This window comes from Mycobacterium intracellulare ATCC 13950 (assembly GCF_000277125.1).
In the GTDB taxonomy this organism is placed as follows: domain Bacteria; phylum Actinomycetota; class Actinomycetes; order Mycobacteriales; family Mycobacteriaceae; genus Mycobacterium; species Mycobacterium intracellulare.
The window spans coordinates 2,340,318-2,455,179 of the sequence record NC_016946.1 but is presented as its reverse complement, the minus strand read 5'-3'; the positions used below and the strand labels follow the sequence as shown (position 1 = coordinate 2,455,179).

The window sequence follows — 114,862 nt, the reverse complement described above, 5'->3', positions numbered from 1 at the left end:
AGGGTGTGGGTTCCGTCGGCGACCAACTGGATCAGACCACGACGCTCGAGGTTTGCCATCGCGTCGGCATCGCAGATGTCGCGCAGGATCTCCCACTCCAACACCTCGGCGGTGGCCAAGACCTCGACCACCTCCAACTCCTCTGGAGTCAGCGACTGCAACCGGAACTCCAAAGCGTCGCGCAGTTCGCGATCCGCCCGCAGCGGGCCTTGTAGTTGCCAGCCATGCTCGGCGTGAACCAAGGTCCCGCTTTCGCGGCCGGCCGTCAGAAAGCCCCGCAGTAGCAACGGGTTGCCGGCGCTGCGCTCGAACAACTCGTCGACCAGTCGCGGGTCGACCGGACCACCCAGAACCGTGCCGGCCAATAGCTCGGTCTGCTCGCGCGTAAACGGGTCGATGTGAACGGTCAACAACAGGCGCTCTTTCAGCAACACCGTCAACGCGTCCAGCACCGGCTCACCGGACCGGATCGTCACGATCAACCGCGCGCCGCCGCCGGCCGCAAGCTGATTGACCAAGGTGGCCGACAGCGGATCGAGCAGCTGCGCGTCGTCGACCACCACCACCAGGTTCTTGTCCTGGCTCAGGGTGTTATGGGCGGCGGCCAGCATGATTGCCGGTTCATGCCCCACCCCGAGGCTCACCGCGCGCGAAAAGGCGCCCAGCGGCACGGCCCAGCCCGTTTGGGTGCCCAGTGCAAATCGCACCGTGCGCCCGGCCGACTCCACCGTCTTCGCGAGCATGCGCGCCAAGGTCGACTTGCCCACGCCACTGTCGCCGATCAGCGCCACACCGTGGAAGTCCCCGTTGTTCAGCGCGGCCAGCGACCGGCGCAACTCCGCATCGCGTCCGACGATGGGCCACGTCGACCCATTTGCCCTCTGTGTCAAACGATGTATCTCCCCGCTCCCCCAAGCCGGCGACGTCGCGGCCAGACTGCTGCTGGTCCGTGACGGGCGCGAGCCAGTGCCGTTGTCGTCCACCGGACGACGCCCTGGGCCGCCGCTACACAAACCCGGACCGCGCGCCCGCCAGATAAAGCCTGAAGGCGTCCAACGAAGTCGAGGCCGGCGCCAACGGCTCCGATGCGCGTCGGTCCTCGACTATCGGCGACTCCCACGGCGAGGCCGTCTCTGCGGGTACGGACGGGCCGACATCGTGATTAACGATCGCGACCGCGCGCTTGCGACTGCCACTCATGTGCCGGAGGGTATGGTCCCTCGAGCAGGCATCGCCGGAATCCGGACACAAGTCGAGTGGTGCGCGCCTGGAGATCGAGTGGCGGCCCGTCGAATCGATCGGTTGCCGACGAAGACTCAGCCGGTCCGCGGGTGATCGTGGCGCTCGTAACGCAGCGACTCGTCGCCGCGACGTGACAACTCGCTTCGCATGGACGGCTCCCTGCGCATCAGGCAGATGAGCTGCTCGCGAGTGTTGATCCCGAGTTTGGCGAAAAGCCGATACAGGTGTCCCTCCACCGTGCGCACCGAGATGACCAACTGGTCGGCGATCTGCCGGTTGGACAAACCGGCCGCGACCAGCATGACGATCTGGCGCTCACGGCCGCTGAAGGGAAGTGGGCGTGCCGCGCTCTCGACCGCCGGTGTGTGCAACTCGCAATGGCTCGCCAAAGCGTGCGCCCGGGTCGACGACTCAAATTTCTTGCCGCGATCGCCTCGGCGGCCATGCTCGCCCGCCGCCTGCGCCCACGCGTCCGCGGCAAGCGCCAATGCGCCGAGATCAGCGAACCGACCCGCAGCGGCATCGAGCAGGGCACCGTCGTGTTTCGCCAGAGCGCAGGCATGGTCGGCGACCGCCGCGGCCAACGGGGTGTTCAGGATACGAGCGAGTTTCTCCAGCGGCGTGGCCTGCGAGGGATCGCCGAAGCGCACGGCCGTGTGGCGTGCCCGCATCTCCACCGCATGCATCTTGGCCGCTCGCGCGATCTGCGCCGCTTGCGTCGCGTGCGCTTGGGCGGCCGACGTGTCACCGGCAGCTGCCCGTTCCCAGGCCCGGGCGAGCTCGAGTTCGGGCAGGAACACCGCGACATGCGGTCCGTAGTTTTTCTCCGCTCGCCGCAGCGCCGCGGCGGCCGCCGCACTGTCGCCCCGCGCCCCCTCGGCCTGGGCATGGAGGGCGGCCACCACGATCAGCCACGGCGACGGAAACCCCTGGGCGAATACCGCAGTGGCATTGGTGAATACAGCGCACGCTGACGCCAGCTCACCGCGGGCTACCTGCACCAGCCCGAGCATCGCGTCGACCATGGCCTCCGCGGCAAGAAGGCCGGCGGCCATCGCGGCGTAACGCTCGTAGATCTGCTCCGCCGCCCGATAGTCGCCGGCGGCCGTCGCCGCCATGACCTCGGCCATGCCGATGTTGAATCGATGCGGTCCCAATCCGCACAGCTCGGCCGCGCGCGCCCCGATGGCCGCCAAGCGGGGAACCTCGGAAAACCGCCCGGCTCCCGCCAACGCACAACATGTCGGGAAAACCGCCCACACGGTCGCCATCGGCAGTGCATCGGGTTGGCATAGGCCCGGCCCGAGTTCGATCGTCGTCTCTACGTCGCCACGGAAGTACGCCATGGAGACCTCCAGCCCGTTGATGAGGCGGAGGCACAACTCGGACGAGACAAGCTTTTTCACGTCATCGAGTACCTGGGTGGCGGATTCGACGTCCCCGCAACCCCAGTACAAGTTGGCAGCGCGCAGGCAGCCCCACCGCGCGATCAGCCACTCGTCGCCGCCGTCGGGCTCGGCGTCGACGAGCACGGCGTCGGCCTCCTCGCCGCGCCCCTGCCAGCTCACCGCCTCGGCGAGCACCAGAGCGGCCGGCAGACCGCCGCCGCGATCGACCGCGAACCTCGCCAACTCCTCGCCCAACCCCACATTCGACATCGCCAGCGCGTCCATCCCCGCCTTGATGACCATCTCCAGGTCGGGCTGTAGGTCGCTTCGCATCATGAACTGGGCCAGCCGAATTCGTCCCTGTGGGCCGGGCAACCCCGGCAGCCGGCTCCCTGCCCGCTGCTGCTTTTGAAGGGCTCGCGCCAATTCGCCGTTGAGTTCCCGGATGCGCACCATCCCGGCGTGGCGGGTCGCCGCTTCACCAAGCATCGGGTTGTTCAACTGCGCCAGAGCGTGGGATCCGTCGGCGACCAACTGGATCAGACCACGACGCTCCAGGTTCGCCATCGCGTCGGCATCGCAGATCTCCCGCAGGACCTCCCACCCCAGCACCTCGCCGGTGGCCAAGATCTCCACGACCTCCAGCTCCGCTGGGGTCAGCGAGCGCAGCTGAAACTCCAGAACGTCGTAAAGTTCGCGATCTGCGCGCAGCGGGCCTTGGAGTTGCCAGCCGTGTTCGCCCTGAACCAGGGCCCCATTTTCGCGGCCGGCGGTCAGAAATCCGCGTAGGAGCAACAGGTTTCCCGCACTGCGCTCCGACAACTCGTCGACCAAGCGTGGGTCGACCGGACCACCCAGAACCGCACAGGCCAATAGCTCGGTTTGCTCGCGCGTGAACGGATCGATGTGAACGGTCAGCAACAGGCGCTCTTTCAACAATGCGGTCACCGCGTCCAAGACCGAATCGCCGGACCGGATGGTCACGATCAACTTCGCGCTGCGGCCGGCCGCAAGCTGATTGACGAAGGTGGCCGACAGCGGATCGAGCAGCTGCGCGTCGTCGACCACCACCACCAGGTTCTTGTCCTGGCTCAAGGTGTGATGCGCGGCGGCCAGCATGATCGCCGGCTCGTGTGCCACCCCAAGGCTCACCGCGCGAGAAAACGCACCCAACGGCACAGCACGACCCGTTTGAGTGCCCAGCGCAAATCGCACCGTGCGCCCCGCCGACTCCACCGTCTTGGCCAGCATCCGCGCCAGCGTCGACTTGCCCACGCCACTGTCGCCGACCAACGCGACGCCTTGGAACTCGCCGTTACTGAGCGCCCCCAGCGATCGTCGCAACTCGACATCGCGCCCAACTACAGGCCACGCTGACCCCTTACCCCCGTGCATCTGAAGCCCTACTTAATTCAAGGGCGCAGTGCGCGTATTTCGTGCATACATATCAGGCAGCTTCCGTGGGTTCGGTCGTAACTCTCCATCGGGGCCGGCACGGCCCAGCGGTAGCCGCCACACGTTGTTTGTGCCGCCGACTACGATCGCGACTTGCCGGTCAGCCTCGCCGTCTGCCCGATATCCACCGAGCTGACCCGCTCCTCGTACGCGCGGGACCTCACCCCTCTAGAACCAGTATTACTTGAAATATACTCGGGTAGGCCGCGGACAGCAAATTATTTTCTACCCCTCAATTCACACATATGTAAATTAAATATGCTGATTGTACAGCTGTTTCATAAGTTTCCCGGGGCACCGGCCGAGGCCCCCTTAGCAAACTCATAGGAACGGCTTGAATCGGCTCAGGCGCCGTCCGCAGATGCATGACTTTCGCGTCGACTCCGCTAGAGGTTGCAGAACGTGCGAGCGGTTTTCCTCGCGATAGGTTTACCGCGACTACAGGGCCACGCCCAGGAGCGCATCGACCGCGGTCGCCACCAAGCGGGGCGCCTCGGCGTCGTGGCCACCGTACTCGAGCGCATCGGTTGACCAACCATCAAGCGCCGCAAGCGCTTTGGGCGTGTCGAGGTCGTCGGCCAGATATTGGCGCACCCGCGCGATCACGTCGGCGGCGTCGGGGCCGGTCGGGAGCGCGGTCGCGGTGCGCCAGCGCTGCAGCCGGGCGACGGCCTCGTCGAGCACCTGCTGGCTCCAGTACCGGTCGCCGCGGTAGTGGCCGGCCAGCAGGCCCAGCCGGATGGCCGCCGCCTCGACGCCTTGGGCGCGCAGCGTCGACACCAGCACCAGGTTGCCTCGGCTCTTGGACATCTTGTGCCCGTCCCAGCCGATCATCCCGGCGTGCACGTAGTGGCGCGCGAATCGCCTTTCGCCGCGGACACATTCGGCGTGCGCGGCGGTGAATTCGTGGTGCGGAAAGATCAGGTCGCTGCCCCCGCCCTGAATGTCCAGGCCGCTGCCGATGCGGCTGAGGGCGATCGCCGCGCACTCGACGTGCCAGCCGGGCCGTCCGTCGCCGAACGGCGAGGGCCAGCTGGGCTCCCCGGGCCGCGCCGCCCGCCATAGCAGGGCGTCGAGCTGATCGGTCTTGCCGGGCCGCTGCGGGTCGCCGCCGCGCTCGGAGAACAAGCGCAGCATGGTTTCTCGGTCATAGCCCGACTCGTAGCCGAACTGGGGCGTGGCGTCGGCGCGGTAGTAGATGTCGGGGTATTCGCCCTCGACGACGTAGGCCGCCCCGGACGCCAGCATCTTCTCGACCAGCTCGACGACCTCGGCGATCGCCTCGGTCGCCCCGACGTACTCGCGGGGTGCCAGCATGCGCAGCGCGGTCATGTCCTCACGGAACAGCGACACCTCGCGCTGCGCCAGCTCCCGCCAGTCGATGCCGTCGCGCTCGGCGCGCTCCAGCAGAGGGTCGTCGACGTCGGTGACGTTCTGGACGTAGTGGACGTCGTGGCCGAGATCCAGCCATTGGCGGTAGATGAGATCGAACGCCAGATAGGTTGCGGCGTGGCCCAGGTGGGTCGCGTCGTACGGGGTGATGCCGCAGACGTACATCGTGGCGGTCGACCCGGACGCCACGGGGCGCACCTGCCGGTCAGAGGTGTCATACAGCCGAAGCTCCGGGCCGCGCCCCGCCAATACGGGGACCTGTGGGGAAGACCACGACTGCATGGCAATCAGCCTAAGCGCGCCGACGAAGCGGCCCGCGCAGTGGGCCGCGGAGGAGCCGCGCAATCGGCCCCAGCGCGCCGACGAAGCGGCCCGCGCAGTGGGCCGCGGAGGAGGCGCGCAATCAGCACAGCGCGCCGACGAAGCGGCCCGCGCAGTGGGCCGCGGAGGAGGCGCGCAATCAGCACAGCGCGCCGACGAAGCGGCCCGCGCAGTGGGCCGCGGAGGAGCCGCGCAATCGGCCCCAGCGCGCCGACGAAGCTGCCCGGAATCGCCCACCCTTAGCGCCAGGCGTCGCGGATGGCTCCCAGCAGGATCGGCGCCAGCTCGGCGCGGCACATGACGAAGTCGGGCAGGTACGGGTCGAGCTGGTTGTAGCGCATCGGCGATCCGTCGAGCCGCGAGGCGTGCATCCCGGCGGCCATCACCACCCCGGCCGGGGCGGCCGAGTCCCACTCCCACTGGCCGCCGGCGTGCACGTAGGCGTCGACGTCGCCGTCGATGATGGCCATCGCCTTGGCGCCCGCCGAGCCGATCGCGACCGGCTGGATGGGCAGCGTCTGCCGCATCCGGTGCAGGACCGCCGGGGGCCGGGTGGCGCTGACGGCGATGCGGATGGTGTCGGTGACGCCGGCGCGGGCGGCGCCGGCCGACACGGTGTCGCTGCGGTAGACGATGTTGCCGCGCGCGGGCAATGACACCGCCGCGTCGGTGATCTCGCGTTGGCCATCGCTGGGTCGCTGCCACAGCGCGATGTGGACCGCCCAGTCGTCGCGGCCCGGCGTGGAGAACTCGCGGGTGCCGTCCAGCGGGTCGATGATCCACACCCGGTCGTGCTGCAGCCGGGACAGGTCGTCGTAGGCCTCCTCGCTGAGCACCGCGTCGCCGGGCCGCTCGACGCGCAGCCGCCGCAGGATCAGGTCGTTCGCCAGGCTGTCACCCGCGTCGCCCAGCGCCCAGGGATACCCGAACCCGACCTCGTCGCGGACCTTCAGCAACAACTCCCCCGCTTCGGCGGCGAGATCGGCGGCCAGCGCGGCATCGGTCATCTCGTCCGACTCGTCGTCGGGGGCATGGCTCACCGGTTCAGTATCGCCGACGCCGTGCCGCGCTTGCGATCACCGCTAGAAAGCCGGCCACGGGATCGGGCGATGCCGGTTGGGTCCCGGCATCACCGGATTGTCCAGCAGCGCGTGCGCGCGCATGCGCAGCGCGGCGATCTCCGCGGACGTGATGTGCTCGGCCAGTTCGTCGCCGAACGAGCCGGTGAGGGCCTCGGCGAGGCCGGCGACGGCCTTGCACGTCTGACTGTCGATCGGCTTGCCGGCCCACCCCCACAGCACGGTCCTCAGCTTGTCCTCCACGTGCAGGCACACACCGTGGTCGACCCCGAAGATGTGGCCGTCGAGGTCGCGCAGGACGTGGCCGCCCTTGCGGTCGGCGTTGTTGACCAGCACGTCGAACACCGCCATCCGCCATAGGCGAATGTCGTCGGCGTGCATCAACACGACCTCGTCGCCGGCGTAGTCGTAGGCGCGCAGCACCGGCAGGTAGCCGGGCTGGGCCCTGCCCGCGGGAAACAGGTCGACCAGATCCGGGCCCGGCCGCGGCTCGGTGTCCACCGTGTCGCCGGGTTGCTGCACCCACTGCTGCAACATGCCCGGGCCCGCCGGCCCGTGGCGAATGATCGTGTAGGGCACGATGTTCCAGCCCAACTGCGCCGACACCAGGTATGCGGCCCGCTCGCGGCCGGCCAGCGTTCCGTCGGGAAAGTCCCATAGCGGCGCCTCGCCGGCGACCGGCTTGTAGACGCAGTGCACCGCGCGCTCGTCGAGCGTAGATTCGCACAGGAAGGTGGCGTTGCTGGCCGAGCGGATCCGTCCGATGACCGTCAGCTCGCCGTTGCGCAACACCTCATGGTCGTCACACCTCGGGGTCATCGTCAGACCCGAGAAGCGCATTGCGCCGATAGCCGTTGGCGCGCGCGCAGATATGTCCCTCCGGGTCCAACGGTTCGTCGCACAGCGGGCACGGCGGACGCCCGGCCGAGATCACCCGGTTGGAGCGGCTGGCGAACTGCCGCGCCGACTCCGGCGTCAGGAACACCCGCACCGCGTCGGGACCCTCCTCGGTGTCGTCGAGCACCACCGACGCATCGAACTCGGCGTCGGTGACTGCGAGCAGCTCGACCACCACGGTCTGGGCCTCCGAATCCCAGCCCAGACCCATGGTCCCGACCCGGAATTCGGCGTCCACGGGCGTGATCAACGGCTTGAGGTCCTCGACCTCGGCGGGCTCGGGCGGAACCGGCGTGCCGAACCGGCGATTCACCTCGAGCAACAGCGCGCCGATGCGTTCGGCCAGTACGGCAACCTGCTGCTTTTCCAGGATCACCGACACCACGCGCGCGTCGTGCACCGCCTGGATGTAGAACGTGCGATTTCCGGGCTGGCCAACGGTCCCGGCCACGAAGCGGTCGGGGGTGCGGAAGACGTGAATTGCGCGGGACATGGCACCTCCAAAATACCGGCTGTTGCCGTCGCCGTGCGATCCGATAGTGGTGGCAGTCGAATTAATCCGTCGAACCGCCGACCACGGCGTCGCTGGACGGGACTCCGGCGGCCGGTGGTGCCTGCGCCTCGCCGTTGGGCTGCCCGTCGGTTTCCGCCTTTGCCTCTTCCTTCGGCTGCGGTCCGGCCCGCAGTGCGGCGGACAGCCGCGCGCCGGTGTGGTTGACGTGCAACACAAACGGGCGCAGTTCGGTGTACCGGATCACACTGACCGACGCCGGGTCGGCGGTGACGCGCTGGAACCCGTCCAGGTGTATGCCGTACGCGTCGGCGATCACCGCCTTGATGACATCACCGTGGGTGCAAGCGACCCACAGCGCGTCGCCACCGTGCTCCGAGGCCAGCCGGCGGTCGTGCTCGCGGACGGCGGCGACCGCCCGGGCCTGCACCTGCGCCAGGCCCTCGCCGCCGGGAAAGACCGCCGCGCTGGGATGGGCCTGCACGACCTTCCACAACCGCTCGCTCACCAGCTCGGCGATCTTGCGGCCCGTCCATTCCCCGTAGTCCACTTCGGCGAGCCGGTCTTCGACGAGCGGCGCGAGACACAGCGCGTCGGCCAGTGGTTCGAGGGTGCGACGGCAGCGCAACAGCGGCGAGGTGATCAACTCGCGGATCGGCAGATCACCGATCCGGTCGATCAGCGCGGCGGCTTGCTCGCGGCCCTTGTCGTCGAGGTCGACGCCCGCCGAACGTCCGGCGAGGATGCCGGCGGTGTTCGAACTGGATCGGCCGTGTCGCAGCAGAATGACGGTCATGTCGACCACGACGCTACCCGGTAGGAGGCCCCGAGACCGCAGCTGAGTGGCCCGACGCCGGCGACGCGCGCGGCCTAGCGGGAAACCGGCTCCGCGTGCGCCACGGAGTCGCGCACCGCCGCGCTCAGGCTGCGCTCGTCGGTGAGGTCGATATCGACCAGGCTGCGGACTGCGGTGGCGACCACCTCGTCGGCCTGCGGAACGGGCCCGGCCAGGCGTGGCCGGTAAACTTCCACGACAAGTGATCGGTTCTCGATGTGGAACGAGAAACTTCGCCCATCACCGACTTGTCCGTATCCGCTAGCGAAAATACCTGTCGACATGTCTTCGACAGCAAACTCTTCCTGCGTCCTATGACGGTCAGCGGTGACGGCCATGAGCCGACGATACCTCGCCGGTCCGGCCAGACGCGGGCAGCATGGCCCTGTGGGACCGACCTCGTTCCTTAGAATTTGTGTTCCACCGCCGCACCACGAGGGAAAGCACTTGCTGTCACAACCATGGCGCCACAAGCTGGCAGCTCAAGGCGGTGTGTTGAGCCTCGCGGTTTTGCTCGGTGCGGCGGTCGGTTGCTCGTCGAATCCGCTGGCCGGCGCGCCGCGGACCATCGAACCCGCGGCGGCGGCCGTGTCGCCGCCGCCGTCGCAGTCGCCGGCCGGCGCGGTGCGGCCGCTGCCCGCCCATGCGGCCGCGGCGGTGTTCGATGCCGGCACCCGCCGGCTGGCGGTCCTGGCGCCGGGCAGCGACCCGGCAGCGCCGGGCAGCATCACCGTTTTCGGTGAGGCGCAGGCCCCGCCGCGCGTCGTCGACCTGCCGGGGCCGGCCAGCGCGTTGACCGACGACGGCCAGGGCACCGCCTATCTGGCCGCGCGCGGCGGCTACTTCGCGGTCGACCTGTCCACCGGCCACACGGCGCAGGTGAGCGTGAGCGACGCGACCCAGACCGAGTTCACCGCGGTGGCGCGACGCGCCGACGGCCGGCTCGTGTTGGGCAGCGCCGACGGCGCCGTCTACACCCTCGCCTCCCCCAAGCCGGGCGCGGTGAGCGCCGCGAGCGTCGCCAGTCGCAACAAGGTCTTCGCGCGCGTCGATTGTCTTGTCACACAAGGCGATACGACGGTGGTGCTGGATCGCGGGCAGACGTCGGTGACGACGATCGACGCCGACGGCCACGTCCAGCAGGCCCTGCGTGCCGGCCGGGGCGCCACCACCATGGCCGCCGACGCGCTGGGCCGCGTTCTGGTCGCCGACACCCGCGGCGGTCAGCTGCTGGTCTACGGCGTGGACCCGCTGATCCTGCGGCAGGCCTACCCGGTGTCGCAGGCGCCCTACGGCCTGGCGGGTTCCCGCGCGTTAGCCTGGGTTTCGCAGACCGTTTCCAATATCGTCATTGGTTACGACCTGTCCACCGGAATCCCCGTCGAAAAGGTGCGCTACCCGACCGTGCAGCAACCCAACTCACTGGCCTTCGACGAAGCGTCGGACACCTTGTACGTGGTGTCGGGATCCGGTGCGGGAGTTCAGGTCATCGATCACGCGGCGGGTAGGCGTTGACCGCGGCGCGGCACAGCCGCCTGCCCGCGGGCTGGGACACCGAGATGTCCGACGAATACGAATGGGTGCCGCTGCGCCTACCCCCGGAAGTGACCCGGGTCAGCGCGTCGACCCGATTGTCCATCGAGGCCGAATACCGCGGCTGGGAGTTGACCAGGGTGCGGCTCTACAACGACGGCAGCAGACGAGTGTTGTTGCGCCGCAAGAAGTCTCGCCTGGACGGTACCGGCTACGAGGGGCGGCGGCCCGACCAGCCGCAACTGTGACACCCCACCGGCCACGCGCGGGCGGCCACCGGCTGTACGGCCTGCTGCGGCAGCTGTTTTTCGTGATCCCGCCCGAGCGCATTCACACGCTGGTCTTCGGCTTCCTGCGCGGCGTCACGGCCGTCGCCTGGGCACGCCGGGCCTTGCGCCGGTTGCTGGCCCCGACCGATCCGGCGCTGGCCAGCACCGTGTTCGGGGTGTGTTTCCCGGGTCCGCTGGGCCTGGCGGCCGGCTTCGACAAGGACGGACTGGGCGTACTCACCTGGGGCGCGCTGGGTTTCGGGCATGCCGAGGTCGGAACCGTCACCGCCCACCCGCAGGCCGGCAACCCGGCCCCCCGCATGTTCCGGCTGCCCGCCGACCGGGCCCTGCTCAACCGGATGGGCTTCAACAACCTCGGCGCCGGCGCGCTCGCGATGCGGCTCGCGCGCCAGCGGCCGGAGGTGCCGATCGGGGTCAACATCGGCAAGACGAAGGCAACGCCGGCCGATCAGGCAGTCGACGACTACCGGGCGAGCGCGCGGCTGGTGGGTCCGCTGGCCTCCTACCTGGTGGTCAACGTCAGCTCGCCGAACACCCCGGGGCTGCGCGACCTGCAGGCGGTCGAGTCGCTGCGGCCCATCCTGTCGGCCGTGCTCGCCGAGACGACCACACCGGTGCTGGTGAAGATCGCGCCGGACCTCTCCGATGCCGATGTGGACGCCATCGCGGACCTGGCGGTCGAGCTGGGCCTGGCCGGCATCGTCGCCACCAACACCACGATCTCGCGGCAGGGTTTGCGGACGCCCGGCGTCGACAAGCTGGGCGCTGGCGGCATCTCCGGGCCGCCGGTGGCGCGCCGCGCGGTCGAGGTCCTGCGCCGGCTCTACGGCCGGGTCGGCGACCGCCTGGTGTTGATCAGCGTCGGCGGCATCGAAAACGCCGACGACGCCTGGGAGCGGATCACCGCGGGCGCCTCGCTGCTGCAGGGCTACACCGGCTTCATCTACGGAGGAGGCTTGTGGGCCAAGCAGATTCACGACGGCGTCGCCCGGCGGCTGCACGACGGGGGGTTCGCCTCGCTTAGTGAGGCGGTCGGCGCGGCGGCTCGGGGCTGAGCCTACTTCTGTTCGTAGGTGGCGTGGATGACCGCGCGGGCGATGGCGTGCTGGAACAGGTTGAACCCGAGGAAGGCCGGGCTGGCGTCCTCGGGCAGATCCAGCTTGTCGGTGTCCACGGCGTGCACGGCGATGTAGTAGCGATGCGGGCCGTGCCCGGCCGGCGGCGCGGCGCCGAGGTAGCGGCGCAGCCCGGCGTCGTTGACCAGCGTGAGCGCGTCACCGGGCAGGTTGCTGCCGTCGCCGGCGCCCTCGGCCAGCTCGGTGACGTCGGCGGGCAGGTTCGCGACCGCCCAGTGCCAGAACCCGGAGGCCGTCGGCGCGTCGGGGTCATAGACGGTGACGGCGAAACTGCGGGTCCCTTCCGGGAATCCCGACCAGCTCAGCTGGGGGCTGACGTCCTCACCACCGGCGCCCATGATGCCGCTGACCTGGGGCTTGGCCAGGGGCTGACCGTCGGTGACCGATTGCGAGGTCAACGTGAACGTCGGCAGCTTGGGCAGCGATGCGTATGGGTCGGGCGCAGTGCTCATGGCGGTCCTCTCGGGTGATCGGCTTGCGTTCGTCAACTAGCAGTGGGTCAGGAAGTGGGTCAGCACGTCGGTGCCGAACCGCAACGCGTCGATGGGTACCCGTTCATCGACGCCGTGGAACAGCGCGGTGAAATCCAGGTCCGGCGGCAACCGCAGCGGGCTGAAGCCGAAACAGCGAATACCCAAGCGCGCGAAGGATTTCGCGTCGGTACCACCGGAGAGCATATACGGCACGGTGCGGGCGTCCGGGTCGAGCGCCAGCACGGCGGCGTTCATCGCGTCGACGAGGTCACCGTCGAAGCTGGTCTCATAGGACGAGAAGTCCTTGATCCATTCGCGGGTCACGTCCGGGCCGAGCAGCTCGTCGATCTCGGCCTCGAACGCCTCCTTGCGACCGGGCAGGATCCGGCAGTCCACCACCGCCTCGGCGATCGCCGGGACGACGTTGGCCTTGTACCCGGCCTTGAGCATCGTGGGGTTGGCGGTGTCGTGCAGCACGGCCTTGAGCATGCGGGCCATCGGACCCAGCTTCTCGACCGCTCCCCGCAGGTCGCCCGACTCGGTGTCGAAGGTCAGCCCGGTTTCCTCGCTGACGGCCGCGAGGAACTGCGCGACGGTGTCGGTCAGCACCAGCGGAAACTGGTGCCGGCCCAGCCGGGCGACGGCCTCGGCGACGGCCGTGACGGCGTTCTGGTCGTGCACCATCGACCCGTGACCGGCGGGGCCGCGGGCGGTGAGCCGCATCCACGACAGCCCCTTTTCGGCCGTCTCGATCAGGTAGAGCCGACGTTCTCCCCCGTCGCGGCGCGGCACGGTCAGCGAGAACCCGCCCACCTCGCCGATCGCCTCGGTGACCCCGTTGAACAGATCCGGCCGGTTGTCGACCAGCCACTGCGCCCCGAAGGTGCCGCCGTGCTCTTCGTCGGCGATGAACGCGAAGACCAGATCACGCGGGGGGACGATGCCGGCCCGCTTCAACTGCCGGGCCACCACGATCATCATCCCGACCATGTCCTTCATGTCGATCGCCCCGCGGCCCCAGACAAAGCCGTCTTTGACCGCGCCGGAGAACGGGTGCACGCTCCACTCCGTGGGCTCGGCCGGCACCACGTCGAGGTGCCCGTGGATGAGCAGGCCACCGCGTGAGGGGTCGGCGCCGGGCAGGCGGACGAAGACGTTGCCGCGGCCGGGGGCGCCGGATTCGACATATTGCGGGGCGTAGCCGACCTCGGCGAGCTGCTCGGCGACCCATTGGGCGCACTCGGCCTCGCCCTTGGTGGTCTCGGGTTCGCCGGTGTTGGTGGTGTCGAACCGGATCAGCTTGCTGACCACCTCGACGACGTCGTCACTCGGGTTGGTCGGCTCCTCGGTCGCCCCGCTCTGAATGGTCACAACCCCCTTTCCTACCATTGCCGCGGCCGGACGGCCCGATGCCGAGCATCGCGGCGTCCCGAGGAGTCGGATTGGGTTCGCGGCAGGCAATCCGATAGCCTTAGCTGCCAACCCATGCTGGTTTGGCCTTGTCCGAGTGGCGGAATGGCAGACGCGCTAGCTTGAGGTGCTAGTGCCCTACTAATGGGCGTGGGGGTTCAAGTCCCCCCTCGGACACAGCCGGCGACACGACTCAAATCGGCCGTCGCCTTAACTTGTCGCAGATGCGGATCGTAATCAAGGCGGAGCCCAAGGGTCGCGTACACCTCGGCGCGTTCCGCCCCGGTCGCCGCACCGAGCACAGCTGACAGCCCGCCCAGTTCCTCGACCAATTCGCTGATCTGTGCGGCAGACATGAGACGGGGCCGCTCCGCTTGCTCAAGACGGGCCTTCAGCTCGTCGCGCTCGGCGGTGCGGCGACGCAATGCGGCGGTCAAGTCCTCCACGGCCACGCCAGACTCCACGGCGGTAACCAAAGCAGCAACCTTGGCATTCGCCTCGCGAAGCTGGCGCTGTAGGGCGGCGTAGCCAGTACCGCCTGCCGGGTCCACGTCCTGCCCGCGTGCAAGGTCTTCCGGATCGGCCAGGGTGGCGATCCATTCGTCAAGTCGCGCAGTCACCTCGTCTTCACGGAGATAGACGGTGCGCGGATGATCACTCAGGTCAACAGGTACAGAACGCGACTTGCCCAGCTCACAACGGTAGAGGATGCGGGTCGTTCGTTTCCCGACGCGAGCGGCGCCCTGCATCCGCCGTCCACACGCGGCACAGAACAGGAGCCCGCGCAGCGCATACGGCACGGTCGATTCTCTGCTGCACACGAGACCGGGACCACGCCGTGCCTGCGTCCGAAGACGAACAGCCTGCACCAGTTCATCGGGAATCAGCGCTTCATGCGTGCGGCGGTCTGGTGCGATCCAGTCGGCCTGATCACGCCACCGCATACGAGTCTCGTACCCCGCCGCGACATCGTCGGGGCTGACCAGGACCTCGTATTTCTCCTGCTTGCCCCAAACACGGATACCGCGGTACGCCGGGTTGTCGAGTATCGCGCGGATCGCAGAATGGGACCAGCCTCGCGGGTCACGATGACGATTCCGCGCCGGGTCGTACTGGCTCGGTGACGGCACGCCATCGTCGGTGAGCTGTTGCGCAATGTAGCGCAGGCCCGCTCCGTCGGCGTACATGCGGTAGATTCGCTCGATGACCGGCGACGTCGCGGGGTCAGGTTCGAGGCGGTGAAGCCGCTGCCCAAGATTTGCCTTGGCAGGGTTTGGGTGCGGGCCGGCGTCGACGAGCCGGTAACCGTAGGGTGGTCGACCACCGAGGTATCTCGACGTGTCCTGCGCGAGTGCTGACATCGCCGTACGGACCCGCATCTGGATTCGTGCGCGCTCTCCCTTGCTCATGCCGCCGAACAGAGTCATCACCAGGTCGTGTGCCTCAGAACCGGGATCGACTGCTCCGCCGACCTCGGGTACCCACAGGCCGACGCCGTAGTGCGTGAGGATAGGGAAGGTGAGCGCGAACTGCGGCCCGTAGAACGCACGGGCGGGTTCCCCGATCACTACGGCATCAAAGTTACGGTCCCGACAAGCGACATCACCAAGGAGACGTGATGCCTCCGGCCTGCGCTTCCACGGCAGCGAACGGCTCTGTCCCACATCGAAGTAGTCAGCGGCGAGGACTCCGCCGTGCGGAGCGATCAGGTCTATGGCACGCCGCTTCTGCCAGCTGCGGCTCGCCTCCGGGTCTTGAGCGTCCTCCGTGCTCACTCGGCCATAGAAGGCGAACCTCAGGCTCACGCCACTCCCCTCCCTGATCCCAGCATCCGGTCCCGCACAGCCATTATCACGTCTACCAGCGCGCTGTTCGCCTCGCGCGGAAGTCGATAGTGGTCGGGCACGACAATTTCAACACGCCTCTCTGACATCGTCGGCGCATCGATTCGAGCGTCACGCTCATACCGGGCATGTGCTGTTCGGGATCCGTCAGCCATCGCTGCCCCCTTGCGAATCCCATCGTTGGTTGCGGGCTAGGCCACGGACTTCCATCAGTCCGATCCGGCGGATTTCCATGCGTCGGAGGGCCGCGGAGTTCACGAGGGTGCGGTCGCCGAGACTGGTGAGGCCGGCACGGTCAAACTCCCACACCACTAGATCATCGCCATCGGTGGAGTTGAAGCCGAAACCATGTTGGTGTCCAGTGCTTTTCAGACGTTGTTCACGTGTCCAGGTGGCGCGACGTTCGCGTAGCGCGGTCATCGTGGTGGAGTAGCGGCGGGATTTGCTGGTGATGTGGCCCCGGTAGCCCAGGGTGTGCAGCCACCGGCCGACACCGGCCAATCCCCTATCGGCGAGTTGGCTGATGGTGGTCAGGATCGCCCGGACGTGATCGGACACATCCAGGTCGGCGATGGCCTCGGTGGAGATGCGTCGTGCGCTGATCCCGACGTCAGCTAAGGATTTGGTGACGTATTTCGCGAGGTAGCGAGCTACGCGGTGGCCTGGCAGCACCCGGCCGTGTGATGAATCCTCCTGCACAGCAGGGCTGTCCGTGCCAGCGTGCCGGTTCTCGATGGGTTGGGTGTCGACTTGTGTGCCGAACCTGATCACCCGTGTCGCGGTATCTGAGGATGGGTCGGTGACCGTCACGGCTACGGTTCGAGCGGCCTGTTGGATGATGGTGGCCAGTTCAGTGGCTGTGAGGGGCGCTTGCCACTCCGGACCACCGCAGTTGTCGCTGTCGCGCGGGTCGAGACGGATCAGGGCATGAATATGTGGGACGAGCCGGGCTTGCAGCTCGACGACTTTGATGAAGCTGACCCGCACCGCATCCGGGTCGGCGCCCGAGGCGCGTAGCTCGCGGCGCAGCGCGCGTCGCAGGGTGATGGTGAAGCGTCGCCACAGTTCTGGCATATGCCAGGTGAACAGCACATGCCCGGTGTAGTCATAGCAGTCCGCGCAGATCGGCTGTCCCACATGGATGTCACCTTCTCCGTGGGTTGTGCTGCACCACAGTGGTTTTCCATGCGGGCAACGGCGGTAGCCGCCAGGCCCGTGGTGGTCGCGGCACACCCGGAGGCGCTTGTCGCCCGCACGTGCGGTGGTGTGGACCGGCCCGTAGCTGGGTGCGGTCAGCGTGACGAACACCTGCGGGCGGTCCGCCACGGCTTCGGGGATATCGTGGTGGCCGCCGGCGGTGCCAGCGTGCACGAGTTGCCACGTGTCGCGAGCGTAAAGGTCCGAGCACGACGGGCAGATCTGGGCGCGGCGGTTATTGCACCGTGTCCACACCACCCGATCGCGGCCGAACTCGTCGATACCCGTGAGTTGAATGGGGTTGGCGCAGAAGCCAACGGATTCCGCTCGCCGCCACCACGATTCGAACCCCATCGAGGACGCGCGGCGCACCATCTGATCCACCGCCGTGTTGGTGTCGATTGTGGCGGCTATGCCGGGCAACACCAGCGTGGGGGCCGTCGTTGCAATAGTCACCGCTGACCCCGATCGGTGTCAGTGCGCTCGCCGTTAGCCTGGTCGGGGCGGGTCGCGGCACGGGGCGCCCGGAATCGTGCTGCCAGGGTGGTGATGTCGTGGTCGGTGACGTGAAATGCCCGTACCCGCACCGGGCGGGCGGTGCCATCGATCATCATGTACCCGACACCCGGCGTCGCATCAGCGATCCGGTCGCACTCCGCACCGGCATCCCTTGCTCCCTGGCCGAGAACCATGGCGGTTTGAGTGGCTTCGGTCAACCGCAGCCCGATCCGCACGGTGAACAGCTGCCGCACTGACAGGGTGTCTTTGGCCGGGTCTTGTACCGCAGCCACCAGCGAAATGCCGACGGCGCGGCCTTGGGAGAGCAGCAGACCCAGCAGTTGTTCCATTTCGCTGCGCACCCTGCGATCGGTGACATAGGCGGTCAGAGCGGCGATCTCATCAATAACCACGACAAAAAGCGGTTCGGATGAGGTGGGGGTGTGCAGGCGCGTCTTGCCGCGTAACCGATTGGCGCGGGCGTGCATCACCTCCACCAGTTGCCGCAGCAGGTGCAAGGTCGAGTCGGTCGCGTCGTGGGTGAACACCGTGAACATCGGTCTTCCAGCGCCCAGTTCCATGCCGCCCTTGGGGTCGATGACGCAGAGCCGTACCTGCCCGGTTTTCACTGCGGGGGCGATGCCGGCGATCAGTGACCACAACACCGAGCCTTTGCCCGCGCCGGTCGCGCCAGCCACCAGCAGGTGGTTGCCGAGCAGAGGTAGGTGCCACCAGCGGCGGGTTTCGGTGATGCCGACCCGGACCGACCCCACATCCACCGCAGTCGTCGTCGTGGGCATGGGCAGAGCAATCGGGTCGGCCAGCGCGTCGCCTCGCATCAAGGTGATGCGTAGCTCTCCGGGCGCGGTCGCGCGGATGGTGATCCGGTCGGCACGCCAGGCGGCGGCCAGCGCCTCCGATTGCTTGTGCCAATCGGTCAGGGATTGGCCGGTCACCACGCGCAGCGCCAGGACGTCGGTCGTCTTGCCGATGCGCACCGACTGCAAGGTCGGCACCAAAGTGCGTTCGCCAAGTGTGGCGGTCAGCCCGTGCAGGGTGCACAGCGATTCCCAGGTGCGCGTGTAGCGCAACCAGGCTAACCAGCGCCGCCGCACCGGCTCGGTGACCCATCCGCGAAACGATCGCGGCTCCAGCCACGCCCATACCCCATACGCAGCAACGAGAGCAGTACCGACGATCAGCCCCGAGCGTGGGCCATGGGTGATGGCTATCCCCACGCTGGCGATGATCGGGATGCTGACGGCCGGGAAGAGCACCGCCCACCACAGCAGATATCCGAGCGCCTTGAACAGTGCGAGGATGAGGTCGGTGATCCAGTCGTCATCGTTGGATTGAGAGTTGTTGCCGTTCTTGTTGTTCGATGCCATGACAGGCGTCCCTCCGTGAGTGAATGGCCGATAGCAGCTCCGGTGCGGGGGCGCGACACCCACGAGCGCCGCGCCCCAGCAATCTCGTTACTTCTGCGCGCGGGACGCCTGGTCACTCTGCACAGCGGCGGGGTTCGTGGGGCCGATGGCATCGGCGCGGAACGCCACACCGCTGCGATCGCCTTGAGCCCACGGGATGGCCACCAGTCCCGACACCGACACTGGCTGTGTCACTGTTACTTTCGGATCCCCAGCGACGGTGACATTGAGCACCTCACCGCCGCTGTCATCGAGCGCCAGCAGCTGCGCGGCGTAGAGCGGTACGCCGGTAGCGGTGTCGACTTTGGGGCTGCCGGTATCGAAGTTCAGCCGTGGTTCGGCCGCCCGCGTGACGATGAACCGGGTTCCTGACGTGTCGATTCTCAAACGCATTGTCCTGCTGTTCCTTTCGTGATCTGTCTGCGCCAGGTGGGGCGCTGGACTCAGTTCACATGGACACCGCGGACGTTGCGAGGACGTTTGCAGGCATTGCCGACACGACCCAGACATTTCCGACACGAGAGGGACATGACGCCGGACATCTGCGGGACATCACCGACCCAGTTTGAGACCGGCGCGTGGCAAACTAGGAACCACGGGCTGGGGACGGACAGGGACGACACGGGAAGATGTGCGCTGAGACGACAGACAATCAGGACGGCGATGCTGGCACCGCAGCAATCCCGAACGATCGCCTAGCACAACGGCTACGGACCAAGGGGCTGTCCCATCGGCGGTTTGCCACGGAGGCGGGTGTGGATGTCAAAACGGTCCGTCGCTGGTTGGCCAACGCCACCTACAAGGTCCGCGACGATAACGCCCACCGTGCCGCCGAGGTACTCGGCTGTACCCCGCACGACCTGTGGCCCAATCAATTCCAACCCTCCACCGCACGCGCGCTGGCGACAAACCTGGGTGGGCCGTTCACTGCGACGCTGTACGCCAGCCGCACCCAGTTACCGATCACTGCGTGGCAGCAGCATTTCGCCGACGCCGCCACAGGTATCGACATACTCGTCTTGGCGGCCACGTTCCTGTTCGACACGCTCGACGGATTTCTCGACACCCTGCTCGCCGCCGCCGCCCGTGGTGTTCAGGTGCGATTCCTCATTGGTGACCCCGACACCGCCGCCACGATCCTGCGCGGTGAGGAAGAAGGCATCGGCGAAGCCGTCATCGCACGCTGCCGCACCTCCGTCGAACTGCTCGCTCCGCACGCCGGCACACCGGGGCTGCACATCCGTACCCACGACACCACGCTGTACACGTCAACCTTCCGGGTCGACGACACCATGATCGTCAACTTCCACATCTACGGCTCACCGGGACGCAACAACCCTGTGCTCGTGCTCTCCCGCCACCACGAACCCCGACTGTGGGCCACCCTCGAACAAGCATTTGCCCATATCTGGGACAGTGCCAACCCACTGATCAGGAAAGGCTGATTCTGGAATGCGGACCGATTACTACAACGACCCCGACGCCCCCCAGCCCAACAGCGTGGTCCCGTCCGCCTCGGCCATCGTCACCGACGAACAAGGCCGCATTCTGTTGGTCAAACGCCGCGACAACACCCTGTGGGCGCTACCCGGCGGCGGGCACGACATCGGCGAAACGATCGCAGGCACCGCCGTGCGCGAAGTCAAAGAAGAAACCGGTCTCGACGTCGAAGTCACCGCCCTGGTCGGCGTCTACACCAACCCGCACCACGTCGTGGCGTTCACCGACGGTGAAGTCCGCCAACAATTCTCCCTGTGCTTCACCACAACCCTAATCGGCGGTGAGCTAGCCATAGACCACGAAAGCACCGACATCGCCTGGGCCCATCCCGACGACATCCCCACCCTGGATATGCACCCGTCGATGCGACTGCGCATCGACCACTACCTCCAACACCGCGACAAACCCTATCTCGGCTGAGCCACCGCGGTTAGAGCCAGTCGCGCACTCGCTGGACCGCGGCTAACAGCTCCTCGCGGCCCGCATCGACCGCGCGATGCACCGGATCCTCGGGCGCGTAACGAGTCAATACGTCGCTTAATCGATCATCGGCTGACACCGGCGACCCGTCCGGCCCGGTCGTCAAATCACAAAACGTCAACGCATCCAGAACGTCGCTGGGCGGATCACCGAACTCTGACAACCCCTGTAGACCGCGCTCGGATGCCTCCACATGCGCTCCGGTATGAAACGCGACCAGAGACGCAACCAGCTTCCCAAATCCGGCCGATCGAACAAACTCCGCCCCATCGAGCGGATGAAACCCCGTCCGGCGCACCGACGGCGCGTAGCCGATATCGTGCAGCCACGCCGCCGCCACCAAACAATCGGCAGTCTCTGCGTCGAAATGCCGACCAAGCTGCTGCGCTGCCGCCACCACACCCCGCACATGCGCCAACCGCCCAGGCTGCCCCACCAACCGGGCCTCGGCCTCCCGCCGCGCACGCTGCGCCAGAACCCCGCTCACACCACCAGCCTACGAGTCTCATCGCCGCCGCGCAGACCCACAGCTGATGCTCAGCGCAGCCGTGACCGCACAGGCCCCGCAGGAATCTGGCGGCTACCTGCGGGCTTCGCTCCGCTCCCTTTGCTCCCGTCCGCTGGCGCTGCCGTCCGCGCCGGTCGCTACGCTTCGCCCTCCGTCCGCCGCCCCACCAGCTGTCTACGACCAGTCAGCGCCCACACCTCAAAGGCCTCAGCACCCCGGGTCTCACGACAACCCAGACCTGTCCTCGCTCCTCGCCGCGCCGAGCTGCCGTGGCAGCAGGCGCGCAAACGCTCATACACCGCCTCCGACCTACGGTGTGAGAACTTTCTCTACTGATATCGAGGTATCCGAAACAGATTCCAGGGCAGCGTTGCTCACAGCCGCCACAGTCATGGCGGGGGATCAGTGTTCATGCTCGTCGACACCGGTGACCGCAGGCGCCGGCGCCTCCTTACCGATGCGTTCACGCGCCTCGGCCATCACGTCGGCGAGCTTGAGCCGGGCCGACTCGGCAGCCCTTTCGGCCTGCCGAGTCCCGCGCAGACCCAACTCCGTCGCCGCCACACGGGCTTGATGAATCGGCGCCTTGCCCACCACCTTGCATAGCAGCTCGTAGGCGCCCACCCCGACAACCCCGGCGAGTACCATCGTGCCCGACTTCCCGAAGGACTCCTGGATCTCCACCGCCATTTTTTCTGCTGGTTGGCACCCGTTCACGCTATCCTGCGAAGACTATGTCGGTTGCCGCGCCGACCGACCTGTCGCGACGATCCTCGTCTCACCGTGAGTCGTAATACTCTCGGGTGTCTTGCCCTGAGCTGTAAGTGGTTTGGTGCGTCCGGCGCGCACACCGTTGACGATGACGATGACCTCGGTGAGCTCGTGCACCAGCACCACCGCGGTCAGGCCGAGGAACCCGAACAACGCCAGCGGCATCAGCACGGTGATGATTCCCAGCGACAGTCCGACGTTTTGCCGCATGATCCGCCGCGAGCGGCGCGCGTGCTGCAGCGCTTGGGGCAGGTGGCGCAGGTCTTGGCCCATCAACGCGACATCGGCGGTTTCGATGGCGACGTCGGTTCCCATCGCCCCCATCGCAATTCCCACATCCGCGGCGGCCAGGGCCGGAGCGTCGTTGACGCCGTCGCCGACCATCGCGATCGGTCGCCGGGCACGCAGCTGTCTGACCTGTTGCGCCTTGTCCTCAGGGCGCAGTTCGGCATGCACATGTTTGATTCCGGCTTGGGCCGCCAGAGCGGCAGCGGTGGCGTGGTTGTCGCCGGTGAGCATCGCCACCTCGTAGCGGGCGGCGCGTAGGGCGGCGATGACCTCGCCGGCTTCGGGGCGTAGTTCGTCACGCACGGCGATGGCCCCGAGCAGCAGCGTGTCGCGTTCGACGAGGACCACTGTGGCCCCGGCTTGTTGCATGCGCGCCACATCATCGGCGAGGTCGGCGGGCTCGAGCCAGCCCGGGCGCCCCAGCCGCACAGCATGCCCGTCGAGTTGGCCGGTCAGCCCGGCCCCCGGGACGGCTTGCACGTCGCCGGCGGCCGTCGGGGCTGGGGCGGCGGCGAGGACGGCCGCGGCCAGGGGGTGCTCACTGCGGGCCTCCAACGCGGCGGCCACCGCCAGCACCTCCTCGCGAGTGGCGCCGTTGGTGGTGGCGATGTCGATGACAGCAGGCCGGTTGGCCGTCAACGTTCCAGTTTTGTCCAGGGCGATCCCGCCGATGGTGCCCAGCGCTTCCAGCGCGGCGCCGCCCTTGATCAGCACGCCGAGTTTGGAGGCGGCGCCAATGGCGGCCACCACAGATACCGGCACGGCGATGGCCAGCGCACACGGGGAAGCCGCGACCAACACCACCAGAGCACGTTCGACCCAGATCAACGGGCTACCGACGACAATGCCCGTCGCGGCGATCAACGCCCCGGCGATCATGATGCCGGGCACCAGCGGTCGCGCGATGCGATCGGCCAGCCGCTGGCTGGCGCCTTTGCGGGCCTGTTCGGCTTCCACGATGTGCACGATGCGCGCCAGCGAGTTGTCCTCTGCGGTCGCGGTGACCTGCACCTGCAGCACTCCCGAGCCGTTGATCGAGGCGGCGAACACGTCGTCACCGGGTCCGGCCTCGACCGGCACCGATTCGCCAGTGATCGCTGAGACGTCCAGGGTTGTGCGCCCGGCACGAATGATGCCGTCGGTAGCCAGGCGTTCCCCCGGTTTGACGATCATCTGATCACCGACACGCAGGTCGGCGGCGGCGACCACGGTTTCGATGCCCTCGCGCAATACGGTGGCCTGATCCGGCACCAGCGACAGCAGGGCACGCAGGCCACGGCGGGTGCGCGCCACCGCGTATTCCTCCAAGCCCTCGCTGATCGAGAACAAAAACGCCAACATGGCGGCCTCGCCGACCTGACCCAGTGCGACAGCGCCCGCCGCGGCGATGGTCATCAAGGTGCCCACGCCTATACGGCCCTCGGTCAGTCGTCGCAGACTGGAGGGCACAAACGTCGAGGCCCCCACCGCCAACGCGAAGACCTTCAGTCCCAGCGCGATCGGCCCAACTGGGGTGACCCATGCGGTAACCACCGAGGCGCCCAGCAGCACCCCGGACAGCGCGGCTCGTCGCAACTTGGAGACTTGCCAGAGCCGTTCCGGCTCGCACTCAATGTCATCGTGGTCGCAGCCGCAGGCATCGCTCACCACCCGCGGTCGCTGCCCGGCGACGACAGCCGCCGGACGGCCCGATAGCGTTCGCGCGGTCCAGTCGATGACGCTGTGCACTACACCGCGGATGTCAGCCGAGTGCGGGGCATACGCGGGCACCGACGCCGCGGGGATGTGCTGGGCATCGGCGATCGCCGACAGCACGGCAGCACTGTCGCAGCGCCCCGGCGAATACCAGATCACCACCGATGCCGTTCGCGGATAGGCATATACGGCCCGCACACCGGTCACCTTGCCGACCGTGTCCTCGATCGCGGCGGCCCGCACTGCGTCGAACCGAAACCCACTGGTATGCACCCGCATCCGGCCCGCCGCGTCGGATACGACGGTCAGCTTGGCGCCGGCATCAGGGCGAACGTCAGTGGTCAGCATCATCAGCCTCCGTGGTGGTGGTCGTCGCCGGATTTTGCCGCCGCCTGCGGTGGCCGCTTGCCCGCTTTGCCGGGACGCTTGCGAGGCTCAAGTTCCGCCGCCGCCTGCGGTGGCCGCTTGCCCGCTTTGCCGGGACGCTTGCGAGGCTCAAGTTCCGCCGCCGCCTGCGGTGGCCGCTTGGCCGCTTTGCCGGGACGCTTGCGGGGCGCAGGTTCAGCCACCGCCGGCGGTGCAACTTCCTCCTCGACTTCCTCACCGACGCGCTCTCGCGCCTCGGCGACCACGTCGACGACCGCGAGTCGAGCCCGCTTGACGCTTTTCTGGGCCTCACGGGCAACGCGCAAACCACAGGCGCTAGCGGAAACCGTCGCCTCCCGCCAGGGAACCTTCGCCCATGCCCTGCCTACGGCCTCAAACGCCGCAGCCCCCACAAAACCCGCCGTGGGTGCCGCCTTCGCCGAAAGTCCGTGCTTCACCATCCCGACCGCTCCCTTCCAAACGTTGCGCCATCACAGCGCTGCGGGCAGTCACAGCCCCCGCCGCCACCTTCTACTTCTGACCCCGGCCAACTCTCGGTGGCTGGCATCACGCCTCAATCACCTGCCGCACGTGCCTGAACGAATGACTGCTACCGACAAATGTCGTGTTCGTCATGCCCTGCTCCCAGCCGTCACAGGCCCGTCATCGGTCGGCGTGGCGATGCCCACCTCAATCGGCTCGTCCAACGAGACCCCCGTTCCAGCTCCGTCAGGGCGGGCGTTGGCCTTGGTGCCGTAGGTGGGGCACAGTGCCACCGCGTTGCCTGTCACCGCCAAGACGGCTTCCGCGGCGGCGAATAAGTCCAGCAGTTCGGGCACGGCCAGCGCGTAAAACACCTGCCGCCCCTCGGGTCGGCCGACGATAAGTCCACAGTCACGCAGGCACGCCAGGTGTGAAGACACCGTCGATTGCGGCAACCCCAGCATGCGGGTGAGGTCGACCACCCGCGCTTCCCCATGGGCGAGGTGGCGGACGATCGCTAGCCGGGTCCGATCCGACAGGCCATGAAACAACGCGACCGCGTCCGCCAAATCCTTACGCGGTGACGCGGCGGGCGGGACAGCATCGAGACTTTTCATCGACATAACCCGATGATAGCGGCCCAGCTAATTGATTACAAGCCTTCGGTGTCAACCGTCGCACATGGTGGCGGCTTTGACGTGACGCGATCACAACACCGAACTGGCCACGATGACCGACCGATTCACACTTGCACAACCGCTGACAGAGTCGGCGAATCGCGTGCGGCCCTCGCGTCCCTTCAGCAGGAGCAATCCTTGCCGCGTCAGGAGCGGATGCCCTGCCAATCGCGACGGCGGCGACCGCCAGCCCGATCGCGGGGTCGAACCACCAACCGCCGGACCAGCTGGCGATGATCGCCAGACCGACCAGAGCCGCGGCGGCCGCCGAGCCCAGCCCGCCGCCAGTATGTGGTTCGCCCGACCCACGAGCGGCATCACCACCAAGGCGACGCCCGTCAACTCGCTCACTCGCTCGGTTTGGTGCTGTGTTGATGCAGGTTGGGCACGCCGTCCCGGATGCCCTGCATTATTTGCTGAGCAGGGGGACGGTGTGGTCCTGACACCGGGTGATCGCAGGAGCAAGAGAGGCTGCCAAAGGGACTGGGATCGGCGGTGGCTCGGGCCGCCACGCTCAACGCGATACCGGCACAAGCGAGGAGAGCCATGAAGAGCCTGAAGCACTTCGCTGTGGCGTTCGTTGTTCTGAGGAGGAACTTCCCCGGCCCTGGTCCGGGCTGGGCATCCGATTCGCTCCGTTGATGCGCATAGCTCCTGCCTCGTTCTCGGATCACGGGCGGTGCACTGGCCCGTGTGGTCCGGCGCAGTGCTCGCCGCCGTTGTCGCCATCGGCGACAGTGTGGTCGACTTGCAAGGTGGTGTGCTCGAGACCGAACTCGTCGTGCAGCACCGTTTCGATGTGGGAGCGAACCATGCGGGAGTCGGCATCGTCAGCGACGAGTACGTGCGCTGAGAGTGAAGGTTGGCCTGACGTGATCTGCCAGACGTGCAGGTCGTGCACTTCGATCACCTGCGGTACTGCGACGACCCTGGCGCCGATCTCGGCCGGATCCAGGTTCGCTGGGGCGGCCTCTAAAAAGATCCTGCCAGATTCGCGGAGCAGCCCCCAGCCGGCGCGCGCCATCAATGCAGCCACAAGCAAGGCGGCAATGGCATCGGCGCGGGCAAAGCCAGTCACCCACACCACCAGACCGGCAACCGCGGTGCCGATGAACGCGTATAGGTCGTTGAGGATGTGCTGAAAAGCGCCTTCTACGTTCAAACTGGTGCGGTTCGCGCGGCTGATCGACCAGGTAGCGCCAATGTTCACCACGATCCCGGCCAGCGCGGTGAACAGCACCAGCGGGCCCGCAACTTCTGGCGGGGCGATAAGCCGACGCACCCCCTCATAGAGGAACCACGCCGTCAGCAACAGCAGTGTGATCCCGTTGGCCTGTGCCGACAGGATCTCCACCCGCTTGAAACCGTAGGTGTAGCGGCCCCGCGCCGGACGGTCAGCCAGCCGGATCGCGATCAGCGCCAACATGATTGACGCCGCGTCGGTAAGCATGTGGCCGGCGTCGGAGATCAACGCCAGCGAGTTCGCTACAACGCCGATAACCACCTCGACGCCCATGAAAGCGACGATCAAACCGAGCGCGGTTGCTAGCCATTTGCGGTCCGCGTCCGCGGACACCCCATGGCCGTGGTCGTGAGCTTGGCCGTGTGCGTTGGCCCGCTCCACCGGGGGGCGGGGCGCTTGGCACCTGGGATCAGTGGTGTCCACCGCGATAACCTCCGTGGCGGCCACCGTAATAACCCTCGCCGAACAACCCGCCTAGAAAGCCTCTCGGGCGGGCGCCCTCGACATACACCGGCTGCGCCGGGTACTGCTGCTGCGGCGGATAGGGGCTCGGAGGGGATTGGGGTTGCTGCTGGGCGGAATAGAATTTGGCTTCGGCCTCGGCGAGCTGCTCAAGCTCGCCGCGGTCCAGGAATATGCCCCCGCAGCCGGTGCATTGATCGATCGTCACCCCGAACCGCTGCACCGGCAACATCTGCGATACACACCGCGGACACTGCAGGGGCGACTCCCTGGTCTCGGCTGATCCGCGCTCATCGTTCACTTGACCTCCCGGTGCTGATCGCAGCAACGTCCACAGGCTAACAAATAATAGAATCATTCGCATGTATGAATGAAAGTCGCGCGTAAGGTCGTCCTGGGCTGACCTGGCTGACGCCGGTCAGTGGGAGGATGCGGGCGCGGGCTCGGGCGTGAATATCGCGCGAGCCGCCACACTGTCACGTCGACGGGCATGCAGCAGACTGGCAGCCGCCACCGTGAGGCAGGCGGTCGCCGGCAATATCAGGGCGTGGTCGCCGATTCGGCCGCCGATCACCGCCCCGGCGGCGCCGCCGCCAAGGAACAACACCACCGTGGTGACCAGAACCGTGGCCTTCCACGTGTCGAGCCCGTGACGACGGCTGCGGCCCAGCATGAAGCCGAGGTCGGTCATGGTGCCGGTGAAATGCGTGGTACGGATCGTCATCCCGCGAAAATTCGACGTCATGCCGTTTTGCAGCCCACACGCGGCGGCGGCCAGCAACACCTTGATTCCCGCAAGTCCCCCGGCGGTCGCCGCGAGCAGCAGCGCGGCTTCGCCGACCAGGACTGCAGCGTGGCGCGGGCCTGTGTTGGTCCGCGTGCCACCCAACATAGCGCCGGCGCCCGCGGCGCCACACAGGAACCCGAACACGATGAGCACGATCATGCAGCTCTCATACAGCAGCGGATTGGCTGAATCCATGCCCAACTTGGTGGTCAAGGCGGTCAGGTTGCCCACTGGGAACGCCAATACCAGCAACGCCACCGAATTGACGAACCCGGCGACTGCGGCCAACAGCCCTCCGTAGCCGAGAACGAGTAACCGAGTCGGCCAGTCTTTAGACGTGAGCTTTTGCGGCATCGTCTCTTTCATCTCCAGTGATCGGCGCGACGCTAACGCGAGCGCCTCAGCAGCGACACCACCATAGCCGCCAAACGAAAATCCTCGCCGAAGCGAGCGACGGTGCTCCCTGAATGCGGCCCATGCGCTGACCCAGCGGCTCGTGTGGTTGGCGCTCTTGCATGCGCAAATTACTATATGTTGCTATGGGGTTCAACCGGTCCTCTTCGCGGTCTGCTCGTTGTCGTGTTAGCGGTGCCCGGGCTGGGATGGCACCGCTGACGTCGCGATGCGAAAATCCCGAGGGGATTGACGAGCTGCTGGTTGTTCGCATTGGGCTGCAAGGCCCGTCGGTGTCGCAGTTGACCGCGATCCGGCGGTGGGCATCCGAGAACCGAACACGGGAAACCACTTCGCGGGTTCGGCGGCAGGAAATCCTCAACCTTGTCGGCCGATCAATGAGCAACCACCACCGGGGTGACCTGTAATGCGCAGGCACACGTTCGCCACTGGCGGGACGCGAGGACCGGAATGAACCCGTTCTCGGCGAAGCGGTCGATGATCACTGCTGTTGTGTTGTCGGCCGCCGGGCTGCTCTGCGCGCCGCCAGCATGGGCGGATCAAACAGATGACGCGTTCCTCGCGACGCTTGAAAGACACGCGGTCGTCGTGACCGACGCCAACACCTCGATCGCAATGGGACACGCCGTGTGCGCGGGACTGGACAAAGGCCAAACGCCTATCTTCGTGGATCTGTCGCTGGTGAAGGACACGAATCTGTCGGCACATGAAGCCGGGTACTTCATCGGCGCCTCGGTAACGTCCTACTGCCCGCAACATAAGAGCGAGCTCGACGGTTCGGCGTTCTAGCCCGATGCCCGCGTGAAATTAGGTTAGGCGCGGCCCATTGCGTCCGGTGCGCCGGCCACTGTCTGTGCCACAACTCGCGCTGTTGGGGCCGGCGTCCGGGTGCGCGGTCTGATCCGCGATGTGGGCTATTCATCCGATCTGACCGCCCGGATCTCTGAGGCGAAGACTTCACCGGCAATGTATGTCGATATTGCAATGCGTCTATGTTAACGTCGGTTGGTGACGCGGTGAACGTCTGCCCATCAGGGGCAGACCCGGGAAGGAAGGAACGAAGAGTAATGCTGCACGGGTTATTGGGTAAGGCGGGCGCGGCGGTGTTTACCGGCTTGGTCGGCGTGAGCGCCTACGAAGTGGTGAAAAAGGCGGTGGGTAAGGCGCCGTTCCGCCGAGCTGCGGTCGCAACGACGGAGCTGGGTTTGCGCGGGACACGGCGCGCTGAGGTCGCGGCGGAGTCGGCGCGCCTGAAGGTGTCGGACGTGGTCGCCGAGGCCCGTGAGCGCATTGGCGAAGAGGTGCCGCCTCCCGCCGCTGCCGACGTCCACGACCACGACCACTGATCGCTCGATATGACCGTTGTCGATGACGCCGTGTTGCCGGTCGTGTCGGATGCCGGTGGGCGGATGCGGGTGGTGGTCCCGTGGGTGCGGGCGAATTCGCGTCGCGCTGTGGCGGTGGAAGAGTCAGTAGGACGGCAACACGGCGTGCGGGCGGTGCACGCCTATCCGCACACTGGTTCGGTGGTGGTGTGGTATTCGCCGAGACGTTGCGACCGTTCCGCAGTGCTTCGGGCAATCACCGAGGCCGCCCATATCGCCGAAAATCTGATTCCGGCGCGCTCACCCCGATCAGCCGATGTGCGTAACACCGAGGTGCTGCGCATGGTGATCGGGGGGGCGGCGCTGGCCCTACTGGGCGTGCGCCGCTACGGGTTCAAACGGCCACCGCTGCTGAGTCCGACCGGTCAGCTGGTGGCAACCGGCGTGACCATCTTCACCGGGTATCCGTTCCTGCGCGGCGCCTTGCGTTCGCTGCGGTCAGGCCGCGCGGGCACCGACGCGTTGGTCGCGGCGGCCACCGTGGCCAGCTTGGTGCTACGCGAGAACGTGGTGGCGCTTACCGTCTTGTGGCTGCTCAACATTGGTGAATATCTGCAGGATCTGACCGTGCGGCGGACTCGGCGGGCCATCTCCGAGCTGCTGCGCGGCACCGCCGACACCGCCTGGATTCGCCTGAATGACGGCAGCGAGGTTCAAGTCTCGATCGACACCGTGGAGATCGGCGATCAAGTGGTGGTGCACGATCACGTGGCCATCCCGGTCGACGGTGAGGTGATCGACGGGGAGGCGATTGTCGACCAGTCCGCGATCACCGGGGAAAACCTGCCGGTCAGTATCACAGCGGGATCGCCGGTGCACGCCGGTTCGGTGGTGGTGCGTGGACGGTTGGTGGTGCGCGCCAGTGCGGTGGGCAGTCAAACCGTGATCGGACGCATCATCACCCGTGTCGAAGAGGCGCAACTCGATCGGGCACCGATTCAGACTGTCGGCGAAAACTTCTCGCGCCGATTCGTTCCCGCCTCGTTCATCCTGTCTGCGCTCACCTTAGTGCTGACCGGGGACGTGCGGCGCGCGATGACCATGCTGTTGATCGCCTGCCCGTGCGCGGTGGGACTGTCCACGCCGACAGCGATCAGCGCCGCAATCGGCAACGGCGCCCGCCGCGGCATCCTGATCAAGGGCGGCTCCCATTTGGAGCGGGCCGGCCGGGTGGACGCGATGGTGTTCGACAAGACCGGCACACTCACCGTTGGGCGCCCAGTGGTCACGAATATCATTGCGTTGCACAAGGATTGGGAACCAGAACAGGTCTTGGCCTATGCGGCCAGCTCCGAGATCCACTCGCGTCATCCGCTGGCCGAAGCGGTAATCCGCTCGACCGAGGAACGCCGCATCACCATTCCCCCACATGAGGAATGCGAGGTGCTGGTGGGACTGGGCATGCGCACCTGGGCCGACGGTAGGATCCTGTTGCTGGGCAGCCCGTCACTGCTGCGTGATGAACGTGTCCGCATCTCCAAGAAAGCCACCGAGTGGGTCGACACGCTGCGCCGCCAGGCCGAAACCCCGCTGTTGCTCGCGGTGGACGGCAAGCTGGTCGGGTTGATCAGTCTGCGTGACGAGGTCCGGCCCGAGGCGGCCGAGGTGCTGAAGAGGTTGCGGGCCACCGGGATACGCCGGATTGTCATGCTCACTGGCGATCATCCCGAGACCGCTGCAGCGGTCGCCAACGAACTCGGTATCGAGGAGTGGCGCGCCGAGGTACTGCCCGACGACAAGCTCGAAGTGGTGAAAGCCTTGCAGGACGAGGGTTACGTCGTGGGGATGGTGGGCGACGGCGTCAACGACGCCCCAGCCTTGGCGACCGCCGACATCGGGATCGCCATGGGATTGGCTGGCACCGATGTGGCCGTCGAGACCGCCGACGTCGCTCTGGCCAACGACAATCTGCAACGTCTGCTCGACGTCCCGGACCTGGGTGCGCGTGCGGTCGAAGTCATCCGGCAGAACTACGGCATGTCGATCGCCGTCAACGCCGCTGGCCTGCTGATCGGCGCCGGCGGCGCACTATCGCCGGTGCTCGCCGCGATTCTGCACAACGCGTCCTCAGTCGCAGTCGCCACCAACAGCTCCCGGCTGATCCGCTACCGCCTCAGCGATACCGCCTTGGGTAATGCCGGGGACCGCGACACTAATACCGAGGGTAGTCTGCCGTTGCCAGGCGGCTCGGTGCGTCCGCTGGTGGCCCAAGAATCATCCCGTTGACGGCGTCACGTCGGATTCACACCCTTGGGCTCGCCCCTCGTCCTGCGAGCCCAAGGTCGTGAGTTCGCAAGCAATGCTCGTCGAGGAACGAGCTGCGACCGCCAGTTTATGACGGTCTGCTACCCGGCCCCGCGGTAGCACCAAGCGTCCAGTCGCGTCCAAGATGGATCCAGGCGCTGAACGTTGAAATCCTGCACCGGCATACTTGGTTGGATCAGCGAGTGTGGCGGTCGTGGATGCCTTTCGCCCGCGCCCGTAAAATAGCCAAATGCAGCCAGTAAGGTACTTTGTGACAAATTCCGGTCCGGCCAATGGTCCCGGCAAGTTGCTTGACGATGCGTGCTGCGCAGCGTCCGCGCAGAATGCGCCGGCAGTGTTGGCCGCAGATGCGGGGTGGCTGCGTGCGGCCGGCGCGGCCCGCGCTCTAGCGTGGGTGAGCCTCGTCTTTCTGGCCATTGAGGCCGCCGTGGGGCTGTGGCAAGGCTTGGCTGCTGGGTCAGTCGCCCTGACCGGCTGGGCGCTGGGTAGTGTGGCCGAGGGCCTGGCCGGCGTGGTGGTGATCTGGCGGTTCACCGGATCGCGGATGCTGTCGGCGACGGCTGAGCGCAGCGCCCAACGCGGTGTGGCGGTGTCGTTTTGGATGACGGCCCCCTACATCGCCGCCGAATCGGTGCACCACCTGTTCGGTGAGCGCCACCCCGACACCAGCGTGATCGGCATCGTGCTGACCGCCTTCGCGGTGCTGCAAATGCCGCTCCTAGGCCGCGCCCAACGAATCCTCGGCGCGCGATTGGACTCGGCGGCCACCGTGGCCGAAGGCACCCAGAATTATTTGTGCGCTGTCCAGGCTGCCGCGGTGCTCATTGGCCTGGCGACGACCGCAAACTGGTCCAGCGGTTGGTGGCTCGATCCGGTGATCGGGCTGGGCGTTGCCGTCGTCGCGGTCTGGCAAGGCTTTCGATCCTGGCGAGGCGAGGACTGCGGCTGCTAACCATCGATGCAACGCCAGCAACCCACGGCCGTCGCGGGTGAGACCGCAAGCTGAATCGATGCACGTGCATTGCGCAAGCCCGCCGATGCCGACCTCCCTTCCTCCTGCGGCTCGGGCGGTTTCGGCGAGCCCGAGCAAACAGCCGTCACCGATGTTTACCCGTTGGTGGTGCTATCGACGGCATCAGGGTCATACGATCTGGCGGCCGCGCCCGTACAGCCGTAGTTTGATACGTCTGCGAACCTGGCCCTGGATTGGGCACCACGGGTCGCCAATATGGGCCCTAAGTGCAGACCGCTGGCGGCTCTATCGCATTTGAGGAGGATGTAATGAATGCATCACAGGCTGCGGTCGAGCACGACGCGGCGCGGCCGGTGATCCATTTGTCGGAGTTGCTACGTTCGCCGGTTTTAGCCCGCTCCGGAGAGGCTGTGGGCCGCGTGGAGGACGTGATCGTGCGACTGCGAGGCGCCGACGATCATCCGCTGGTGACTGGGATCGTGGCCGGGGTCGGTCGGCGGCGGGTGTTTATCGGCAGCCCTTCCATCAACGAGTACGCCGCGCAGCGAGTTGTGTTGGCCAAGAACAAAATCGACCTCCGCAGCTTCGAGCGCCGCGACGGTGAGGTGTTGTTGCGCACCGATGTGCTCGGGCACCGGTTGATCGATGTGGCGGCTGTGGAATTGGTGCGCGCCTACGACGTGGAGCTCGAAGATACTGGCGGTGGGTGGGTCCTAGCACGGTTGGACACCCGGCGCCCGGCAAGGTTTTTCGGGCTGATCAAGAGCTCGGGTGGGCATGCGGCCCGCGATTGGAAGGCATTCGAACCGCTGATCGGGCACAGCCGTTCCGATGCGATGCGCCGTCAATCGGGCCGGTTCGGCCGGTTCAAACCCGCTGACATCGCTGATCTTCTCGAAGACGCCGACAAAGCAGAAGGCGGCGAGATCCTCGACCGGGTCCGCAGCGACCCCGAATTGGAAGCCGACGTGTTCGAGGAACTCGACCCCGACAAGGCCAGCCGATTGCTCAATGACATGCCCGACGACGAGGTGGCTGCGCTGCTGGGCCGGATGCGCGCCGACGATGCCGCCGACGCGATCGCAGATCTGCGCCAATCGCGACGCCGGCGGGTACTGGACTTAATGCCCGCCCCGCAGCGCACCAAGGTGATCACGTTGATGGGGTTCAACCCCGAAAGCGCCGGGGGGCTGATGAACGTCGACTTCGTCATGTGCGCCGCAGGCGCAACCGCGGGCACGGCGCTGGCGCTGATCGCCGCCGCACGTAGCGTGCAGCCCGAGGCGTTGGTCAAGATGCATGTTCTTGATGAGGACAAACGCCTGATCGGTGTTGTGTCAGTTATTGCGCTATTGCAGGCCGAACCCGACGAAAGCGTGCGGGCCCTGATGGAATCCGACCCGGTGCGAGTCAGCGCCGACGCCGACTTGACCGACATCGCACTGCTCATGGCCGACTACAACCTCTACGCCATCCCGGTCGTCGACGGACAGGATCGCATGCTGGGGATTGTCACCGTCGACGACGTGCTGGAAGCCACCATCCCCGAGGACTGGAGGCGCCGAGAACCCGCTCCCCGGCCCGTCCACGAAATCACCGACAACGACCGCAACATGCCGACGTCAGGGGGTGAAGGGCAGTGAGTTCAGCCGAGCGAAACGACGCCACCGGCCCCCCAACAGCGGCCCACCGTGCCGAGCCACCGCCAGCGACACGCACCGCGGTACTCGACTCGGCACATTTGGGTGACATCGAGGGCGCCTTCGGGCGCATCAGCGTCGGCGAGACCGAGAATGCGCGCACCTGGAAGACCCGACTGCTGACACTTCTAGCCATCGTCGGCCCCGGGATCATCGTGATGGTCGGTGATAACGATGCCGGCGGGGTGGCCACCTACACCCAGGCCGGCCAAAACTATGGGTATTCCCTGCTGTGGGTACTACTGCTGCTGATTCCGGTGCTCATCGTTAACCAGGAAATGGTGGTGCGACTGGGCGCGGTGACCGGGGTGGGGCATGCCCGGTTGATCAACGAGCGTTTTGGCCGCGGCTGGGGCTGGTTTTCCGTCGGCGACCTGTTTCTGCTCAACTTCTTGACGATCGTCACCGAGTTCATCGGCATCAGCCTTGCCGCCGGCTACATCGGCGTCTCCAAATACGTTGTGGTGCCTATCTCGGCAGTGGCCTTGATCGCGATCATGGCAACCGGGAGTTTCCGGCGCTGGGAACGGGCGATGTTCGTCTTCATTGCCGTTACCCTGTTGCAGATCCCGATGCTGTTGATGGCGCGGCCGCAGTGGGCACACGCGGCGAAGTCCTTTGTAGTGCCGACCATTTCGGGGGGCGTGACCTCGGATGCGGTGCTGCTCATCATCGCCATCGTCGGCACCACCGTGGCACCCTGGCAGCTGTTTTTTCAGCAGTCTAACGTCGTCGACAAACGCATCACCCCCCGGTTCATGGGCTACGAACGCGCCGACACGGTACTCGGAGCCCTCGTCGTGGTGATCGGCGCCGCGGCGCTGGTGATGACCGGTGATTGGGCGGCACGCTCCACCAACACCGCCGGTGGTTTCACCGACGCCGGTGCCATCGCGGGCTTGCTCGGTCGAGACAGTCCGGCAATCGGTTGGTTGTTTGCGGTCGTCCTGATGGACGCCTCGATTTTGGGCGCGGCCGCAGTGACCTTGGCCACCAGCTACGCCTTCGGCGACGTATTCGGCCTGAAGCACTCGTTGCACCGCGGGTTCGCCGACGCCAAACAGTTCTACCTGTCCTACACCGCGATGGTGGCGTTGGCCGCAGCGATCGTGCTGATCCCCGGCGCCCCACTCGGATTGATCACCACCGCGGTGCAGGCGCTCGCCGGCTTGTTATTGCCCAGCGCCAGCGTATTTCTCCTACTGCTATGTAATGACCGGCAAGTATTGGGGCCGTGGGTCAATCGCCCCTGGCTTAACTGGGTCGCCGGGCTGATCGTGGGCACCCTGCTGTTGCTGTCGGGAATCCTCATGGCCACCACATTGTTTCCCGACCTCAACGTCGTCGCGGTCGCCGGCTACCTGGCCCTGGCTTTAGTGGTACTCGCCGCTGCGGCGGCCCCAACGTTGCGCTGGATGGGCCGCCGCCAACCCGCGTCGCCGGCCGCACCAACCAAGTTAAGCGCAATGGACCGCAACACTTGGCGAATGCCACCCCTAACGTTGCTAGAGCCGATCACCTGGTCACCTGGCACTCGTCTAGGCATGATCGCGCTGCGTGGCTATCTCGTCATCGGCGTCGTCCTGCTGATCGTCAAAGCCGTCCAACTCGGCGGCCGATAAGCATGCGCCCACACCGGCGTCGACGGCCATCGCCATGAGCACACCACTGCGTCTATGGTTGGCCGCAGAACCTGGTTACCTACCCCATTACAGCCACGCCCAGCAAATCATCGGCACAACAATCCTCGCCACGATCGCCACAATCACGGTGCTGACATTCATCATCATCCGCATCATCCAACGTCGACGAGACCGAGAACGATCGAACCGGCGCCGACGATAGCGCGTGCCGCCCGGTTACTGTCTGCTGAGAAATGCACGACGGTCATCGGTAGGCCGTTTGCAATCAACTGTGATTGCCGAGTTCGTTGGCCGAGCTTGGTACTGCTTGCTGAGGTTCCCGAGCCCGAGCAGCTGCGGCAGTAACCGTGGGGCACAATCGTATACACCCCGGCAGCGCGCTACAGATGACACCGCGCTGCCTCCTTAGCCCCGATCGAGGCCAAGGTTCACGCAAAACACCCGAGGCTGAGGCCAAGGACCGGAGGAAACTCAGTGATCCGGTGCGGAAGGATCGTCGGCACCACGCGTCGCACCCAGGCGGTGCTTGGCAGAACCGATGCTCCGCCGTGCATCAGTGCCTGTTTCCCCAGCGGTTTCACACGAAGAGCGCACGTTTGGAATACGTGCACTCCACCAGCAGAGCGCCCGAACAGCACCTGCTTGATCGTGCTGTTGAGATTGTCGGCGTCTCCGTAGTAACGGAACGAATCTGGTTGTTTTTCTGATCTTCGTCCGGCAACGGCTTACGAGTGGCCTTTGCGCCAGAGCGCTTCGGGGTCGGCGAGTCAACGACCACGGCTACACCGATCCCGGGCCATCGCAGGAATGGGTTAACTACCAGCGACTGACTGTGACGAGGTGAACGCCACGGCAGCACGTAGGGCCAAAACCGGCGCCCAACGCCTGCAACACACCACGCAGGGGCCTGCAGCATCGTTGGTGCGCCGAGCTGCGGCGGGTCATACCTCCAGCATCACGCCGAACATGATGGCCATGCCGGAGGCCATGAATGCCTGGCATAGCGTTCCCCAGTCCCCGAGGCGCGTGGTGTGCTGCGCAGGGTTCGCTTTCCGCTGGGCGAAATAGTGATACAGCCAATACACTGCGGCACTTGCGAATCCGACCGCCGCGATCCAGTTGAGGCTAGTGATCCACCAGGGTTCGGCTGTGTGGGGTACCGATATGTCCATACCCGGCATCTTCATTCCGGGCGAGCTGGGCATTGTGTGGTCGGGTGAGTAATCGCGCCCGCCCAGCGGGCCGCCGCGCATTACCGCGTACAGCCAAGCTACCGCCGCCATCATGTTGGCGTGGTAGCCGTTGGTCAGTCGGCCATCGTCGCCGGAGAACACGTGGGCAGCCACCAGCACGAACCAGACGGCCGCCGCGAGGAAGAAGGCCATCGGCCCGAGTGTGGGGAGTTCCATTCCGACCGGCCAGGCCATCGCAACCATTCCCGCGCACATCACTATGTGCAGCAGGCGTTCGACTGTGCATATCCATCGTTCACGTTGCGCGACAAGGCCGTACAGGTGTCCCGCAAAGCTGGCGCCGAAGAGGACGCTAACCGTCCACCGCAGCGCGAGGTCGCCAATCAAGTTCCGCTACATCGCATGCTCGGGACTCCTCTCCGCTGCACCGGCACCGTTGGTCGTCTCCTTTGGCTGGATTCACGATTAAGGGGTGTCATGGCCGCTGAGCTACTCGCAGTCTGCAGACCACATGTCAAGCGTCGCGGCCAAAGCGGCGAAGTCGCAGCGAGTTGGTCACCACGCTGACCGAGGAAAATCCCATCGCCGCGCCTGCGACGATCGGGTTTAGCACGCCGAGCGCGGCGAGGGGAATTGCGGCGGTGTTGTAGCCGAACGCCCAGCCGAGGTTTTGATAAATCGTGCGCAGCGTCAGCCTCGAGAGCTCGATCGAATGGACGACGCCGTCGAGCCGGCCGGACATCAGCGTGATATCGGATGCCTCGATGGCCACGTCGGTGCCGGTGCCGATCGCAATGCCCAGATCGGCCTGCACCAGGGCGGGCGCGTCGTTGACGCCGTCGCCGACCATCGCGACCACGCGGCCCTCGTCTTGGAGCCGGCGCACCTCGGTGACCTTGTCGTGCGGCAACACCTCAGCCAGCACCTGCTCGATGCCGACCTGCTTGGCGATCGCGGCCGCCGTGCGGGTGTTGTCGCCGGTGATCAATGCGACATGCAGCCCCATGGCGTGCAGTTGATGGACCACGTCGGCGGCGTCGTCTTTGACGGTGTCGGCCACGGCGAGCACACCCACAACTTCGCCGTCGCGGCCGACGAAAACCGCGGTGCGGCCTTGTTCTTCGAACTCCGTCGCCGCTGCGGCAAGGTGTTCAGGCAACTTCACGTCGTGCACATCGAGGAGCTTGCGCCGCCCGACCACCACGGGTCGGCCCTCGACCTCGGCGCGCACTCCGTGCCCCGCGAGGTTGGTGAACGCCGTAGCGGCCGGGATCTCCACCCCCCGTTCGTGTGCCCCGGCGACGATCGCCGCGCCGATGGGGTGTTCGGAGCCCGATTCGACCGCGGCGGCAATTCGCAGCACCAGATTGGGCTGACGGCGCTTGTCGGCAATCACGTCGGTGAGTCGCATCTGGGCTTGGGTGAGGGTGCCGGTCTTGTCGAACACCACGGTGTCGATCTTCTTCGAGGCTTCCAGCACCTCACCGCCCTTGACCAGGATCCCCATGTCGGCGCCGCGGCCAGTGCCGACCATGATCGCCGTGGGGGTGGCCAGGCCCAGCGCACACGGGCACGCGATGATCAGCACCGCGACCGCCGCCGTCATGCCGGCGACCGGGTTGGCGGCGAACAGCCTCCAGCCCGCAAACGTCGCCACGGCCACGCCGAGGACAGCTGGCACGAACACCGCCGAGACCCGATCGGCCAAGCGCTGCACCGGGGCCTTGCCGCCCTGGGCCTGTTCGACCAGTCGCACGATCTGCGCCAGCGCGGTGTCGGTCCCTACGGTGGTAGCGCGGATGGTCAGCAGCCCGTCGGTGTTGACGGTGGCCCCGGCAACATGGTCGCCCACCGTTTTTTCGACCGGGACGGACTCGCCGGTCAGCATCGACTCATCAACGCCGGCACGCCCGTCGACGACCTCGCCGTCGACCGGGATCTTCTCCCCCGGCCGCACCCGCAGCAGGTCTCCTACTTGCACCTGATCGATCAGCACAAGGAGCTCCTGGCCGTCGACCAGCAGCCGGGCTTCTTTGGCGCCCATCTCCAACAGCTTGCTGATGGCCTCGCGCGTCTTGCCGTGGGCTTTGGCTTCGAAATAGCGGCCCAGCACCACGAACGCGATGATCAGCGCCGAGGTGTCGAAGAACAGCGGCCCGCCAACGAGGAGCTGATAGGTGGAGTAGATGAACGCGGTCAACGTGCCGAGTGTGATCAGCGTGTCCATGTTCGCGGTTTTCTCCCGCGCCCGTTGGGCCGCCCCCAACAGGAACGGCCACCCGGCTATGAATTGGACGGGCAGCGTCGCGGCGAAGGCCAACCACCCCGCCCACGGGGACGCGGCGAAGAACATCGTCAAGCCAGACGCCAGCAGCCCCAGCGGCCAGGCCAACCAGACCCGCCGCAACCAGGCCCGAATCCCACGCTGGGCCTCCTCGCGCGGCGAGGGCTGACCCTCGGTAACCGGCGCGAGGTGATAGCCGATACCTTTCAGCGCCTCTCGTAGCCTCTCGATCTCCGGCGGAGCTTCTGACTCGTCACTGTGCAGGCCCAGCAGCATCCGCCCGATCCCGCCGACGACCTTCCCCACGATGCCGCCATTGCCGATATCAGCCGACCGCGAAACAGGCGCCGGCTCCGAAGCGGCAGGGCTGCGCTCCACCTCGGTGATCGCCGACAAGACGGCGCCGGTGTCGCATCGCTCGGGCCAATATCGGATCACAACGGATGCCGTGCGCGGATACACACGCACGGTGCGTACACCAGATAGGTTGCCGACCGTCTCCTCGATTGCGACGGCCCGGCCTTCGTCCATACGAAAGCCGTTGGTGTGTATACGCATCCGTCCTGCCGCGTCGGACGCAACGGTCGGGCCCACATCTCGCTGAGCATCAATTGTCAGCATCAGTGGTCCTAGTCTTCCGAGTCCGCCGCGGCTGGGGCGCAACTTCCTCGTCCGCCACCGCTGACAGCGGAGCTTTCTCCCCGCTGCGCTCTATCGCCTCGGCGAACATGTCGGCGGCCGTCAATCGAGCCCGCTCGGCCTTCTCCTCAGCCGTGCGCACGCCGCGAACACCACAGGCCATTGCGGAAACCGTTGCCTCCCGCCACGGAGCCTTCGCCACCACTCGGTGTAGCGCCTCATACGCGGCGAAGGTCAACACGTGGGGCGCCGCCTTCACCAAAAACCCATGCAATGCCATCTCGCACGCTCCCTTCGCAATCGTTGCCCCGGCATGGCTCACGCCTCGGCGGCGCGGGTCGCGTCAGCTGACGGGCAACCCCAAGGTAAGGGTTGTCCCTAGGGCAAGGTCAAGGGTAAGGACGCCCCGGCGCCGAGGCTGGATTTATCAAGCTCACGCGGGTCCTAGCTGGACCCCTCGCTCGTGCGCGTGCGCCGTACCGAAAGACGTTGACACACAAACTCGTACGCAATTGCAGTGCGGTTGAACGAAAGCCGACGGCCCGCAACGCGGGCGGGCGGGCGGGCGGGCGGGCGGGCGGGCGGCAAAGAATTACGGCACTGCGCCTTGACCTTGCCCTTGAGGCAATCCCTACCGTTGGAGTCACCGGCGGTGATGCCTCCACCGTAGTCACGCGAAGGAGGCGAACATAAGCTGAGCGACAACGTAATTAGGCCTCGTGGCCCCCTAGGCCACTGATGCGGCGCAGCCACCAACGCCGTAAGCAGATTCATCGATTCGCTACATAGTCCATCACTTCACACCGATCCTTCGAGCACCAGCGCCGTAGCGAAACATTCTGCGACGCAACGGCTCACGTCACAAGACCGACCACGGTATCGCCCGCCCGCGACGCCGTGGGAACCCTAGCAGAATGGAAACCCCTACCATGTTCACCGGCACCACTAGCCACGCCGGTGCCCTGGTCACCGCCATCGTGGTGCTAACCGGCGCCGCTATTCTGAGCGGCGGCGCAGCAGCGGCCGACCCAAACCAGGACGACCAGTTTCTGGCGCTGCTCGATAAAGCAGAAATCCCCGCCCTCAAGAACGTTCCGAGCCTCATCGCCACAGCCCACAAAGTCTGTCGCAAACTCGATGGCGGCATGCCGGTGGATGCCTTAGTCGACGAGATGGTGAACAACGCGTATCGCATCGACCCGCCCGAGCGCCTATACGCTCCCGGCCGCCTCGCGCGCACCGAGGCCCGATTCATTACCGCAGCAGTGGAGATCTACTGCCCGTACCACCGGGGCAAGATAGCTTCCATCATGGCTAATCGCGCGCAGGGATCGAGGCAACCGACGCACCGGGTCGCCGCGTACGCGCATAACACAGTCACCTCAGGAAGCGATCTGCGGGACACGCCGCCGGGGTTGGACATGACCAATATGCCGGCGGGCCGCACAATGCTCGCCTCACTGATCGGAGCGGTTCCCGCGGGGGATCCCCTCCTACCGAACCCGCCGCAGATTCCGGCGCCACCGCCCCCGACGGCGCATATCCTGGCACCGCCCCCGCCGATAGCCGCACCGCCGCCACCAAAACAATCGCCGCCGCAACCGCAGCAGCCGCCGCAACCGCAAGAGGTGGAGCCCCCTGCTGATGCTCCTCCGGGGGGCCCTGCCGGCGGCGGTGGCAACGGCGGTGGCGGCATCGGCGGCGGAGGCAGTGGTGGCAACGCCGGTGGCGGTCCGGTGGAGCCGTCGCCGGCGCGACCCATGCCTCCGGGCTTTGTCAGGCTCGCACCGTGAGAGGCTGCCGCGGCGTACCCTTGACCTTGCCCCTGGGGCAAGCCCTACCGTTGGAGTCACCGTCGACGTTGCCCTTCGCGGCGGAGCGCGGCGTCGCCGGACCACTCTTGCAATTCAGCTGGAATAGGAGGAAGGGGAAACGGACTCGTCGGCACCGCGCCCCTAACGACCAATGAGTGAGGCACCTGCATCCGGGACTCGCACGGCTACGCTTGAACCTCGCAGCTGGGAAGGGTCATCGATAGCCGCCGCCGTCCGTGAACGGACCCTAGTGACGCACACCATCGGTGACGCCGCCAAGGCCATTGGCGTGTCGGCCAAGGCCATCCGGATCTGGGAAGCCAAGGGCCTGCTGCCGCCTGCTGAGCGCACCCAAGCCGGCTACCGGCTGTTCAGCGACCACGACATCGCGATCCTGCGGTTCATTCTTCGGGCCCGGACCCTCGGCCTGACGTTGTCGGAGATCAAAGACGTCCTCGACCTGCATCGCCACGGCACGGCGCCCTGTGAGCAGGTCACCGCCCTCCTCGACAAGCACATTCGCGACATCGACCGCGCCATCGCCAACCTACGCGCCCTACGCACCACGCTGACCACTGCGCTACAAACCGCCCGCAGCGATCAACGCCGCGGACGCGCTGCCACCGTCTGCCGCATCATTGAATCCCCAACGGCATAACGGGTCACCGTCTCACTCCTATCCCGCGCGACACGTGACCGACAAGCATCCACTGAAGATACCGTTCGGTGTTCGGTATATACCGAACACCGAAAACGCGTGCGAGCCAAACCCCGCCGCGACACCTCGTGCCTCGTAGGTCGAACGTCGAGTTCGACACGCGAGGCTTTTTTGTGCCCAAAATCTGCCGGTGGTACCCAAGGATCGGCAGTTGCCTCCAACATCCTCGGCGTCTCGGGACGCGCCATGCTGGAGTCGTTGATCGTCGGGAACAACGACCCCGCACACTGGCCGATCTGGCCAAACGCCGGCTGCGCTCCTAGATCCCGGCATTGACCGAAGCGTTGACCGGTCGGTTCACCGAACATCATGGGTTCTCGGCCCGGGTCACCTGGATTTGGTCGACCAGCACACGGCAGCGATTAACGAGATCACCATCCGGATCGAGAAGGGCGACGAATCATTCTGTCCGCTACACAGCATTCGCTGGCCCGCGGACCCGTACGCGAGGTCTATCCAGTCGGCTCGGCCAGACGTTTCAGGAACTCATGGACCGCTTCAGGATCCTCAGCCGCACGCAACAGGCGATGACCGGCGGGAAGGTCACGCAACACACGTCGGACTGCGCGGCGGTCATCGGGGCGCGCCTGGCTAATCACCGCTCGCGGATCAAACAGCGCCAATCCGGCCAGCGCAATCAGGTCCTGCGCGTGTCGTTCGGGATCGCGACTATCCACCATCCGCGCGTGGGCTTTCGCGACCAGGGCGCCCAGCAAAGTTGGACGGCGGACATGGCCGACCCGCCCACCGATGTTCACCGGCAACCGTTCGGCCCGTGTGAGCGCCTGGTTGCCGCCGTCGGCCGACAGACCGGGGCGTCCTGATGCCGTTGTCGGGTAACGGTCTTGGCGATCGAGGCCCTCAGGCAGCATCACGTCGATAGCAGTCTTGCCACGGGTGAACCGATACCCGTAGCCGTCGCCAGTCTTTGCTTCATCGAATCCTTTGCCCGTCAGGTAGAGCGCTGTCGTGCGCAAGGCATCACGGAAGGTCCATACCCCGACGATGACATCCCCGTCGTCGGTGGGCCGGTGCACGGTAATGCCATGTTCGGCCAGGTGCAGCGCTGTCATCTGGCCGCCCACAAGGACCCACGGTGGCGGATCGGTCTCCTCAAAATCCAGCAGTGTCGACCACATCGCCGCCTGGTGCAAGGGCATGTCGGGCAGCAGCACCTGTTCACGGTCAACGGTCGGAATTCTCTCCGGGACGCCACGCAGGATCGCGTCCCAAGCTTGCAGATCGCCGTAGCTAAGAGCCGCCACATCGTCGGCGGCCAGCCCGCGCAGCGCACCGATATGCCGGTCTCGCTCAGCCTTGTCCAAGGCGGGCGCCAACCCAACACGAGTGCAGAGCCGGTTCACCGCACGGTCGATGTCCCCACGGCCGGCCACGGTATGGTCGGGCGCGGATTCGACAATCCCGCAAAACATTTCGGTAGCACCGTCCACCGTTTGGCCTGTGATAGCAGCCAAGGCCGCCACCGCAGTCGCGTTGCATATGCCGATCGTGTTCCCCACCAAATTCACCCTTTACGTGGCGCGTGCACGGCGCGCAGTGCGTGGCTCACGAGGGCACAGCCGGCCGCCCGGGTGCGCGTGTCGGTGTCTTCTGCGAGATCGACGCCGGCGATTAGCCGCGGCGCCACCTTGTTCTCAAACACCGCATCGGACAACCGGGAACCCGTAGTCCGCAACGTGAGATTGCCTCGCACACTGTCGATCAGAATGAAATCCTTCACGAGCTTGCGATGAACACGCTCATCCACATACGCGTCGGCGAAACCGCCGCTACCCAGCCCGAGATCGTAGGCCTCGACGGCGCTGATCCCGGTGGCCAAGACACCATCAGCGCCGAGCAGCTCCGCGATATCGCGTTCACCAATCCTGTAGCGACACACCGACAGCGCACGCCGCGCCAACCACCGCTGAACCTGCGCGCAGGTGTTTCTACCCTCAACGTCGACACCCGCTAGGCGATGCCGCAACCGGGTCCGTTCGTTCGAACCCAGCCCATCTCGCCTACTGTCGCACAGAGCGGCCGCCGCCCACGCGATACGCGGCGCGAACGGACGTCCAGTCGCCCCCGCGACCGTCAACTCGTACTGGCGATCGAGACTGTCGACATCGACGAGCCACTGACTACCAGCCCGGGTGGCGGTCAATGCTCCAGCAGCGATCAGAGCGCGTACCCTGGACGGGTTCACGCCTAGGCGCTCCGCGGCTTGGGCCGCGGTGACCATATCCGACATTCACACAACTATAGCGATACCAATATAGTTGTGCATATAACCACAGTCCACAGACCTGGCAGTGCCCCGATCGGCGGCTCACACGGCGAACGAACGTGCGAGCAACCGCCGCCCTTTACGTCGTCGGCGTGTCACACCCCCTTCCGCCAGCTCCAGCGTGCGGTCAACCGCGGGACGGCATTTGACCGGGTCAACGACTCAACTCAAAGACCTCAACTCGTGTCGCACGTGGCCAAGTCCCCCCTCGGACACACGACTGAGGCGAGCGAAATGAATGCTCGCATTCATTTCCGAGCCGATGGAGTGTGTTGAGCGGCGAAGCCGCGAACACACCTACGCTGCGGCCCACCTGAGCGTGTTGAGCGGCGAAGCCGCGAACACACCTACGCTGCTACGGTCGCACACACCCAATCACCTTCCCGCGCAACCGTATTGGGCCTGCGCCGGCAATCCAACCGAGCACACACTTCGCGCCTGGGCATTCACACGTAGGCTGGTAGGCGACCCATGAATCGACCGAACGGCTTTCTCCGGCGAACGGCGACGCGCAACTTCCGTGACCGCCGCGAGGCCGGTCGCGCGCTGGCCGAGGAACTGACGTCCTACCGTGGGCGCGACGTGCTGGTGTTCGGGCTGGCGCGCGGCGGCGTGCCGGTGGCCTGGGAGATCGCCGCGGCCCTGGGCGCCCCCTTGGACGTGTTCCTGGTGCGCAAGCTCGGGGTGCCGAACTGGTCGGAGCTGGCGATGGGCGCCCTGGCCAGCGGTGGCGGCCTGGTGATGAACGACGACGTCGTGGCCAGCTTGCGCGTCACCGATGAGCAGGTGCGCGAGGTGATCGACAGCGAGACCACCGAACTGCTCCGGCGCGAGCACGCCTACCGGGGCGGCCGGCCGATCGCCGACCCGCGCGACCGGGTCGTGATCCTGGCCGACGACGGGATCGCCACCGGCGCCAGCATGTTGGCCGCCGTGCGAGCGGTGCGCGCCGCGGGGCCGGAATCAATCACCGTCGCGGTCCCGGTGGGGCCGGAGTCCGCCTGCCGCGACCTGGCGCGGGAGGCCGATGACGTGGTGTGCGCGACGATGCCGCCCGGATTCGAAGCCGTCGGGCAGGTCTACGACGATTTTCATCAGGTCAGCGACGACGAGGTGCGCGAACTGCTCGCCACGCCGACGGCCTGAGCGTTACTTGGCGGACTCGTCGCCGCGGCCCTCGGCCGCGACGCTGGATTCCCCCGTCGGCTCGGGCCCGTCGGTGACCGCCTCCGCTTCGCCCTCGGCGGAAGCCTCCTCGGGATAGTCCACGTAGTCGTCCTCGTCGGGACGGGCCTCACCCGCATCCTGGTCTTCGGCACCACCGGGCTCGCGGTGCTGGCGCTCGCGCAAGGCGTCGAGGATCAACAGGACCACACCCACCACGCTGGCGGCGATGCACAGCCAGGCGACCAGCTCGTTGCTCGTGACGACGGCGAACACCAACGCGACGAGCCCGATCAGGGCCAATACCAGCGCAATGACGAGCATCGGGCATCCTCCAGGCGACGAGCGGGACTGCGGTGTTCAGGACCTAGTGTGCCAACCCCGAGCTCGGCGAGCGTCCGGCACAGCTGAAAACGCTAGTTGTTGCCCCGGTTGAATTGGTCGAACCCGCCGGCATCGGCGCTGGAGTCCACGGGGGCCGCCGACCCGCGCTGGCCGAGTTCCTCGAGCTGAGACTCCAGGTAGGTCTTGAGCCGGGTCCGGTATTCGCGCTCGAAGGTGCGGAGCTGTTCGAGGCGACCCTCCAGGACCGTGCGCTGCTGGTTGATGGTGCCCATGATCTCGGAATGCTTGCGTTCGGCGTCGGCCTGCAGGGCGTCGGCCTTCTCCTGGGCCTGGCGCAACTGGGTCTCCGAGCGGGTCTGCGCGTCCGCCAACATCGCGTCGGCGCGCTGCCGGGCCTCGGCGACCGTGGTCTCGGCGGTGCTGCGGGCCTCGCTGAGGATCTGGTCGGCGTTGGCGCGGGCGTCGGACAGCATCTTCTCCGACTCGGCCTGCGCGGTGCTGGTGAGCCGGTCGGCGGTGTCCTGGGCCAGGCTCAGCACCCGAGCGGCCTTCATGGCCTGTTCCTCGTTGTTGACCGCGGCGGCCGGCGCAGCCGCGGCCTTGACGGGCTCGGGCTCGGGCTCGCGGACCGGAATGGCCTGCGTGGGCGCGGCGGCCGCGGCCGGGGCGGCGGCCCCGCCGCCGGAGGCCAGCTCCTGGTCGAGCTCTTCAATCCGTTGGCGCAGATCGCTGTTCTCTTCGATGAGTCGCGTCAGCTCGGCTTCCACCAGATCGAGGAAGGCATCCACCTCGTCTTCGTTGTAGCCCCGCTTGCCGATCGGTGGCTTACTGAACGCCACATTGTGGACGTCGGCTGGTGTAAGCGGCATTGTTTCGTCCCCTCAAGTTCCTGTCGAACGTTCTGGAAAGTGTAGAACGCAGTGGTAGCCGTGGTGCAACTGCCGTCCATCCTGTCACACCAGGCGCGACGGTTGCTGATTAGCCCAATAAATAAGAGCCAATTTCAAACATTGAGGCCAATAAAATCCGAAACCTTAGAAATTTTAAATCGCGGGAACCAAACCGACGCTAAAACGTGTCCGAACCGTCTCCGGGGGCGGCGCCGGGGCCTCAGGCGGCGGGCCGGAACGGGGTCACGCCGCGGCGCCGAACGCCAGCTGCATCCCGATGAACGCGACCAGTAACAGCACCATGATCGACAGGTCGAAGCGGACCGCTCCGATGGTGAGTTGGGGGATCAGCCGGCGCAGCAGTTTCACCGGCGGATCGGTGATCGACATGATGATCTCCAGCACCACCACGGTGATCCCGGTGGGATGCCAGTCCCGGCTGAACGAGCGGATGAACTCAACGACGACCCGAGCGATGAGCAGCAGCCAGAAGATGAACAGCGCAAACCCAAGGATCTGAAAGAACAACACCAACTGAAGTGCCCCGACCTTATCGATGAGATGCCAAGCGCCGCGGACGTGCGCGGCGCCTGCCAGCCTACCGACTCCGGGTCAGCGGCCCCACCTCACGTGGTCTCGGGACTCGTTCAACCGTTCGAGGGTGCGGTCAGCTCTCGCTGCCGAGCGCGGCGGGTGCGCCTATTGGTAAGCGTAGAAACCGGTTTCGGCGATCCGGCGACGCTCCTCCGGGGACACGTCGACGTCGGCGGGCGACAACAGGAACACCTTGGTCGCCACCTTGTCGAAGGAACCGCGCAGCGCGAAGGCCAGGCCGGCCGCGAAGTCGACGAGCCGCTTGGCGTCGGCGTTGTCCATCGACACCAGGTCCATGATGACCGGGGTGCCGTCGCGGAAGCGCTCGCCGATGGTGCGGGCCTCGCTGTAGTCCTTGGGCCGCAGCGTGGTGATCTTCGACAGCGGGTGGCCCTCTTCGAACATCATCGCCATCCGGCGGGGGTCCATCGCCAGCGCGCCGCGGGTGGAGTTGCGCAACCACGAGCCGAAGCGCGGCCCGCCCCGCTCGGCCCGGTCGAATTCGCGGGGGTGCACGGAGCCGTAGCGGGGTTCGTCGGCGTAGCCGCCGCGGTAGCCGGCGGGCGGCGGGTAGTCGGCGGGCTCGCGACGCGGGTCCTCGTAGTCGTCGCCGTCGTAGCGGCCGTAGCCGTCATCAAATCGGGGGCGCGGGAAACCGCGGGACGGCGCGCGGTCATCGTAATACTCGTCCTCGTAGTCGTCCATTGGGGCCATACCGAAATAGGCCTTGACTTTGTGCAGTGTGCTCATTGCGTTGACCCTTCTAGCCCCTGGGATTCCTGGTGTTAGTGATAAAGCTGTTACTGCAGTGACTACTTACGGTGACGGTAACCTCCGACGGCCCAATAGGGCGGTACCGACACGCACACATGTCGATCCGTGTTTGACCGCGATTTCGAAGTCGTTGGACATGCCGGCGGAGAGCCCGACCGCGTTCCGGTGCGACTCCAGGACCCGCCGATGTTCCGATTGCAGCCGGTCAAAGGCCTCGTCGGGATCGGAGTCCAGCGGCGGGATGGCCATCAACCCGGCCAGGTCGAGATTGGACGCCTCCTCGACCTGGGCGCACATCTGGTCGACGGCCCCCGGCCGGGAAATGTCCACACCGCCGCGGGACTCGTCGCCGTCGAGGCTGACCTGGACGTAGATCCGCATCGGGTCGGTGCGGCGCCCTTCGGCCAGCGCCGCCGCCACCCCCCGGTCGAGGGCGGTCACCAGCTGGGTGCTGTCGACCGAGTGCGCGGTGTGGGCCCAACAGGCCACCGACCGAGCCTTGTTCCGTTGGATATGACCCACCATGTGCCAGCGCGGATTTCCCACGTTCGCCCGTTCGGGAGCCGCCAGGAGCCGAGTGACTTCGGCCACTTTTGCGGTCGCTTCCTGGTCCCGCGATTCGCCGACGGCCCGGCACCCCAATCGGGACAAAGTCACGACGTCGATTGCTGGAAAATATTTGGTAATCGGCAAAACCTCGATTTCCGCGGCATTGCGGCCCGCGGCTTGTGCTGCCGCGGCAAGGCGGGAGCGCACCGCCGCCAATGCGTGGGTCAATTCCGATTCGCGATCTCCCCCATTGGACATGTCCACCGCCATCGCGGTCACTCCATCCAGACCAGCGAGGCCAGCCGGCCGGTGGGCGCCTCCCGGCGATGACTGAACAACGTCGGGTCGGCGACCGTGCACCGCGGATCGATATCGATCGCGGTGACGCCCAAACCCTTGAGCTGGCAAGCGATTCCGGCCCGCAGGTCAAGCCCGGGGGTTCCGGCACCGGTGATGGTGCGACTGCCCGGCAGCGCAGCTTCGACCTCGTCGGCCATCGCCTCCGGCACCTCGTAGTTGTGGCCGCTGACCGCCGGACCCAGCAGGGCCGAGATGTCGTCGGGCTGCGCCCCCAGCTCGAGCATCGCCTCCACCGTGCGCGCCACCACGCCGCGCTGGGCACCGACCCGGCCGGCGTGCACCGCCGCGGCCACCCCCGCGCGCGCATCGGCCATCAACACCGGAACGCAGTCGGCGGTCACCACCGCCAGCGCCAGTCGCGCCGTGCGGGTCACCAGCGCGTCGGTGTCCTCCACGGCGGCCTCGCGTGGCCCGTCCACCACCTCGACCCGATCGCCGTGGACCTGGTTCATCCACACCACGCGGCCGGGGCGCAGACCGACGGCGGCGGCCAACCGGGCCCGGTTCTCGGCGACCGCGGCCGGGTCATCGCCGACGTGGTCGCCCAGATTGAAGGTGTCGAAGGGCGGCTTCGAGACACCACCGGCGCGGGTGGTGGTCACCCGTCGGACGCGAACGCTCACGTGATCAGTATCCGGAAGTTGTTGCCTGCCAGGCTGCATCGACGTAGGGCCACTATCTTTCGAGGCCGGTTTGTCGCGCAGTGGCAAGCAAATCGAGACCTCAGCGGCGCATGAACGGCGGCACGTCGACGTCGTCGTCATCGCCACCGATATTCAAGGTCGAACCGTTCGTGTGCACCGGCACGCTGACCGCGTCGACCGGTTCGAACAACGTCGAGGTGAGCTTGCCGGCCTTTGCCGACTCGATGCGGTGCGCGCCGACTTTCTCTTCCTTGTCGGCATTGCCGCCGATGACGGGTTTGCGGCCGGGGCCGGTGGCATCGAAGCCCGCCGCGATGACGGTGACGCGCACCTCGTCGCCCAGCGAGTCGTCGATGACGGTACCGAAGATGATGTTGGCGTCCTGGTGCGCGGCGTCCTGCACCAGCGAGGCCGCCTCGTTGATCTCGAAGAGCCCGAGGTCGCTGCCACCGGCGATCGACATCAGCACGCCCTGCGCACCCTCCATCGACGCCTCCAGCAGCGGCGAGTTGATGGCGATCTCGGCGGCCTTGAGCGAGCGGCCCTCGCCGCGCGCCGAGCCGATGCCCATCAGCGCGGTGCCGGCGCCGGACATGATGCCCTTGACGTCGGCGAAGTCGACGTTGATCAGACCCGGGGTGGTGATCAGGTCGGTGATGCCCTGGACACCGTTGAGCAGCACCTCGTCGGCGCTGCGGAAGGCGTCCATGAGTGACACCGCGGCGTCGCCCATCTGCAGCAGCCGGTCGTTGGGGATCACGATCAGGGTGTCGCAGCTCTCGCGCAGCGCCGCGATGCCGCTTTCGGCCTGGTTGCCGCGCCGCTTGCCCTCGAACGAGAACGGGCGGGTGACCACACCCACGGTGAGCGCGCCCAACTTGCGGGCGATGCTGGCGACGACGGGAGCCCCGCCGGTGCCGGTCCCGCCGCCCTCGCCGGCGGTGACGAACACCATGTCCGCCCCGCGCAGCAGCTCCTCGATCTCGTCCTTGGCGTCCTCGGCGGCCCTGCGCCCGACCTCCGGGTCGGCGCCGGCGCCCAGGCCACGGGTGGAGTCGCGCCCGACGTCGAGTTTGACGTCGGCGTCGCTCATCAACAGCGCCTGCGCGTCGGTGTTGATCGCGATGAACTCGACGCCTTTGAGGCCCTGTTCGATCATTCGGTTGACGGCGTTGACGCCGCCGCCACCGATACCCACGACCTTGATCACGGCCAGGTAGTTGTGCGGGGGGGTCATCATTCGTCTTCCTCCCTGATGGGCTCGGCTCTCCCGGTGGTGGGCTCCTCCGGACGGTGGCGGTCCTCCCTGGCAAACCCTCAACCTCAACCATAGAGTTAGAGTTATGTCAAGTAGTTCCGCGCAACCAGAACGGTATGGGCATGGCGCGCGCGAACCCCGCAGGCGCGCCGACGCGCGTCCCGCAAATTTTGGGCATTCTTCCGCGGCTGAGCGGGCGTGAGCGCTGTTCGGCGGCGCCGCGGCGCGCGCGACGTGACGAAGATCGCTACTTGACCGTCGGCAGGTCCGGGCTGGACACGTCGTAGGTCTTGCCGGGCTGGGTCAACAGCGCGGACAGCTTCTCGGCCTTCTCGTCCGTGCGGTCGGTGGTCCCCCAGATCACCACCCGGCCGTCGCCGAGTGTGAGCGTGATCGAGGCCACCGAGGGCGCCGCGACCCGGCCGACCTGGTCGGCGACCTCGGGACGCAGCGCGGTGAGCACCTGCAGGGCGGCCTTGGTGGCCGGGTCGTTGGGCCCGGGGTCGGCGACATCGAGGTAGGGCAGCGCCGGTGGCGGCGGTCCGGTCGCAAAGTCCACGCCGTCCCGGTCGAACAGGTGTGGCCCGTCGGGAAAATCCTTGACCGCCACCGGGACTCGCTCGACGATGGTGATCCGCAGCGCGGACGGGTACTGGCGCTGCACGCGCGCGCTGGCCACTCGGCGGATCGCCGCCACCCGGTCGGCGACCTGGCTGGTGTTGATCTGCAGCAGCGGCGTTCCGAGCCGCACCTGAGCCGCATCCAGGACCTCTTCGCGGGTCACCACCCCGGTCCCGACGACGACGATGTTGCGGGCCGACATCGCCGGCGTGAAATAGAGGACCAATGCCAGGCCGATGCCGACGATCACCAGCAGGATGGTGACCAACAGCATCTTGAGCCCTCGAACAACGCCGCGCGCAACGGGTTTGGGCTCGTGGACCGGCCGCCCGGTGGCCCTGCGCTTGGCCTCCCGGCGCGCCTCTTCGATGGCCATGGCGCGGGCCTGGGCGGCGCGTCGTTCGGCGCGCTCCCGGCGGGCGCGCCGGCGCGGCCCCTCGACCTCGGCCGGATCGGGCTGTTGATCGGATGCCGTCGGCTCGGTGCCCGTGCCGGTGACCAGCGGTTCGGTGGCGGCGTCGTCCGGGACCGGGTCGTCGGCCTGGCCGGCCCCGCCGCCCGGCGTGCCCGGGTCGAGCGGCTGGGTCATCACAGCGCTCCCGGCGCGCCGCGGTTGGCCCGCGCCCGCAGCGCCGTGACGATCTCGGGTCCCAGCAGGGTCACGTCGCCGGCCCCCATGGTGACGATGACGTCGCCGGGCCCGGCGACCGCGGCCACCTGCTCGGCGGCGGCGGAGAAGTTCGGCAGGTAGCGCACCGGGACGCTGACGTGCTCGGCGACGCTGGCACCACTGACGCCGGCCAGCGGTTGTTCGCGCGCGCCGTAGACGTCGAGGACGAAGACCTCGTCGGCGGCGTCCAGCGCGTGACCGAACTCCTCGGCGAAAGCCTTTGTCCGCGAATACAAATGGGGCTGGAACACCGCGATGCTGCGGCCGTCGCCGCTCTGCTCGAGCAGGGTTCGGACCGCCGCCAGCGTGGCGACGATCTCGGTGGGGTGATGGGCGTAGTCGTCGAACACGCGCACCGGCTGCCCGTTGCCCGCGGTGCCGACCAGTTCGAATCGGCGCCGCACCCCCTCGAAGCCCGCCAACCCGTCCAGCACCGCGTCGACGGGGGCGCCGATCTCGAGGGCCGCCAGCAGCGCGCCCATCGCGTTGAGCGCCATGTGGCGTCCGGGCACCGACAGCCGCATCACCCGCGGGCGTTGCTCGGGGTCCAGGTCGGGCGCCAGCTGGATCTGGGCGACCGCCTCGGTGCCCTGCTGCTGCCACGACAACAGGGTGGCGGCCAGGGGTTCACCGGGTAACGAGGCCCCGGATCCGTAGCGCAGCACCCGGATTCCCAGTTCGGCCGTACGTCGGGCCAGCGCCGCGGCCCCGGGGTCATCGACGCAGACCACCAGCGCCCCGCCGGGGGCCAGCCGGTCCACGAACGCGTCGAACACGTCGACGTAGGCGCCGGCGCTGCCGTAGAAGTCCAGGTGGTCGGTCTCGATGTTGGTGACGACGGCGACGTTGGGCGTGTACTCGAGTAGAGACCCGTCGCTTTCGTCGGCCTCGGCGACGAAGCAGTCGCCGCTGCCGTGGTGCGCGTTGGTCCCGGCCTCCCCCATCTCGCCGCCGACCGCGAACGACGGGTCGCGTCCGCAGTGTTGCAGCGCCACGATCAGCATCGACGTCGTCGTCGTCTTGCCGTGCGTGCCGGTGACCATCAGCGTGGTGCGCCCGTCCATCAGCTTGGCCAACACGGCGGGCCGCAGGATCACCGGGATGCCGCGCCGCCGGGCCTCGACGAGCTCGGGGTTGGTTTTCGGGATGGCGGCGTGGGTGGTGATGACGGCGGTGGCGCCGCCGGGCAACAGGTCCAGCGACGACGCGTCGTGCCCGATGTTGATCTGCGCGCCGCGGGCCCGCAGGGCATGGATGCCGCGCGACTCCTTGGCGTCGGAGCCGGAGACCAGCCCGCCGCGGTCGAGCAGGATGCGGGCGATGCCCGACATGCCGGCTCCCCCGATGCCGACCATGTGCACCCGCTGCAGCTCCGGCGGCAGCTGCTCGGTGGTCATGGCTTCCCTCCGGCCGACAAGCGGCCGAGCTGCGCCTTCCTGGCGATGTCCAGCGCCGCCTGGGCCACCTGGCGGGCCGCGTCGGGGTGTCCCACGCGCGCGGCGGCCGTCGTCATCGCCGCCAGCCGTGGCGGGTCGCCCACCAGGGCGGCCACCTCCCGAGCGACCAGCCCGGGGGTCAGGTCGGCGTCGGCGACCACCATGCCGCCGCCGGCGTTGACCACCGGTAGTGCGTTGAGCCGCTGCTCGCCGTTGCCGATCGGCAGGGGCACGTAGATCGCCGGCAGGCCCACCGCCGAGACCTCGGCGACCGTCATCGCCCCGGACCGGCAGATCACCAGGTCGGCGGCGGCGTAGGCCAGGTCCATCCGGTCGAGGTAGGGCACCGCCACGTACGGCGGGTCGCCCGGCAGTGGTTCGCGCAGGTCGAGCGTGTTCTTGGGGCCGTGCGCGTGCAGCACCGCCACGCCCGCGGCGGCCAGCCCGGCGGCCGCCCCGGCGACGGCGCGGTTCAGCGAGGCCGCCCCCTGCGAGCCGCCGAACACCAGCAGCACCCGGGCGTCGTCGGCGAAGCCGAAGTGTCGGCGCGCTTCGGCGCGCAGCGCCGCGCGGTCCAGCGAGGTGATGGCTTCGCGCACCGGCACCCCGACGACCTCGGCGCCCGGCAGGCCGCAGTCGGGCACCGCGGAGAGCACCCGCTCGGCGCTGCGGGCGCCGACCCGGTTGGCCAGCCCGGCGCTGGCGTTGGCCTCGTGGATCACCACCGGAACCCGGGATCTGCGCGGCGAGACACCACGCGCTGCGAGATAGGCCGGCAGCGCCACGTATCCGCCGAAGCCGATCACGACGTCGGCGTCGACCGACCGCAGCACGGCGCGGGTTTCCCGGACGGCCCGCCACACCCGCGAGGGCAGCCGGGCCAGGTCACCGCTGGGCTTGCGGGGCAGCGGCACCGGCGTGATCAGCTCGAGGTCGTAGCCGCGCGCGGGCACCAGCCTGGTCTCCAGCCCCCGCGCCGTGCCCAGTGCGGTGATCCGGACCTTGGGATCCAGCGCGCGCAGCGCGTCGGCGACGGCCATCGCCGGTTCGACGTGCCCGGCCGTTCCCCCGCCGGCCAGCACGACCGACAAGGGCCTAAAAGCCGACAACGCGGCACCGGCGGGCAGAGGGTCTGCCCCCCGCCCGCCGGTCGGCTCGTTGACCGTGTCGTTCACCCGTAACGCTGACCTTCCAATGCGCGTGTGCGCCGTTGCTGGCGCCGGCCGGCGGCCTGATTGGCTCCCAGGGTCGCATAGCGCTGGCCAGATCCATGATGCCCCGCCCGTGAGCGGGGGTTACCCGCAGACCGGCGGACCGGGCGGCCGGCCGCCCGCGGGGGCGCCCCGCGCAGCGGCGCCTCGCCGTTGCGGGGCGCCTTGCGCCCGGGCGACCCGGCGCCCTTGCGCGGCGCGGCGCCCGATTGCGGGCGCGACCGCTTGCGGTCGCGGAACGCCTCCAGGCGCGTGGGCGAATAGGGCTCGGGCAGCGGCAGCCGCAGCAGCCGGTTCACCTTGTCGTCGCGGCCGGCCCGCAGCGCGGCCACCGCCTCGGGTTCGTGACGGGCCGCGTTGGCCATGATCCCGATCATGAAAAGCGTTGCCGCCGTGGAGGTTCCACCGGCGGAGATGAGCGGCAGCTGGATGCCCGTCACCGGGAGGATCCCGATCACGTAGCCGATGTTGATGAACGCCTGACCCAGGACCCACATCGTCGTGGTGGCGGTCAGCAGCCGCAGGAACGGATCGGCCGACCGGCGGGCGATCCGCATCCCGGTGTAGGCGAACAGCCCGAACAGGACCAGCAACCCGAAGGCGCCGATGAAACCGAGCTCCTCGCCGATGATCGCGAAGATGAAGTCGTTGTGGGCGTTGGGCAGGTAGTTCCACTTGGCGGTGCCCTGGCCTAGGCCGTCGCCGAAGATGCCGCCGTGGGCCAGCGCGAATTTCGCCTGCCGGGCCTGGTAGCCGGTGTCCTGCGGGTCGTTCTCGGGATTGATCCAGGACCGCACCCGGTCGGACCGGTAGCCGGCCGACATCGCCAGGATCGCCCCGGCCATGAAGACCGCGAGCAGCGAGGTGGCGAAGACGCGCAGCGGCAGGCCGGCGTACCAGAGCAGGGCGAGCAGGATGATGCCCAGCGACACGGTCTGCCCGAGGTCGGGCTGCGCGACGATCAGCGCCAGCGCGATCACCGCCGCAGGCACCAGCGGGATGAGCAGTTCGCGCAGGCTGGCGCGCTCGAGTCGGCGGGCCGCCAGCATGTGCGCGCCCCAGATGGCGAAGGCGATCTTGGCCAGCTCGGAGGGCTGCATGGAGAAGCCCGCGACCACGAACCACTTGCGGGAGCCGTTGGCCAGGTTGCCGATGCCGGGAACGAGGACCAGGACCAGCAGGATCACGGTGACGACGTAGCCGGTGAAGGCGACGCGGCGGATGAACCGCACCGACATCCGCAGCGAGGTGTAGCAGGCGATGAGGCCGATCACCGTCCACAGGACTTGCTTGCCGAAGATGATCCAGGCCGACCCGTCGGCGTCGTAGGACCGCACCCCCGATGCCGAGAGCACCATGATCAGGCCGAGCGTCGTCAGCAGGCCGGCGATGGCGATGATCAGGTGAAACGAGGTCATCGGGCGGCCGAGCCAGGCACCGAACCGGTTGGGTGAACCGCCATCGCCACCGGCGGCCTTGTCCTTTTTCGCCTTGGGCGCCTTCGCGGCCTTGGCGGGCTCGTCGGCCTTGTCGCCGTCGTCCGCGGCCGCGTCGGTGACCTCGGCCGTCGCGTCCGCGTCCTCCGCCGGCCCCGGCTCGGTCGCGGTTCCGCTGGTCGCTTTGCCCCGGCCCAGCAGCCGGGTCAGTGCGTTACCCACGCCCCGCCCTACCGGATCGCCGCGCGCACGGCGGCCGCGAACGCGTCGCCCCGGTCGGCATACCCGGCGAACTGGTCGAACGATGCGCCCGCCGGTGCCAGCAGGACAGTGTCACCGGGTGCGGCCAGGCCACGAGCCGCGGCGACCGCCGCGGTCATGACGGCGGCGCCGAGATCTCCACCCGAATGTTTCACTTCTGTCACATCTGCACCAAGAACCACTGCAGTCGCATCCATATCAGCATCCTCGCCTGTCACAACGTGGAGGACGGGGACATCCGGCGCGTGTCGCGATAACGCCTCTGCAACCTCTTGCCGATCTCGGCCGATGAGCACCGCCCCGACCAGCCGCGACGCGATCCTGGCGACCTCGGCGTCGACCGAGGCGCCCTTCAGCAGGCCGCCGGCGATCCAGACGACCCGGGGGTAGGCGAGCACGGACGCCTCGGCGGCGTGAGGATTGGTGGCCTTGGAGTCGTCGACATAGGTGACGCCCTCGGCGACGGCCACCACCTCGGCCCGGTGCCGCCCGACCCGGAAGTCCGCGAGCGCGGACGCGATCGCCTCGGCCGGCACCCCGACGCTGCGGGCCAGCGCGGCGGCGGCGAGCGCGTCGAGCACGCCGACGGGGCCCGGCACCGGTATCGAGTCGACGGGCGCCAGCGTCAGGTCGTCGGCGAACGCGCGGTCGATCAGGTGTCCGTCGCGCACGCCGAGCTCCCCCGGGCCCGGTTCGCCCAGCCGAAAGCCGGCCCGCACCGGCGCCCGCGCCGTGCTCAGCAGTGCCGCGGCCCGGGCGTCGTCCAGCCCGACGACGGCCACCCGGCCGTCGAGCACCCGGGCCTTGGCCGCGGCGTAGTCGGCCAGGGTGCCGTGCCAGTCCAGGTGGTCTTCGGCGATGTTGAGCACCGCGCCGCCCTCGGGCCGCAGCGACGGCGCCCAGTGCAGCTGGAAGCTGGACAACTCGACGGCCAGCAGCTCGGCGGGTTGGTCCAGCACGTCGAGCACCGGGCTGCCGATGTTGCCGCACAACAGGTTTGGAAGCCCGGCCGCGGTGAGCATGGCGTGCAGCATCGATGTCGTCGTGGTCTTGCCGTTGGTCCCGGTCACCACCAGCCAGCGCCGCGGCGGGCCGTAGTGGCCGGCCGCGTCCAGCCGCCAGGCCAGCTCCACATCGCCCCAGACGGGCACGCCCGCCGCCGCGGCGGCGACCAGCAGCGGCGTGGTCGGCGAGAAGCCGGGGCTGGTCACCACCAGGGCGTAGCGGGAGACCTGCTCGGCGGCCACCGATGTCGGCGCGGTCGCCACCCCCGCATCGGCGTACCCGCGCAGGGTGGCCGGGTCGTCGTCGCACAGGGTGGGCACCGCGCCGAAGCGGCTCAGGGCCGCCAGCACCGCCCTGCCCGTCACCCCGCCGCCGGCCACCAGCACCGGGGCGCCCGGCGCCAAGGGGTCAAGCCCACTCATCAGGCACCGATCGCGGCCAGCCACTCACCGTAGAAAAGGGCCACGCCCAGCCCGCAGGCGATCGCGGTGAGCAACCAGAACCGGATGATGACCGTGGTCTCGGCCCAGCCGGCCAATTCGAAGTGGTGGTGGAACGGCGCCATCCGGAACACCCGGCGCCCGGTGGTGCGGAAAGTCAGGATTTGCAACACCACCGAGCTGACCTCGGCGACGAACAGCGAACCCAGCACGACGGCGAGGATCTCGGTGCGGCTGGTGACCGAGATGCCGGCGATGATGCCGCCCAGCGCCAGCGATCCGGTGTCGCCCATGAAGATCTTGGCGGGCGCGGCGTTCCACCACAGAAAGCCGATGCAGGCGCCCGCGGTGGCGGCCGCGACGATCGCCAGGTCGAGCGGATCGCGCACGTTGTAGCAACCCAACCCGGGCGCGGTGACGCACGCGTTGCGGTACTGCCAGAACGTGATCAGCACGTAGGCCGCGGTGACCATCGCCATGCTGCCGGCGGCGAGTCCGTCCAGGCCGTCGGTGAAGTTGACGGCGTTGGACCAGGCGCTGACGACGACCACGCAGAACAACACGAACAGCGCCGGGGCCAGGGCGACGGTGGCGATCTCGCGCACGTAGGACAGGTCCGCGCTGGCCGGGGTCAGGCCGTTGGCGTTGCGGAATTCCAGCACCAGCACGCCGAACAGCACCGCGGCGGCGACCTGCCCGACGGTTTTGGCCGTCTTGTTCAGCCCGAGATTGCGCGACCGGCGGATCTTGATCAGGTCGTCGAGAAAGCCGACGCCGCCGAGCACCGTGGCCAGGCCCAGCACCAGCAGACCCGACGCGGAGACGCCCTCGCCGTCGAACGCCAGCCCGGCCAGGTGGGTCCCCAGGTAACCGGCCCAGATGCCGGCCAGGATCGCCACGCCACCCATCGACGGCGTGCCGCGTTTGGCGTGGTGGGTCGGCGGGCCGTCGTCGCGGGTGTGGTGGCCGAATCCCTGCCGGGTGAACAGCCGGATCAGCGCCGGGGTCAACAGGATCGACACGGTCAGCGCGACGGCGACGGCGATGAGGATCTGTCTCACGGGCGGGCACCGCCCTGCGAGCCTTGTGATACCAGGGCGTCGGCCAGCGCCCCCAGCCCGGCCGCGTTGGAGGCCTTGACCAGCACGACGTCGCCGGGTTGCAGCTCGGCCCGCAGCAACGCCAGGGCGGCCTCGCCGTCGGCCACGTTGACGGCCCCCTTATCGGCCGAGCCCCACGAACCCTCCATGACCGCTCCGTGGTGCATGGCGCTCATCGACCTCCCACTTCCCACGACAACGAGTCGAGACACATCTAAGCGCACGGCCAGCCGGCCGATGCGATCATGCTCGGCGATCGCGTCCTCGCCGAGTTCGGCCATCTCACCGAGCACCGCCCAACTCCTGCGCTTTTCGGCCGGCCGGTCCCCCCCGCCGTGGGCGATCCAGGCCAACGCCTGCAGCCCGGCGCGCATCGAATCGGGGTTGGCGTTGTAGGCGTCGTCGATCACGGTGACGCCGTCGGCGCGCGTGGTGACGTGCATCCGGTGCCGTGAGACGGGGCCGGCGCCGGCGAGTGCGGCCGCCACCTGGTCGACGTCGGCGCCGCATTCCAGCGCGACCGCGGCGGCGCACAGCGCGTTGGTGACCTGGTGGTCGCCGTAGACGCCGAGCCGGACCTGCGCCTGCGCGGTCCCGGAGGCGTCGCGGTGGTGCAGCGTGAAGCATGGCCTGGCCACCTCGTCGAGCGAGACGGGCCCGGCCCACAGCTGGCTGGGGCCCGCGCTGGTGTTCTCGGCGCGGCTGACCCGCACCACCCGGGCCGCGGTCACGCCCGCCATGGCCGCCACCGCCGGGTCGTCGGCATTGAGGATCACCACCCCGGATGCCGGAACAGATTGGGGCAGTTCGGATTTCGTCTGAGCGATGGCCTCGCGCGAGCCGAACTCGCCCAGGTGCGCGGTGCCGACGTTGAGGACGACGCCGATCGCCGGCGGGGCGATCTCGGCCAGCGCGGCGATGTTGCCCGGGTGGCGCGCCGACATCTCAAGGACCAGGAAGTCGGTCTCGGGCGTCGCGCGCAACACGGTCCACGGATGCCCCAGCTCGTTGTTGAACGACCCGGGCGGGGCGACCACCTCGCCGAGCGGTTTCAGCACGGCGGCCACCAGGTCCTTGGTCGACGTCTTCCCCGACGATCCGGTGATCCCGACGATCCTGAGCCCGCCGGCGACCAGTTCGGCGGCCACCACCTGGGCCAGCTTGGCCAGCGCCGCGAGCACCGCCGCGCCCGAGCCGTCCGGGTCGTGCTCGAGCACCCCGGCCCGCGATCCCGACGCGCCCGCGGGGGCGACGACGACGGCGGGAACACCGACCGGCCGGGCGGCCAGCACCGCCACCGCGCCGGCGGCGATCGCCGCGCCCGCGTGGTCGTGGCCGTCCGAGCGCGCGCCCGGCAGCGCCAGGAACAGTCCCCCGGGTCCGACGGCGCGCGAGTCGAATTCCACCGTCCCGGTGACGCGGCGTCGCGCGGCGTCCTGCGGCGAGATGTCGGCCAGGGTGCCGCCGACGATGTCGGCGATCTCGGCGACGGTCAACTCGATCATCGCGGTGCCCCGTTCAGGTCCCGCAGCGCCTGCGCCAGCTCGACCCGGTCGTCGAAGGGGCGGGTGTGCCCGCCGGCGCTCTGGCCGGTTTCGTGGCCCTTGCCGGCGATCAGCACGACGTCGCCCGGGCCCGCCCAGGCGACGGCGTGCCTGATCGCGTCGCGGCGGTCGGCGATCTCGACAATGTCTGCCGCACAACCGCTTTCGGTCGCCCCGGCGAGGATTTCGCGACGAATCGACGCCGGGTCCTCACCGCGCGGGTTGTCGTCGGTGACGACGACCAGATCGGCCAGCTCGGCCGCCGTCGCGCCCATCGGCGCCCGTTTGCCCGGGTCGCGTTCGCCGCCGGCGCCGAACACCACGGCCAGCCGGCGATCCGGACGCGCCAGCGTGGTCAGCACCGCGCGCAACGCGCCCGGTTTGTGGGCGTAGTCGACCAGCGCCAGGAAGTCCTGGCCGGCGTCGATCTCCTCCATGCGTCCCGGCACGCGGGCCTGTAGCAGGCCCGTCGACGCCTGCTCCGGGGACACCCCGACCGCGTCCAGAATAGCCAGTGCGACAAGGCAATTGGCGACATTGTAATGGCCGGGCAGCCGAACACCCAGCTGATGGCGCGCCCCGGCGGGATCGATGGCGGTGAACCGTTGTCCCGCGGCGCCCATCGGGGCCACGTCGGTGGCGCGCCAGTGGGCGGGCCGGCCCTCGGCGCTGACGGTGATCGCGTCGCCGGCGCGGGCGGCCATGGCGCGCCCGGCGTCGTCGTCGACGCAGACCACGACGCGCCGGGCCCGCAGCGGGGAGCTCGGGTCGAAGAGCATCGCCTTGGCCTCGAAGTAGTCGGCCATCGTCGGGTGGAAGTCGAGGTGGTCGCGGGACAGGTTGGTGAAACCGCCCACCGCGAACCGGGTTCCGTCCACGCGGCCCAGCGTCAGGGCGTGACTGGAGACCTCCATGACGACGGTGTCCACCCCCTGTTCGGCCATCGCCGCCAGCATTGCCTGCAGGGCGGGGGCCTCCGGGGTGGTCAGCGCGCTGGGAATGTCGGCGCCGTCGATGCGGATCCCGATGGTGCCGATCAGCCCGGCGGTGTGGCCGGCGGCGCGCAGTGCGGACTCGATGAGATACGTCGTGGTGGTCTTGCCGGACGTGCCGGTGACGCCGACGACCGTCACCCGCTCGGACGGGTTCCCGTACACCGTGGCGGCCAGCCCGCCGAGCACACCGCGGGGGTCCGGGTGAACGAGGACCGGCACGGATTGCCCTAGGGCGCCCATCTCGGCGACCCCGCCGGCGTCGGTGAGCACGGCGACCGCGCCGCGTTCGATCGCGTCGCCGGCGTAACGCGCGCCGTGGGTGGTGGAACCGGGCAGCGCGGCGAACAGATCGCCGGGCCGCACCTCCTGGGCGCGCAGCGTGACCCCGGTGACCGGCAGGTTCGGGACGGCCCGATCGCCGGCCGGCGCGGCTCCGATGTCAGCCGCCAACGCCGGCAAGCGCACGCCCGCTGCGGCGCTGGGCCGCAGCGCACTGGGCACCGACACCCCGTCACCACCTCCGTCAGCCATGATCGGCCATGACACCCTACCTAGGAGCACCGGCCGACGGATGTTCCCGCGCCCGGGCGCCGGTGTCACGACCCGCTGCGCCGCTCGAGCAGGGGCAGCCAGATGGTGTCGACGATCTCTTCGATGGCTTCGTCGGGCAGGGGCCGCAGCGTCATCAGGACCTCGTAGCGAAACAGGTCCACGGGCAGGCGCGCAATGCGCTCGGTCACCTGATCGGGCTCGATTTCACCGCGATCGATGGCGCGCTGGATCGCCTGATCCAACGCGGCATCGCGCCGCCCCCGCACCAGCGTTTCGAGATCGGCCAAGCTGCTGCCGGTCTGCTGGTAGAAGCCGCCGAGCCGGGTCAGCAACGGGACCACCAACCCCACCCTGACCTTGTTCGCTTGCCGCAGCAATGCGATCGCGTCACCGCGCAGGCTGCCGGTGTCAGGGGCGACCACGACATCCTTGGCGACCTCATGTGCCACCGCGGCGAGCACGAGTTCCTGCTTGTTCGGCCAGCGCCGGTAGAGCACCGCACGGCTGGTGCCCGCCCGCACGGCGACGCCGTCGATCGTGAGCTCGTCGTACCCGCGTTCGGTCAGCTCCGTCCACGCCGCATCCAGCAACGCCTCCTCCAACGCGGGACCCCGGCGCCGCCGCGCCACGCCGGTCGAGTTAAGAGACATTGCGTTTCCTAACGGTCGGGTCTACGTTCTTTGGATACAGAACGTATCTTATAGCGAACAGGAGTGGAATCGATGCGCATTCTCGTCTCCGGTGCCGGAATCGCCGGCCTGAGCGCGGCGATAAACCTCGGCGCCGACGGCCACGACGTCACCTTGGTCGAACGCGCCAACCACCTGCGGGTGAACGGCTCCCCGATCGACATTCGCGGGGACTCCATCGGTGTCGCCGACAAGATGGGCGTGCTCGCACCGATCCGCGCGCACCGGGTCGACATGACCGAACGCGTCCAGTTCGTCGACGAAAACGGCACCGTGGTGGCCGAACCGCCGCTCGACGAGATCAACGACTCCGCCGGCGACATCGAAATCCCGCGGGAAGACCTCACAACCATCCTGCGCGACCGCCTGGGGCCGACGGTAGAACTGCGGTTCAACGAATCCATCGGCGAACTCGACGACGATGACCGTCGCGTCGATGTGCGGTTCAATTCCGGCGACCGCGAGCGCTATGACCTGGTTGTCGGTGCCGACGGGATGCACTCGGCCGTGCGACGCCTGACGTTCGGTCCCGAGCAACGGTTTCTGCGCCATCTCGGCTTCTATGTCGCGCTGGCCGACTTGCCCGGCTATACGCCGTCCGGGCGCGACAACCCGATGTACAACTTCCCCGGGCACCTTGCCGGCATCGCCGCCTACAACGACAAAGCCTTGGCGGTCTTCATGTTTCGATCGCCCTGGATCGACTACGACTACCACGACCTCGCGGCCCAGAAACGATTACTCGTCGACGCGTTCGCCGGCCACGGCGAGTGGCGGGTACCCGAACTGCTCGACGCCGCGATCGCCGACCCGGAACTGTACTTCGATTCCGTGAGCCAGATTCACATGCCCGGCTGGCATCGCGGTCGCGTCGTCCTCGTCGGGGACGCGGCGCATTGTGCCTCGAGCCTGTCGGGCCGCGGCACCTCCCTGGCCCTGACCGGGGCCTGGTTTCTCGCGCGAGCGCTGCGCGACCATCCCGGCGATCTCGGCCACGCGTGCGAGCAGTACGAACGCGACCAGCGACCCCACGCCCTGCGCTGCCAGGCCACGGCGGCACCCGGCGGCGACCTCCTGATTCCGGCCACTCAGGCTCAAATCGACGCGCGCAACAACGATTTCACCGTCGCAACCGGCCGCGGCCGGGAAGTCTAGGTGGCCTGCAGCGTCAGCGGCGGGCCCGGGTCCGGCGACAGCGGCACGTTCTCGCGCTGCATGAGCCAGCCGGCGATGTTGTGGAACAGCGGGGCCGCCGAGTGGCCCGGGGTGCCGTCGGCGTTGCGCTCCGGGTTGTCCATCATGATGCCGATGACATACCGGGGGTTGTCGACGGTGGCCATGCCGGCGAACGTGATCCAGTAGACGTTGTCGAAGTAGCAGCCGCAGGCCGGGTTGATCTGCTGGGCGGTGCCGGTCTTGCCGGCCATCTGGTAGCCCGTCACCGCGGCGGCGGGGCCGGTGCCCTGCTGATAGCCCATCGGGTCGTGTTGCACGACGGCGCGCAGCATGTTGCGCACGGTCTGAGCCGTCTGCGCCGACACCACCCGCACGCCGTCCGGGCGCGGTTCTTCGGTGCGGGTGCCGTCGGGCGCGATGGTGGCCTTGATGATCCGCGGCGGGATCCGCACCCCGTCGTTGGCGATCGTCTGGTACATGCCCGTCATCTGCAGCAGCGTCATCGAAAGGCCCTGCCCGATGGGCAGGTTGGAGAAGGTGCTGCCCGACCATTGGTCGATGGGTGGCACCAGCCCGGCGCTCTCCCCGGGCAGACCCACATTGGTGCGCTGCCCGAGCCCGAACTTGCGGACCATGTCGTAGAAGCGCTCCGGCCCCACCCGCTGTGCGAGCATCAAAGTGCCGACGTTGGAAGACTTTCCGAACACGCCGGTGGTCGTGTAGGGCATCACGCCGTGGTCCCACGCGTCGTGGATGGAGACCCCGCCCATCTGGATCGTGCCGGGAACCTGCAGCACCTCATCGGGATTGGACAGGCCGTACTCGATGACCGACGACGCGGTGATCACCTTGTTCACCGAGCCGGGCTCGAACGGCGAGGACACCGCCAGGTTGCCCAGCTGTTTGTCGCCCTGACGCCCAATGTCCTGGGAGGGGTCGAACGTGTTGTCGTTGGCCATGGCCAGCACTTCACCGGTCTTCGCGTCGAGCACGACGGCCGAAACATTGTGCGCGCCAGACACATTCTTGGCCTGCTGAACCTGCTGCTGCACATAGAACTGGATGTCGTCGTCGAGGGTCAGCTGCACCATCGAGCCGTTGACCGCCCGATGCCGGTTGCGGTAACTGCCGGGGATGACCACGCCGTCGGATCCGCGGTCATAGGTGACCGAACCGTCGGTCCCGGACAGCACGGAGTCCATGGCCTCTTCCAAGCCCAGCAGCCCGTGGCCGTCCCAGTCGATGCCGCCCACGATGTTGGCGGCCAGCGATCCGCCCGGATACTGGCGCAGATCCTGGCGTTCGGAACCGACCTCGGGAAATTTGTCCGAGATCGCGCTGGCGACGGCGGGATCGACGGCACGCGCGAGATAGACGAAGTTCTCGTCGCTTTGCAGCTTCTTCAGCAGGGTCGCCGAGTCGGGTTTGTTGCCGAGGCGCCCCGAGACGTCCTTGGCGATGTCGCGCAAGCGCTGCTGCGGGTCGGGGGCGGCCGAATTCTTGGCCTTGGCCTCCTCCAGCTGCTTGTGAATGCGTTTCGGCTGAAACGTCAGCGCACGCGATTCGATGGTGAACGCCAGTTGATCCTTGCGGCGGTCGATGATGCTGCCCCGCACCGCCTTTTCCACGTCGGTGACCTTGAGCTGCCCGGCGGCCTGGGCGCGCAGCGTCGGGGCCTTGGTCACCTGCAGGACGAACAGCTGGGCGGCGGCCACCAGCATCAGTACCAGGATGACCACGTTGCCGGCGCGATGGCGGAAGACGAACGAACCACCGCGGCCGGCCATTTGCACGATCTGACGGGTGCGTCGCTCCCGCGCCGAATGCCCGGCCCCCACCGGCTCGGGGCGCTGCGCACCCCGGCTGGCCTTGGGCTGCTTGGCTTTCCGGAGTCGTTTCGGTTCGCGAACGTCACGGCCCTGGTCCGCCTGCTGCGGTTTCGCGCGGCGCTTGGGCTGCCGGACGGCGTTGTCCGCCATGTCCTTACGGGGACCGCGTGTCGGGCGTGCGGCCTGCGACCGGCGTGCCCGTGGGGTGTCGCCGCGGCTCACCTGGGAGCACCTGGCACCGCGCCGGGGGGCCCGGGCAGGGAGCCGGTACCCGGTTGCGGCATCGGGGCGGGCGCCGGAGCGGCGGGGGCGATCGGCTGGGGGGCGGCCGCGCGGCCCAGCGGCACCGGGACGGAAACCTCGGGTGACAGGGGCGCGGGTAGCTGGCCCGGGGCCGGAATGGGCAGGCCGCCCAACGGGATCGGGACCTCGGCGGGCACCGGGGGGGTCGCGGGTCTGGCCGGCATCGGCAGCCCCGGCGTCGGCAGCGCGCCGGTCACCGGCCCGCCGGGCATGCCGGGGAGCGCACCGGTCACGGGGCCGCCTGGCATGCCGGGCAGCGTACCGGCAGGGGGTGCGCCGGCGGCGCCAGGCGCGCCGGGCACCGGCGGAACTGCCGGCGGGAAGTGTTGACCGCCCACCGTCGAGGCGCCGTCGGGTGCGCGCAGCAGCGCTTCGGGCCCCGACCTGGCCGGGGCGGGGGCGCCGGGGACCGGCTCGAGCCGCATCGGGACCTCCGCGGCGGGCGCCGCGGGTTTCGGGGGCTGCGGCGCTTCGTCGGGGAGCTTGGTGTTCAGCGGCGGCGGCGGAACACCGTCGGCGGGTTTGGGGGTGCCCACCACCACCCAGTTCCCGGACGGGTCCTGGACCAGGTGCGCGGTGTCCCGGGTGGGGATCATGCCCTGCTTGCGGGCCGCCTCCGCCAGCGCGGGGGCGGCTTCGGCCTCACGCACGTCGCGCTCCAGGGCCTCCTTCTGTTGCTGCAGCAACCGGGTCCGCTCGCGGGCGTGGCTCAACTTGTAGGAGCGTTCGGCGGAGTCGGTGGACAACCACAGCGTGAGCCCGAGCCCGACGCCCAGCGCTCCGATGACCAACACGACGAACGGAACCTTGCTCGCAAGTGTCCGCGGCCGCAGGTCGATCGACGCCAGCCGCGCGGCCAGACGCTCGGTGAGCTTGGGCCGAACGACCTTGGGCGCCTTGGCTTTGCGGGCCTTGGCGCGCGCCTTGGCCTGGCTGGCGTTCTTCGGCCGCGCCGACCGCTCGACCGGCCGGGCGACGGGGCTGCTCTGCGGACCGGCCTTGGGCGCGCGGGATTCGCGGGCGGGCGCCGTGGTCCTGGCGCCGCGGGCGCGCCGCGCCGCGCCGGGTTCGGGCGCCGGGCGCCTGCCCCGTCGGGCAGCACCGTCGCGGGCGCCCCGGCGGTCGCTGCCGCCGCGTCGTTTCGACGTCTCGCGGTCCGCTTTCATCAATCGCCTTTCCCGGTTGCCTGCTGTGATTCCATTCGCTGCAGGGCCCGCAGCCGCACCGCGGCGCTACGCGGGTTGCGTTCGATCTCGGTGGCGTCGGCCCGTCCGGCACCCTGCGTCAGGGCCCGGAATCGCGGCTGGTGACCGGGGAGTTCGACCGGTAGGTCCACCGGGGTGCGGGACGCGACCGCCTCGGCGAACAACCGCTTGACGATCCGGTCTTCCAGCGATTGGTACGTCATCACCACGATGCGCCCGCCGACGGCAAGCGCGTCCAGGGCGGCCGGGAGCGCGGCACGCAGCGAATCCAATTCGTCGTTGACCGCGACCCGCAGCGCCTGGAAGGTGCGCTTGGCCGGGTGGCCGCCGGTGCGCCGGGCCGCGGCCGGAATCGCTTCGTAGAGCAGGGCCACCAGGTCCGCGGTCGACGCGAACGGCTGGCGGGCCCGCCGGCGCACGATGTGCGCGGCGATGCGCCGCGCGAAGCGCTCCTCGCCGTAGCGGTGCAGGATGTTCGCCAGCTCGGTCTCGTCGTAGGTGTTGAGGATGTCGGCCGCGGTCAGCGGCGCGTCGGGGTCCATCCGCATGTCCAGCGGCGCGTCCTGGGCGTAGGCGAAACCGCGTTCGGCGCGGTCGAGCTGCATGGACGACACGCCGAGGTCGAACAGCATCCCGTCGACCGATTCGGTTGCGGCATAGCCGGATTCGGCCAGCGCTGTGGCGACGCCGTCGTAGCGGGTGCGCACCAGCGTGACCCGGTCGGAGAATCGCGCCAACCGCGTTCGGGTGATGTCCAGGGCGGTGGGGTCGCGGTCGAGTCCGATCAGCCGCAGGCCCGGCAGTTCGGTGAGGAACCGCTCGGCGTGCCCTCCCGCGCCGACGGTCGCGTCGACGAGGGTCGCCCCCGTCCCGTCCGGGTGGTGGCGGGTCAATGCGGGCGTGAGGAGCGCGACGCAACGCTCCAGCAGGACGGGCACGTGCCCGCCTGATCCCGATGGCGGCGACCCGCTGCGCCCGGCTGCGCCGCGCTTGCGGTCACCACGGCCGCGCTTGCGATCACCGCGCCCTGAATTGTCAGCCACCGCAACGCCTCCCCGGTTCTGCCGCCACCCGTGGGCCGCACGCCCCGGTATGGCCCGAGCGTGCCGGAAAAGGTGTGGCGCCCTTGCATCGAGGTCCCTGTCCGAAGGCACGAACCTGGCGTTGGGGAAGTACGCCAGGGTCGGTTCGGGCAGAGGCCACGTTGCACGGGCATGCGCCTCAGATGATGTCGCCGAGTGCTTCATCGCTGGCCGCGGAGAAGTTCTCTTCGTGGGTCTGCTGGTAGTCCTGCCAGGCCTGCGCATCCCAGATTTCGAGGTAGTCGACCGCGCCGATCACCACGCACTCCTTGGACAGGCTGGCGTAACGACGGTGGTCGGCCGACAACGTGATGCGGCCCTGGGCGTCGGGGTGCTGCTCGTCGGTGCCGGCGGCGAGGTTACGCAGGAAGGCCCTGGCGTCAGGGTTGCTTCGCGACGCCTTGCTCGCCCGGCGGGCCAGTTGCTCGAATTCCGCCCGCGGGTAGACGGCGAGGCTGTGGTCCTGGCTCTTGGTGACCATCAACCCCCCTGCCAGCGCGTCACGGAACTTGGCGGGCAACGTCAGCCGCCCCTTGTCGTCGAGTTTGGGCGTGTAGGTGCCAAGAAACACCAGCTCACCTCCCGTTCGAGGTCACCCAAACACTGCAGCCACCATACCCCACAATCCCCCACTTCGCCCCATTCATGGCATGTCGCCGTGGCGTTTTCCGGGTTCTCCGTCGTCACGGGGCCCTCGACGCGCTACGAGAGGCGTGTCGGGCGGCCCTCGCACCGGGATTCAGGGCGGCCCCGGCAGCGCAGCTAGCAGGGAAAATGTCGCCGGTGGGGCGTAGTGGGGAACTCTAGTGGGGCCCGGTGGGGATTAACCGCCGGCCCGCGCGTCGGCTAGGGCTCGGTTGGGGCGCAAAACGGTATCGACGGTTGCGCGGCGTCAGTCAGCCGGCCGGAAGCTGCGACGATGACGGCCGGGGCGGCGCGAGGCGCGGACGACGCGGGAGAAATGCAAAACGGGGCAGCCAGCGGCTACCCCGTGCGGGTGGGTCGGCGCTCAGTCGTCGAAGCGGCGGCGGAACCGATCCTCCATGCGACTGGTGAAGGAGCCCCCGCCCTTGTTGCGGCGCTGGCGCAGCGAGGTGGGCGCGGAGCCGGAATGGTCTGGCCTGCCTGACAATCGGGGACCGGTGATGCCGAACACCACGCCGCCGAACATGACGATGAACCCGAAAATGCTGAGAATGGGGACGCTGCCGCCGATCCAGGTGGCCTTGAACGCCACCCCCGACACCAGCATCGCCAGGCCGACGACGAACAGCGCCACTCCCTGCAGGCGCCGGCGGGCCGTGGGCGCGCGAAAGCCCCCGCCGCGGACGCTTGACGCGAATTTGGGGTCTTCGGCGTAGAGAGCGCTCTCGATCTGATCGAGCATTCGCTGCTCATGATCGGAGAGTGGCATTCGTCCCTCCTTGCCGACAGTTTGGCACGTGACTATCGATAGCACGCGATGCCCGTTGCGCGGGCAACTAATTGAATGATACGAGGTCAATCTGCCCCATACCACTGGTTCCGCGCCGATTCTATCCCGGCCGGATCGCGGCAATCCGCCAGACCGGAACGCCCGTGCGCTACAACCGGCTTCCCGACCCGGGGGCGTCCGTTGGTTCGGTGCCACGACCGCTCGTCGCGCCGGCCCGTGGGGGTCCGATAATGATTCTTAGCAGCCGGGTCAGAACGCCGCAGCATCGAACGAGACCGATCACCGGATGAGGAGGGCACCGCGAGTTGGGGATATTCCTCATCGATCTGCTCCCCCACGACATGGAGCGTCGCCTCACCGACGCCCTGACGGTGTACGTCGATGCGATGCGCTACCCGCGCGGCACCGAGCAACAGCGCGCCGCGATGTGGCTCGAGCACATCCGCCGCCGTGGCTGGCAAGGCGCCGGGGTCGTCGAAGCCGACGGGCCCGATGACGAGGGCGCGCCGATGCCCTCGGCGGAGGATCTGACCAGCGCCCCACTGCTCGGCGTGGCCTACGGCTATCCCGGGGCGCCCGGCCAATGGTGGCAGCAGCAGGTGGTGCTGGGCATGCAGCGCGGCGGCTCGCCGCCCCACGAGATCGCCCGGCTGATGAACAGCTATTTCGAGTTGACCGAGCTGCACATTCATCCCCGCGCCCAGGGCCGCGGCCTCGGCGAGGCGCTGGCTCGGCGGCTGCTCGCCGGGCGCGCGGAAAAGAACGTGCTGCTGTCGACGCCGGAAACCAACGGCGAGCCCAACCGCGCCTGGCGGCTGTACCGCCGGCTGGGCTTCACCGACGTCATCCGCCGCTACCACTTCGCCGGCGACCCGCGGGCGTTTGCGATCCTGGGCCGCGAACTACCGCTGTGACACCGCGGAACCGGGCGCGCATCGGACGCCCGCGCTCCGGAGTGGCCTTGTTCAAGTGGCACATCGGATCTGGCACGATGACCTGGTGCGCGCCAGCTCTCCCCCAGCCCGCGGCCGCGGCGTGAAAGCCCCCCGGGCCCGACGGCGCCGTCTGCTGGCCATCGCGATGTTGCTGCTGCTGGTGCCGCTGGCCACCGGATGCCTGCGGGTCCGGGCCTCGCTCACCGTCTCCCCCGACGACCTGGTCTCCGGGGAGATCGTCGCCGCCGCGAAACCCAAGACCCCCAAGGACACCGGCCCCCAGCTCGACAGCAACAACCTGCCGTTCAGCCAGAAGGTGGCGGTGTCGAACTACGACAGCGACGGCTACGTCGGCTCCCAGGCGGTGTTCTCCGATCTGACGTTCGCCGAGCTGCCGCAGCTGGCCAACATGAACTCCGACGCCTCCGGCGTCAACCTGTCGCTGCGCCGCAACGGCAACCTGGTGATCCTGGAGGGCCGCGCGGATCTGACGTCGCTGACCGATTCGGAGGCGGACGTCGAGCTGACGGTCGCCTTTCCGGGGGTGGTCACCTCCACCAACGGCGACCGGGTCGAGCCCGACGTGGTGTCCTGGAAGCTCAAGCCGGGCGTGGTGAGCACCATGACCGCCCAGGCCCGCTACACCGACCCCAACACCCGTTCCTTCACCGGCGCCGTGGTGTGGCTGGGCATCGCGTCCTTCGCGGCCGCCGGCGTGGTGGGGCTGCTGGCGTGGGTCGGCCGGGACCGCTCACCGCGGCTCACCGCGCCGCGCGACCAGCCGCCGCCCACCTAGCCTCGCCGCGCTAACCCTGCTGGGTGGGTGACCAGTACGCGAGCATCTCCGCGAAGGTCTGGAACGCGGGACCGGAGATCCCGTAGGTCGCCTCGAGATGGATGCTCAGCGGGAAACCGAGGTCGGCCACCCCGTCGATGACGCGCTTGTAGAGGTCGACCATCAGCTGACGCTTCTGCGGGGGCTCGCATTCGGCGAGCTTGCGGACGAACTCCTGCTCGGCGGCGACCGCGGCGTTGCCCGGGTCCTGGATGAGCCAGTTGATCAGTCCGACGCGGCTTTCCATCTTCGGCACGAAACCGAAGGACAGCAGGATCTCGGGCCGGTGATCGGTTTGCCTGGCGAACTCGCTCAGGAACCCCACGATCGCGTCGGAATACAGCAACTGGGTCATCCCGTAGGTGGCGCCCTGGTCGCACTTGAAGTTGAACCGGCCCTGTTCGCCGTCGCGGGTGGGGATCAGGATCACCCCGCGGTTGGTCACCAGCTCGCGATAGATCGACAGGGCGTCGGTCGGGGCGACGCCGGAGCCCTCGCCGTCGTTCATGGTGCGCGGCACGCCGACGAACACCACGCCTTCCATTCCGGCCGAGGACAACTCGGTCAGCCGGCCCCGCAGCGACGGCTCGTCCATGAACGCGGTGACCTGCGTGCACAAGCCCCTGATCCCGGTCAGTTCCGGCTTGACCACCGACCAGAAGTCGAGCACATCCAGCTTGGGCTTCATCTGAATGGGACGGTCGTCGTCCTCGGCGATGATCCCGGGGATCATCACGTGCCGGATCCGGCCGTCCAAACCGGCCTCGGCCGAATGCCGCACCACTTTGTGCGCCTCTTCGAGTGCCCGCTCCCGACCTTCGTCGGCGTTTGGTGGCACCAGTTCGAGCGCAATGGTGTTGAGGGTCACGCGGCTTCTCTCCGTCCGACGACTATGGGCCCGGGGCGTCTCTTGGCCGCGCAGCATCCGCGCGAGCCCCAGCGCACCCGCAAGCATAGGGGCGGGTTAGTGAGGCAGTCGAAGCAACTGGGTGCGCCCGGCGACCTCACGCGGGACCCACCCCGGGCCGCGCGACGAATACACTGGTCGGGCCTGGAACACCCAGCCAGCCGAGCAGAAAGGGGCGCCGCGCTGAGCGTCAAAGCCACAGCAGCGGCGGCAACCGTCGAGTTGACCGGCGCCATCACCGAACAGTTGCGGCGGTATCTGGACGAGCGGCGCGCCGAGACCGCCTACATCGGCGACGACTACAACGGCCTGATCGCCGCGCTCGAAGATTTCGTGCTGGGCGGCGGGAAGCGGCTACGCCCCGCGTTCGCCTACTGGGGGTGGCGCGCCGTGGCCACCGACGAACCCGACGAGCAAGTGCTGCTGCTGTTTTCCTCGCTCGAGCTGCTGCACGCCTGCGCGCTGGTGCACGACGACGTGATCGACGACTCCTCCACCCGGCGGGGACGGCCGACCACCCACGTCCAGTTCGCGACCCTGCATCGCGACCGGGGCTGGCAGGGCTCGCCCGAGCGGTTCGGCGCGTCGGCCGCCATCCTGCTCGGTGACCTCGCCCTGGCCTGGGCCGACGACATCGTCTTCGGTGTCGACCTGACGCCGCAGGCCCAGCGCCGCATCCGCCGGGTGTGGGCCAACATCCGCACCGAGGTGCTCGGCGGGCAGTACCTCGACATCGTCGCCGAAGCCAGCGCCGCCGCCTCGATCGCGTCGGCGATGAACGTCGACACCTTCAAAACCGCCTGCTACACCGTGTCGCGCCCGCTGCAGCTCGGCGTGGCCGCCGCCGCCGACCGACCCGACGTCCACGACATCTTCAGCCAGTTCGGCACGGACCTCGGGGTGGCGTTCCAGCTGCGCGACGACGTCCTGGGCGTCTTCGGTGACCCCGCGGTGACCGGCAAGCCGTCCGGGGACGACCTGCGATCCGGCAAGCGCACCGTGCTGCTGGCCGAGGCGGTGGAGTTGGCGGAGACGTCAGACCCGGTGGCGGCCAACCTATTACGGACCTCGATCGGCGCCCAGCTGACCGACGCGCAAGTGGATCGGCTGCGTGAGGTCATCGAGTCGGTGGGTGCCCTGGCCGCGGCCGAACAACGCATCGCCACGCTGACCCAGCGGGCGCTGGCGACGCTGGCCGCCGCCCCCATCAACACCGCGGCCAAAGCCGGGCTGTCCGAATTGGCCAAGATCGCCACGAACCGGTCCGCCTGAACCGATGACGACTCCGACCGACACCCCGGCCGACGACGCGCCGGCAGCCAAACCCCCTCGCGGCGAACGGTTTTCCCAGCTGAGGGCGTTCGTGGCGGCCGACGAATCGCGGCCGGCCAAACTGGGCCTGCTGGGGTCGGTGCTGATCACCCTGGGCGGGCTGGGCGCGGGCAGCACCCGCCAGCACGACCCGCTGCTCGAGTCGATTCACATGTCCTGGCTGCGTTTTGGCCACGGCCTGGTGCTGTCGTCGATCGTGCTGTGGACCGGCGTCGGCCTCATGCTGATCGCCTGGCTGGGCCTGGGCCGCCGCGTGCTGGCCGGCGACGCGACCGAGTTCGTCATGAAGACCACCACCGGATTCTGGCTGGCGCCGCTGCTGGTGTCGGTGCCCGTCTTCAGCCGGGACACCTATTCGTATCTGGCGCAGGGCGCACTGCTGCGCGACGGCCTGGACCCCTACGCCGTCGGCCCGGTCGCCAATCCAAACATCTTGTTGGACAACGTCAGTCCCATCTGGTCGATCACGACCGCCCCCTACGGTCCGGCGTTCATCCTGGTGGCGAAGCTGATCACCGTCCTCGTCGGCAACAACGTGGTGGCGGGCACCATGTTGCTGCGGCTGTGCATGCTGCCCGGTTTGGCGCTGTTGATCTGGGCCACTCCGCGAGTGGCGCGGCACCTGGGCGCCGACCCCTCGACGGCGCTGTGGATCTGCGTGCTCAACCCGCTGGTGCTCATCCACCTGATGGGCGGCGTGCACAACGAGATGCTGATGGTGGGCCTGATGGCCGCCGGCATCGCGCTGACGTTCGGCGGTCGCCACGTCGCGGGCACCGCGCTGATCACGGTCGCCATCGCGGTCAAAGCCACCGCCGGCATCGCGCTGCCCTTCCTGGTGTGGGTGTGGGCGCGGGATCTGCGCGACCGGCGGGGATATCGTTCCGCGCGAGCGCTTCTCGCGGCCGCGGCGGCGTCGCTGCTGGTCTTCGCGGTGGTGTTCGCGATCCTGTCCGCGGTGGCCGGCGTGGGGCTGGGATGGCTGACCGCGCTGGCCGGTTCGGTGAAGATCATCAACTGGCTGACCGTGCCGACCGCGGCGGCCAACCTGATCCACGCGATCGGCAGCGGGCTGTTTCCCGTGAGCTTCTATCCGCTCCTGCGGGTCACCCGGCTGGTCGGCATCGCGATCATCGCGGTCTCGCTGCCGCTGTTGTGGTGGCGGTTCCGGCGTGATGACCGGGCCGCGCTCACCGGCATGGCGTACTCGATGCTGATCGTGGTGCTGTTCGTCCCGGCCGCGTTGCCCTGGTACTACTCGTGGCCGCTGGCGATCGTGGCTCCCCTGGCCCAGTCACGACGGGCGGTGGCGATCATCGGCGGCGCGTCGACCTGGGTGATGGTGATCTTCAAACCCGATGGCTCGCATGGGATGTACTCGTGGCTGCACTTCTCGCTGGCCACCGCCGTCGCGCTGATCGCCTGGTACACCCTGTACCGGACACCCCGCCCTCGGACCGGCCCGGCCGAGGTCGCCGCACCGGCTCAGTAGGCCATCGCCTGCGCCCGGCGCACGACTTCGCGGGCCTGGTGGGCATGCAGCGCGTCGACGGGGCGGGCATTGCTGATGGCGTCCTTGGTGCCGTCGCGGGTCACCGTCAGCGACGGGTCGGGGGTGAACAGCCAGCGCACGATCTCGGTGTCGTGGTAGCCGCCGTCGTGCAGGATCGTCAACAATCCCGGCAGGCTCTTGACCACCTCACCGGACTGGGTGAAGAACACCTGCGGCACCACCACGCCCTCGCCGCGCCGGACCGCGACCAGATGGCCATCGCGGAGCTGTTGGTGGACCTTGGTTACCGGGATTTTAAGCAATTCGGCGACCCGCGGGAGGTCGTAGATCGGCTCGTCGGGATCTAGCACATCGTCGCCGGCAGGAATACTGCTCATCCGCGCAAGTGTAAGCCTTGATACGCGCCGTGAGCCCGTGTTCTTCCGCCCAATCATGGCGCCGCACCTACGATGGCCCCGTGGCCCAAGCTCATCCGCCCGGCCGGGCCGGTCCGCATCGTCCGCCGGCGGAGGCCGGGACGGCGGACCCGTTGGACAACGCGTTGCTGGACGGCCGCTACCTGATCCAGGCGAAGATCGCCAGCGGCGGCACCTCGACGGTGTACCGCGGTCTCGACACCCGGCTCGACCGTCCCGTCGCCGTGAAGGTGATGGATTCTCGCTACGCGGGCGACGAGCAGTTCCTCACCCGCTTCCAGCGCGAGGCCCGCACCGTCGCACGCCTGAAGGATCCCGGGCTGGTCGCGGTCTACGACCAGGGCTCCGACGCTCGGCACCCGTTTCTGGTGATGGAGCTCATCGAGGGCGGCACCCTGCGCGAGCTGCTGGGCGAGCGCGGACCCATGCCGCCCTACGCCGTGGCGGCGGTGCTTCGTCCGGTGCTCGGCGGGTTGGCCGCCGCGCACCGCGCCGGTCTGGTGCATCGCGACGTCAAGCCGGAGAACGTGTTGATCTCCGACGACGGCGAGGTGAAGATCGCCGACTTCGGGTTGGTCCGCGCCGTCGCCGCCGCCGGAATCACCTCTACCAGTGTGATTTTGGGCACCGCGGCGTATCTGTCGCCCGAGCAGGTGCGCGACGGCGACGCGAGCCCGCGCAGCGACGTGTACTCCGCGGGCATCCTCGCCTATGAGCTGTTGACCGGGCACACCCCCTTCACCGGCGACTCGGCGCTGTCGATCGCTTACCGGCGGCTGGACACCGACGTGCCGGCGCCCAGCGCGTCCATCGACGGTGTGCCCGTGCAGTTCGACCAGTTCGTGCAGCGGGCGACGGCCCGCGACCCGGCCGACCGGTACGCCGACGCGACCGAGATGGGCGCCGATCTCGACACGATCGCCGATGAGCTTGCGCTGCCGGACTTCTCCGTGCCGGCGCCGCGCAACTCCGCGCAGCACCGCTCGGCCGCGCTGCAGCACAGCCGGATGGGCCAGCGCCCGGCCACCGCGCAGCAGCCCGGGCCCGCCCCGGTGCGCCAGCCCACCCGCCAACTGACCCGGGGCCCCGAGGATTGGCCGCACCCGCAGCGCCCGGCCGCGGCCGCCGACGAACCCGACGAGGACGACGATGACTACGAATATGAGCCTGTCGCAGGCGAATTCGCGGGCATCCCGATCAGCGAATTCGTGTGGACCCGCCAGCACAACCGGCGCATGGTGCTGGTGTGGGTGGCGCTGGTGCTGGCGTTGACCGGCCTGGTGGCGACCGCGGCGTGGACCGTCGGAAGCAACCTCAACGGGCTGCTGTAGGCGCGCTCAGTCGCGCAGCATCTCGGCGACCAGGAAGGCCAACTCCAGCGACTGCTGGGTGTTCAGCCGTGGGTCGCACGCGGTCTCGTAGCGCCCGACCAGGTCGGTGTCCGAAATATCTTGCGCCCCACCAAGACACTCGGTGACGTTCTCCCCGGTGATCTCGACGTGGATGCCGCCGGGATGGGTGCCCAGCGCGCGGTGCACCTCGAAGAAGCCCTGCACCTCGTCGACGATGCGGTCGAAGTGGCGGGTCTTGTACCCGTTGGACGACTCGTGGGTGTTGCCGTGCATCGGGTCGCACTGCCAGATCACCTGGTGACCGGTGGCCTGGACCTTCTCCACGATCGGGGGCAGCAGATCGCGCACCTTGTTGTTGCCCATCCTGCTCACCAGTGTCAGCCGGCCGGGCTTGTTGTGCGGGTCGAGCCGCTCGACGTATTCGACGGCTAGCTCCGGGGTGATCGTCGGGCCGATCTTGACGCCGATCGGGTTGGCGATCACCTCCGCGAAGGCGATGTGCGCCCCGTCGAGCTGGCGGGTCCGCTCGCCGATCCACACGGTGTGCGCCGACAGGTCGTACAGCTGGGGCTCGCCGCTGTCGTTCTCGGACAGGCGCAGCATCGACCGCTCGTAGTCGAGCACCAAAGCCTCGTGGCTGGCGTAGATTTCGGCGGTCTGCAGGTTGCGGTCGGCCACCCCGCACGCGCTCATGAAGCGCAGGCCGCGATCGATCTCGGTGGCCAGCGCCGTGTAGCGGGCGCCCGCCGGCGAGGTCCGCACGAACTCCCGGTTCCAGTCGTGGACCAGATGCAGCGAGGCCAAGCCCGACGAGGTCAGCGCACGAACCAGATTCATCGCCGCGCTGGCATTGGCGTAGGCGCGCACCAATCGCGACGGATCATGCTCGCGCACCGCGGCGTCCGGGGCGAAGCCGTTGATCATGTCGCCGCGGTAGGACTTCAACCCCAGCGCGTCGATGTCGGCCGATCGCGGTTTGGCGTACTGCCCCGCGATGCGGGCCACCTTCACCACCGGCATGCTCGAGCCGTAGGTCAGCACCACCGCCATCTGCAGCAGGGTGCGCACGTTGCCGCGGATGTGGGGTTCGGTGTTCTCGGTGAACGTCTCCGCGCAGTCACCGCCCTGCAGCAGGAACGCCTCACCCCTGGCCACCTGGGCGAGCTGCTCCTGTAGCCGCACGATCTCCATCGGCACCGTGACCGGCGGCACGCTCTCGAGGACCGTGCGCATCGCCGACGCCTGATCGGCGGGCCAGCTGGGTTGCTGGGCGGCCGGCTTGGCCAGCGCGGCGTCCAATCGCGCCCGCAGATCGGTCGGCAGCGGCGGCAGCGGCGGCAGCTGGTCGATCGGGATGTCGACGGTCCAGTTCATCGGTCCATCGTAACCGGGTCGCGGACGCCCCCGGTCAGGGTTGATCAGCGTGAACGCCGTCGAGCGCGGCCGTCTTAGTCTCCCGCCGTGATCAACCGGAAGCGGCGGAGCTGATCGCGGGCGTCGACCAACGCGTCGTGGGCATCGGGCGACCGCGGGGGCATCCGGGGGCTGCCCCGGTCTTCCCAGAGTTGCCGCAGCTCGCGGGTGAAACGCGGGATGGCCCGCGGCAGGTCCGGCATCGGGCCCCACAACTGGCACAGGGCGACGTGGTCGTAGGCCGCCACCCACGCCCACAGCTCGATCGGCTCAGCGGCCGCCCGCCCGGAATTGACGCCGAAGAACTCCTCCAGGTCCTCGCGGATCCGCCTGCGTGACCGCCACACCTGCGACGCCGGGGGCGGCAGCTTGGGCAGCACGTTGGCGCGCACCCACGGGCCGGCGCGCTCGGGATCGAATTCCGTGGACACCGCGTAGTACTCGCGGCCGTCCTCGGCGGCCACCCCGATCGAGATGAGCTCGATGGTGCGGCCGTCCTCGATGAATTCGGTGTCGTAGAAGTACCGCACGAAGGGAGATTATCTGCTGATCAGGATCGGACCGGTGGGCGCCGGGGCGGGATGAACCTCGTCGTCCAACCTGGCGTCCACCGCACGTTGATCCGGAAACCGCGGCGTGCCCGCGATGGCGCACTGCAGGTAGAGCTTGGCCCGCACCACCGGGCGGCGCAGCCGACGTTCGCGCTGCAGCGCGCGGCGCATCTTGTCCGGCTGCGTGGCGTACCGCCAGCGGGCCCAGGGCGCGTGCGGGCGCGACAGCCGGACCGCCCCGATCACCAGCAAGATGACCAGGAACATGCCCAGCAGGCCGGTCCAGACCTTGCCCTTGAGCACCACCACGACGGCCAGCGGCAGCGTCAACGCCATGGCGCCGCCCACCACGGCGCGCAGCGCCCACGAGTTGGCGTCGTGCCAGATCGGCAGGAAGAACATCAGCGGGTGCAGGCCCATCATCAGCAGCCCGGCCACCGCGACCGCGGCAAAGACCGCATCGACCGAGGTGCGGCCGTCCTCGGACCAGTAGACGTCGGACAGGTGCAGGATCAACGCGTACTCGTCGAGGACCAGGGCGGCCCCGATCCCGAAAAAGGTGGCGGCCATCATGAACTGGGGCTCGTGCCCGTCGATGGACAGGGTGACCAGCGTCAGCCCGGAGAGCAACGTGAGGACCACCCCGAACGTGACGTGGTGGATGTGCACTCCCCCGACGTGGACGTTGCGCGGGTGCCACCACTTGGTGGGCCGGCCGTTTTCGACGCGGTGCCGGATCAACCGCACGAACGTCCGCGTGACGAAAAACGTCAGGATGAAGGCCACCAGGCAGCACAACAGTGGCAGGTGGCCCCGGTCGTGAATGTCATGTTCGAACCATCGGGACATCTCGTCCACGAACGAGTGGAGCACCCTTGAAACCTACGCCTCCGCGCGCCGCGGCCGTGGGAGCCGCGCTGCACCAGGGGTGTCCGGGCGCGGGCACCCATTACGCTGTTGTGCGACATGAGTACACGGCAGGCGCCCGGGGCGGGCTTCTCAGGTAAGCGTGCCCCCGGGCGGGCGCTGGTGTGGGGCGCGGCTTGGCTGGCGGCCGCGGCGGGGCTGGGTTACGCGGCGTGGCAGCTGTTCGGGCACATCCCGTATCGCATCGACATCGACGTCTATCAGATGGGCGCCCGGGCCTGGATGGACGGCCGCCCGCTGTACCGCGGCGACGTGTTGTTCCACACGCCGATCGTGGATCTCCCGTTCACCTATCCGCCGCTGGCCGCCATCGTGTTCTGCCCGTTCGCCTGGATGCACATGCCGGCCGCCAGTGTCGCGATCACCGCCCTGACGCTGGTTTTGCTGGTCGTGTCGACCGTGATCGTGCTGACCCGGCTCGACGTCTGGAGCGCGTCGGTCGTGCTGCCCGGCCCGGCCTGGCTGCGCCGGTGGTGGCTGGCCGTCGTCGCCGCCGCGGCCGCGACGGTCTGGCTGGAACCCATCAGCTCGAACTTCGCCTTCGGCCAGATCAACGTGGTGCTGATGACGCTGGTGATCGCCGACTGCGTGCCGCGCCGCACGCCGTGGCCGCGCGGGCTGCTGCTGGGGGTGGGCATGGCGCTGAAGCTGACGCCGGCGGTGTTCCTGCTCTATTTCCTGCTGCGCCGCGATCACCGTGCGGCGTTGACCGCGCTGGCCTCGTTCGCGGGGGCGACGCTGCTGGGTTTCGTGCTGGCCTGGAACGACTCCTGGGAGTACTGGACGCACACCGTGCATCACACCGACCGGATCGGTTCGGCGTCGTTGAACACCGACCAGAACATCGCCGGCGCCCTGGCCCGGTTGGGGCTGGGACAACAGGAGCGCTTCCTGCTGTGGGTGGCGGCGTCCCTGCTCGTGCTGGCGGCGACGGTGTGGGCGATGCGCCGGGTGTTGCGCGCCGGCGAGCCCACGCTCGCGCTGGTCTGCGTCGCCTTGTTCGGGCTGGTGGTCTCGCCGGTGTCGTGGTCGCACCACTGGGTGTGGGTGCTGCCCGCGGTGCTGGTGACGGCCGTCTTGGGCTGGCGTCGCCGCAACGCACTGCTGATGGTCGTCAGCGCCGTGGGGGTGGCGCTGATGAGGTGGACGCCGATCGACCTGCTGCCCAAGCATCACGAGGCGAGCGCGGTGTGGTGGCGCCAACTCGCCGGGATGTCTTACGTGTGGTGGGCGCTGGCGGTCATCGTCGCGGCCGGCGTCACCGTGACCGCCCGCGGCATTTCGCGGGAGGCAGCGCCGGAGCCGCTGGCGCCGGCTACCGCCGTCGGTTAACCGGCCGCGGTCTCGGGAATCCGCGCGGCCTCACCGTCGGCCGCGTCACCGCCCTTTTTCAGGCTGGCCGCGTAGATGTCGACGTATTCCTGCCCGGACAGCCCCATCAGCTCGTAGATCACCTCGTCGGTGACGGCCCGCTCGATGAAGCGGTTGCCGGCCAGCCCGTCGAAGCGCGAGAAGTCCATCGGCTTGCCGAAGCGAACCGTGACCCGGCCGAACCGCAACATGTTGGTCCCGGGCGGGTTGACGACGTTGGTGCCGATCATCGCGACCGGGATCACCGGGACCCCGGTCTGCAGGGCCAGCCGCGCCAGCCCCGTCTTGCCCTTGTAGAGCCGGCCGTCCGGGGACCGCGTGCCTTCGGGATACATGCCCAGCAGCTTGCCCTCACCCAGCACCTGTTGCGCGGTGGTCAGCGCGGCCCGGGCGCTGTCGGCGTCGGTCCGGTCGATCGGCACCTGCCCGACGGCGGTGAAGAACCACCGCTGGAACCACCCCTTCAAACCGGTGCCGGTGAAATATTCCGACTTGGCCAGGAAGGTGATTCGGCGCCGCACCACCAGCGGAAGATAGAAGCTGTCCATCACGGCCAGGTGATTGCTTGCCAGTATCGCCGGCCCGGAGCTCGGAACGTGTTCTAGGCCTTCAACTTTCGGCCGCCCCAGCAGTGACAGCAACGGGCCGAGGAGCACGTACTTGAATAGCCAGTACCACATGGCCCTCCCTCTCGGCTACACCCCGCTGATGTACTGCGCCAACTGTACCTATCCCCACGGGAAGGGACCACCTGCGACGCAGCGCCCTCACTCGTCCAGCGTGACGGGGATGGGCTGATAACGCGTCCGCGGGGCGGCGTCGCCGCTGTCGGCCGCGCCGCCGGGCGGACCGTCGGGCGGCGGTTCCGGCGTCGGGCGCGACGCCCGGTCGATGTCGTCGACGATGTCACGGATCACCTGAAGCAGGGCGATGCTGTGGTCGGCGATCGCGGTGAGCAAGGGGTGCTGGTCGCCGGTCGCCAGCGCGGCCAGGGCGCACACCGGGCACCACACCTGCTGACACTTGCCCGTTCCCGGTCCGGCGCCGGCCGTCAGCGCCGCGGCCGCGCGCACCGCGGGGTCGATGCCGTCCAGGATCGTCTGGGCGAGCCTGCGCAGCTCCGGACCGATTTCGGGATGAGCCCCACTCACTTAGGCCACACCTCCGGATCTGGTCGAAAACGCACCGTCAGCTCACTACCCCGCAGGCGCGCGTCCAGCACGATGCAGCGCCGAAGCACCGACGCCAGCCTCACCCTGCGCCGCAATCCGCCGGCGCTGATGATGAGGTCGTCGTCGACCCGCCCGAGGGTCAGCGCCGACGCATCGAGTTGCGGCAACGCTAGCCGCATCCGGTAGACGGACCCAAGTCCCGTCCCGGATTCGAGGTCGACGACGGGCCGCAACGGGCCCGGCGGCGCGGTGCCTCCCCGGCGGCGGGCGGCGTCGAGCAGCGCGCCCAGCGCCTTGGCGCCGATCGGCTCGCCGGACAGGTGTGGGGTCATCACGAGGGCCACCTCACCGATGGTGGCGTCGAGCTCGTCGAGCACACTGCGCTGCTCGGCGATGCGTTCGGTGTACCAGTAGAAGGCCGGGTGCTCGGGCAGGTTGCGGTACTCGTATGAGTCGTCTTGCGGCAGAACCTGATTCACGATCAGCTCTTCGACGCGCACGCCCATCAACGCCAGCGACCCCAGGGTGCGGGCCGCCTCCGCGGCGACCACCCGCTCGGGGGTCAACACCAGATGCGCACTGACCAGCTCGCCGTCGGTGAGCAGCGCGCCGAGCGTCTCCACGCTCGCGCTGATGCGCTCGAGCAGCTCGACCACCGCCGCCGAGCGGCCATCGTCGGCGGTGACGGACAGCCGGCGATGCCGCGGCCACGCCCGCTCGACGTACAGCCCGAAGGTGGCGGGCAAGGTCAACATCCGCAACGCGTCCGCGGTCGACGCGCAATCGACCACCACGCGGTCCCATCGTCCCGAGCCGGCCAGCTCACCGACGGCGTAGAGACCGAGCACCTCCTGGACACCGGGTAACGCCGAAAGCTCTTCGGGCGCAATGGTGCTCAATTCGGAGTCGGGGAACCGCCGGTCCAACGTGGCGACGGCCTCACGCCAACGGACCTCGAGCAGGGCAAGGGTGTCCAAGGCCAGCGCATCGAGAAATCCGCCGCCGGCCTCCGCGTCATCGGCGAGCACCCGCACCAGTTCGTCCTGGCTGGGTGGGATGGGGGTGCCCAGCACATCACCCAGCGAGTGCGCCTGGTCGGTGGACACCACCAGCACCCGCTGTCCCGCGCTCGCAGAACTGACCGCGGTGGCGCAAGCCAGGGTGGATTTCCCTACCCCGCCTTTCCCAACGAAGAGACTGATCCGGGCCGGGGCGGGCGCAGCCGTCTCACTCAGCCTCGACTCGTTTCTTCAGATCCTTCAACGCCGTGTCGGTCAGACGACGCTCGGCCTTGCGCTTGAGCAGGCCGATCATCGGCATGGCCAGGTCGACGGAGAGTTCGTAGGTGACCTCGGTGCCAGATCCCTTGGGCGCCAACCGATATGAGCCCTCAAGGGAACGCAGCAGCGAGCTCGAGACCAGCGTCCAGCTCACCGATTGGCGATCCTTGGGCCATTGGTAGGACATGACCATGGTGTCCTTGAGGACGGTGGCGTCCATGACGATCCGCGCCACCTTCGGGTAGCCGTCGGCGTCCTTCTCCTGAACCTCGGCTTCCTTGTACTCCGAGATCCACTGCGGGTAGGAATCGATGTCCGCGATCACCCGCATCACGGTGCCCGGGTCGGCGTCGATGTAGATGGTTTGCGTCGTCTTCTCCGCCACCTGGTTGCTGCCCTCTCTCCCGCGAGCGGATGGGTCCCGGCTGCTCCGAACCGGCCGTGCGGGGACCCCCGTGGGTCTCGGTCCGAAACGGTACTCTCCGCGCGGACCCGACCCGGCTAAACTACCGGAGAAACTCCGACCGGACGTGACCGTTCCAGTGTCGTCTTGACCTCGAAGGCCATTTTCTTGCCCGCCACTCGGCGGCGGTGTGTCATTTTCGCCAGATTCAGCTTGGCCAGCTGCCAGGCCGCCACGCCGGTGGGCTCGGCGTGCAGGAAGTAGTGCAGCACCACCCCGTCCAGCGACGGTTCCAGCCAGACCTCCATGGTCCCCGTCAACGCGCCGGTGACCGACCACCGGATGCCCTTGTCGGCGCGATCCTCGACGACCTGCAGCCGCAGGTCCGGCCACCAGCGGCGCCAACTCGCCCGATCAGCGACCGCGGCGCCCACCCGTGCGCCGTCGGCGGCGACAAACGTCTCATCCGCGATCTGGATGCTGTTCATGCCCACAGCTTCACACACCCGCGTGCGGCGGGCGTCGGGGTCCCGGCCGCACGGACTGTGGCCGTGCAGGCTCGATGCTCGGATTAGGCTGGTCGACAGCAACCCGGGCTGCCGGGAAACGTCACGAGGTCAATTGAGGTCATAAGAGTGCGTGAGTACAGCGTCCCCGCCCGCTTTCCGGTCGACGATGACGACAACATCGCGGCGATGGTCTTCGAGCACGAGCGCGATGACCCGAACTTTGTCATCTACCAACGCCAGGTCGACGGCGAGTGGACCGACGTCACCTGCGCCGAGGCCGCCGGTCAGATCCGCTCTGCCGCACTGGGTTTGATCGCCCTGGGGGTGCAGGCGGGCGACCGGGTGTCGATCTTCTGTGCCACCTGCTACGAATGGGCGATCCTCGACCTGGCCATCCTGGCGGTCGGTGGGGTCACGGTGCCGATCTATGAGACGTCGTCGGCCGAACAGGTGCGCTGGGTGCTGCAGGACTCCGAGGCGGTGCTGGCCTTCGCCGAAACCGACGAGCACGCGGCGATGGTCACCGAGCTGACCGCCGAACTGCCCGCCCTGCGCCGGGTGCTGCACATCAACGGGTCGGGCCCCAAGGCGCTCGACCAGCTCGTCGAGGCCGGCGAGTCGGTGGAACCGGCCGAGCTCACCGCACGCCTGGAGGGCCTGCGGGCCGCGGACCCCGCGACGCTCATCTACACCTCGGGCACCACCGGGCGGCCCAAGGGCTGCCAGCTGACGCACTCCAACCTGCTGTACGAGACCCGCGGCGCCAAGGAGAGCCTGCCGACGCTGCTCGATGAGGGCCAGCGGCTGCTGATCTTCCTGCCCCTGGCCCACGTGCTGGCGCGCTCGCTGACCCTGTCCGCGTTCGCCAACAAGGTGACCGTCGGATTCACCAGCGACATCAAGAACCTGCTGCCGATGTTCGCGGTGTTCAAACCGACGGTGGTGGTGTCGGTTCCGCGGGTGTTCGAGAAGGTTTACAACACGGCGGAGCAAAACGCCGCCAACGACGGCAAGGGGCGCATCTTCGCCATGGCCGTGCAAACCGCCGTCGACTGGAGCGAGGCCTCCGACGGGGGCCGGCGGGGGCCGGTGCTGCGCGCCAAGCATGCGCTGTTCGACCGGCTGGTGTACCGCAAGCTGCGCGCGGCGCTGGGCGGCGACTGCCACGCGTCCGTGTCGGGCGGGGCGCCGCTGGGGTCGCGGCTGGGGCACTTCTACCGGGGCGTCGGCCTGACCATCCATGAGGGCTACGGCCTGACCGAGACCAGCTCCGCGATCACGGTCAACCAGGTCGGCAACGTCAAGATCGGCACGGTCGGAACGTTGTTGCCCGGCAACAGCATGCGCATCGCCGAGGACGGCGAGCTGCTGGTGCGCGGCGGCGTGGTGTTCAGCGGCTACTGGCGCAACGAGCAGGCCACCGCCGACGCGTTCACCGACGGCTGGTTCAAGACCGGCGACCTTGGTGTGCTCGACGACGACGGGTTCCTGAAGATCACCGGGCGCAAGAAGGAGATCATCGTTACCGCGGGCGGCAAGAACGTCGCCCCCGCCGTGCTGGAGGACCGGCTGCGGGCCCATCCGCTGATCAGCCAGGCCATGGTCGTCGGCGACGCCAAGCCGTTCGTCGGCGCGCTGATCACCATTGATCCCGAGGCGTTCGACGGCTGGAAACAGCGCAACCAGAAGGGATCCGGCGCGTCGGTGGCCGATCTGGCCACCGATCCCGACCTCGTCGCCGAGGTGGACGCGGCCATCAAGGACGCGAATCAGGCGGTGTCGCACGCCGAGTCGATCCGCAAGTTCCGCATCCTGCCCGTCGACTTCACCGAGGACACCGGGGAATTGACGCCGACGATGAAGGTCAAGCGCAACGTCGTGGCCGAGAAGTTCACCTCCGACATCGAGGCCATCTACGAAAAGGACTGACCGCGCGCACCGCTAGCCGAGCAGCCCGGCCAGCCGTGTCGCCAGGGTGTCCCAGCGCCACTGGGCCGTCACCCAGTCGCGCCCGGCCGCGCCCATCGCGGCCGCCCGGTCCCGATCCGTCAGCAACTCGGTGACGGCGTCGGCGATCTCGGTCACCGAGCAACCGTCGACGACGAGCCCGGTTTCGTTGTGCCGCACGGTTTCCGGGGCTCCCCCGGACTTTCCGGCGACGACGGGCACGCCACTCGCGGAGGCCTCCAGGAAGACGATGCCCAGTCCCTCGACGTCCAGTCCGGCGCCGCGGGTGCGGCAGGGCATCGCGAACACGTCCGCCAGCGCGTGATGCGTGGGCAGTTCGGCGGCCGGCACGCCGCCGGTGAAGATCACGTCGTCGGCCACCCCACAGTCGCGGGCCAGCGTCCGCAGTGATTCCAGGTAGGGTCCGCCGCCGACGATGACCAGGGCGGCCCCGTCGACGCGTCGCCGGATCGAGGGCAGCGCCTTGATGAGCATGTCCTGGCCCTTGCGGGGCACCAGCCGAGACACGCACACCACCGTGGGCCGCTCGCCCAACCCGTAGCGCCGACGCAACGCGGCACGCCCGGCGGGATCGGGCCGGAACTTGTCGGTGTCCACCCCGGACGGCAGGTATTCCAGCGAAGCCTTGGGCCCGAAGGCGGGTGCGAACCGGGACCGCGTGTAGCGGCTGACGAACGTGACGATGTCGGTGTCGTCGCCGATGCGCCGCAGCACGGACCGCGCGACCGGCAGCATCGACCAGCCGACCTCGTGGCCGTGCGTGCTGGCCACCACCCGCTTCGCCCCCGCGCCCCGCGCTCGCCGGGCCAGCAGCGCCAGCGGCGCGGCCGCCCCGAACCAGACGGTCTCGATGCCGTCGTCGGCGATCAGCCGCCGCATCCGGGCGTCGACCGCCCGGCCGGGCAGCATCAGGGTGCCCGGATCGCGCACCACGCGGTAGCCGGCCGCCTCGTCGTAGGCATCGGAGCCCTTCCAGTGCGGCGCGTACACCGTCACCGAATGCGACCCGGCCTCGACGAGTCGGCCGACGAACTCACCGAGGTACGACTGGATGCCGCCCGGGCGGGGCGGAAAGTCGTTGGTTACCAGCAGGACCCGACTCACCTGCGACAGGCTAGCGTGGCGGCGGCGCCGTGCGTGCACACGGCCCGGTGCGTCGTTAGTGGGTCAGCCACTGGCGCCAGGCGGTGAGCAGGCCCGCCTCGCTGGTGTCCAGCACGTCGTGGGCGGCGGTCGCCATGTCGGCGCGCCTGAGGCCGCAGGTCGCCAGGTAGAGATCGTGCAGCTTCGGCGCCCCGAAGGTGTCGGCCACGAACCGGGCGAACCACCAGGCGCGGTCATAGGCCAGCGAGCGCGGCGCCCCCGGCACATCCAGGTCGGCGTCCGACGGCAGCGTCATGGGCAGCAACCCCTCCTTGGGCACCGGCGTCGGGGGGCGGCCGACGAAGTCGGCGACGCCCTCGGTGAGCCAGCGGGGCGCGTCGGCAACGGTGTCCGCGCGTGCGGCGTAGTGAAAAAGCTCGTGGGCCAACACGATTCGCAGGGACGCCGCGCTCATGTTGGCCGCACCCGGCGCGAACACGATCCGCTGGCCCAGGGCGACCCGGCGAACGGGATCGATCCGGTCGGAGACCGTCGCGGCGGCGATGTCGGCCCACTGCGCCGCCGGTCCCCCGCCGGCGGCGGCGCGAAATTCCTCGTCGGTGCCGGCCGCGACGATCGAGATTTCCCGTGGCCAGTCGAGGCCCCAGAACGCCTCCACGGCGCCGATCGCGGCGCCCATGTCCGAGGCCACCCGAAACAACAGGCGCTCGCTGGACGGGCCGCCGAGGCCCAGCAGCCGGACGGTGCGGTCGCCGACGACGATCGACTTCGTCGAGGCGCTGGCCTGGCTGCGCGCGGGCGTGATCAGCTGCGGGGGCCGGATCCGGCTGCTGCGTTCGGCGTCGAACGGCACGGCCGCGGCCACGATCAATTCGACGACGAAGACCCAGGCCAGCAGTAGCGGAAGCCGCCGACGCAGCGTGGAGTGTCTAGTAACGGCGGGCGTCGTAGATCGGGCCCGAGGAGTTCATCGGCACGACCTGTACCGGCACACCGTAGGTGGAGGAATGGATCATCATGCCGTCACCGATGTACAGGCCGGCATGCGAGGCGTCGGAGTAGAAGGTGAGCACGTCACCGGGCTGCAGGTCCGACAGCGAAACGGGTTGACCGCCGTGGGCCATCGCCTGGCTGGAGTGCGGCAACGAGATGCCGGCTTGCTGGAACGCCCACATCACCAGTCCGGAGCAGTCGAATCCGCCGGGCGCGGCGCCGCCCCATACGTAGGACGAGCCGACCTGGGTCAGCGCGGCCTGCACGACGGTGGCACGGTCACCGCCGCCGACCCCACCGCCGGGAGCCATACCGGGCATGCCGCCTGGAGGCGGGGCCTCACCCGGCGCCTGCCCGGGTCCTGGGGGTGCCGCTTCCGGCGCCGGGGCACCGGGCGCCGGCGGCGCCGCCGCGGGGACGGCGGCGGGTGCGGGATTGGCCAGCGCGGTGCGCTGGTCGGCGGTCAACGACATGTATTGCGACTTGACCACCGCGATCTGCACCTGCAGCTGACTTTGCTTGGACTGCAAGCTCGCTCGCACCGCGGCGGCCTGCTCGGCCGCGCTCTTGGCGTCGGCGGCGGACTTCGCGGACTCCCGCTCGGCCTTGGCGGCCTGCTCGCCGGCGATGCGGTAGCTCTTCATCTGGCTGGCCATCTGCGTGGCCATCACGCGTTGCACCGCGAGCTTGTCGATCAGCCCCTGCGGCGAACCGGCGGTCAGGATGGCCTGCATGCCGTCGACGCGACCACCCATGTACGCCGCCGCGGCCAGGTTGTTGACGGAGTTCTGGTACGACGCCAGATGGGCCTTCGCCGCGTCGACGGCGGCCTGGTCGTCGTTGTGCTTCTTGTCGGCGGCACGCTGGGCGGCCAGCTTGTCATTCAGGTCGAGCTGGGCGCTGTGCATCGCCTCGGTGGTCTGCTCCGCCTGGCGCGACAGCTCGTTGAGTTTTGCCATGGCGTCCTGGGCCGGGTCCGCCCACGAGGGGGCGATCACCACACTGCACAGAATCGCGAAGCCAGCTAGCGTCCCTAGGGCCGAACGTGTCAGGACACGCGCAACCAGGCAACTAGAATCAAGCCTCAAGATTTGCTTCCTTAAACGGCCATCGACGAACACTGGTCGTCGAGCGGGTTTAGGTCTCAAACAGGTTACGAAACGATATCGGCGTTTGTCCAAAGCGGGCGGTTAAGAAATTAGAAAGAATTCTGTCATTTTCATGTGATCCATTCCGCCTGACCGAGGGCCGTTGGCGGACAAGGCATTTACGCTACACCAGATCCGCGGTCCCGACGAATCGGCACCAGACGAAGTCGCGGAGCCAGGCCGACCTCGGCGAGAACCTCCAATGCCGCTTGTTCGTCCTGCAATAAAGTATCCGGGACCCCGAGTATCACGCTGACCACGCAGTCGCGGCATCCGGGTCCGCGCACCGCGCAGTCGTCACAGTCGATCACCACCGGCGCGCCCGGCTCGGGCGGCGGCATGGCGACGTCGGTGGGTCCAGTTCTTGGTGCCATCGGGATCGGTCCTCTCGGTCTGGCTCCGACGAACATCACGCCGGTCTGCCCGAACGGTAACCGCGGGCACCGACATCTCCCCGGGGCCGCGGCGTGGGACGCCGCGGATGTCAGCCGTCGTGCTTAACGTCACCCCCGTGACTGCACGCGGGGCGACTCAGCTGAGCTTCGCCGACGTGGGATCACCCTTCACGCCCGACGAACTCTCGTTGCGCGACACCACCTTCGTCGTGGTGGACCTCGAGACCACCGGCGGACGCACCAAATCCGCCGCGGGAACCGAGCCGGACGCCATCACCGAAATCGGGGCGGTCAAGGTGCGCGGCGGCGTGGTGCTCGGCGAGTTCGCCACGCTGATCGATCCGCAGCGCAGCATCCCGCCCCAGGTCGTGCGGCTGACCGGCATCACCACGGCCATGGTGTCCGACGCGCCGACCATCGACGCCGTGCTGCCGATGTTTTTGGAGTTCGCCCGCTTGGATCAGGGGGCCGTGCTGGTCGCGCACAACGCCGGTTTCGACATCGGCTTCGTGCGGGCCGCCGCGCAGCGGTGCGACATCGCCTGGCCGCGGCCGCAGGTGCTGTGCACGGTGCGGTTGGCCCGCCGGGTGCTCAGCCGCGAGGAGGCGCCCAGCGTGCGGCTGGCGTCGCTGGCGCGGCTGTTCGCCGTCACCACCCAGCCCACCCACCGCGCCCTCGACGACGCACGCGCCACCGTCGACGTGCTGCACGCCCTCATCGAACGCGTGGGCAACCAGGGCGTGCACACCTACGCCGACCTGCGCTCCTATCTGCCCGACGTGGCACCGGCCCAGCGCCGCAAACGCGTGCTCGCCGACGGGCTCCCGCACCGCCCGGGTGTCTATTTGTTCCGCGGGCCGTCGGACGAGGTGCTCTACATCGGCACCGCGGTCGACCTGCGGCGGCGGGTCTTGCAGTACTTCACCGGCGCCGATCCGCGCGGCCGCATGAAGGAGATGGTCACGCTGGCCTGCGCGGTCGACCATGTCGAGTGCGCCCACGCGCTGGAGGCCGGTGTGCGCGAGCTGCGGCTGCTGGCCGCGCACGCCCCGCCGTACAACCGGCGATCCCGGTTCCCGCAGCGCTGGTGGTGGGTGGCGCTGACCGACGAGGCCTTCCCCCGCCTGGCGGTGGTGCGCGCCCCGCGCCACGACCGCGCCGTCGGCCCGTTCCAGGCGCGCGCCGACGCCGCCGACACCGCCGCCCTGCTGTCCCGCTTCACCGGGCTGCGCACCTGCACGAACCGGTTGGGGCGCACGGCATTACACGGACCGCTGTGCGCCGAGGCGGAGGTCTCACCGTGCCCGGCCGCCCGCGACGTCACCGCCACCCAATACGCCGCGGCCGTCGCGCGCATGGCGGCGTTGGTCGACGGCGCGGACAACGCCGCCCTGACGTCCGCCGTGGCCCAGGTCGCCGCCCTCGCCGAGCGGCGTCACTTCGAGAGCGCCGCGCGGCTGCGCGACCGCACCGCCGCCGCGGTCGAGACGCTGTGGCGCGGTCAGCGGCTGCGTGCCCTGGTCGCCCTGCCCGAGCTGGTCGCCGCCGCGCCCGACGGCCAGGGCGGCTATCACCTCGCCGTCATCCGCCACGGCCAACTCGCCGCCGCGGGCAACGCCCCAAGGGGGGTGCCGCCGATGCCGGTCGTCGACGCGATTACCGCTGGGGCACAAGCGATTCTGCCCGCGCCGGCCCCGCTGGGCGGGGCGCTGGTCGAGGAGACCGCGCTGATCGCGCGCTGGCTGGGCGCTCCCGGCGTGCGCATCGTTCGGGTCCAGGCAACCGGGGACGGCGCGGGCTGGGCGTCCCCGCTGCGATCGGCCGGCGGGTGGGCGGCGTGGGCGGAGGCGGCCCGCTCGGCGCGGCTGGCCGCCGAGCAAGCCCTGCGCGATTCAGACCTGCTGGCCGAACCGCACCCAACGCGCGAGCAGCTGTTCGGCCGCGCCGGAGTCGATGGCCTTGCCGGCGCGGGCCAACCCGTCCTCCCACGCCGGCAGCCATTCGGCGCGACTGGATAACCCGGCGTGGGCCACGATCGCGCCGGCGGCGTTGAGGACGACGGCGTCGCGCACCGGGCCCTTGGCGCCGGCCAGCACCGCACGCACCTCCGCGGCGTTGGCCTGCGCGTCGCCGCCCAACAGGTCGTCGAGGTCGGCGCGGGGAAAGCCGAACCCGGCCGGATCGAACGTCAGCCGGTCCACGGTGCCGGCCTGCACCCGCCAGATCGTGCTGGTGGTCGTGGTCGTCAACTCGTCGAGCCCGTCGTCGCCGTGCACCACCAGCACGCTGGAGCGGCGGGCCGCGAACACCCCGGCCATCACCTCGGCCAGGTCGGCGAACGCGCAGCCGATCAATCCGGCCCGGGGCCGGGCCGGATTGGTAAGCGGCCCAAGGAGATTGAACACCGTCGGCACGCCGAGCTCGCGGCGCACCGCGGAAGTGTGCCGGTACGACGGGTGGAACAACGGCGCGAAGCAGAACCCGATGCCGACCTCGGCGAGGCTGCGCGCCACCTCGTCGGGTCCGAAGTCGATGCGGATGTCGAGCGCCTCGAGCGTGTCGGCGCCACCGGACAACGACGAGGCCGCCCGGTTGCCGTGTTTGACCACCGGCACACCCGCGGCCGCCGTCACGATCGCCGCCATCGTGGACAGGTTCACGGTGTTGACGCCGTCGCCGCCGGTTCCGACGATGTCGACGGTGTCCTCGGGCATACCGGAATCGGGCATCGGCAGCGCGTGGCCGAGCATGACCTCGGCCAGCTCGATCACCTCGGCCGACGTGGGCACCTTCACCTGCATCGCCACCGCGAAGGCCGCGATCTGGGCGGCGCTCGCCGCGCCGGTCATGATCTGGTCCATGGCCCAGGCGGCCTGGCCGCGGGTCAGGTCCTGACCGCCCGTCAGCCGGCCCAGCACCCGCGGCCACGACGTCGCGGACCCGCCGGACGGCGAAACCTCAGATGACAAAGCCACGCGCCGATGGTCCCACGAGCACCACAGCGGCCCCAACCGTCGGCCGCGGGCGGCCCGAACACACGCGCGCGCGACGCGCGAGGCATCAAATTGCGCCCCGGGTGGAGATCAACAACTACAAAGCGTCATACTTGCGGATGTGACCAGCGCTGTCGGGACCTCAGGTACTGCAATCACGTCGCGCGTTCATTCGCTGAATCGACCCAACATGGTCAGTGTCGGCACCATCGTCTGGCTCTCCAGCGAGTTGATGTTCTTTGCCGGCCTGTTCGCGATGTACTTCACCGCGCGTGCCCAATCCGGCGGAAAATGGCCGCCGCCGCCGACCGAGCTCAACCTGTACCAGGCCGTCCCCGTGACGTTGGTGCTGATCGCGTCGTCGTTCACCTGCCAGATGGGCGTGTTCGCGGCCGAGCGCGGTGACGTGTTCGGGCTGCGCCGCTGGTACGTCATCACCTTCCTGATGGGCCTGTTCTTCGTTTGCGGGCAGGGGTATGAGTACTTCCACCTGGCGACCCACGGGACCACCATTCCCGGCAGCGCCTACGGCAGCGTGTTCTATCTGGCCACCGGGTTCCACGGCCTGCACGTGACCGGCGGCCTGGTCGCCTTCATCTTCTTGCTGGCCCGCACCGCGATGAGCAAGTTCACGCCGGCGCAGGCTACGGCCAGCATCGTCGTCTCGTACTACTGGCATTTCGTCGACATCGTGTGGATCGCACTGTTCACCGTGATCTATTTCATCCGATGAGCAGGCGCTGGACGAACAGGAGTGCTCGGTTGAAGAAACTGGGGTCTACCCGATCCGGTTCGCGGCTTCCTCAGTCGCACCAGGGGCAGCGTGACCGTTCGCGACGGCGGTTGCGCCGCCGCTTGTCGGGCGGCCTGCTGCTGCTGATCGCGCTGACCATCGCCGGTGGTGTGGCCGCCGTCCTGACCCCCCGCCCGCAGGTGGCCGTCGCGGACGAGTCGAACTCGGCGCTGCTGCGGACCGGCAAGCAGCTGTTCGACACGTCGTGCGTGTCCTGCCACGGCGCCAACCTGCAGGGCGTGCCCGATCGCGGGCCGAGCTTGATCGGCGTCGGCGAGGAAGCCGTCTACTTCCAGGTGTCCACCGGCCGGATGCCGGCGATGACCGGCGAGGCGCAGGCGCCCCGCAAGGAACCGATCTTCGACGAGGGCCAGATCGACGCCCTGGGCGCCTACGTGCAGGCCAACGGCGGCGGCCCGACGACCGTGCGCAACCCCGACGGCAGCCTGGCGATGCACTCGCTGCGCGGCGAGGACCTCGGCCGCGGCGGTGACCTGTTCCGGCTCAACTGCTCGTCCTGCCACAACTTCACCGGCAAGGGCGGGGCGCTGTCGTCCGGCAAGTACGCGCCGGACCTGGAGCCCGCCAACGAGCAGCAGATCCTGGCGGCCATGCGGACCGGTCCGCAGAACATGCCGAAGTTCTCCGACCGCCAGCTGTCCTTCGAGGCCAAGAAGGACATCATCGGCTACATCAAGGCGGTGACCGAAGAGCGTCAGCCGGGCGGCTACGGCCTCGGCGGATTCGGACCCGCGCCCGAGGGGATGGCCGCCTGGATCATCGGGATGGTCGCCGCGATCGGGCTGGCACTGTGGATTGGGGCACGGGCATGAGCGACTCAGCTGACCACGGAAACGTTCGCGGCTCGGACACCGGCGGAAACCCGCACGGCACCGGCGAGCGGGAGCCCGACGACGCCGCGCTGGCCGCGATGTCTCAACAGGAGCTGGTGGCGCTGGGCGGCAAGCTCGACGGCGTCGAGACCGTGTTCAAGGAAAACCGTTGGCCGGTCGAGGGCACCAAAGCCGAGAAGCGCGCCGAGCGTGGCGTTGCCCTGTGGCTTTTGCTGGGCGGCGGCGGTTTCGGGCTGGCGCTGCTGCTGATCTTTTTGTTCTGGCCGTGGGAGTACAAGCCCAAGGAGGCCGCGGACAGCTGGCTCTACTCGCTGACCACCCCGCTGTACGGCCTGACCTTCGGGATGTCGATCCTGTCGATCGGGATCGGCACCATCCTGTACCAGAAACGCTTTATCCCCGAAGAGATTTCGATTCAGGACCGGCACGACGGCGCCTCCCGCGACGTCGACCGCAAGACCGTCGTGGCGAACCTGGCCGACGCCTACAGCGGCTCCACCATCGGGCGGCGCAAGCTGGTCGGGCTGTCGCTGGGCGTGGGGCTGGGCGCGTTCGGCCTGTCCACGTTGGTGGCGTTTGCCGGCGGCCTGATCAAGAACCCGTGGAAGCCGGTGGTGCAGACCGCCAACGGCAAGAAGGCGGTGCTGTTCACCTCCGACTGGACCCCGCGCTACCACGGCGAGACCATCTACCTGGCGCGCGCCACCGGCAGCTTCGCCGGGTCGCCGTTCGTCAAGATGCGGCCCGAGGACATCGACGCCGGCGGCATGGAAACCGTCTTCCCGTGGCGGGAGTCCGACGGTGACGGCACCACCCCGGAGTCGCAGGAAAAGCTGCGCGCGATCAACCAGGGCGTGCGTAATCCCGTGATGCTCATCCGGATTCGCCCCACCGACATGCACCGTGTGGTCAAGCGGCAGGGCCAGGAGAGCTTCAACTTCGGCGAGCTGTTCGCCTACACGAAGGTCTGCTCGCACCTGGGCTGCCCCGCGTCGCTCTACGAGGAGCAGTCCTACCGAATCTTGTGCCCTTGCCACCAGTCGCAGTTCGACGCGCTGCACTTCGCCAAGCCGATCTTCGGGCCGGCGGCGCGTGCGTTGGCGCAACTGCCGATCACCATCGACACCAACGGGTATCTGGTCGCCAACGGTGACTTCATCGAGCCCGTCGGACCGGCATTCTGGGAGAGGACGACATCATGAGTCCCAAACTGAGTCCCCCGAAGATCGGCGACGTCCTGGCCCGCCAGGGCGAGGACATCGATACGCGCTATCACCCCTCGGCTGCCGTACGCAGACAGCTCAACAAGGTGTTCCCCACCCACTGGTCGTTCCTGCTGGGCGAGATCGCGATGTACAGCTTCATCGTGTTGCTGCTCACCGGGGTGTACCTGACGCTGTTCTTCGACCCGTCCATGGGCGAGGTCACCTACAACGGCGCCTACCAGCCGCTGCGCGGGGTGGACATGTCGAAGGCGTTCGCGTCGACCCTCGACATCTCCTTCGAGGTGCGCGGCGGCCTGTTCGTTCGTCAGGTCCACCACTGGGCCGCGCTGATCTTCTCGGCGTCGATCATGGTGCACCTGGCCCGCATCTTCTTCACCGGCGCGTTCCGTCGGCCGCGCGAGGCCAACTGGGTCATCGGTTCGCTGCTGCTGATCCTGGCCATGTTCGAGGGCTACTTCGGCTACTCGCTGCCCGACGACCTGTTGTCGGGCATCGGGTTGCGCGCGGCCCTGTCCTCGATCACGTTGGGCATGCCGGTGATCGGCACCTGGCTGCACTGGGCCCTGTTCGGCGGTGACTTCCCCTGCGGCGGCGTCGGAAACGAATGCGCCACAGCGGGTTACATCATCCCCCGCATGTATGCCCTGCACATCCTGCTGCTGCCCGGCATCATCCTGGCGCTGATCGGGCTGCACCTGGCCATGGTGTGGTTCCAGAAGCACACCCAGTTCCCCGGACCGGGCCGCACCGAGCACAACGTGGTCGGCGTGCGGGTGATGCCGGTGTTCGCCGTGAAGTCCGGCGCGTTCTTCGCCGCGATCGTCGGCGTGCTGGGTCTGCTCGGCGGTCTGCTGCAGATCAACCCGATCTGGAACCTGGGGCCCTACAAGCCATCTCACGTCTCGGCGGGCTCGCAGCCGGACTTCTACATGATGTGGACCGAAGGCCTGGCCCGTATCTGGCCGCCATGGGAGTTCTACTTCTGGCACCACACCATCCCGGCGGTGGTCTGGGTGGCGCTGATCATGGGCGGGGTCTTCATCCTGCTGATCATCTACCCGTTCCTGGAGAAGCGGTTCAGCGGTGACTACGCGCACCACAACCTGCTGCAGCGCCCGCGCGACGTGCCGGTGCGCACGTCGATCGGCGCGATGGCGATCGCGTTCTACATGGTGCTCACGCTGAGCGCGATGAACGACATCATCGCGTTCAAGTTCGACATCTCGCTGAACGCGACGACGTGGATCGGCCGCATCGGCATGGTGATCGTCCCGCCGATCGTCTACTTCGTCACCTACCGGTGGTGCATCGGGCTGCAGCGCAGCGACCGCGCGGTGCTCGAGCACGGCATCGAGACCGGCATCATCAAGCGGCTGCCGCACGGTGCCTACATCGAGCTGCACCAGCCGCTGGGCCCGGTCGACGACCACGGCCACCCGCTGCCGCTCGAGTACCAGGGCGCGGCGCTGCCCAAGAAGATGAACAAGCTGGGCTCGGCCGGGACGCCGGGCAGCGGCAGCTTCATGTTCGCCGATCCGGCGTCCGAGGACGCGGCGTTGCGGGAGGCGGCGCACCGCTCCGAGCAGCGTGCCCTGACCGCGCTGCGCGAACACCAGGACAGCCTCAACGGTTCGACGAACGGTTCGTCCAACGGCTCGACCAACGGCGAGCACTGACCCGCTCAGCCCGGCTCCCCATCGGCCCCCTGGCCGACGCGGGAGCCGGGCAATCGAGCACCCGCAATCACCCACGAGCGCGCGCGACATAAAGCGTTGCGACGACGCACGACGTGTCGTCGCAATGCTTTATGTGTCGATGGTTTACGCCTCGACGGCGATACGCGTCAGCGCTCGTCGACCACGCGGCGCAGCTGGCGGATATGCAGCCACTCGACCGCCGGCATCGCCGCGGTGATGGCACCGGCGAATACATACGCCGTCCAGGACGCGCCGTCGTGGCCGACGGCCATCAGGTAGGTCGCCGTCGCGACCGCGATCAGCGCCGCACCCATGGTGCCGGTCAGTATGACCGTGCCGCGTAACCAGACTCGGTCCACCGTCTCCCCTGACCACTCGGCATCCGTCTTCGGCGGCGCCGCCTGCACCGTGGCCTGCCGGGCCCGCTCGGCCGCCGTGCGCGGCGCCTGAGACATCAGGCGCACCGGCGGCCGGTTCGGCGCTGTCATCGCCCGGGCGGCCGGCTCGGACTGAGACATCCGCCGGGCCCGCAACAGTATTGGGATCGCGCCCGCGATGATCAGCGCGGAAACGATGATGACCGCATACAACACCCACGTGGTGTGCGGGCTGCTGGCCGATTTGTGAAAGCCCCGGCCCAAATCGGTGAGCGCGACGGCCGCGGCCACGCTGACGCCCAACAGCACCAGGTAGATGGCGGCGCACGCGCCGAGCAAAATGCGGTCGATCACCTCGGGCGAAACGGTGTCGTCGCCGATCCCGCGCCGGTATGCCGAATATCTGCTGACCATCAGCAGCTCGTCTGCGGCGAGTCGTTGCTGTTCGACGACAGCACGGTTCCGTCGCTCGTCGTGATCGAGCAATTGAGCCTGCTGACCCGGAACAGGCTGGAGGCCTCCACCGAGCCCACGTCGGATTGCGAGATCGGGGTGACGGTCATCGACCAGGGGATGTACACGTTGTGCTGGGTGCGCCGCCGCCCGGACGCGTCGACGTAGGTCACCGAAATGATGTCGCCCGGGGCCTTGGTGCCGGTCACCGAGTAGGTGACCTGCCGCGGCCCGGCCGGCGTCGTGGGCGGCGGTGGCGCCGCCGCGGTGGAGGTCGCCGGCGGCGCCGGAGCGGGTGCGGGCGGGGGCGGCGGTGCCGGAGAGGGCGTCACCGTCACAGTCTGTGTCTCCGTTGCTGTCGGGGGCGGCGGCGGTTCGGTCGTGGGTGGCGGTGGAGGCGGCGGCGGTGGTTTGGTGGTCGTGATCTCGTCCTGCATCGGCGGCGTGGACGGGGCGGTGGTGGTGTTGGGGTTGGCCAGCTTGGTGGTGTCGGTCCGGGCGAACAGCAACGACACCGATACGACGAGCGCGATCGCGGCCACGATGGCGGCGATCCCCACCACCCACGGCCAGCGCGCGGTGCTGCGTTCGTCCTCGTCGGCGGACTCGTCGTAGTCCTCATAGTCGTAGAGCCGCAGATCGGCGGGTAGGTAGGGGCCGCTGGTGAAGTGCTCGGACTCCGGGGCCGAGTAGGCACGCGAGTATGCGTCCGTCTGGTCAGCGGCGGCCAGTTCGGCGCTGTCGTCGAAGGGTTCCGCCGCGCCCTCGACGTCGTGGTCGCCGCCGGGCTCCCCGTCGTCAGCGGGGTCGTCACCGGCGTCCGCGTGGTGGCTGATCGGGTCGACAGGATCGGATTCGTCAGGTTCCCATCCCGGGGGTTTCGACCCGCTCATCTCTGCCCTTTGCCTACCCTGTTCGACTGCATCACCTGCGCGTAAAACTCCGCAATCACCTCGTTGCCGGGCGCGCTGGGAACTTCTCATTGCCTGCGCGAAACACTACCGAACCCAAAACGGGCAGAGCCGCCGTGGCGATCGGCGCAAGCGATCACGTGATCGGATTGTGACCTTTATGCCGCGAATCAGTGCTTCTCAGGACCCAGGTAGTACTCGAAGACCAGTCCGGCCACCGACGACAGGACGAACATGACCCCGGCGAAGATCAGCCACGGCAGCCACAGCCCGATGCCCACCGCCACCACCGAGCCCGACAGCGCGATCAGGATCGGCCACCAGCTGTGCGGGCTGAAGAAGCCCAATTCCCCTGCTCCGTCGCTGATCTCGGCGCCTTCGTAGTCCTCGGGCCGGGTGTCGAGCCGGCGCGCCACGAACCGGAAGAAGGTGGCCACGATCAGCGCGAGCCCACCCGTCAGCGCGAGCGCGGTGGTGCCCGCCCATTCCTCCCCGCCGGTGGCGAACAGCGCGGTCAAAACCCCGTAGAGCAGCGCAACCACAAAGAAGAACCCGGCGATGAACTCGAATAGCCTGGCTTCGATATGCATTTGGTGTCCTAACCTACTGGCTTAACTGGCCGCGGCGGGTGTCGAACGGGTGCGTGGTCACCGCGGCGGGAGGTTGTCCGATCGCCTGCAGCGCCGCGGCGTTGCTCTTGCCATCCATCCGCTGCTGCAGGTAGGCCTTGAAGTCGTTGGGAGACACCACGCGAACCTCGAAATTCATCATCGAGTGATAGGTGCCACAGAACTCGGCGCAGTGGCCGACGAACGCCCCGGGCGTGTTGATCTCTTCGACCTGGAAGACGTGCACGGAGTTGTTCGCGTCGGCGTTCGGGATGACGTCGCGCTTGAACAAGAACTCGGGAACCCAGAACGTGTGGACGACGTCGGCGGACGCCAGATCGAATTCGATGCGCTTGCCGGTCGGGAGCACCAGCACCGGGATCTCGTCACTGGTTCCCAGCGTCTCGACCTTGTCGTAGTTCAGGTAGGTGCGGTCCGAGGTGTTGAGGCCGCGGACGGGCCCGACCAGCTCTTCGCCGTGCTCGTCCTTGCCTTCCGGCTTGGACACCATCGCCTTCTTGCGCGCCGCGTCCGCACCGTCGTAGGTCAGCGTGCCGTCCTTGAAATCGACGCGCTGATAGCCGAACTTCCAGTTCCACTGGAATGCCGTGACGTCGATCACCACTTCGGGATCCTTGGCGATGTGCAGCATCTTCTCCTGCACCACGACGGTGAAGTAGAACAGCACCGAGATGATGAGGAACGGCGTCACGGTGAGCGCCAGCTCCAAAGGCATGTTGTAGCCGAACTGGCGGGGCAACTCGGTGTCGGTCGCCTTTTTGCGGTGGAACGCCGAGGACCAGAAGATCAGGCCGTAGACGATGACACCGACGACCAGCGAGGCGATCACCGCGCCGATCCACAGCTCCCGGTTGAGCTGCGCCTGCGGCGTGATCCCCCTCGGCCAGCCCAGGGCCAGCGCGTCGGCCCAGCTGCTGCACCCGCTCAGGAACATCGCCAGCACACCCAGCGTCACGGCCAGCGCCAGCGGCCGGAGACGGCGGGAAAGACCGGTGGCGGAGCCCCCAGGACGGCGCTGAAACCTACCCTGCGACAAAGATTGCGAACGGTCCTGCTCGCGAGGGGTCACGTTGGCGCCTCCTGCTCGGATATCGAATACTACGCAGCGTAGACCACGCGCCTGAGGCGGGCGACGAAACCCCGGCCCGCCAGTCTCGCGCCGTGCCGGGTGCGACGTCCACGAGCGGTCGCCAAGTGCGGCATACTGGGGCGCCGTGTGTGGTCTGCTGGCGTTCGTTGCCGCCCCCGAGGACGGGGACAAGGAGGCGGCCGCCGCCCGCGCCGACGACGCGATCGCGCGCGCGTCGCATTCGATGCGCCACCGCGGGCCCGACGAGCCCGGCACCTGGGTCGACCCGGACACCGACGGTTCGGTGGTGTTCGGCTTCAACCGGCTGTCCATCATCGACATCGCGCATTCGCACCAGCCGCTGCGCTGGGGGCCGCCGGAGGCGCCCGACCGCTACGTGCTGGTGTTCAACGGCGAGATCTACAATTACCTGGAGCTGCGCGACGAACTGGCCACCTCCCATGGGGCCGTCTTCGCCACCGACGGTGACGGCGAGGCCGTCGTCGCCGGCTACCACTACTGGGGCACCGATGTCCTGACCCGGTTGCGCGGCATGTTCGCCTTCGCGCTGTGGGACACCGTTACCCGCGAATTGTTCTGCGCCCGAGACCCTTTCGGCATCAAACCGCTGTTCATGGCGACCGGTGCCGGCGGCACCGCGGTGGCCAGCGAGAAAAAGTGTCTGCTGGATTTGGCCGAGCTCATCGGGTTCGACACGCGCATCGACGAGCGGGCGGTGCAGCACTACACCGTCCTGCAGTACGTGCCCGAGCCCGAGACGTTGCACCGCGGGGTGCGCCGGCTGGAATCGGGCTGCTACGCCCGGATCCGCCCCGACCGCCTGCAACCCGAGGTCACCCGGTACTTCGTGCCCCGGTTCGCCGCCACCCCGATCGCCCGCGGCAGCGAGCAGGCCCGGTACGACGAGATCACCGCGGTGCTCGAGGACTCGGTGGCCAAGCACATGCGCGCCGACGTGACGGTCGGGTCCTTCCTTTCCGGCGGGATCGACTCCACCGCCATCGCGGCGCTGGCCATCCGGCACAACCCGCGGCTGATCACGTTCACCACCGGCTTCGAGCGGGAGGGATTCTCCGAGATCGACGTCGCGGTGGCCTCGGCCGAGGCGATCGGCGCGCGCCACATCGCCAAGGTGGTCACGCCGGACGAGTTCGTCGCCGCCCTGCCCGAGATCGTCTGGTACCTCGACGAGCCCGTCGCCGACCCGGCGCTGGTGCCGCTGTTCTTCGTCGCTCGCGAGGCCCGTAAGCACGTCAAGGTGGTGCTGTCCGGCGAGGGCGCCGACGAGTTGTTCGGCGGCTACACGATCTACCGGGAGCCGTTGTCGCTGAGGCCCTTCGACTATCTGCCGCGTCCGCTGCGGCGGTCGATGGGCAAGGTGTCGCGCCCGCTGCCCGAGGGGATGCGGGGCAAGAGCCTGCTGCACCGCGGCTCGCTGACGCTCGAAGAGCGTTACTACGGCAACGCCCGCAGCTTCTCCGACGCGCAGCTGCGCGACGCGCTGCCCGGCTTCCGCCCGGAGTGGACCCACACCGACGTGACCGCGCCGCTGTACGCCGAGTCGGCGGGCTGGGACCCGGTGGCCCGCATGCAGCACATCGACCTGTTCACCTGGCTGCGCGGCGACATCCTGGTCAAGGCCGACAAGATGACGATGGCCAACTCGCTGGAGCTTCGGGTGCCGTTCCTGGATCCCGAGGTGTTCGCCGTGGCGTCCCGGTTGCCCGTCGACGCCAAGATCACCCGCACGACCACCAAGTACGCGTTGCGCCGCGCGCTCGAGCCGATCGTCCCCGCGCACGTGCTGCACCGGCCCAAGCTCGGGTTCCCGGTGCCGATCCGGCACTGGTTGCGCACCGGCGAGCTGCTGGAGTGGGCCTACGAGCTGGTGGCGTCGTCGCAGGCGGACCACCTGGTGGACCGGGCGGCCGTGCGCCGGATGCTCGACGAGCACCGCAGCGGCGCCGGCGATCACAGCCGCCGGCTGTGGACGCTGCTGATCTTCATGCTCTGGCACGCGATCTTCGTCGAGCGCAGCGTGGTGCCGCAGATCAGCGAGCCGATGTATCCGGTGCAGCTGTAAGCCCGGATTCGCGTGTGAATCCTGGGCTTTCGTCGTGAACCCTGGGCGCGGTGTGTCGGGGCGGTTTCAAGGTTTGGTTGCAACAGTGGTTCCTGTCGGAGTTGACAGTAGCCGGTTGAGGACCTGGGCGGGGCTGTCCCAACCGAAGCGTTTACGTGGGCGTTCGTTGAGTTCGGCGGCAACCTCGGCGAGGTAGTCCACCGAGTGCACGGATAAGTCGGTGCCTTTCGGGAAGTATTGGCGCAGAAGGCCATTGGTGTTCTCGTTGCTGCCACGCTGCCAGGGTGAGTGCGGATCGCAGAAGTAGATGTCGATGCCGGCGTCGATACTGATGCGGGCATGGCGCAGCATCTCGTGGCCTTGATCCCAGGTCAGCGAGCGGCGCAGCGCTTCAGGCAGGGTTTTGATGGTGGTGATCATCGCCTCAGCCACCGTGTCGGGATCGCGCCGGGCGGGCAGGTGCAGCAGTTGCACGAATCCGGTGGAGCGTTCCACCAGGGTGCCGATCTGGGAATGCTGGTTTTTGCCCAGGATCAGATCGCCCTCCCAGTGCCCGGGCACCGCGCGGTCAGCAGCCTCGGCGGGCCGCTCGCTGATGTTGACCATGCCCGGGATGCGGCCACAGCCAGTGCGGGCGCCGACCCTGGCACGTGGCTTGCGTAAGGCCCGCCCGGTCCGCAAACACTTGGTCAACTCGCGGCGCAGTTCCCCGCGTCCTTGCACGTAGAGCGCCTTGTAGATGGTTTCGTGGGACACCTGCATCTCCGGGCGATCGGGATAAGTCTTGGCCAACACCGAAGCGATCTGCTCGGGGCTGTACTTCTTGGCTAACCACGCTTGCACCTCGGTGCGCAAGACCGGGCAGCGACCCAGCTTGCCGGTCTTAGGCCGGCGCGCTCGCTGCTCACTGCGCAGCTGAGCAATCCGCGCCGAATAGCCTGATTTCGCGTCCCAGCCGGCCCGGCGGGCTCCGAAGCGATACCGGGCGCGATACCGGCCCACATACCCTCGCATCACGCCGTTGTGGGCGATCTCGCGCATGATCGTCGAAGGGGCCCGGCCCAACCGACGTGCCATCGAGCGGATCGACTCGCCTTGAGCCGCGCCGATCATGATCTGTTCGCGCTCATCCGCAGACAGCCGCGGCCGTTTCTGCCCCTCAGGGACAACCCATCGTGGATTCACGCCACCAAATCTGCGAAACCACTTGCTCCCGCACGTCGCCGACACGCCGACCGCACCCCCGGCATCCTCCGACGACAACCCCGCCGCGATCAATTCCCAATACCGACGCTGCACCGCCAACAGCTGAGGCTCACCCGTCATCAACACCCCTAACTACGAAGTGTTGCAATCACCCCTTGAGCCCAAGCGGCGTGTCGGCGCCGTCAGCGCACACTCGACGCCGTGGGTTCACACTCGATGCGGCCCGGGCGAGAAATGGCGTCGGGGAAACGGCGCTAGCCCAGCACCGCGGCGATCTCGGTGGCCGCCTCGTCGCCGTAGGCGTCGGCCAGACGGGTCTTGGCGACCTCGCGGTCCCACGCCCATTCCTGGGTTCCGGTCGACTCCAGCACCAGCACGGCCACCAGCGAGCCCAGCTGTGCCGAACGCTCGAGGTTCAGCCCGGCGCTGCGCCCGGTGAGGAAACCGGCCCGGAACGCATCACCGACACCGGTGGGGTCGGTCTGGCTGGTCTCGGGGACCACGCCGACGTGGGTGGTGGTGCCGTCACGCTCGACGATGTCGACGCCCTTGGCGCCGAGCGTGGTCACCCGCAGGCCCACCTTCTGCTGCACGTCGGCCTCGGACCAGCCGGTCTTGGAGAGCAGCAGCTCCCACTCGTAGTCGTTGGTGAACAGGTAGGCCGCGCCATCGACCAGCTTGTCGATCTCCTCCCCGGACAGGCGGGGCAGCTGCTGGGACGGGTCGGCGGCGAACGGCAGGCCGAGCTTGCGGCACTCCTCGGTGTGCACCACCATCGCGTCGGGGTCGTTGGCCCCGATGATCACCAGGTCGGGTTTGCCGACCGACGACGCGACGTCGGCAAGCTTGATGTTGCGGGCCTCGGACATGGCGCCGGGATAGAACGACGCGATCTGGGCCATGTCCTCGTCAGTGGTGCACACGAACCGTGCGGTGTGCGCGGTCTTCGAGATCAGCACGTGGTCGCAGTTGACGCCGTGGCTCTGCAGCCAGTCGCGATACTCGCCGAAATCGTCACCGGCCGCGCCGACCAGCGCGACGTCGCCGCCCAGCACACCGATGGCGAAGGCGATGTTGCCCGCCACGCCGCCGCGGTGAATCACCAAGTCGTCGACCAGGAAGCTCAGGGACACCTTCTGCAGGTGCTCGGCCAGCAGGTGCTCGGAAAACCGGCCGGGGAACCGCATCAGATTGTCGGTCGCAATCGAACCTGTCACCGCGATCGTCACGAAATCTCCATCCTTCGTTAGTAAGGTTATCTAGCTTACTCAGGCGCCTCCGACCGTCGTCGCGTGCACGGTCGCCGCAAGGTCTGCGCTAGCCTCCCTAGGGAACTCACTCAAGTCGCCGGGATCACAATGCGTGCGCCGCAACCCGCTTGCAGTCCCGTCTACCACCGTAGGAGAACCACGATGGCAGGCCCGCACTCGCCGAACCACGCTGGCGGCGGCAACGGACCGAGCGGACACGAGCCCCCAAGCGAATCCGAGCCACTCGAGTTCCCCGATGACCCCGCCACCGGCGGCCCGGGCTTCACCCCGGCTCCGCAGGCGGGACCCCCTCCGGGCAATTATGCCGGGCCGCCCCCGGGGCCGGCGCCGTATCCGCCGCCACGCTCCAGGCGGCGGCTGATCGTCGGCGTGGCGCTGGCCATCGCGCTCGTCGCGGTGATGACGGTGGCCATCGTCTACGGGGTGCGCACCAACGGGGCCAACACCGGCACCACGTTCTCCGAGGGCGCGGCGAAGACGGCGATTCAGGGATACCTGGACGCGCTCGAGCACCGCGACATCAACGAGATCGCCCGGAACGCGCTGTGCGGCCTCTACGACGCCGTCCAGGACAAGCGATCCGACCAGGCGCTGGCCAAGCTCAGCAGCGACGCATTCCGCAAGCAGTTCTCCGAGGTGGAGATCACCTCGATCGACAAGATCGTGTACCTGTCGCAGTACCAGGCTCAGGCGTTGTTCACCATGCGGGTGTCGCCGGTGAGCGGGGGACCCATGCGCGGGCAGGTGCAGGGCATCGCGCAGCTGCTCTTCCAGCGCGGCCAGATCATGGTGTGCTCATACGTGCTGCGCACCGGGGGCTCGTACTAGAGCTTTTCTTGCAGCGAGACCGCAACCGCCGACGGCCCTACTCGGGAACGCGTCGGTAGTCGCAGTCTCGCGGTGAAATCAGTTGAACGAGTCGCCGCAGGCGCACGACCCGCCGGCGTTGGGGTTGTCGATGGTGAACCCCTGCTTTTCGATGGTGTCCACGAAGTCGATGGACGCGCCCTCGACGTAGGGCGCGCTCATCCGGTCCACCGTCAGGGTCACACCCCCGAACTCCGCGATCAGGTCGCCGTCCAGCGACCGGTCGTCGAAGAAGAGGTTGTAGCGCAGCCCAGCGCACCCGCCCGGCTGGACCGCGATGCGCAGCGCCAGGTCGTCGCGACCCTCCTGGTCCAGCAGCGACTTGGCCTTGGTGGCGGCGGCCTCAGTCAGGATCACGCCGTGGGTCTTGGCGTTCGACTCGTTTTGCACCGTCATTGCTTCTCCTACATGCCTCATTTGTTGAGCGGGGACCGATCACGCCCGGCGCCGCCGGACTGCCGGAAAGTCCACACCATCAACGGTACCTTGCAGGACCGCTATTCCCGAGTCGCGCCGCCACAACGGAGGCCAGACCCATGAGCTGATTGGCGGCGTCGGCCTGGGCCAGCCGCACCGATCCGGCGTGCTCGGCGATCGACAACGCGGCCATGATGCCCGACGAGCGCACCGTCGCGTTGTCCAGATCGACCTGGCCGGCCAGGACCACCACCGGGATGCCCCGCGGCCGGGCGGCGTCGGCCAGAAAGCCCACCACCTTCCCGTGCAGGGACTGCTCGTCGAAACGGCCCTCGCCGGTGACGATCAACTCCGCCGTGTCGAGATCGTCGGAAAGCCGGGTGTGTTCGGCGATGATCGCGGCCCCGGACTCACACCGCCCGCCGAGCGCGAGCAGCCCGGCGCCGATGCCGCCGGCGGCGCCCGCGCCCGGTTCGGCGCTCACGTCGCGCCCGGCCACCGCCTCCAAAATGAGCGCCCAGGCTTGCAGCCGAACTTCCAGCGCCGCGACGGTGGCCGTGTCGGCGCCTTTCTGCGGCCCGAACACTCGGGCCGCTCCCCACGGACCGAGCAGGGGGTATTCGGTGTCGGAGGCGGCGATCAGCTCCACGTTGCCCAGTTGGCGGCGGGCGGTGTCCAGGCCGCCCAGCTCGGCGATCATGCCCTGGCCGCCGTCGGTGCACGCACTGCCACCCAACCCGACGACGATCCGCGTCGCCCCCACCCGCAGCGCCTCGGCGATCAGCTGCCCCACGCCTTTGCTGTGGGCCGCCATCGCGGTCTCTGGGGTGGGCGGACCGCCGAGCAGCGCCAAACCGCAGGCCTGGGCGCACTCCAGGTATGCGGTCGCCGACCCGGGATCGAAGACCCATTCGGCCTCCACCATGGCCTTTAGCGGCCCCGACACCCGCAATCGCCGCATCTCCCCCAGTCGGCTGGCCAACACCTCGACGAAGCCGGGCCCGCCGTCGGACTGCGGCGCGACGATGAACCGGTCGCCCGGACGCGACCGTGTCCAGCCGGTCGCGATGGCGGCGGAGGCTTCCAGGGCGGACATGCTGTCGGCGTAGCAGTCCGGGGCCACCAAAACCTGCATCGCGGGTAGCTGAAGGCGGCCGGGTGCCAGGCCGGGGGCAGCATCATCCGAGGCCATCGACCCGTCGTCCATCAAAGGCAGCCATTCATCACGTGTAAGAGTAGGGCCAAGTGCGGCACTAACGCAGGTCTAATAGCAAGGCATTCCAGGCGAATTCCGGCGCGCGTCATCCGCGAAGTAACCTGGCCCCTGTGAAGCTTTTGGGTCGCAAGAAGGGCCAGGACACCGACCTCGACGAAACCGTGGCCGTGTCGGCCGCCTCCGACGTTGCTGGCGGCCCGGACGCCGCACCCCGCCGGACCGGACCCAAGGGGCGCCCCACGCCCAAGCGCAACGAGGCCCGCCGGAACGCGAAGAAGGGCCCCGTCGCGCCCGCACCCATGACCTCCGCCGAGGCGCGGGCCCGGCGCAAATCGCTGGCCGGCCCCAAGCTCAGCCGCGAGGAGCGCCGCGCCGAAAAGACCGCCAACCGCGCGCGCATGTCGGAGCGCCGCAATCGCATGATGGCCGGCGAAGAGGGCTACCTGCTGCCGCGCGACCAGGGCCCGATCCGACGCTACGTGCGCGACGTGGTGGATTCCCGGCGCAACCTGCTGGGCCTGTTCATGCCGTCGACCCTGTTTTTGATGTTCGTCATGTTCGGCGTCCCGCAGCTGCAGCTCTGGATTTCCCCGGCGATGCTGGCGCTGATGGCGGTGATGAGCGTCGACGGCCTGATCCTGGGCCGCAAAGTCAGCAAGCTGGTCGACGCGAAATTCCCCGACAACACCGAAAGCCGTTGGAAGCTGGGCCTTTACGCCGCCGGCCGCGCCTCCCAGATGCGCCGGCTGCGGGCGCCGCGGCCCCAGGTCAAGCATGGCGCCAGTGTCGAATAACCCATACTTTTCGAAGGCCGGCTGACGCCGGTGCGCACCCTGGTGCTCGGCGGGATCAGGTCAGGCAAGTCACGGTGGGCGGAGGACGCCATCGCCGCGGGGTTGCCGCCCGGCCGGCCGGTCCATTACCTGGCTCCCGGTCCGGCCGGTGCCGACGACGCGGCCTGGGCGCACCGGGTCGCCGAGCATCGTGAGCGCCGGCCCGCGCATTGGTCGACGATCGAAGCCTGCGACATCGCAACGCAATTGCGCCAATCCGCGGACACCCCCACCCTGGTCGACGATCTGGGCACCTGGCTGGCCGGCGCGATGGACCGCGAGAACGCATGGGAGGGGGGCTCGGTGGCGGCGCCGGTCGACGACGTGCTGTCCGCGGTCGGCGGCTTCGCCTCGACACTGGTGCTGGTCAGCCCGGAAGTCGGGCTGACCGTCGTGCCCGCCACCGCCGCCGGGCGCCGGTTCGCCGACGAACTCGGCGGCCTCAACCAGCGCCTCGCCCGGCTGTGCGATCGGGTGGTGCTGGTGGTGGCCGGGCAGGCGGTGCCGATCAAACCGTCGGGGGCCTAATGGAATTCGCCGTCGTGTCACCGCCCGACGCGGGCGCCGCGGCCGCCGCCCGCGCGCGCCAGGACGCCCTCACCAAGCCGCGCGGCGCGCTGGGCCGCCTCGAGGACCTGTCGGTGTGGATCGCGTCGTGCCAGGGGCAATGCCCCCCGCGAGGGTTCGAGCGCGCCCGGGTGGTGGTGTTCGCCGGTGACCACGGCGTCGCCCGCTCGGGGGTGTCGGCGTACCCGCCGGAGGTGACCGCGCAGATGGTCGCCAACATCGACGCGGGCGGGGCAGCGATCAACGCGCTGACCGGCATCGCCGGGGCGAGCGTGCGCGTCGCGGACCTGGCGGTCGACGCGGAGGCGCTCAGTCCACCGATCGGCGCCCACAAGGTGCGGCGCGGCAGCGGCGACATCAGGATGCAGGACGCGTTGAGCGACGAGGAGACCGAGCGGGCCCTGGCCGCCGGCGCCGCCATCGCCGACGAGGAGGTCGACGCGGGCGCGGATCTGCTGATCGCCGGTGACATGGGCATCGGAAACACCACGGCCGCAGCGGTTTTGGTGGCGGCTTTGACCAACGCCGAGCCGGTCGTGGTGGTGGGCTTCGGCACCGGGATCGACGACGCCGGGTGGGGACGCAAGACCGCCGCGGTGCGCGACGCCCTGTTCCGGGCGCGGCAGGTGCTGCCGGATCCGGTCGCGCTGCTGCGCTGCGCGGGCGGGGCGGATCTGGCGGCGATGGCGGGCTTTTGCGCGCACGCCGCGGTGCGGCGCACGCCGCTGCTGCTCGACGGCATGGCGGTGACCGCGGCCGCGCTGGTCGCCGAGCACCTGGCTCCCGGCGCCCGGATGTGGTGGCAGGCCGGTCACCGGTCCACCGAGCCGGGCCACGCGTTGGCGCTCACGGCACTGGATCTGGAGCCGATCCTCGACCTGCGCATGCGGCTGGGCGAGGGAACCGGCGCCGCGCTGGCGGTGCCGGTGCTGCGCGCCGCGGTGGCCGCCCTGTCGTCGATGGCCACGTTCACCGAGGCCGGCGTGTCCAACCGCCCCGACCAGGCTGCTCCCCCGTCGTGATCCGTTCGCTGGCAACGGCTTTCGCGTTCGGTACGGTGCTGCCCGTCCCGGGTGCGCGGACCGCGCCGATGGGCCGCGGCGCCCTGACGGCGTTTCCGGTGGTGGGCGCGGGCCTGGGGGCGTTGGCCGCGGCCATCACCTGGGGCGCGGAGCTGGCCTTCGGCCGGTGCACCCCGCTGGCGGGGGTGCTTGCGGTCGTGGTGCTGCTGCTGATCACGCGTGGCCTACACGTCGACGGTGTCGCCGACACCGCCGACGGCCTGGGCTGCTACGGGCCGCCGCAGCGGGCGCTGGCGGTGATGCGGGAGGGATCGACCGGGCCGTTCGGGGTGGCCGCCGTCGTCGTCGTGGTGCTGCTGCAGGGGCTGGCGTTCTCGGCGCTGGGCGCGGGCGGCGGGGTGCGCGGCGTCGTCGGGATCGCCGTGGCGGTGTTCGCCGGGCGGGTCGCCGCGGTGCTGGCCGGTCACCGCGCGGTGCCGGCCGCCGAGGGCAGCGCGCTGGGTGCGGCGGTCGCCGGCAGCCAGCCGACGGCGGTGGTGACGGCCTGGGTCGCGGTGCTGCTGGGGATTTCGCTGGCGGCCGGGCCGCGGCCGTGGCACGGACCGGCGGCGGCGTTGCTGGGCCTGGGCTGCGGCGCGGTCCTGGTGCGGCACTGCGCGCGCCGCTTCGGCGGGATCACCGGCGACGTGCTGGGCGCCGCGATCGAGCTGACGACGACGGTGTGCGCGGTGGCGCTCGCGGCCCTGGTGCGGTTCTAACGCGCCGAGCGCCCGGCCAGCCGGGCGCCGACACCCGAGCGCCCGCCTGGCCGGGCGATCGAGCGGCTACCCGAGCTGCCTACCCGAGCCGGGCCATCCAGCCGTGGGTGTCGGCGAAGGTGCCCCGCTGAATCCCGGTGAGCGTGTCGCGCAACGCCATCGTCACCTCGCCGGATTGGCCGTCGGCGATGGTGAATTCGGCGTCGCCGTACTTGACGTGGGAGACGGGTGTGATGACCGCGGCGGTGCCGCAGGCGAACACCTCGGTGATCTCGCCGGCGGCGGCCTTCTTCTGCCACTCGTCGATGTCGATCTTGCGTTCCTCGACGGAGAACCCGGCGTCAATGGCCAACTGCAGCAACGAATCTCGCGTGATCCCGGGTAGCAGTGAGCCGGACAGTTCCGGCGTGACCAGCCGCGCCGACCCGCCGCTGCCGAACACGAAGAAGATGTTCATGCCGCCCATCTCCTCGACGAAGCGTCGCTCGACGGCGTCCAGCCACACCACCTGGTCGCAGTCGTGAGCCGCGGCTTCGGCCTGGGCGGACAGCGAGGCGGCGTAGTTGCCGCCGAACTTGGCCGCGCCGGTGCCGCCGGGGCTGGCCCGCACGTACTCCGTCGACACCCAGACCGTGACGGGGTTGATGCCGCCCTTGAAGTAGGCGCCGGCCGGCGAGGCGATCAGCAGGTAGCGGTATTGCCGGGAGGGCCGCACGCCCAGTCCGGGCTCGGTGGCGATGACGAACGGGCGCAGATACAGCGCCTCTTCCCCACCGGCGGACGGGACCCAGGCGTTGTCGACGGCGATGAGCTGGCGCAAGGATTCCATGAACAGCTCTTCGGGCAGTTCGGGAATCGCCAGCCGTCGCGCCGACGAACGCAGCCGGGCGGCGTTGGCCTCGGCGCGAAACGAGACGATCGAGCCGTCCGCCCAGCGGTACGCCTTGAGGCCCTCGAAGATTTCCTGGGCGTAGTGCAGCACGAGCGCCGACGGGTCCAACTCGATCGGGCCGTAGGGGATGACGCGCGCGTCGTGCCAGCCCCGGCCCTCGTCGTACTCGATCGCCACCATGTGGTCGGTGAAGTATTTACCGAAACCCGGCTCGGCCAGGATGGTTTCGCGTTCGGTGTCGGTCGCCGGACGTGTCGAGCGCGAAACCGTGAACTCGAGGGAGCCACTGGTCATCCGCCGATTGTATATCCGCCCGCCGAATCGGATTTCGCCCGCGCGGGCGGCGTGGCTAGCGGGTTTTCACCGCGACGAACGGCGGGCGCACGACTTCGCAGGCTGCGCGACGGCCGCGGACGTCGACGGTGATCTCCTGGCCGTCCTCGACCCCGGCGTCGGTGTCGACGAGCGCCAGCGCGATGCCGGCCTGCAGCGTCGGCGAAAAGGTACCCGAGGTGGTCACCCCGACCGGGGTGTCGCCGGCCAGCACGGTCTGCCCGGCGCGCAGCACCCCGCGGCCGGTCATCCGCAGCCCGCGCAGCAGCCGCCGCGGCCCCGCCTCCTTCTCGGCCAGCAGGGCGTCGCGGCCGAAGAACGCCTCCTTCTTCCAGCCGATCGCCCAGCCGCAGCGGGCCTGCAGCGGGGAAATGTCGAGCGACAGTTCGTGCCCGTGCAGTGGATAGCCCATCTCGGTGCGCAGCGTGTCGCGGGCGCCCAAGCCGGCCGGCTCGCCGCCGGCCGCCTTGACCGCGGCGGCCAGCGCGTCGAACACCACACCGGCGGACTCCCACGGCGGCAGCAGCTCGTAGCCGTGCTCGCCGGTGTAGCCGGTGCGGCAGACCCGCACCGGTACCCCGGAATACGAGGTGTCGGCGTAGGCCATGTAATCCATGTCGGTGGGCAGGCCCAGCTCGCCGAGCACGTCGGCCGAGCGCGGGCCCTGCACGGCCAGCACCGCATAGGAGCGATGCAGGTTGGTGATGGTCAGTTCGGGTGGCGCGGCCGCCTGTAGCGCGTCGACCACGGCCGCGGTGTTGGCGGCGTTGGGCACCAGA

The 114,862-nt window shown here is 68.5% G+C and carries 104 protein-coding genes, 1 tRNA gene and 2 pseudogenes (2 of these 107 only partly in view); 34 read left to right on the top strand and 73 right to left on the bottom strand.

All coding sequences use genetic code 11. From position 1 onward, the window contains the following. The 8 genes from OCU_RS36475 to OCU_RS36440 all read right to left on the bottom strand — a co-directional run. A protein-coding gene (locus OCU_RS36475; protein ID WP_014380013.1) for a helix-turn-helix transcriptional regulator crosses the window boundary here: on the bottom strand, positions 1–836 show its 5' end (the start). 1,780 nt of this gene lie to the left of the window's left edge; only the first 836 of its 2,616 coding nucleotides appear in the window; the start codon lies at positions 834–836; its stop codon lies off the left edge, out of view. A 480-nt stretch (positions 837–1,316) separates the two neighbouring features. Further along, positions 1,317–3,974 carry a helix-turn-helix transcriptional regulator gene (locus OCU_RS36470; protein WP_014380012.1) on the bottom strand — a complete coding sequence of 886 codons (2,658 nt, stop codon included), beginning with the start codon at positions 3,972–3,974 and terminating at the stop codon, positions 1,317–1,319. A 549-nt stretch (positions 3,975–4,523) separates the two neighbouring features. Then, a complete protein-coding gene (gene mshC, locus OCU_RS36465) occupies positions 4,524–5,759 on the bottom strand; it encodes a cysteine--1-D-myo-inosityl 2-amino-2-deoxy-alpha-D-glucopyranoside ligase (RefSeq protein WP_008256229.1) in 1,236 nt (411 codons plus the stop codon). 278 nt (positions 5,760–6,037) lie between these two features. After that, entirely contained in the window at positions 6,038–6,805 is a 768-nt protein-coding gene (locus OCU_RS36460) for a 3'(2'),5'-bisphosphate nucleotidase CysQ (RefSeq protein ID WP_085977636.1), read from the bottom strand. 75 nt (positions 6,806–6,880) lie between these two features. Further along, positions 6,881–7,696, bottom strand: a complete 816-nt coding sequence (locus OCU_RS36455) for an SCO1664 family protein (protein ID WP_026071585.1) — start codon at positions 7,694–7,696, stop codon at positions 6,881–6,883. Further along, a complete protein-coding gene (locus OCU_RS36450; RefSeq protein ID WP_008256222.1) occupies positions 7,680–8,267 on the bottom strand; it encodes a DUF3090 domain-containing protein in 588 nt (195 codons plus the stop codon). Before OCU_RS36450 ends, OCU_RS36455 begins: the two co-directional genes overlap by 17 nt. 61 nt (positions 8,268–8,328) lie before the next feature. Continuing rightward, complete coding sequence (locus OCU_RS36445; protein ID WP_041787056.1) at positions 8,329–9,081, bottom strand: histidine phosphatase family protein; 753 nt, start codon at positions 9,079–9,081, stop codon at positions 8,329–8,331. A 74-nt stretch (positions 9,082–9,155) separates the two neighbouring features. Then, positions 9,156–9,458: a hypothetical protein gene (locus OCU_RS36440; protein ID WP_041787055.1), complete on the bottom strand. Its 303-nt coding sequence runs from the start codon at positions 9,456–9,458 to the stop codon at positions 9,156–9,158. Positions 9,459–9,594: 136 nt separating this feature from the next. Here OCU_RS36440 and OCU_RS36435 point away from each other — a divergent pair, with 136 nt between their 5' ends. Genes OCU_RS36435 through OCU_RS36425 form a run of 3 tightly spaced genes read left to right on the top strand, consistent with a single transcriptional unit; the run spans position 9,595 to position 11,998 of the window. Beyond that, positions 9,595–10,635, top strand: a complete 1,041-nt coding sequence (locus OCU_RS36435) for a YncE family protein (protein ID WP_233425197.1) — start codon at positions 9,595–9,597, stop codon at positions 10,633–10,635. Further along, the gene (locus OCU_RS36430; RefSeq protein ID WP_008256210.1) at positions 10,632–10,901 is read left to right on the top strand and encodes a DUF5703 family protein; all 270 of its coding nucleotides are present in this window, start codon (positions 10,632–10,634) and stop codon (positions 10,899–10,901) included. The genes OCU_RS36435 and OCU_RS36430 overlap by 4 nt, the downstream gene beginning before the upstream one ends. Positions 10,902–10,933: 32 nt before the next feature. Continuing rightward, positions 10,934–11,998 carry a quinone-dependent dihydroorotate dehydrogenase gene (locus OCU_RS36425; RefSeq protein WP_162130890.1) on the top strand — a complete coding sequence of 355 codons (1,065 nt, stop codon included), beginning with the start codon at positions 10,934–10,936 and terminating at the stop codon, positions 11,996–11,998. A 2-nt stretch (positions 11,999–12,000) separates the two neighbouring features. On the opposite strand, the gene OCU_RS36420 is transcribed toward OCU_RS36425, so the two are convergent. Beyond that, positions 12,001–12,531: a YbhB/YbcL family Raf kinase inhibitor-like protein gene (locus OCU_RS36420; RefSeq protein ID WP_014380005.1), complete on the bottom strand. Its 531-nt coding sequence runs from the start codon at positions 12,529–12,531 to the stop codon at positions 12,001–12,003. Between the two features lie 36 nt (positions 12,532–12,567). Then, positions 12,568–13,941 (bottom strand): M20/M25/M40 family metallo-hydrolase, encoded by a 1,374-nt coding sequence (locus tag OCU_RS36415; RefSeq protein WP_263649205.1) that lies wholly within the window; start codon positions 13,939–13,941, stop codon positions 12,568–12,570. 112 nt (positions 13,942–14,053) lie between these two features. On the opposite strand from OCU_RS36415, the gene OCU_RS36410 reads away from it, so the two are divergent. Next, positions 14,054–14,139: transfer RNA gene (locus OCU_RS36410), tRNA-Leu, on the top strand. Here OCU_RS36410 and OCU_RS50445 read toward each other — a convergent pair. The 4 genes from OCU_RS50445 to OCU_RS36390 form a co-directional block, all read right to left on the bottom strand. Continuing rightward, positions 14,121–15,767, bottom strand: a complete 1,647-nt coding sequence (locus OCU_RS50445) for a recombinase family protein (protein ID WP_023899425.1) — start codon at positions 15,765–15,767, stop codon at positions 14,121–14,123. The genes OCU_RS36410 and OCU_RS50445 overlap by 19 nt on opposite strands. Positions 15,768–15,953: 186 nt before the next feature. Next, complete coding sequence (locus OCU_RS36400) at positions 15,954–17,459, bottom strand: replication initiator (protein ID WP_014380003.1); 1,506 nt, start codon at positions 17,457–17,459, stop codon at positions 15,954–15,956. After that, positions 17,456–18,889: an FtsK/SpoIIIE domain-containing protein gene (locus OCU_RS36395; protein WP_014380002.1), complete on the bottom strand. Its 1,434-nt coding sequence runs from the start codon at positions 18,887–18,889 to the stop codon at positions 17,456–17,458. The genes OCU_RS36400 and OCU_RS36395 overlap by 4 nt, the downstream gene beginning before the upstream one ends. 87 nt (positions 18,890–18,976) lie before the next feature. Continuing rightward, positions 18,977–19,321: a hypothetical protein gene (locus OCU_RS36390; protein ID WP_014380001.1), complete on the bottom strand. Its 345-nt coding sequence runs from the start codon at positions 19,319–19,321 to the stop codon at positions 18,977–18,979. A 236-nt stretch (positions 19,322–19,557) separates the two neighbouring features. On the opposite strand from OCU_RS36390, the gene OCU_RS36385 reads away from it, so the two are divergent. Both OCU_RS36385 and OCU_RS36380 read left to right on the top strand, forming a co-directional pair. Next, the gene (locus OCU_RS36385; RefSeq protein WP_038536066.1) at positions 19,558–20,373 is read left to right on the top strand and encodes a helix-turn-helix domain-containing protein; all 816 of its coding nucleotides are present in this window, start codon (positions 19,558–19,560) and stop codon (positions 20,371–20,373) included. A 7-nt stretch (positions 20,374–20,380) separates the two neighbouring features. Continuing rightward, positions 20,381–20,848 (top strand): NUDIX hydrolase, encoded by a 468-nt coding sequence (locus OCU_RS36380; RefSeq protein WP_014379999.1) that lies wholly within the window; start codon positions 20,381–20,383, stop codon positions 20,846–20,848. A gap of 10 nt (positions 20,849–20,858) precedes the next feature. Here OCU_RS36380 and OCU_RS36375 read toward each other — a convergent pair whose 3' ends face one another. The 8 genes from OCU_RS36375 to OCU_RS36345 all read right to left on the bottom strand — a co-directional run bounded on the left by OCU_RS36375 (position 20,859) and on the right by OCU_RS36345 (position 28,542). Beyond that, positions 20,859–21,395 carry an HD domain-containing protein gene (locus OCU_RS36375; RefSeq protein WP_033712782.1) on the bottom strand — a complete coding sequence of 179 codons (537 nt, stop codon included), beginning with the start codon at positions 21,393–21,395 and terminating at the stop codon, positions 20,859–20,861. 423 nt (positions 21,396–21,818) lie between these two features. After that, the gene (locus tag OCU_RS36370) at positions 21,819–22,100 is read right to left on the bottom strand and encodes a DUF1490 family protein (RefSeq protein WP_369798138.1); all 282 of its coding nucleotides are present in this window, start codon (positions 22,098–22,100) and stop codon (positions 21,819–21,821) included. A 48-nt stretch (positions 22,101–22,148) separates the two neighbouring features. Beyond that, on the bottom strand, positions 22,149–24,515 hold the full coding sequence (locus tag OCU_RS36365; protein ID WP_085981105.1) for a heavy metal translocating P-type ATPase: 2,367 nt from the start codon (positions 24,513–24,515) through the stop codon (positions 22,149–22,151). Between the two features lie 5 nt (positions 24,516–24,520). After that, entirely contained in the window at positions 24,521–24,997 is a 477-nt protein-coding gene (locus OCU_RS51900; RefSeq protein ID WP_075362272.1) for a DUF1490 family protein, read from the bottom strand. A gap of 171 nt (positions 24,998–25,168) precedes the next feature. Continuing rightward, complete coding sequence (locus OCU_RS36360; protein ID WP_014379994.1) at positions 25,169–25,642, bottom strand: ArsR/SmtB family transcription factor; 474 nt, start codon at positions 25,640–25,642, stop codon at positions 25,169–25,171. A 724-nt stretch (positions 25,643–26,366) separates the two neighbouring features. Continuing rightward, positions 26,367–27,272: a cation diffusion facilitator family transporter gene (locus OCU_RS36355; protein ID WP_014379993.1), complete on the bottom strand. Its 906-nt coding sequence runs from the start codon at positions 27,270–27,272 to the stop codon at positions 26,367–26,369. 76 nt (positions 27,273–27,348) lie between these two features. After that, the gene (locus OCU_RS36350; protein WP_014379992.1) at positions 27,349–27,633 is read right to left on the bottom strand and encodes a TFIIB-type zinc ribbon-containing protein; all 285 of its coding nucleotides are present in this window, start codon (positions 27,631–27,633) and stop codon (positions 27,349–27,351) included. Between the two features lie 186 nt (positions 27,634–27,819). Further along, positions 27,820–28,542 (bottom strand): YoaK family protein, encoded by a 723-nt coding sequence (locus tag OCU_RS36345; protein ID WP_033712808.1) that lies wholly within the window; start codon positions 28,540–28,542, stop codon positions 27,820–27,822. A gap of 510 nt (positions 28,543–29,052) precedes the next feature. On the opposite strand from OCU_RS36345, the gene OCU_RS36335 reads away from it, so the two are divergent. The 6 genes from OCU_RS36335 (at position 29,053) to OCU_RS36310 (ending at position 36,547) form a co-directional block, all read left to right on the top strand. Further along, positions 29,053–29,391: a DUF732 domain-containing protein gene (locus OCU_RS36335; protein WP_014379989.1), complete on the top strand. Its 339-nt coding sequence runs from the start codon at positions 29,053–29,055 to the stop codon at positions 29,389–29,391. Positions 29,392–29,669: 278 nt separating this feature from the next. After that, positions 29,670–29,948, top strand: coding sequence for a DUF1490 family protein (locus OCU_RS36330; protein ID WP_014379988.1), 279 nt, complete (start codon positions 29,670–29,672; stop codon positions 29,946–29,948). A gap of 9 nt (positions 29,949–29,957) precedes the next feature. Then, a complete protein-coding gene (gene ctpC, locus OCU_RS36325) occupies positions 29,958–32,213 on the top strand; it encodes a manganese-exporting P-type ATPase CtpC (protein WP_014379987.1) in 2,256 nt (751 codons plus the stop codon). Between the two features lie 289 nt (positions 32,214–32,502). Continuing rightward, positions 32,503–33,204 carry a cation transporter gene (locus OCU_RS50435; RefSeq protein ID WP_373368545.1) on the top strand — a complete coding sequence of 234 codons (702 nt, stop codon included), beginning with the start codon at positions 32,503–32,505 and terminating at the stop codon, positions 33,202–33,204. Between the two features lie 329 nt (positions 33,205–33,533). After that, the gene (locus tag OCU_RS36315) at positions 33,534–34,868 is read left to right on the top strand and encodes a magnesium transporter MgtE N-terminal domain-containing protein (protein ID WP_014379985.1); all 1,335 of its coding nucleotides are present in this window, start codon (positions 33,534–33,536) and stop codon (positions 34,866–34,868) included. A 98-nt stretch (positions 34,869–34,966) separates the two neighbouring features. After that, the gene (locus tag OCU_RS36310) at positions 34,967–36,547 is read left to right on the top strand and encodes an NRAMP family divalent metal transporter (RefSeq protein WP_014379984.1); all 1,581 of its coding nucleotides are present in this window, start codon (positions 34,967–34,969) and stop codon (positions 36,545–36,547) included. 962 nt (positions 36,548–37,509) lie between these two features. Here OCU_RS36310 and OCU_RS36305 read toward each other — a convergent pair. From OCU_RS36305 to OCU_RS36295, 3 genes are all read right to left on the bottom strand, one after another. Beyond that, positions 37,510–38,148, bottom strand: a complete 639-nt coding sequence (locus OCU_RS36305; RefSeq protein WP_038536058.1) for a DUF5134 domain-containing protein — start codon at positions 38,146–38,148, stop codon at positions 37,510–37,512. 127 nt (positions 38,149–38,275) lie between these two features. Further along, positions 38,276–40,603 carry a copper-translocating P-type ATPase gene (locus OCU_RS36300; RefSeq protein ID WP_085981087.1) on the bottom strand — a complete coding sequence of 776 codons (2,328 nt, stop codon included), beginning with the start codon at positions 40,601–40,603 and terminating at the stop codon, positions 38,276–38,278. Between the two features lie 49 nt (positions 40,604–40,652). Then, entirely contained in the window at positions 40,653–40,964 is a 312-nt protein-coding gene (locus OCU_RS36295) for a DUF1490 family protein (RefSeq protein WP_019734356.1), read from the bottom strand. Between the two features lie 649 nt (positions 40,965–41,613). On the opposite strand from OCU_RS36295, the gene OCU_RS50430 reads away from it, so the two are divergent. After that, the gene (locus OCU_RS50430; RefSeq protein ID WP_014379980.1) at positions 41,614–42,477 is read left to right on the top strand and encodes a DUF732 domain-containing protein; all 864 of its coding nucleotides are present in this window, start codon (positions 41,614–41,616) and stop codon (positions 42,475–42,477) included. Between the two features lie 271 nt (positions 42,478–42,748). After that, positions 42,749–43,156 carry a MerR family DNA-binding protein gene (locus OCU_RS36285; RefSeq protein WP_014379979.1) on the top strand — a complete coding sequence of 136 codons (408 nt, stop codon included), beginning with the start codon at positions 42,749–42,751 and terminating at the stop codon, positions 43,154–43,156. 512 nt (positions 43,157–43,668) lie between these two features. Here the strand turns inward: OCU_RS36285 and OCU_RS51065 are convergent. Further along, entirely contained in the window at positions 43,669–44,736 is a 1,068-nt protein-coding gene (locus OCU_RS51065) for a hypothetical protein (RefSeq protein ID WP_148278274.1), read from the bottom strand. A gap of 5 nt (positions 44,737–44,741) precedes the next feature. Continuing rightward, positions 44,742–45,467 (bottom strand): helix-turn-helix domain-containing protein, encoded by a 726-nt coding sequence (locus OCU_RS36275; protein ID WP_038536053.1) that lies wholly within the window; start codon positions 45,465–45,467, stop codon positions 44,742–44,744. A 501-nt stretch (positions 45,468–45,968) separates the two neighbouring features. Here OCU_RS36275 and OCU_RS36270 point away from each other — a divergent pair. Then, positions 45,969–46,649: pseudogene (locus OCU_RS36270) on the top strand (phosphoribosyltransferase); the annotation flags it as partial. Positions 46,650–46,652: 3 nt separating this feature from the next. Here the strand turns inward: OCU_RS36270 and OCU_RS36265 are convergent. The 16 genes from OCU_RS36265 to OCU_RS36190 all read right to left on the bottom strand — a co-directional run bounded on the left by OCU_RS36265 (position 46,653) and on the right by OCU_RS36190 (position 64,002). Further along, on the bottom strand, positions 46,653–46,991 hold the full coding sequence (locus OCU_RS36265; protein ID WP_014379976.1) for a phage holin family protein: 339 nt from the start codon (positions 46,989–46,991) through the stop codon (positions 46,653–46,655). Positions 46,992–47,083: 92 nt separating this feature from the next. Beyond that, complete coding sequence (wag31, locus tag OCU_RS36260) at positions 47,084–47,881, bottom strand: DivIVA-like cell division protein Wag31 (RefSeq protein WP_008256153.1); 798 nt, start codon at positions 47,879–47,881, stop codon at positions 47,084–47,086. Between the two features lie 264 nt (positions 47,882–48,145). Then, entirely contained in the window at positions 48,146–48,436 is a 291-nt protein-coding gene (locus OCU_RS36255; protein ID WP_003878110.1) for a YggT family protein, read from the bottom strand. Positions 48,437–48,601: 165 nt separating this feature from the next. After that, complete coding sequence (locus tag OCU_RS36250) at positions 48,602–49,246, bottom strand: cell division protein SepF (protein WP_008256149.1); 645 nt, start codon at positions 49,244–49,246, stop codon at positions 48,602–48,604. A 66-nt stretch (positions 49,247–49,312) separates the two neighbouring features. Next, a complete protein-coding gene (locus OCU_RS36245; RefSeq protein WP_009956061.1) occupies positions 49,313–50,089 on the bottom strand; it encodes a YggS family pyridoxal phosphate-dependent enzyme in 777 nt (258 codons plus the stop codon). A 5-nt stretch (positions 50,090–50,094) separates the two neighbouring features. Then, positions 50,095–50,802: a peptidoglycan editing factor PgeF gene (gene pgeF, locus OCU_RS36240; RefSeq protein ID WP_036458813.1), complete on the bottom strand. Its 708-nt coding sequence runs from the start codon at positions 50,800–50,802 to the stop codon at positions 50,095–50,097. Positions 50,803–50,902: 100 nt separating this feature from the next. Continuing rightward, positions 50,903–52,060: a cell division protein FtsZ gene (gene ftsZ / locus OCU_RS36235; protein ID WP_008256146.1), complete on the bottom strand. Its 1,158-nt coding sequence runs from the start codon at positions 52,058–52,060 to the stop codon at positions 50,903–50,905. A 268-nt stretch (positions 52,061–52,328) separates the two neighbouring features. Next, on the bottom strand, positions 52,329–53,291 hold the full coding sequence (locus tag OCU_RS36230; RefSeq protein WP_041787053.1) for a cell division protein FtsQ/DivIB: 963 nt from the start codon (positions 53,289–53,291) through the stop codon (positions 52,329–52,331). Further along, a complete protein-coding gene (murC, locus tag OCU_RS36225) occupies positions 53,291–54,769 on the bottom strand; it encodes a UDP-N-acetylmuramate--L-alanine ligase (protein WP_009955612.1) in 1,479 nt (492 codons plus the stop codon). The genes OCU_RS36230 and murC overlap by 1 nt, the downstream gene beginning before the upstream one ends. Further along, the gene (murG, locus tag OCU_RS36220) at positions 54,766–55,983 is read right to left on the bottom strand and encodes an undecaprenyldiphospho-muramoylpentapeptide beta-N-acetylglucosaminyltransferase (RefSeq protein ID WP_041787052.1); all 1,218 of its coding nucleotides are present in this window, start codon (positions 55,981–55,983) and stop codon (positions 54,766–54,768) included. Before murG ends, murC begins: the two co-directional genes overlap by 4 nt. Continuing rightward, a complete protein-coding gene (ftsW, locus tag OCU_RS36215; protein WP_014379969.1) occupies positions 55,980–57,677 on the bottom strand; it encodes a putative lipid II flippase FtsW in 1,698 nt (565 codons plus the stop codon). The genes murG and ftsW overlap by 4 nt, the downstream gene beginning before the upstream one ends. Before the next feature lie 8 nt (positions 57,678–57,685). After that, on the bottom strand, positions 57,686–59,143 hold the full coding sequence (murD, locus tag OCU_RS36210; protein WP_014379968.1) for a UDP-N-acetylmuramoyl-L-alanine--D-glutamate ligase: 1,458 nt from the start codon (positions 59,141–59,143) through the stop codon (positions 57,686–57,688). Next, complete coding sequence (mraY, locus tag OCU_RS36205; protein ID WP_009956117.1) at positions 59,143–60,222, bottom strand: phospho-N-acetylmuramoyl-pentapeptide-transferase; 1,080 nt, start codon at positions 60,220–60,222, stop codon at positions 59,143–59,145. Before mraY ends, murD begins: the two co-directional genes overlap by 1 nt. Next, complete coding sequence (locus tag OCU_RS36200; protein ID WP_014379967.1) at positions 60,219–61,766, bottom strand: UDP-N-acetylmuramoyl-tripeptide--D-alanyl-D-alanine ligase; 1,548 nt, start codon at positions 61,764–61,766, stop codon at positions 60,219–60,221. Before OCU_RS36200 ends, mraY begins: the two co-directional genes overlap by 4 nt. Continuing rightward, positions 61,763–63,331, bottom strand: coding sequence for a UDP-N-acetylmuramoyl-L-alanyl-D-glutamate--2,6-diaminopimelate ligase (locus OCU_RS36195; RefSeq protein ID WP_014379966.1), 1,569 nt, complete (start codon positions 63,329–63,331; stop codon positions 61,763–61,765). The genes OCU_RS36200 and OCU_RS36195 overlap by 4 nt, the downstream gene beginning before the upstream one ends. 65 nt (positions 63,332–63,396) lie before the next feature. After that, the gene (locus tag OCU_RS36190; protein ID WP_193375138.1) at positions 63,397–64,002 is read right to left on the bottom strand and encodes a TetR/AcrR family transcriptional regulator; all 606 of its coding nucleotides are present in this window, start codon (positions 64,000–64,002) and stop codon (positions 63,397–63,399) included. Between the two features lie 63 nt (positions 64,003–64,065). On the opposite strand from OCU_RS36190, the gene OCU_RS36185 reads away from it, so the two are divergent. Continuing rightward, positions 64,066–65,196, top strand: coding sequence for an FAD-dependent monooxygenase (locus OCU_RS36185; protein WP_009956030.1), 1,131 nt, complete (start codon positions 64,066–64,068; stop codon positions 65,194–65,196). On the opposite strand, the gene OCU_RS36180 is transcribed toward OCU_RS36185, so the two are convergent. The 5 genes from OCU_RS36180 to OCU_RS36160 form a co-directional block, all read right to left on the bottom strand. Then, positions 65,193–67,196, bottom strand: a complete 2,004-nt coding sequence (locus tag OCU_RS36180) for a peptidoglycan D,D-transpeptidase FtsI family protein (protein WP_009956031.1) — start codon at positions 67,194–67,196, stop codon at positions 65,193–65,195. The genes OCU_RS36185 and OCU_RS36180 overlap by 4 nt on opposite strands. A gap of 68 nt (positions 67,197–67,264) precedes the next feature. Next, positions 67,265–68,515: a hypothetical protein gene (locus tag OCU_RS36175; RefSeq protein ID WP_014379964.1), complete on the bottom strand. Its 1,251-nt coding sequence runs from the start codon at positions 68,513–68,515 to the stop codon at positions 67,265–67,267. Next, on the bottom strand, positions 68,515–69,801 hold the full coding sequence (gene rsmH, locus OCU_RS36170) for a 16S rRNA (cytosine(1402)-N(4))-methyltransferase RsmH (RefSeq protein ID WP_148278273.1): 1,287 nt from the start codon (positions 69,799–69,801) through the stop codon (positions 68,515–68,517). Before rsmH ends, OCU_RS36175 begins: the two co-directional genes overlap by 1 nt. Continuing rightward, positions 69,776–70,207: a division/cell wall cluster transcriptional repressor MraZ gene (mraZ, locus tag OCU_RS36165; RefSeq protein ID WP_008256120.1), complete on the bottom strand. Its 432-nt coding sequence runs from the start codon at positions 70,205–70,207 to the stop codon at positions 69,776–69,778. The genes rsmH and mraZ overlap by 26 nt, the downstream gene beginning before the upstream one ends. Before the next feature lie 438 nt (positions 70,208–70,645). Then, entirely contained in the window at positions 70,646–71,050 is a 405-nt protein-coding gene (locus OCU_RS36160) for a DUF3040 domain-containing protein (protein WP_008256119.1), read from the bottom strand. Positions 71,051–71,376: 326 nt separating this feature from the next. On the opposite strand from OCU_RS36160, the gene OCU_RS36155 reads away from it, so the two are divergent. Further along, entirely contained in the window at positions 71,377–71,985 is a 609-nt protein-coding gene (locus tag OCU_RS36155; RefSeq protein ID WP_008256118.1) for a GNAT family N-acetyltransferase, read from the top strand. 166 nt (positions 71,986–72,151) lie between these two features. Further along, positions 72,152–72,802 (top strand): lipoprotein LppM, encoded by a 651-nt coding sequence (gene lppM, locus OCU_RS36150; RefSeq protein WP_009953480.1) that lies wholly within the window; start codon positions 72,152–72,154, stop codon positions 72,800–72,802. A 10-nt stretch (positions 72,803–72,812) separates the two neighbouring features. Here the strand turns inward: lppM and OCU_RS36145 are convergent, their stop codons facing one another. Continuing rightward, on the bottom strand, positions 72,813–73,709 hold the full coding sequence (locus OCU_RS36145; protein ID WP_008256116.1) for a mycobacterial-type methylenetetrahydrofolate reductase: 897 nt from the start codon (positions 73,707–73,709) through the stop codon (positions 72,813–72,815). Between the two features lie 261 nt (positions 73,710–73,970). On the opposite strand from OCU_RS36145, the gene idsA2 reads away from it, so the two are divergent. Together idsA2 and OCU_RS36135 are read left to right on the top strand one after the other, a co-directional pair. Continuing rightward, entirely contained in the window at positions 73,971–75,020 is a 1,050-nt protein-coding gene (idsA2, locus tag OCU_RS36140) for a bifunctional (2E,6E)-farnesyl/geranyl diphosphate synthase (RefSeq protein WP_008256115.1), read from the top strand. Between the two features lie 4 nt (positions 75,021–75,024). Next, complete coding sequence (locus tag OCU_RS36135; protein WP_008256114.1) at positions 75,025–76,572, top strand: alpha-(1->6)-mannopyranosyltransferase A; 1,548 nt, start codon at positions 75,025–75,027, stop codon at positions 76,570–76,572. Here OCU_RS36135 and OCU_RS36130 read toward each other — a convergent pair. Further along, complete coding sequence (locus OCU_RS36130) at positions 76,566–76,970, bottom strand: Rv2175c family DNA-binding protein (protein ID WP_008256113.1); 405 nt, start codon at positions 76,968–76,970, stop codon at positions 76,566–76,568. The two genes, OCU_RS36135 and OCU_RS36130, sit on opposite strands and share 7 nt — an antisense overlap. Positions 76,971–77,050: 80 nt before the next feature. Between OCU_RS36130 and OCU_RS36125 the strand changes: the two genes are divergently transcribed. Next, positions 77,051–78,340 (top strand): protein kinase domain-containing protein, encoded by a 1,290-nt coding sequence (locus tag OCU_RS36125; RefSeq protein WP_179293439.1) that lies wholly within the window; start codon positions 77,051–77,053, stop codon positions 78,338–78,340. A gap of 6 nt (positions 78,341–78,346) precedes the next feature. Here the strand turns inward: OCU_RS36125 and OCU_RS36120 are convergent, their stop codons facing one another. The 3 genes from OCU_RS36120 to OCU_RS36110 all read right to left on the bottom strand — a co-directional run bounded on the left by OCU_RS36120 (position 78,347) and on the right by OCU_RS36110 (position 81,174). Continuing rightward, entirely contained in the window at positions 78,347–79,735 is a 1,389-nt protein-coding gene (locus OCU_RS36120; RefSeq protein WP_008256111.1) for a class II 3-deoxy-7-phosphoheptulonate synthase, read from the bottom strand. Between the two features lie 74 nt (positions 79,736–79,809). Then, positions 79,810–80,304, bottom strand: a complete 495-nt coding sequence (locus OCU_RS36115) for a polyadenylate-specific 3'-exoribonuclease AS (protein WP_008256110.1) — start codon at positions 80,302–80,304, stop codon at positions 79,810–79,812. Between the two features lie 9 nt (positions 80,305–80,313). Then, positions 80,314–81,174: a hypothetical protein gene (locus OCU_RS36110; protein ID WP_172417573.1), complete on the bottom strand. Its 861-nt coding sequence runs from the start codon at positions 81,172–81,174 to the stop codon at positions 80,314–80,316. A 117-nt stretch (positions 81,175–81,291) separates the two neighbouring features. Between OCU_RS36110 and OCU_RS36105 the strand changes: the two genes are divergently transcribed. Beyond that, a complete protein-coding gene (locus tag OCU_RS36105) occupies positions 81,292–82,584 on the top strand; it encodes a glycosyltransferase 87 family protein (protein WP_026071577.1) in 1,293 nt (430 codons plus the stop codon). Here the strand turns inward: OCU_RS36105 and OCU_RS36100 are convergent. The 5 genes from OCU_RS36100 to OCU_RS36080 all read right to left on the bottom strand — a co-directional run bounded on the left by OCU_RS36100 (position 82,581) and on the right by OCU_RS36080 (position 85,966). Continuing rightward, on the bottom strand, positions 82,581–83,303 hold the full coding sequence (locus OCU_RS36100) for a lysophospholipid acyltransferase family protein (RefSeq protein ID WP_008256099.1): 723 nt from the start codon (positions 83,301–83,303) through the stop codon (positions 82,581–82,583). The genes OCU_RS36105 and OCU_RS36100 overlap by 4 nt on opposite strands. Positions 83,304–83,390: 87 nt before the next feature. Next, positions 83,391–83,774 carry a hypothetical protein gene (locus OCU_RS36095; protein ID WP_009953489.1) on the bottom strand — a complete coding sequence of 128 codons (384 nt, stop codon included), beginning with the start codon at positions 83,772–83,774 and terminating at the stop codon, positions 83,391–83,393. After that, entirely contained in the window at positions 83,771–85,030 is a 1,260-nt protein-coding gene (locus OCU_RS36090) for an ArsA family ATPase (protein WP_193375147.1), read from the bottom strand. The genes OCU_RS36095 and OCU_RS36090 overlap by 4 nt, the downstream gene beginning before the upstream one ends. Then, on the bottom strand, positions 85,023–85,460 hold the full coding sequence (locus OCU_RS36085) for an SRPBCC family protein (RefSeq protein WP_009953491.1): 438 nt from the start codon (positions 85,458–85,460) through the stop codon (positions 85,023–85,025). The genes OCU_RS36090 and OCU_RS36085 overlap by 8 nt, the downstream gene beginning before the upstream one ends. Before the next feature lie 116 nt (positions 85,461–85,576). Continuing rightward, on the bottom strand, positions 85,577–85,966 hold the full coding sequence (locus tag OCU_RS36080) for a hypothetical protein (protein WP_009953492.1): 390 nt from the start codon (positions 85,964–85,966) through the stop codon (positions 85,577–85,579). Between the two features lie 147 nt (positions 85,967–86,113). On the opposite strand from OCU_RS36080, the gene OCU_RS36075 reads away from it, so the two are divergent. Beyond that, entirely contained in the window at positions 86,114–87,916 is a 1,803-nt protein-coding gene (locus tag OCU_RS36075) for an AMP-dependent synthetase/ligase (RefSeq protein WP_014379960.1), read from the top strand. A gap of 12 nt (positions 87,917–87,928) precedes the next feature. Here the strand turns inward: OCU_RS36075 and pimB are convergent, their stop codons facing one another. The 4 genes from pimB to OCU_RS50415 all read right to left on the bottom strand — a co-directional run bounded on the left by pimB (position 87,929) and on the right by OCU_RS50415 (position 91,574). Beyond that, positions 87,929–89,059: a GDP-mannose-dependent alpha-(1-6)-phosphatidylinositol monomannoside mannosyltransferase gene (gene pimB / locus OCU_RS36070; RefSeq protein ID WP_009953493.1), complete on the bottom strand. Its 1,131-nt coding sequence runs from the start codon at positions 89,057–89,059 to the stop codon at positions 87,929–87,931. Between the two features lie 55 nt (positions 89,060–89,114). Next, entirely contained in the window at positions 89,115–89,930 is an 816-nt protein-coding gene (locus tag OCU_RS36065; protein WP_009953495.1) for a DUF4157 domain-containing protein, read from the bottom strand. Positions 89,931–89,988: 58 nt separating this feature from the next. Then, the gene (ripC, locus tag OCU_RS36060; protein ID WP_041787051.1) at positions 89,989–91,140 is read right to left on the bottom strand and encodes a peptidoglycan hydrolase RipC; all 1,152 of its coding nucleotides are present in this window, start codon (positions 91,138–91,140) and stop codon (positions 89,989–89,991) included. A gap of 179 nt (positions 91,141–91,319) precedes the next feature. After that, positions 91,320–91,574, bottom strand: a complete 255-nt coding sequence (locus OCU_RS50415; protein WP_263646885.1) for a hypothetical protein — start codon at positions 91,572–91,574, stop codon at positions 91,320–91,322. A gap of 107 nt (positions 91,575–91,681) precedes the next feature. Between OCU_RS50415 and OCU_RS36055 the strand changes: the two are divergent. After that, positions 91,682–93,550, top strand: a pseudogene (locus tag OCU_RS36055) (DEDD exonuclease domain-containing protein); the annotation flags it as partial. Here OCU_RS36055 and trpD read toward each other — a convergent pair. Beyond that, positions 93,488–94,570, bottom strand: a complete 1,083-nt coding sequence (gene trpD / locus OCU_RS51660) for an anthranilate phosphoribosyltransferase (RefSeq protein WP_050782818.1) — start codon at positions 94,568–94,570, stop codon at positions 93,488–93,490. The pseudogene OCU_RS36055 and the gene trpD sit on opposite strands and share 63 nt — an antisense overlap. 139 nt (positions 94,571–94,709) lie before the next feature. Between trpD and ctaE the strand changes: the two genes are divergently transcribed. From ctaE to qcrB, 4 genes are read left to right on the top strand one after another with little or no spacing between them, the layout of a single operon-like run. Further along, positions 94,710–95,321, top strand: coding sequence for an aa3-type cytochrome oxidase subunit III (ctaE, locus tag OCU_RS36050; protein WP_008256075.1), 612 nt, complete (start codon positions 94,710–94,712; stop codon positions 95,319–95,321). Between the two features lie 29 nt (positions 95,322–95,350). Further along, entirely contained in the window at positions 95,351–96,214 is an 864-nt protein-coding gene (gene qcrC, locus OCU_RS36045; RefSeq protein ID WP_026071573.1) for a cytochrome bc1 complex diheme cytochrome c subunit, read from the top strand. Continuing rightward, complete coding sequence (gene qcrA / locus OCU_RS36040; protein ID WP_008256067.1) at positions 96,211–97,437, top strand: cytochrome bc1 complex Rieske iron-sulfur subunit; 1,227 nt, start codon at positions 96,211–96,213, stop codon at positions 97,435–97,437. The genes qcrC and qcrA overlap by 4 nt, the downstream gene beginning before the upstream one ends. Beyond that, the gene (gene qcrB / locus OCU_RS36035; RefSeq protein ID WP_009957144.1) at positions 97,434–99,137 is read left to right on the top strand and encodes a cytochrome bc1 complex cytochrome b subunit; all 1,704 of its coding nucleotides are present in this window, start codon (positions 97,434–97,436) and stop codon (positions 99,135–99,137) included. The genes qcrA and qcrB overlap by 4 nt, the downstream gene beginning before the upstream one ends. Before the next feature lie 167 nt (positions 99,138–99,304). Here the strand turns inward: qcrB and OCU_RS36030 are convergent, their stop codons facing one another. The 4 genes from OCU_RS36030 to ctaC form a co-directional block, all read right to left on the bottom strand. Continuing rightward, on the bottom strand, positions 99,305–99,949 hold the full coding sequence (locus OCU_RS36030) for a DUF2561 family protein (protein ID WP_009957143.1): 645 nt from the start codon (positions 99,947–99,949) through the stop codon (positions 99,305–99,307). Next, positions 99,949–100,881: an MmpS family transport accessory protein gene (locus tag OCU_RS36025; protein ID WP_008256057.1), complete on the bottom strand. Its 933-nt coding sequence runs from the start codon at positions 100,879–100,881 to the stop codon at positions 99,949–99,951. Before OCU_RS36025 ends, OCU_RS36030 begins: the two co-directional genes overlap by 1 nt. Positions 100,882–101,069: 188 nt before the next feature. Beyond that, on the bottom strand, positions 101,070–101,489 hold the full coding sequence (locus OCU_RS36020; RefSeq protein ID WP_008256055.1) for a cytochrome c oxidase subunit 4: 420 nt from the start codon (positions 101,487–101,489) through the stop codon (positions 101,070–101,072). Between the two features lie 13 nt (positions 101,490–101,502). Continuing rightward, positions 101,503–102,597 (bottom strand): aa3-type cytochrome oxidase subunit II, encoded by a 1,095-nt coding sequence (ctaC, locus tag OCU_RS36015; RefSeq protein WP_026071572.1) that lies wholly within the window; start codon positions 102,595–102,597, stop codon positions 101,503–101,505. A gap of 145 nt (positions 102,598–102,742) precedes the next feature. On the opposite strand from ctaC, the gene asnB reads away from it, so the two are divergent. Then, complete coding sequence (gene asnB, locus OCU_RS36010) at positions 102,743–104,701, top strand: asparagine synthase (glutamine-hydrolyzing) (protein WP_014379955.1); 1,959 nt, start codon at positions 102,743–102,745, stop codon at positions 104,699–104,701. Positions 104,702–104,767: 66 nt separating this feature from the next. Here asnB and OCU_RS36005 read toward each other — a convergent pair whose 3' ends face one another. Together OCU_RS36005 and OCU_RS36000 are read right to left on the bottom strand one after the other, a co-directional pair. Further along, the gene (locus tag OCU_RS36005; protein WP_168162058.1) at positions 104,768–106,027 is read right to left on the bottom strand and encodes an IS30 family transposase; all 1,260 of its coding nucleotides are present in this window, start codon (positions 106,025–106,027) and stop codon (positions 104,768–104,770) included. A 134-nt stretch (positions 106,028–106,161) separates the two neighbouring features. Beyond that, positions 106,162–107,136: a carbohydrate kinase family protein gene (locus OCU_RS36000; RefSeq protein WP_009957664.1), complete on the bottom strand. Its 975-nt coding sequence runs from the start codon at positions 107,134–107,136 to the stop codon at positions 106,162–106,164. Positions 107,137–107,319: 183 nt separating this feature from the next. On the opposite strand from OCU_RS36000, the gene OCU_RS35995 reads away from it, so the two are divergent. Further along, positions 107,320–108,006, top strand: a complete 687-nt coding sequence (locus OCU_RS35995; protein WP_014379954.1) for an Rv0361 family membrane protein — start codon at positions 107,320–107,322, stop codon at positions 108,004–108,006. A 78-nt stretch (positions 108,007–108,084) separates the two neighbouring features. Here the strand turns inward: OCU_RS35995 and OCU_RS35990 are convergent, their stop codons facing one another. Together OCU_RS35990 and OCU_RS35985 are read right to left on the bottom strand one after the other, a co-directional pair. Next, positions 108,085–108,441: a HesB/IscA family protein gene (locus OCU_RS35990; protein WP_008256050.1), complete on the bottom strand. Its 357-nt coding sequence runs from the start codon at positions 108,439–108,441 to the stop codon at positions 108,085–108,087. A gap of 79 nt (positions 108,442–108,520) precedes the next feature. Beyond that, positions 108,521–109,597, bottom strand: a complete 1,077-nt coding sequence (locus OCU_RS35985) for a glycerate kinase family protein (RefSeq protein WP_008256049.1) — start codon at positions 109,595–109,597, stop codon at positions 108,521–108,523. Between the two features lie 242 nt (positions 109,598–109,839). On the opposite strand from OCU_RS35985, the gene OCU_RS35980 reads away from it, so the two are divergent. The 4 genes from OCU_RS35980 to OCU_RS35965 are packed head-to-tail and all read left to right on the top strand — an operon-like array spanning position 109,840 to position 112,858. Then, positions 109,840–110,472, top strand: a complete 633-nt coding sequence (locus OCU_RS35980; RefSeq protein WP_225331213.1) for a DUF3043 domain-containing protein — start codon at positions 109,840–109,842, stop codon at positions 110,470–110,472. Between the two features lie 30 nt (positions 110,473–110,502). Beyond that, complete coding sequence (locus tag OCU_RS35975; protein ID WP_014379953.1) at positions 110,503–111,039, top strand: bifunctional adenosylcobinamide kinase/adenosylcobinamide-phosphate guanylyltransferase; 537 nt, start codon at positions 110,503–110,505, stop codon at positions 111,037–111,039. Then, a complete protein-coding gene (gene cobT, locus OCU_RS35970; RefSeq protein ID WP_014379952.1) occupies positions 111,039–112,100 on the top strand; it encodes a nicotinate-nucleotide--dimethylbenzimidazole phosphoribosyltransferase in 1,062 nt (353 codons plus the stop codon). The genes OCU_RS35975 and cobT overlap by 1 nt, the downstream gene beginning before the upstream one ends. Then, a complete protein-coding gene (locus tag OCU_RS35965) occupies positions 112,097–112,858 on the top strand; it encodes an adenosylcobinamide-GDP ribazoletransferase (RefSeq protein WP_014379951.1) in 762 nt (253 codons plus the stop codon). The genes cobT and OCU_RS35965 overlap by 4 nt, the downstream gene beginning before the upstream one ends. Positions 112,859–112,937: 79 nt before the next feature. Here the strand turns inward: OCU_RS35965 and OCU_RS35960 are convergent, their stop codons facing one another. Next, positions 112,938–114,044 (bottom strand): branched-chain amino acid aminotransferase, encoded by a 1,107-nt coding sequence (locus tag OCU_RS35960; protein ID WP_008256044.1) that lies wholly within the window; start codon positions 114,042–114,044, stop codon positions 112,938–112,940. Positions 114,045–114,099: 55 nt separating this feature from the next. Continuing rightward, positions 114,100–114,862: the 3' portion of a glycine cleavage system aminomethyltransferase GcvT gene (gene gcvT / locus OCU_RS35955; protein ID WP_014379950.1), read on the bottom strand. 341 nt of this gene lie beyond the right edge of the window; only the last 763 of its 1,104 coding nucleotides appear in the window; the start codon falls outside the window, past its right edge; its stop codon occupies positions 114,100–114,102.

What these genes read in the sequence shown, in the direction of transcription:
- OCU_RS36415 (WP_263649205.1), bottom strand. Translation starts at nt 13,941, where the DNA reads ATGGTAGGAAAGGGGGTTGTGACCATTCAGAGCGGGGCGACCGAGGAG.
- OCU_RS36345 (WP_033712808.1), bottom strand. Translation starts at nt 28,542, where the DNA reads ATGCCGCAAAAGCTCACGTCTAAAGACTGGCCGACTCGGTTACTCGTT.
- OCU_RS51900 (WP_075362272.1), bottom strand. Translation starts at nt 24,997, where the DNA reads ATGGTGAAGCACGGACTTTCGGCGAAGGCGGCACCCACGGCGGGTTTT.
- OCU_RS35985 (WP_008256049.1), bottom strand. Translation starts at nt 109,597, where the DNA reads ATGCAGGTTTTGGTGGCCCCGGACTGCTACGCCGACAGCATGTCCGCC.
- OCU_RS36080 (WP_009953492.1), bottom strand. Translation starts at nt 85,966, where the DNA reads ATGAACAGCATCCAGATCGCGGATGAGACGTTTGTCGCCGCCGACGGC.
- qcrA (WP_008256067.1), top strand. Translation starts at nt 96,211, where the DNA reads ATGAGCGACTCAGCTGACCACGGAAACGTTCGCGGCTCGGACACCGGC.
- OCU_RS36230 (WP_041787053.1), bottom strand. Translation starts at nt 53,291, where the DNA reads ATGACCCAGCCGCTCGACCCGGGCACGCCGGGCGGCGGGGCCGGCCAG.
- OCU_RS36120 (WP_008256111.1), bottom strand. Translation starts at nt 79,735, where the DNA reads ATGAACTGGACCGTCGACATCCCGATCGACCAGCTGCCGCCGCTGCCG.
- OCU_RS36100 (WP_008256099.1), bottom strand. Translation starts at nt 83,303, where the DNA reads ATGTGGTACTGGCTATTCAAGTACGTGCTCCTCGGCCCGTTGCTGTCA.
- OCU_RS36330 (WP_014379988.1), top strand. Translation starts at nt 29,670, where the DNA reads ATGCTGCACGGGTTATTGGGTAAGGCGGGCGCGGCGGTGTTTACCGGC.
- OCU_RS36025 (WP_008256057.1), bottom strand. Translation starts at nt 100,881, where the DNA reads ATGAGCGGGTCGAAACCCCCGGGATGGGAACCTGACGAATCCGATCCT.
- ctpC (WP_014379987.1), top strand. Translation starts at nt 29,958, where the DNA reads ATGACCGTTGTCGATGACGCCGTGTTGCCGGTCGTGTCGGATGCCGGT.
- OCU_RS36135 (WP_008256114.1), top strand. Translation starts at nt 75,025, where the DNA reads ATGACGACTCCGACCGACACCCCGGCCGACGACGCGCCGGCAGCCAAA.
- OCU_RS36295 (WP_019734356.1), bottom strand. Translation starts at nt 40,964, where the DNA reads ATGGCATTGCATGGGTTTTTGGTGAAGGCGGCGCCCCACGTGTTGACC.
- OCU_RS36110 (WP_172417573.1), bottom strand. Translation starts at nt 81,174, where the DNA reads ATGTCCCGATGGTTCGAACATGACATTCACGACCGGGGCCACCTGCCA.
- OCU_RS36450 (WP_008256222.1), bottom strand. Translation starts at nt 8,267, where the DNA reads ATGTCCCGCGCAATTCACGTCTTCCGCACCCCCGACCGCTTCGTGGCC.
- OCU_RS36385 (WP_038536066.1), top strand. Translation starts at nt 19,558, where the DNA reads ATGTGCGCTGAGACGACAGACAATCAGGACGGCGATGCTGGCACCGCA.
- OCU_RS50415 (WP_263646885.1), bottom strand. Translation starts at nt 91,574, where the DNA reads ATGGCACCAAGAACTGGACCCACCGACGTCGCCATGCCGCCGCCCGAG.
- OCU_RS36445 (WP_041787056.1), bottom strand. Translation starts at nt 9,081, where the DNA reads ATGACCGTCATTCTGCTGCGACACGGCCGATCCAGTTCGAACACCGCC.
- OCU_RS36175 (WP_014379964.1), bottom strand. Translation starts at nt 68,515, where the DNA reads ATGAAAGCGGACCGCGAGACGTCGAAACGACGCGGCGGCAGCGACCGC.
- OCU_RS36030 (WP_009957143.1), bottom strand. Translation starts at nt 99,949, where the DNA reads ATGGTCAGCAGATATTCGGCATACCGGCGCGGGATCGGCGACGACACC.
- OCU_RS36200 (WP_014379967.1), bottom strand. Translation starts at nt 61,766, where the DNA reads ATGATCGAGTTGACCGTCGCCGAGATCGCCGACATCGTCGGCGGCACC.
- OCU_RS36300 (WP_085981087.1), bottom strand. Translation starts at nt 40,603, where the DNA reads ATGCGTATACACACCAACGGCTTTCGTATGGACGAAGGCCGGGCCGTC.
- ftsZ (WP_008256146.1), bottom strand. Translation starts at nt 52,060, where the DNA reads ATGACCCCCCCGCACAACTACCTGGCCGTGATCAAGGTCGTGGGTATC.
- OCU_RS36460 (WP_085977636.1), bottom strand. Translation starts at nt 6,805, where the DNA reads ATGACCGATGCCGCGCTGGCCGCCGATCTCGCCGCCGAAGCGGGGGAG.
- wag31 (WP_008256153.1), bottom strand. Translation starts at nt 47,881, where the DNA reads ATGCCGCTTACACCAGCCGACGTCCACAATGTGGCGTTCAGTAAGCCA.
- OCU_RS36390 (WP_014380001.1), bottom strand. Translation starts at nt 19,321, where the DNA reads ATGCGTTTGAGAATCGACACGTCAGGAACCCGGTTCATCGTCACGCGG.
- OCU_RS36395 (WP_014380002.1), bottom strand. Translation starts at nt 18,889, where the DNA reads ATGGCATCGAACAACAAGAACGGCAACAACTCTCAATCCAACGATGAC.
- OCU_RS36275 (WP_038536053.1), bottom strand. Translation starts at nt 45,467, where the DNA reads ATGTCGGATATGGTCACCGCGGCCCAAGCCGCGGAGCGCCTAGGCGTG.
- OCU_RS36130 (WP_008256113.1), bottom strand. Translation starts at nt 76,970, where the DNA reads ATGAGCAGTATTCCTGCCGGCGACGATGTGCTAGATCCCGACGAGCCG.
- lppM (WP_009953480.1), top strand. Translation starts at nt 72,152, where the DNA reads ATGTTGCTGCTGCTGGTGCCGCTGGCCACCGGATGCCTGCGGGTCCGG.
- OCU_RS36360 (WP_014379994.1), bottom strand. Translation starts at nt 25,642, where the DNA reads ATGTCGATGAAAAGTCTCGATGCTGTCCCGCCCGCCGCGTCACCGCGT.
- OCU_RS36180 (WP_009956031.1), bottom strand. Translation starts at nt 67,196, where the DNA reads ATGGCGGACAACGCCGTCCGGCAGCCCAAGCGCCGCGCGAAACCGCAG.
- OCU_RS36005 (WP_168162058.1), bottom strand. Translation starts at nt 106,027, where the DNA reads ATGACGGGTGAGCCTCAGCTGTTGGCGGTGCAGCGTCGGTATTGGGAA.
- OCU_RS36105 (WP_026071577.1), top strand. Translation starts at nt 81,292, where the DNA reads ATGAGTACACGGCAGGCGCCCGGGGCGGGCTTCTCAGGTAAGCGTGCC.
- OCU_RS35995 (WP_014379954.1), top strand. Translation starts at nt 107,320, where the DNA reads ATGGCAGGCCCGCACTCGCCGAACCACGCTGGCGGCGGCAACGGACCG.
- OCU_RS36350 (WP_014379992.1), bottom strand. Translation starts at nt 27,633, where the DNA reads ATGTTGCCGGTGCAGCGGTTCGGGGTGACGATCGATCAATGCACCGGC.
- OCU_RS50430 (WP_014379980.1), top strand. Translation starts at nt 41,614, where the DNA reads ATGTTCACCGGCACCACTAGCCACGCCGGTGCCCTGGTCACCGCCATC.
- OCU_RS36265 (WP_014379976.1), bottom strand. Translation starts at nt 46,991, where the DNA reads ATGCTCGTCATTGCGCTGGTATTGGCCCTGATCGGGCTCGTCGCGTTG.
- murD (WP_014379968.1), bottom strand. Translation starts at nt 59,143, where the DNA reads ATGAGTGGGCTTGACCCCTTGGCGCCGGGCGCCCCGGTGCTGGTGGCC.
- mshC (WP_008256229.1), bottom strand. Translation starts at nt 5,759, where the DNA reads ATGCAGTCGTGGTCTTCCCCACAGGTCCCCGTATTGGCGGGGCGCGGC.
- rsmH (WP_148278273.1), bottom strand. Translation starts at nt 69,801, where the DNA reads ATGAAGCACTCGGCGACATCATCTGAGGCGCATGCCCGTGCAACGTGG.
- OCU_RS36315 (WP_014379985.1), top strand. Translation starts at nt 33,534, where the DNA reads ATGAATGCATCACAGGCTGCGGTCGAGCACGACGCGGCGCGGCCGGTG.
- OCU_RS36195 (WP_014379966.1), bottom strand. Translation starts at nt 63,331, where the DNA reads ATGGCTGACGGAGGTGGTGACGGGGTGTCGGTGCCCAGTGCGCTGCGG.
- OCU_RS36335 (WP_014379989.1), top strand. Translation starts at nt 29,053, where the DNA reads ATGAACCCGTTCTCGGCGAAGCGGTCGATGATCACTGCTGTTGTGTTG.
- qcrB (WP_009957144.1), top strand. Translation starts at nt 97,434, where the DNA reads ATGAGTCCCAAACTGAGTCCCCCGAAGATCGGCGACGTCCTGGCCCGC.
- OCU_RS36160 (WP_008256119.1), bottom strand. Translation starts at nt 71,050, where the DNA reads ATGCCACTCTCCGATCATGAGCAGCGAATGCTCGATCAGATCGAGAGC.
- OCU_RS36420 (WP_014380005.1), bottom strand. Translation starts at nt 12,531, where the DNA reads ATGAGCACTGCGCCCGACCCATACGCATCGCTGCCCAAGCTGCCGACG.
- OCU_RS36455 (WP_026071585.1), bottom strand. Translation starts at nt 7,696, where the DNA reads ATGACCCCGAGGTGTGACGACCATGAGGTGTTGCGCAACGGCGAGCTG.
- murC (WP_009955612.1), bottom strand. Translation starts at nt 54,769, where the DNA reads ATGACCACCGAGCAGCTGCCGCCGGAGCTGCAGCGGGTGCACATGGTC.
- OCU_RS36190 (WP_193375138.1), bottom strand. Translation starts at nt 64,002, where the DNA reads ATGTCTCTTAACTCGACCGGCGTGGCGCGGCGGCGCCGGGGTCCCGCG.
- OCU_RS36020 (WP_008256055.1), bottom strand. Translation starts at nt 101,489, where the DNA reads ATGCATATCGAAGCCAGGCTATTCGAGTTCATCGCCGGGTTCTTCTTT.
- OCU_RS36380 (WP_014379999.1), top strand. Translation starts at nt 20,381, where the DNA reads ATGCGGACCGATTACTACAACGACCCCGACGCCCCCCAGCCCAACAGC.
- OCU_RS36245 (WP_009956061.1), bottom strand. Translation starts at nt 50,089, where the DNA reads ATGGCGGTGGACATGTCCAATGGGGGAGATCGCGAATCGGAATTGACC.
- OCU_RS36250 (WP_008256149.1), bottom strand. Translation starts at nt 49,246, where the DNA reads ATGAGCACACTGCACAAAGTCAAGGCCTATTTCGGTATGGCCCCAATG.
- OCU_RS35960 (WP_008256044.1), bottom strand. Translation starts at nt 114,044, where the DNA reads ATGACCAGTGGCTCCCTCGAGTTCACGGTTTCGCGCTCGACACGTCCG.
- OCU_RS35990 (WP_008256050.1), bottom strand. Translation starts at nt 108,441, where the DNA reads ATGACGGTGCAAAACGAGTCGAACGCCAAGACCCACGGCGTGATCCTG.
- OCU_RS36440 (WP_041787055.1), bottom strand. Translation starts at nt 9,458, where the DNA reads ATGGCCGTCACCGCTGACCGTCATAGGACGCAGGAAGAGTTTGCTGTC.
- cobT (WP_014379952.1), top strand. Translation starts at nt 111,039, where the DNA reads ATGGAATTCGCCGTCGTGTCACCGCCCGACGCGGGCGCCGCGGCCGCC.